Genomic DNA, 115,343 nt, shown 5'->3' on the forward strand with positions numbered 1-115,343 from the left:
TGCAGAGCGGATGCGGGCACCCGCTGGGGCTTGGAGAGCAGTTCGTCGGAATGTGCCTGGATCGGTGGTGCGTCGATGCACGGGCCCCGGCCCGCCCTCGTGGGAAGCACCGGTTCAGGCTGTGCCTTAGCGATTTCAGTGGTCGGTTGGTTGTCTCGCAGCCCCTGTTTGTGCTGGTAGACAAAACAGCGGTGGCCTAGCCCGGGGACTGGGGGTTGGCTTGCGGGCGCCTTGTCGCTGGTGTGGCGGCCATGTTGGGCTGGGCGGTAGGACATCGAGAGGGAGGGGCTGGGACTGCGCGGTGGGGCGTCGTGAGAAGCCGATCGATCCGGTGGCGGGGCCGGTGCAGCGATTCGCTTTCGAGTTACGCAAGCTGCGCCGGGAGGCAGGCAGCCCCACCTACCGGGGGATGGCCGAAGGGGCTGGGTACTCGGTCGCCGCTCTGGCACGCGCGGCCGCAGGGGAGACGCTGCCGTCTCTGCCCCTGGCACTGGCCTATGTGAAGGCGTGTGGCGGGGACCCGGAGGAGTGGGAGCGGCGATGGCACGCATTCCGTGACGAAGAGGCCGCTGTCCCCCGGGCCGTGGACGAGGAGTCGGCGGATCCTCCCTACCGTGGTCTGGCCCGTTTCGAACCCAGCGATCAGGCGCGGTTCTTCGGCCGCACCCGGCCCACGGACAGCCTCACCGCTCTGGCCGGAGCCCGCCGGTGCGTCATGGTGCTCGGCCCCTCGGGCAGCGGCAAGTCCTCCCTCTTACGCGCCGGCCTCATCCCCCGATTACAGAACACCAAGGACCCCGCGCTGCGCCCAGCGGCGATCCGCATCCTCACACCCGGTCCCCGGCCGGTGCACGATCACCGGAAGCTGTTCACCCCGGCCGGGGTACCAGGAGATACATGGCTGGTGGTGGACCAGTTCGAGGAGACCTTCACCCTCTGCCACGATGCGGCACAGCGGCGGGAATTCATCAGCCTGCTGCTGTCGGCCCAGGACCCCGGCAGCCGGCTGCGGGTGGTGCTGGGGGTGCGGGCAGACTTCTATGCCCGCTGCCTTGAGCACGAGGGCCTGGCCGCGGTCATCGAAGAGGCAAGCCTTCCCGTCGGCCCGATGACGCCCGACGAGCTGCGTGCAGTGATCGTCAAACCTGCGGCCGCCGAAGGGCTGGTCGTGGAGCGGGCATTAACGGCCCGTCTCATCGAGGAGACGGGCGCGGAACCGGGCGGACTGGCGCTCCTGTCGCACACGCTGCTGGAAACCTGGCGCCGCCGCCGCGGCCGCACCCTCACCCTGGAAGGCTACGAAGCCGTCGGCGGTCTCCACGGCGCCATCGCCAAGACCGCCGAGGAGGTCTACTGCCGGTTCACCGACAGCCAGGGGCGCGCAGCGCGACGTCTGCTCCTGCGTCTTGTCGCCCCCGGCGACGGCACCCCCGACACCCGCAGGCCCGCCGACCGCACGGAGCTGGAGACCCCTGACCAGCCAGAGACCAGCCAGGCCCTGCAGGCCCTCGTCCAGGCACGTCTGCTCACCCTCGACAACACCACCGTCGAGATCGCCCACGAAGCCCTCATCACCGCCTGGCCGAGACTGCGTCGCTGGATCGAGGAAGACCGTGGCAGACTGCGCACGCTGCGCCGACTCACCGAGGCCGCCCGTGCTTGGAGCGACCTCGGTCAGGACCCCGGTGCGCTGTATCGGGGGACCCGCCTGGCCACGGCCGAGGAAGCCTTCCCCACCCCAGTGGCCGGCAGCGACCTCACCTCGCTGGAACGAGACTTCCTCTATGCAAGTAGTGCTGCCGCCCGGCGGCGCACCCGCCGCACCCATCAGCTCGTGACAGCCCTCAGCGTGTTGCTGGCGCTGGCGCTGGCCGCGACGGCGGTTGCCGTGAAGAAGACGGCCGATGCCGACACTCAGCGACGCCTTGCCGTCTCCCGTGAACTCGCTGCCCGCGCGGACAAGATGAGCGAGCAGCGTCCCGAGGCAGCCATGGTTCTCGCCCTGAAGGGATACCGGCAGGCCGTTACCACAGAAGCGCGCGGCAGTCTGCTGAGCGCCTACGCCCGCTACTACGCCAACCAGCTCACCGGCCACACCAGCCCGATACAGAGCACGTCCTTCTCCCCTGACGGCCGCACCCTCGCCACCGCGAGCTTCGATCACAGCGTCAAACTGTGGGACGCCCGCTCCCACCGCCTCCTGGCCACCCTGACCGGCCACACCGACGCCGTGAACACCGTGGCGTTCTCCCCTAACGGCTCCACCCTCGCCACCGCCAGCAACGACCGCAGCGTCAAACTGTGGGACGCCCGCTCCCACCGCCTCCTGGCGACCCTCACCGGCCACACCAACATGGTCGAAGGTGTCGCGTTCTCCCCCGACGGGCACACCCTGGCCAGCGTCGGCAGCGATCGCACAGTGCGTCTGTGGGCGGTGCGCGGCCACAGGGCGCTCGCCGTCCTGACCGGGCATGCCGACGCCGTGATGCACCTGTCGTTCTCGCCGGACGGCCGCACCCTGGCCACCGCGGACAAGGGGCGCACAACCCGCCTATGGGACGTGTCCACCCACAAGACCCTCGCCGTCCTGGCCGGCCGCACCGGCGCCGTCAACACGGTGGCGTTCTCCCCTGACGGCCACTCCCTGGCCACGGCGGGCAACGACGGCGGCGTAAAGCTGTGGGACGTACGTTCCCACCGCCTGCTCACGACGCTGACCGGCCACACCCGCGACGTGCAGCAACTGTCGTTCTCGCCGGACGGCCGCACCCTGGCCAGCGCGAGCATCGACGGCACCATTCGTCTCTGGCGCCCGCGGGCGCGCGATGCCCTGGCCACGCTGACCGTGAAGCAGCCCGTCTACGCGGTCGCGTTCTCCCCCGACGGCCGCACCCTTGCTTCCACGGGCAAAGACTCCACCGTCCGCCTGTGGAACGTGGCCTCGCGCCGCCCGATCGCCATACTGACCGGGCGCACCGGCGCCATCACCTCAGCGGCGTCCTTCGCGGACCGCCACGCCTTCTTCACGGTCGACTACGACAACCTGGTGGCCCGCTGGTCCAGGGCGACGCCGCGCACCCGCCCGGAACCCATCCGTCCCCCGAAGCCCGTTACCGTGTCGGTGGCCAGCAGTGATGGCCAAGTGCTGGCCACGGCCGGTCGCGACCGTGCCATACGCGTGTGGAGCCTGGCGACAGGCACACGCACCGCCACGCTCACAGGGGCCACCGGCACTGTGCGGCAGCTGGCGATCACTCCTGACGGAAGCACCCTGGCCGCCTGCAGCAACGACGGCACCATCCGCGTGTGGGACGTCGCCACCCGGCGTACCACCGCCGTCCTGCGCGAAGCCCACACGGTGGTCGGACTGGCCCTGAGGCCCGACGGCCGCGCTCTGGCCTCCGTCAGCACCGACGGCACCACACGGCTGTGGACCATCCGCCCAGGGCAGACCGGCACGCCCCTGCCCGGTCCCAAAGATGCCAACATAGCCCTGGCCTTCAGCCCCGACGGCAAGGCCCTGGCTGTCGGCAACACCGACAACAGCATCCGCCTGTGGGACGTCGCCACCCGCCGTACCACCGCAACGCTCACCGCCAACTCGGGCTTTGTCCGCGCGGTGGCCTTCAGCCCCGACGGCTCCACCCTCGCCACCACCAACACCGACGGCAGCGTACGGCTCTGGAACACCCGAGCCGCTCGCCTGCGTGCCACCCTCACCGGCCCCACCATGGTGGGCATACCCACGGTACGCTTCTCCCCCGACGGCCACGCCCTGGCAACCTTCGGCCCCCGCGACGCCTCCCGCGTCTGGACCACCGACGCCAACTCCGCCCGCGCCTGGAGCACCGACGCCAACTACGTCGCCCGCGCCTGGAGCACCGACGCCGGCTACGTCGCCACGCGCATCTGCCACCTCAGCGCAGCCCACCACTGGGCACAACTCCTCCCAGACCAACCGGTGAAAGGCCTGTGCCCCTCATAAGAGGGCGTTATGAGGCTCGATGTGTGAACCGTTACGGGATTGGCGCGGGGTAAGGCTTGCTGCTTGTGGGGTTCGGTGCGCCGTTACGGACGGGGCTGGGCGAACAGGCCGGGTTCGGTGAGGATGGCGCGGCTGACCAGGCGCTTGAAAGAGCGTTTCATCCTGGTGGGGGCGTTTGATAAGAGGGTTGCCTAGCTTCCCCGGCAAGCTGTGTGGCCGCTGGTGAGACGGGGCGGGTTCAATGTGGCGACCGGCAGTGACCAGGGAAACACGTTGTGAGCCACCGACGACGGATGGGCCCTTGCGGCGCCGGGGACGACCCCGGCGCCGCAAGGGCCCGCTTGTGCTTGGGCCGGTGGTGGAACTGGTCGCTGGTCGGCGGCGACGCGTCCTCACCCTCTCGGATGTCTCACGACAGCCGCCGACCCATGCGCGCCGACGCCTTCTCCTTGTCCTTCGTGTGCCACCACTCGAACAAATTGGTCCGCACGAGAAGCTCAAGGGTGCGCATGGAGTCCTCGGTCAGGTCTCCACTCGCCAGGCTTGCGTCGGGGCCGCCGTATTCCAGTGACACCCGCCAGACTTCTTCCGCAACGCACACATCAAGCTCGATGAGCAGCTCCGGGTAGACGGCGGGCACGCGCAGTTCCCGGACTTCGATGGGAACGCCCGGCCCTTGCCTCTGAGTTCCCAGAATCCGGTGACTCAGCCGGCTTTTCACCTGCTCCGATGTAGCCATGTGCTCATCTCAGCACTTCGCCGCCGCGCCTGTCTTGGCCGGCGCCGCGAACGTGTACTCCTCCACGGCGGTGATGATTCCCTGGGGCTTCGTACGGCCTCCGTCGCCACCGTACGGGCCCTGGTTGAAGACCACCTTGAAGTTCTTCTTCGGCGGGTGGCAGCCCGAGGGTATCGGGTACCGGTGGTAGACCCCGGGCGACGTCTGGGTCCCCTTCCACAGGGTGTCTGCGATCTTGTTCTTGAAGCTGCAGGGAGTGGAGGGCTGCGTGGCCAAGGGGCTGAAGCAGCCCTACACCCCTGGCCGCCGAGGCTGGGTCAAAGTAGGGGAGTTTGTGGCCGATCTCGGTCTGCCACGACAGCGGCGTGCCGAGCCCGGCCCCGGTCAGCACCGCGGCGGTCAGCGTCACCGCGGCGGCGTGTTCGTCGTAGCCGTCGCCGGCGACCGGCTCGCCGTCGGTGCCGTACTCGAGCTTGCGCAGCGCGGAGATCCTCATGTGCTTCGGCAGCAGCAGGCGGGCTTCCTTGTGCCCGTGCTCGGTGAGCACCCACAGTTGGTGGCCCGACTTCAGTCGCGTCTCCACCCGGACCTTGCCCTGCTTCTTGAGGGCGTTGAGGGTGTCCCTCGTGCACCGGTCGTGCCGGTCGCCGGGACGCAGCATCCGCCACAGCTGATCAGCGGTGGCCCTCTGGAAGATCCCAAGAGCCTTCAGCACTTCCTTCCGTCGGGTGTGGGTGGGCTTCCATGCCTGGTTCGAAGGCGCAGAGCAGAAGGGTTGTCGAACGCCTCGCGGGCCCTTGTCCGCCGGGGCTGACCTGCACGGACGCGCCCAGTGGGCGAAGAGGCCGTGGAGGGGGCGATGGAGGGGCCCGTGGAGGGAGTCCGTGCCCCCTTGCCGGACGGCTCGGCTGGGCCCGGCAAGGGGGCGGGTGCGGGGTGCTGGGCGGGGTCGGTGGCGGTCATCGGGTCCTCGGTCTCTCCGGCCGGACGGCCAGTCAGTGGATACAGGCCGGTTCGCGCAGCACCGTGTGACCACCGGAGGACAAGGAACTGCCCCGCCCGATGTCGCGCCGTCGGCATGCGAACCGGTGGCCACCTTGAAGAGGACCCCCTTGACCAACGTCTGTTCCGCCCCGCTGGCCCAGTCCTGCCACCGCCCCGGTATGCCCCGCTTGAACCCCTTGCACTGCCGGTTTGTCCGTGACCAGCACCATGCCGAGCAGACCAGTTCCCCACCTGTCGCCCTAACCGATCGGTCACGTCTACCAGTTCCTCGTCGACGTCCGCGACGACGCCAGCACCAGGCACGAGATGGCCGCAGCCTGAGCTAGGCGGAAGCCGGGGCAGTGCCCGGGGGCCGGCGATCTCTCCCTCCCCCGGGCGCTGCCCTGTTCGGGCGAGATGCCGCACTAGCGAACCCTGTCAAGGAACGATGCCGCAGCCCGGCCAGCGACGGTGCCCATCGGAGGCCGTGCACTCCCGGCCCGATGTCGTGCATCGGATGCAGTGCACTGTCCGGGCATCGGGTGCAGTGGCGCGCATCGGGTGCGCCTCCGCGCGATGTCGTGCACTCCCGCATCGGTGGTGCGCATCGTCGGTGCGGTGGTGCGCATCATGGTGCGGGCGGTGCGCACCACCGCTGGCGCGGGGCGCGGGGCGGTGCGCGCACCGTCCGTTCGGCGGCTCACATCTCGGTGCGCGGCGCGCTCTGAGTGGTGCGTGATGCGGCCTCGGGAGGGAGCCGAATTGAGCCAGATTCCCATATCACATGGCCCCTTGACAGCCACCTTGACGAAGCCGTCAATTGCGGCACATCACTCAAAATCGGCGCGAGGGCGGCTCCGACGGACGCGCACCGCCCACCGACCGGACGGTGCGCACCGGCTCGGGCGAGCGGTGCACTGGGTGCGGTGCACGCAGCCTCCGCCAACTTGAAGTGTGCGCGAATCGTCAACAACCCTGCGCGGAATGACAAGACCGGGAACTACCGCTCTCGGCACCCTGGACATCGACCGCGACTGGGGCCAAGCTCTATCGCCCGAGCCGATCGAATGCGTGCACGGATTCTGAAGCATGTCCGGCACCAGCCCATGGACATGCGAGAGTCCATCCGTCGAGAGGGAAGGATGAGTTATGCGTATCCGCAATGTCCTCGCCGGCGCGGCCCTTGGGTCCGCACTTGTGCTGGGGGGCCTGGCCGCTCCCGCGCAGGCCGCTCCCGCGCCCGTCAACAGCAACACGACGGCAGCCGCACCGACCACCTCCGCAATCGTCGTTGTCGGCTGGTACAGCACCAAGGCGCGGTGCGAGGCCGACGGAGAGAACTCCGTCTATAGCTGGTGGGACTGCAGGTGGAGCTCCAACCGCCGCGCCTGGGGGCTGTACGTGGACACCAACTCGTAAGCGCGCGGTGGTCGGGGCCCTCTGGCCGGGGCTGTCATGAATGACGGAACACGTGCCAGGGCGGTCGGCGGTGCCGCCTGCTGAGCCTGCGGCTCGTCCACTCCCAGTGCCCGGGGGATCGTCGGGGTACTGGGAGTGCCCTTCTGTGACACAGAGCGTCCCGGCAGAAACCTCAGGCGAAAGGGGAGCGGCCCAGTGCGAGCCCCAGTTCTACAACCAGCCGCCGACCGGATACGCATACAGATCCACGACATCTTTGCCGACCACTCCCAGTGGAAGGTCGAGGATTCTGCGATCGTGCTCCCGCCTGGGCCCCGCTGTTAGCGTCGGCCTCGACGTGTTCGCGGCGGGGAGGGGCGGAGAACGATGTCACGGCCTGCTGACGAGGGGCTGGTGCAGCACCCGATGGTCGCGGTCTATCCGGGGGCCCGGGTGCCGGCAGCCGAGGTGGACAGCCACCCGCTCCCCGGGCCGGACGGCACGCTGCAGGTCCACGTGACCCGCTACCCCGTGGAGCCCCCGTCGCTCAACTTGCACCTGCTGGCTGTCGAACCGCGCCCGTGGGCCGAGGTCGAGGCCCGGATCCCCGCGTCCTGGCCCGAGGAGCAGCGCCGCAGGCTCTCCCTCGAGAACTCGCGTCAGGGCCAGCTGGCGGCCTCCGCTACGGTCGTGGTGGCTCACGCGGGAGATACCCCGGCGCTGCTCGCTCTGGACAGCCTGCGCCGCCGGCGCGCCGCCGCCCAGGCCGTCGGGGTCATCTCCGGCGAGCGCACTGTCCTGGTCTGGCTGGGCACCAGCGACCTTGCCACCGCCTCCGGCTACACCGTCACCATGACCGCCGACGCCGAACCCGGTCCACTCAGCCTCTATCCCTCGGCGCTCCTCGGCTGGGCGCTGTGGTGGCGTGAGCAGGCCGACCGTCTGACCGACGAGCACGTCTCTTTCGAAGAGCTTCCGCCGCCGCCCTTGGAGCTCGACGTCGTCGAGGCGTGGATCCCGTACCGCGTCAGCCTGATCGCCCACGAGCGCACGACTTTCACCCCCCTGCCCCGCCCACCCCGCGACTGGGACGGACCCGAATACCGCTGATCCGAACCCCGTCACGGACTGGGTCTGGTCTCGGGGTTCTAGGCCGTGTGTCGGAAGTGCTCTGAGTTGCCCGCTGCGGTGGCACGTTCTTCGGTGTGCTGCCGCAGCGGGCTGGAGCTCAGTCGGTCTGGTTGCTCGTTCGTGTGGGCAGGAGGAACATCAGTGCCCACATGGCGGCGAAGGCAGCGCCGACCCACCACAGGACGTGGGTGAAGGCGTCGCGGTTGGCCGCGGCGTCGGACGAGCCGCCGGTGGCGGAGAAGAACACCAGGGCGGTCAGGGCGGTTCCCAGGGCCATGCCCAGGTGGATCGAGGTATTGAACAGCCCCGAGGCCGAGCCCGCGTTTTCGTGCGGGACCTTGCTGAGCGACAGGTCGGCGAGCGGTCCTCCGATGGTGCCGAAGGCGAGGCCGAGCAGCAGCAGCGGCAGGGCCATCGCGGTGAGGGTCAAGTCGGCCTGGCCGCTGCTGATCTGGATCCCGTAGCCCGCCGTCGCAACGAGGGCGGTCAGCGCCCCGGCCTGCGGCAGGCGGCGCCCGTAGCATCCCGCGGTCTTCATGGTGATCAAGACGCCGGCCATCTCGCCGACGGTGAGCAGCACGAAGGCCAGGGCCGCGTGGAGCGGGCTCATGCCCAGGCCACGCTGGAGGAACAGCGTCCAGGTGATGAAGAACATCCCCGACAGCAGGCCGAACGTCATCTGCGCGGACAGCCCGCCGGAGAACGCCTTTTCTTTGAACAGGGCCAGCACCACGAGCGGAGCATCATCCTGCCTGCGTCGCTGCTGGCGCAGGAACACACCGAGCACGACGAGCCCGGCGGCGAGCATGGCGAAGCACCACAGGGGCCACCGGTGGGCGTGGCCTTCGGTGAGGGGAAAGACGATCAGGACCACGGCGAGCGCGGAGAGCAGCACGCCCGTGAGGTCCAGGCGTTCCGCCTTCGGCGCGGTCGACTCGGTGATGAACTTCCAGCCTCCGAGGAGTACGGCGAGGCCGATGGGGGGGTTGATCAGGAAGATCGTCCGCCAGCCCAGGCCGAACAGGTCGGCGCCGGTGAGCACGCCGCCCAGGACCGGCCCCAGGACCGAGCCGACGGTCAGGACGGCTCCGTAGAGGCTGAAGGCGCGGCTGCGGTGCTCGCCGTCGAAGGTGACGTGGAGGGTGGCAAGGACCTGCGGGATCATCACGGCGGCCCCGGCGCCCTGGAGCACGCGGGCACCGATGAGCATCCCGGGCCCCATGGCGAGACCGCACAGCAGGGAAGCCGTAGTGAACACGGCGGTGCCCATCAGGAAGACCCTGCGCCTGCCGTAGGTGTCGCCGAGCCTGCCGCCGGTGACCAGCCCGAGGGCGAGGGCCAGCCCGTACCCGGCGGTGAGCCACTGCACCTGGGCCGGTGTGGCGCCGAGCGAGGCTTGGAGGGTGGGGATGGCGTTGAGGACGACCGAGTGGTCCAGGACGTTCATGAGCTCGGCGACCAGGACCACCACCAGGGAGATCTTGGCGGCCAGTGCCACCTTGGACGTACCTGGCTGAGCCGAAGGCTCGGAGGAGGATTGCGGCTCGTTGCCGAGCGCGGGGGAAACCACGGAAAAGCTCCTGATCCAGTGGAATCGGGGAGCTTGCCGTCAGCCGCGACGGGGTCAGAACAGCACAGAGCCCGGGGCAGACGGCAGAGCTGCACCCGGGAACAAGAAGGGGGAAAGGCGGGGGTGGGTGACGCAACTCAGACCAGCGCGACGTCCGCCCCCGGACACGTTCGACACATCAGAACGCGGGGAAACGACGGACGGCTACTTGGCCTGGGGGTACAAGCTCACCTCAAGATCGTGAAACGAAGAAGCCGGGCCCCGCCACCGAGGTCACCAAGCAGCAGGAACCTCCCCACGGTACGACAGCCGTCAGGTCCCGCGCACCTCAATACCGCGCAGCCCGTCAAGCACAACGGGCACCAGGCCACTGAAGTCCGTCCCTTCACAGCCACTCGTTAACAGCCGCGACGAGGACGATCGCCTCGTAGCGGACGGCGAGCTTGTCATACCGTGTCGCGACCGCACGGTTCCTCTTGAGGCGGCTGGTCCCGCACTCGACCGCATGACGATCCCGGTAGTCGGCCCGGTCGAAACGTGGCGGCCGACCACCACGCGACCCGAGCTTCCTGCGGTGACACACCTGGTCGGTCTTGAGAGGAATGGTGCAGCGAATCCCGCGGCGGCGCAGGTAGGCGCGGTTCTTGCGGGAGGCGTACGCCTTGTCGGCACGGACCCGGTCGGGGCGGACGCGAGGGCGGCCCGGCCCGATGCGGGGCACGCGAACGCCTGCCAGCACGGGTTCGAACTGCGGGGAGTCTCCTCGCTGTCCTGCGGTGATCACGATCGACATGGGCTTCTGCCCTTGCTCGACGGCCAGGTGCAGTTTGGTGGTGAAGCCGCCGCGCGACCGTCCCAGCCCGTGATCACGAGGCTCGATGAAGATGCCACCCGGTGGTTCCTTCTGCAGGTCGCCCTGTTTGCGGGCCCCGGCCGCATGCTGATGGGCGCGGCAGACTGTGGAGTCGACGCTCAGATCCCACGTGATCGCCCCCCTCGCGTCGGCCAGGGCCTGAAGCCGGCTCACGATCTGGCGCCAGGTGCCGTTCCGTTGCCATCGGCGAAGTGAAGTAGGCCGCCGACGAGGTGCCCGTGGTGCGGGTCCTTTTCCGACGGCCCCTTCCCGAACGGTGCGGGCTAGTTTCCCAGCACACCGCTCTCCAGTGATCTTTTCCGGGTGGAAGTGGTGGCCCGGCCGGCGTGGATGTCCTCATGGCACGGTCGGCAGACCACCAAGGTCTTGCGCCGTCTCATCGCCATCAACTTCACCCACATGGGATGTTCGGCCCGGCCTGGCTGGTTGACGTCAGCGAGCTTTCGAATGTGGTGTACCTCCACCTGATTCGTCGACTCACACATCTCGCAGCGCTCAGCTAGAAGCCGTTTCACCAACTCAGATCTGCTGACATGGTTGGGTGTTAGCGGCTTGCTGTCGTTCAAAACCGCTGTGAGCTTTCGCCTGAGAGGGATTCCGCCGAAACGGGCTACCAGCGGCTTCCTTCCCGTTCCGCGCTCAACTGTGACCTCGAAGCACCTTCGCAATCCGACTTCCGTATCAATCATCGCCCTGTACTTCCGGGCTATACGGGTGACGGTCGTGTTGTGCTTGTTGGCCAGCGTCTTGAGCATGGAAGTCTCCATGACCCACCGCAAATGCTGCAAGCGGGAGACGTCCTGGGCAAGGAGGTAGTACTGGACGAGTCCTCGGTACTCAGCTAGATATGCCGCCACGATGGAAAAATCGCTGTCGTAGAGAAGCACACCGCGCGAGGCCGGTTTCCCGCCTCTCATGTAAGGCACACAGCGCTGCAGGATGACGTCGCGAGGCACGAAGAGGCCGATGGAGCCGTTGATGGAACGGCGCAGTCCGGTGATCTTCGTATCGCAACGCTGGGCTTTGATCTCGTAGCCGAGGAAGCGTGCCGCCTGGTTGGTGGCATTGTGATCAGGGTCTTCGGTTCAGAGAGTTCGAGCTTGAGTTCCTGACGCAAGAACTCCTTGATTCGCTCCTTGATCTCCTCCGCTTCGTGCCTTGGCCCGGCGAAACCGAGTAGCCAATCGTCGGCATACCTGACGTATCGCAGTCGCCGATATTCAGGATCGTACGGGTCCTTGCTCGGCAAGCTCCGCTTCTGAAGCCGAAGTTGCTTAGCCGTGACGCGGTCCCCGCGCCGCAGTGCCCGGTGCATCCGGCTTTCGAGACGGTGATACTCAGGATTCTTCCGCCGTTTTTGCCCCCGGTTGTATTCCGGCAGCAACACCTGCTCGATGAACTGATCGAGCTGATCTAGGTAGATGTTAGAGAGAACAGGAGAGGCTACCCCGCCTTGCGGTGCTCCACTGAGCGTGGCATTCCATCGCCAGTCCTCCAAATATCCGGCCTTGAGCATGCGATCGATCAGCCGCAGGAAGCGGCCATCGTGGATCTTCCCCTCCAGGACCGTGAGCATGAGCTCGTGATCCAGACTGCCGAAGCAGTCCGAGATGTCCCCCTCGATGAACCACCGAGTTCCTGTCCAGTATCTCGCCACGTCCTGTAATGCGGTGTGGCAGCCCCTATTGGGGCGGAATCCGTGAGACCGTTCAGAGAACTGGACGTCGCAGTAAGCCTCTAACAGGAGACGGACCACTTCGGCAACCAGCTTATCTGACCATGTCAGAAGGCCAAGCGGGCGCTTCTTCGATTTTCCCTTCTTGTCGATGTAGACCCGCTTAACTGGCGACCATCGATACGACTCGGAGCGTAAGGCGCCGATGATTGTATTGATCTTCTCCAGTGACATGCCATCCACGGTTTCCCCGGAGACTCCAGGAGTCATCGCACCGGGATTTCGGTAGATGCGCCCGTAAGCCATCAGAAAGAGCTGCGGGTTGAGTAGCTGTCGGTATACTCTCTCTAGCGGCAGATTCCTCTTGCCGCGATCCCGGATGACGTCCAGCACCGTTTCGGCGCTCTGCATTACGCATACCTCCCATCGCTAGACGTCTCGTTCACCTGTACCCCTTTGCCCTGTGGTCCGGCTTTCCCGGCCTCCTCGGCAGGTCGTAACTCCTGCGACTACTATGGGTACTCCGTCACCATAGGGCTCGCGCCCCTTAGGCGATCCCGTGGTACGACTTCGTTGCACGTATCGAGCACGACGTAGGCCGCCCACTCATCCCCTTTACCACCCTCGCTGGGCGACGCCCTATTCCTCGGAAGTTGCCCGGCTCATCTGTTCAGGGCCGGGCAAGGAAAAGGCACCGGTTTCGGATGTCGTTCCGATGAGTATCTACTTTTACCGCTGGGGATTAGGCTTCAAGCAATCAAGCCTTGGCCATATCGCGCGGACCTTGCGGCACCTAGCCTTGGACATCTCCGGGCTAACACCGCTTTCCTGGCATGCTATGGTCCCCTTCGGATTTCTCTTCCAGGTAAGCCAGGCGGTCCAATAACAGTCTTCCGAGTTCCTCCCGATTGAATCGGGGATACAACGAAACGCCTCACGGCGCACACAGGTCGTAGACCCGGCCCCACGGCCCGTACTCGACAGGTACATCCCGCCACGGGACACCGGTACGGACCCGGAAGCGTATGCCGTCAATCAACTGCCGTCGCCGAGCTCGGTCACGACGTGGTCGTGCGCGACATCCAGTCCGAGAGGATCAAGCTCCTCCAGTCCGGGCACGTCCCGATCTACGAACCCGGCCTGGGCGACCTGATCATTAAGAACAAGGAGCGCCTGTCTTTCACCCTCAACGTGGACGAGGCACTCGCGCATGCCGAGATCGTGTTCGTCTGCGTGGACACACCCCCCACCTCCGCTGGCGACGCCGATCTGTCGCGGGTCTGGTCGGTCCTCCGCTCCCTCAAGGGTGCAGCGCACCTTGCGGCGGTCGTGGTGAAGAGCACCGTGCCGGTGGGGACCGGTGCGCGTGCACGGTCGGTGCTCGACGAAGCCGGGCTCGGCCACGTCGGATACGCCTCCAATCCCGAGTTCACTGCCGAGGGCCGTGCTGTCTCCGACTTCCTCAACCCCGACCGGGTAGTGATCGGAGCATCCGATGCCGAGACGGCGCGCTTGGTCGAGGAGCTGCATCAGGGCGTCAATGGCGATGTCGTCGTGATGGATATCCCGTCCGCGGAGATGGCCAGAATGGCCTCGAACGCGCTGCTGGCGACGAAGATTTCTTTCATCAACGAGATCGCGAACATCTGCGAAGCCACGGGTGCCGACATCGGCAACGTCTCCAAGGCCGTCGGGCTGGACCACCGGCTTGGCCGTCACTTCCTGCAGGCCGGCATCGGCTGGGGCGGCAGTTGCTTCCCCAAGGACTCCGAGGCGCTCAAGCAGCTGGCCAGTAACACCGGGTACCACCCCCAGCTGCTGAGCGCGGTCATCGAGGTCAACAACCTGCAGAAACGGCGCGCCATCCAGAAGCTCAAGGACCAGCTGGGCACGCTGGAGGGAACTCAGATCGCTCTGCTGGGGCTGACGTTCAAGCCCGGCACGGACGACATGCGAGAGGCCCCGAGCGCGGTCCTGGCGTCGCGGCTGCTGGCCGAGGGCGCTGCGGTGCGGTGCTGGGACCCGCTGGCCCGCCCGGCCGACGTCGAGCCGTGGACGTCCACCACCCGGCACGAGAGCGTGCTGGACGCCGTGACCGGCGCGGACGCGGCGATCGTCGTGACGGAGTGGCCCCAGCTGCGGGAGGTGACGTGGGGTGAGGCACGGGGCCTGATGCGCCGCCCCGTGCTCTACGACGGCCGTAACCTCCTTGGCCCGCAGACCATGCGGGACCTCGGTTTCACGTACCTGAGTGTCGGCCGGCCGTAGAGCCCGCCCAACCATGCGGGCCCCGGGGGGAACCCTCCCCTGGGGCCCGCACTGCGTTGTCGTCGCCTACGCCAGGCCGGCTCGCCGGGCGACGGACTCGACGTGGGCCGCGAGCAGCGCCATCACGTCGGCTGGGGTGTCGTCGGCGGCGTGCAGGTGCTCGACGGCGCACAGGGCCGTCATCGCCACGTCCAGCAGTTCCCGCTCTACGTCGCCCATCGTCGCTGATTTCCCCTTGCGGGGGTTCTGGCCGGTGGCGCCGACCAGCGCGGTGATGACTTCGCCGGACTCCTCAGCGACCTTGGCCACCCGCCCCCACAGCAGAGCTTCGGGGTCCCGGGCCTGGTTCTCCGGCGAGCTGTCGATCCACTGCGACACGGCACGTACCCGCGCGTTCGTGTCAGCCAGCCGGTTGCCTTCAGCCCTCGCGGTCATCGGCGCGTCCCTCCTTGGTGTTGGAGGCGATCACCAGGACGTGCTCGGAGGCGCCGAGGACGCTCGGTTCCGCCTCCAGCCGCCTCAGTGCTCGCATGATCTGTGCCCTCGCGGCATCGTCTTGCATGCGCTCCGCGAGGTCCGGCAGGAGCTTCGCCGGCCCTTCCACGGCGAGCAGGGCCTGGACGTCGAGCCCGGCCCCGGCCGCTTCCGCCGCGAGTTCTTGCGGGGCGTGGAAGTAGGCGGTGGTGAAGAACTTCTCGAAGTCCCGTCGCGGGTTGCGGTGCTGCCCGGTGGCAAGGTGCGACTGCACCGCCTCCTCAGCCCCGGCCGCGCCCAGCTTGTTCTTCGAGAGCATCTCCCAGGTGGTGTAGTACCGGCAGACGCCCGCAGCGACGACGACCCCACCCGGGCGGAGCACCCTGCGTGCCTCGTTCCATGCCTGGTGCCGGTCGGCCGCCTCGACCAGGTGGTAGAGCGGCCCGAGCATCAGCACGGCGCCGAAGAACCGGTCAGGCCAGTCGAGGGCCCGTGCGTCGCCCGCCTCGATGTCCGTCAGAGGGCGGTCTGCTGCGCGCGATGCGGCCCGGGCCTGTTGGACGTGCAGGGGCACGGGATCGACGAGGGTGACGTCGTAGCCGGCCGCAGCGAGCGTCAGGGCGTAGATGCCCGCGCCGCCGCCGACGTCGAGAACGGATGCGGGGGCCGGAGGCAGGTGCCGCAGGAGGATGTCCGCGGTCCTGTGGAATTCGATGGACCTGCGGGGGTCACGGAGGCGCTCCTGCTCCGTTCCCCGGCTGTAGTAGAGCGCGATCTCTGGGTCGATCACCGTTTGCCTCCTGAGGAGTTGAGGTACCCATGTGCGGCCGTGGGCAGGGCGGCCAGGAGCAGGTCTGTGTACCGGCGCTGGAAGGCGTGGCGGCGGTCGCGGTCGTGGGCCGTTATCACCGGTCCGCCCGTCCGGTCGATGACCGAGGCTGTGGCGCCTCCTATGGCGGGGCTGTTCCCGACGAAGCTGACCAGCTTGAGCTGCATGACCACATACAGCCCGCCCGTATCGATCACGGGACGGTCGCCCGTTGCCGGCTGTGGGGTGAAGAGGGCGAGGTTGTAGCTGAGTCCTCCCAGCGTCAGGCACCGGTTCGCGACGTCTGAACGGGAGGCGAGCAACCGCATCTCCTTGGCCGTCACATCCCGCAGGACGCGTCGCAGATGGACAAGGCCCGTCCGGGCGCCCGGGGACAGCCAGGCCAGGTCATCGAGGCCCCGCTTGACGTCGTCGGCGTGCAGCAGCCGGGGGCGCTCCCATGAGCTGGGGGCGTCGTTGGAGCCGGTGAAACACCGGCGCAGGGAACCGTAGACGCCTGTTGCGGTGTCGTGGAGCGCCCGTAGGAGCATCCGGCACTCGCGGGTTGAGGCGAAGTTCCAGCCGGGTATGCGGATCTTCAGGCCGACGGGCAGGGCACGGGCCGCGTCGCGCGCGGGGTCGGGCCCCAGGAGGCGGCAGCCGTCCGGCAGGACGGTGTCCCGCAGGGCGTCCGTCATTACCTGATGCGCGAGGTAGGCGGTCGGGTCCACCAGCGAGCGGCGCATGGTGACGTCCGTGATGTCCGCCAGCCGTACGGGTGCCACGGTGCGCCGGAGGGGTTCTGGCCAGCAGTTGAGGTGCCAGTGCAGTGCGCTTGTCCCACCACTGCCCGTTGTCGCGGTCGAGCGTCGGGTCGTGGTTCCAGCTCACCGTGACGCGGCCGCCCTCGAGCCCGAAGCGCCGCAAAACCGCGGGGTCGGAGAGGAGAACGGTGAACGCCCGAGCGGCCCGCAGGAGTGCTACGAGGACCAGGTCGGGGGTGTCGCTGACGCTCCGGCGAATGACGTCGTCCCTGGCCACCAGGAGCATCACGTCGTACAGGCTGTGCGGGAACGCTTTATCGATCACGGCGAGCCGCTCCCGTTCCCCGTCGACGGACAACTCCCGGATGATGTTGGGGTGGTAGTGGTCGCGGTAGCCGCCGAGGTTGCACCGCTCGGCCGGCGGATCGGCGAGACGAGGGGCCGGAAGAGCCGGATTGACCGGCAGCTCCCACGCCGCGCGGGGGTAGAGCGCGTCAAGCCCGCCCGTCCCGGATGCCGTGCCCCGTGGTGGCGTCGTCGGGTCGGTCACCGCGGACCACTCCCCCATGGCGCAGGCGGAAGCAGGATGAGGTCGCGGCTGCAGGCGATGGCTTGGCCGGCAGCGACGCCCATCATGGCTGCCTGGACGATGCCCTGGGCGATCCCGGCCGCGTCCCCGACCACGTACACGGGCAGGCCCGGGACGCGGCACCCGGTGTCGATCTGCGGCCGCTCCCAGAGGAATTCCAGTTCGGGCCCGATGACGAGCACTTGGTCGTGGAGGTCCGCGACGGTGGAGGGGGTGCGGGAGTGGGTGAGGATCGAGGCCATGAGCCGCTCGAAACCCGTCACGAGGCTTTCGTGCTCGCCCCTGGTGAACAGCTCATCGACCCGGCCGGTGACCAGGTCCCGCACGGACGGCTGGAACGGCAGGCGCTCCTGCAAACCGGCCCAGTCCGCGGCGTCGCCCTTGCAGTGGAGGAAGGCCCCAAGGGTCTGTGCGAAGGGGCGGCCGCGGGCCAGCTTTCGGTAGGTCGCGAGGAAGGAGTCCCGGGCCTGACGAGCGGTCCCCCGGTTTTGGACCTGGCACAGCAGGCCGAAGTTCGCCGCGAGAGGCCGCTCACCGGCCACCCGCTCGGTCGTCTCGTGCCCGTCCAAGGTGATCACCGGATCGCCGAAGGCCGACCCGTAGTTCGTGAACTTCACCCGCCCACCATTTCCGCCGCCGCAGAAGCAGAACGTCTTGGTCTTGTTCTCAGCTTGTTCTTTATGGTCTGAGTCGGTTTCATTCGGTGATGCTCTCGGGTCGTTTCACGGTCTTGCCCACGTCGTAGCGAGTGGCGGGCCACCGGTTCTTCGAGCCAAGCGGCCTTCCAGGGCCGGGACGTGATGGTTTCGGTGCACGGGCCGGACAGTGCAGGTGCGGGCGGAGGTTCCGAAACCCTCTGCGGACTCGGGCCGGGGTGAGCCGGCCGGGCTCGGCGGGCTTCTCCCACGGCCGCCGCAAGTCGGCGGCGGCGTCGCGCAGAAGGCGGATCTGGGTGTGCGCGGCGATGATCAGCCAGGTCCAGCGCTCGCCGGCCTCGGGGGTTCGCAGCTTCGGACGGGTCCACCCGAGGGTCTGTTTCATCATCCTAAAGAGGTGTTCGATGTCGAATCTCCTCAGGAACGCCTGCCAGCGCACGTCGATGTCCTCGCTGTTCAGGCCGGTGGCGGACGACCAGAGCCAGAGCGGGAGCGGGTCACCTCCGCCGGGCAGGCGGTCGACCTGGAGGCGGATCAGCGTGCCTTCGATGACGGGGAGCTCGCCGGTGTGGCCGATCCACGCGGAACGGGTGGTCAGGCGGGGGTGGATACGGTCCCAGGCCATCGCGCGGGCGGTGCCGTACCGGTCGGTGACCTGTACGGTTGCCGCGTCCGGCTCGCCCCAGGTCTCCGGCTTGGCGAAGCGGAACTCCTTGCCGTGCTTCGGCGGGCGCCCGCCCCGGGGATAGGCCAGGGCGTACTCCTTGAGCGAGGGCGTCGGCCGTCGCATCACCCGGTCCGAGCGCATCCGTCCAAGGACCTCGACCGGGAGGCCGTCGAGGAGGTGGGCCATGCGCGGGGCGTCGTAGCCGGCGTCGAAGACAATGAGGATGTCGCGGTCGCCGAAGTGCCAGCGGCCCATCTCGATCAGGTCGGTGACCACTCGGCGGAGCTGGGCGGCGGTGACCTCGGCGACGTCGTCCTCGGGTCCGAGACGGACGGCGTCCAGGAGTTGGCACCAGGACGTCCGGCCCGATTCGAGGGCGGCGACGAACGAGTACGGCCAGCCAGGGATGAACTGGTCCGAGGACCGTCCGCTGCGGCCGTAGACATGGCAGAACAGGCGGTCCGCGCTGGTCGGCGCGTCGGGGCGGAGCCAGTTGCTGACGTCGACGGCCAGGACCAGGCGCCCGTCGGCGGCCCGCGGCATCGGTAGACCAGCCAGCACCTGCCGCAGCCGGGGCACGTCCACGTTCCCGCTGTTCATCGCCTCGTACATCGCGCCGTGCCCACGCCGGTGCTCGGCCACCAGCGTCAGGTCCACCGGCGACGTCACCGGGCCATCCGCGCACAGCAACGCGTCCACGAGCTCGAACAGCTCGTCCCCACGCATGGTCAGGCAGTCGAATAAGTCCTCCCGGAAACGTGACGCGCATGTGAACGCTTCCTGCCGGACCTCGTGGTGCAGCAGAATCACCTCCGACGGCGGTCCTGGGGCTGGTGAGCCCTGTGCTTTTGATCAGCACGAAGGATCACGCCAGGGCCGCTGGCCCCGTGCACCGAACTCCCGGGTGAGTGACACTGTTCGACTGTCTGTGCGCTTACGGGCAGTCGGAGTAGGCGAGGTAGGCCGCGCAAGACCGGCACCGGAAGAGATACGCCGTCGGCTGATCGTCCTTGTCCAGCGAGCTGAGGTAGTGCTCGGCCTGGTCTGGCGGCCAGCCCCAACCGGCTGTCTCCGCCTGAAGCGTCTCCAGTGCGTCAGGGTGAGCAGCGAGTTCGGCGGCCCCGACCACGCCCAGGAACGCGGCGCCGTCGCCGCAGTGGAACAACCACTGGGGTTCCTGCCACGCGGCGAAGCCCGGCGTGTGCCTGTCGACGGCCTCGAGGACCTCCAGGGACACGTCGTCGCCCAGACACGTTCCCGCCGTGAAGTGGGCGTCGAACCGTTCTGCGACGCTGCCGTCCGCGATGCACCACGGGCACAGACGGCCCGTGAGCTCCTCAGCCGCGTAGACCGGGCCTCTGTAGATGTACCCACGCTCTTTCCCACAGCAGACGCAGGCCGCACCAGAAGGAACCACCACGCCCGTGGCGACGGGGTCGGGGTGGTACGGGAACTCAGGAAACAGCTCAGTCACAACCCGTAACCATAACGGCCGTCGCGAAACGATCAGTCACGCGGACCATAAGGCACAAGCTGATACGGCCCTGCGGCCCAAGGCTCTTTCTACGCCAGCTACGGCCCGCACCGCGGCCGCGCGACCTGGTGGACCCGCTACCTCGAGTACCTGTGACGGCCGTGTCCGCCGCTCCCGGCGATCCACCATTGATGGCACACGGTCAAGGCGTGACGCCACAGGACAGCCTGTCCCGGTAGCCACGCCGACGCCGACGCCGACTTGCCGGCCCGGCCCCGCACCCTCCTTCGGCCAGCGTCCCTGTCGGCCGCGTCCGGCTGTCTCCCGCATGCCGTGGCGGGCGCCGTGACCGTAGGCTGGGTGGCCCGCCCCTGGGGGGGCCAGGATGCCTGAATGCCCCGCCCTGTCTGGTCCGGCGTGAGTTGATCGGTATCTGCCCAGCTCAGGCCGTTGCCGTCTGCGGGAGCCCCTCGGCTGAGGTGGCTCCAAAACTCGGCGGAGAGGTGGCTCCCACAGACCTCGAAGAACTCAGGTCCGACGCGATCTCGCGTCTCGCGGAGGTCGTGCACACGGCCGCCGACGCCCGCCCGGACCTGCGCGCCCCCACTGCCGTGTAGTCACCGGCCCCTGGATGCCCCTGGTGCTTGGCCTCACGGGTTGCCAGGGGCATCGCCGTGCCCGGGGGCACGGACGGGTCCCCACGGCGGGGTGGGAGCAGGGTGTGTGGGGCCCCAGGCGCCTTCCCTATAGGAAGCACCGGTTTCAACGAGTAGGAGGTGGAACGGTTTCGCAGTCGGCCGGGACGGTGCGTAGAGGACTCGGGACGAACGTTCCGTCACCGGCCACACGCCGACCACCCGCCCCGAGCCTCCGCCACCCTACCGGCCACCCGGCCGGGCCTGCTCGGGCTCTGGTGGTGGCGCGGGATGATGCCTGCTATGGGCAAGCACGACCACCAGGACCGGGGCCAGGGCCGGGGCCAGGGGCAGGGCGGGGCCGCCGGGGTGGCGCGCGCGGTGCTGACCGTGGACCAGGCCCGCGAGGTGACGGCCGACTGCGGGAGGCTATGGACGAGGTCCGGCGCACGGTGGCGCTGCTCGCTGGGCGGGTCCGTGCCGCGCGCGCCGCCCGCGTCTGGCTGACCTTGGGCCATACGGGGACTTTGATTCTGGAAGTCGCCCCCGCGTACCTGTCCGCCCTGGAGGCGACCGAGGCCCTGGAGCCGTTGTGCGAGCAGATCGGCGAGTTCCTGCGGCGGGTGTGCAGGTTGGCTCATGGCGCTCTGTCGGGCTCCATGAGCGGCCGGGGGCTGGACGGGCCCCAGGACGGTGCGTCGGTACGGGTACGTACCCGTACCCGTACGGGTACCCTGGGGAGATGGAAAGGAGTGCCACTATGTCCGACGCCAACGTCCGTATCCCTGCCGAGGCCCGCGACCGCCTCGCCGCTGTAGCGGAGGCTGAAGGCCTGTCCCTGCGCGCCTACCTCGCCCGCCTCGCCGAGACCGTCCTCACCCCGCAGGAGCGCGCCGAGCGGGCCGAGAAGGCCCGTGCAGTCCTGCACGAGTGGACCGGCTACAACCCCACGGAAGCAGAGGCCGCCGAGTTGGATGCTGAGCTTGACCGCCGCCTGAACGCCGCGAAGGCCGCCTGATCGTGCCCGAGCCCGTCCACGTCGTCCTCGACACCACCGGCCTGGCCGCCATCGGCGGCAACCTGCTCACCTCCCGGCTCATCCACCGCGCCCACACCGACCCCGGCTGGCATCTCTACACCACCACGTGCGCGCTCGTCGAAGCCGACCGAGCCCGCCCGGGCACCGCGGTACACATCGCCCAGCTGCCAGGCGTAACCGTCCTGAACCTCGACCTGCCTGCCGCGCTGGTCGTCGCCGACGCGTCGACCTGGGGTCCCGCCCACACCCTGTACGCGGCCCAGCCCACTCCCGACAGGCCCTCCGGTGCGTACGTCGCCACCACGACCCCCCAAGAGTGGGAGGGCAAGCCGGTCCGGGTGATCGACCTCAATCCCTGACCCGTGCATGGTGTGACCGGCATAGAGGGCATCGGTCACACCGTAGACAAGTTATGGCGTCAATCAGCAGCGTCTCCGCGTTCCCCGATGAGGCCTGGGCGACGCCCTGGCGCGGGTCGGGCAGCCTGACCAGCCGCTCCGCCAAAGAGAGTCCCGGACACCCTGCCAGCGACGGCGACTTGACGAGACAGACGGTGGCAGGCTGGCGGCACATCGAGGCTCCGGTTCTGAACGGTGACGGGCAAGGTCATCCGTCCACTACGGGAGCCTCGATCTGTTCGTGGCGGCACCCACCGACATCGTCACCACCCCGTGACCAGCACCTTCACCCACCTACCAAGGCTTTGGAACAGCCCTGGACTCTGGTGCGTAATTCGGCCTGGTGATCTCTTCTTCTCCGGCACGCTTGCGGTAACGAGTCGTGTAGGCCGAGGAGTTGGGCATGTCGTTGCAGGCGGGTGGCCTGCCGGAGATCCCGGTGGAGACGGTGCGGGCGGCGCGTGCGGTGTTCCCCGAGGGGATGCTGGCGATGCGGGTGCGGGATCGGCTTGCAGAGCTGTTCACCGACGAGCCGTTTGCCACGGGATATGGCTCCCGGGGGCGACCGGGACTGCCTCCGGGAGCGTTGTCGCTGGTGACGGTGTTGCAGTTCGCGGAGAACCTCACCGACCGGCAGGCCGCAGTGAGGGCCGCACGGGCGATCCACTGGAAGTACACGCTCGGCCGAGAGCTGACCGAGCCCGGCTTCGACCACACGGCCTCGCGCGCTTCCGGGAGCGGCTGGTGGAGCATGGCTGGGAGCGGCTGCTGTTCGACCGTCTGTTGCACTACTGCCAGCAGGAGGGCCTGGTGGCCGCCGGTGGCGCACAACGTACCGACTCGACCCAGGTGATCAGCGCGGTTCGGGAGCTGAGCCGGCTGGAGTTGCTGGGCGAGAGCGTCCGCGCGGCGCTGGAGGCCCTGGCCACAGCAGCCCTGGCTGGCTGGCGGAGTCCTTCCCGACGGTAGTGCTGGGCGGGTGGGCCGAACGCTACGGGCCCAGGATCAACAGCTGGCAGATCCCGTCGGCCAAGACCAAGCGGGAGCGGCTCGGCGCGGTGTTCGCCGCCGACGCCTACGCGATCTGCTCCGCAGCCTGGGAGGATCGGGCCCCGATATGGGTGCGCGAGATCGAGCACGTCGAACTGCTGCGCCAGATGCTGGTGCAGACGGCCGTGGCCGATGGCGATGGACGCGGGCGGGCGTCCGGTACTGCGGCTGCGGGAGGAACCCGACGGCGTCCCGCCCGGTGCGTTACGCCTGGCCTCCCCTACGACACCGATGCCCGCTGGGGCAGCCACGGGCAGCACGAGGGGTCGCGACGTGTTCTGGCTCGGCTACACCGCACACCTCACTGAAACCTGTCGGCCCCACGACAGCACTGCCGACCCGCCTCCAGGCCCCAACCTGATCACCGATGTGCACACTACCCACGCCGCCGCGCCCGACCTGACCGCCACCGCCGGGAGCGGACGTCGCTTGACAGCCCGCGGCCTCGCCCCGGCCGAGCACTACCTCGACGCCGGCTACCCCAGCAGCCGCATCGTGGCGGACGCCGCCGCCCACGGCACCACCATGATCACTCCACTGCCGCAGGGCAGCACCCCCGCCCCCGCCGGTTTCCGCCACGACGCCTTCCGCATCGACTGGACCGCCCGCCAGGCCCCCTGTCCGTAGGGCAAGACCAACAGCGGCTGGTATCCCTGCCGACAGCACGGCCAGGACGCCATCGTCGTGGAATTCGCCCGCGCCGACTGCCGGCCCTGCCCGGTACGCGCCCAGTGCACCACCGCCAAGCGGGGCTTCCGCAGCCTGTCGATCCACCCCGACCCCCGCCCTCCACGCCACCCTGCGCACCGCCCGGGCCACCCAGCACACCCCCGACTGGGAGCGCAAGCACGCCCTGCGCGCCGACATCGAGGGGACGATCAACCAGGCCCTGGACGTCGCCAATCTGCTCCAGGCGCGCTGCCCCAAACGCGCACCCGACTCATACGCCTCTACACCGGCTGACCCCCTGACCAGCCGAATTACGCACCAGAGTCGCCCTGGCCTCTGGTGCATAATTCGCCGGATCTGCACTCCGTCACCGGCGACGCTGCCGCACGTCGTTGCGTGCAGGGCACGAGGCCGGGCCCCTGACGGCACAGCACCACTCCCTCACACTCCGTAATTGCACACCAGAGTCCCTGCCGCGCGACCCGCTCCGTCAACACCGGAACCCCATACCTGGGCCTGGCCCACAACGACGTCACGGATCACCCCACCTGCTCCCCGCGAACGTCACCCCGCTCTCACGGTCCCACCCGGACAACGATCACGCCAGACCGACCGTGAATAGACCAGCAGAGTCACTCCGGGGGACAGCTCAGCATGAACCCCACCATGCCGACCTGTCGGCCAAGCTCGTCGGCGGCGAGGTGATGCGTCTCCTTCTGGAGTCATACTTCGAGCCGCAGTTCTCCGACCCGCCCTGCGGGTTCCGCCCCAAACGGGGCTGTCACACCGCTTTGACGGAGGTGGGCAACACCTGGACGGCTACGACCTGAACCGTCCCTGCCCATCCTCCAGGCGGCTTGGCATCCGGGAGTGCCCCTACCTCCTGATGGCGACAGTGACAGCTCATGTACGACTTAAGGGGTATATAGGCATAGATCGTGGGAGTGACGCATTCACGGGGCCGAGGGGTAAGGATGGAGGAAGACTAATGCCCATTACGCAGGGAGATGCTGTGGACCACAAGCCCGCCGTCGTCTCAGCCGCTACGGCCCTCATCGCGCTGGTGGCTCTGCCTGCCTGCTCCGACGCCAGGGGCCGACGGGCGCAATCCGCGACGGACCATCGGGCGCTGTGGTCCTCGTGCACCGCCGAGCAGGCGCGGCGTGTCGGGCGGCGGGAACCCGGGCCGTATGAGTGGCGGACCGGCAGTCCGGTACGCGGCGAGTCTGCACGGCAACGCCCGTCCCGCAGGCGACGCCGCCGTCCCGTCACCGCCCACGGCTTCCCTGCGCTGCTCAGCAATACCCACGATCCGGCCACCAGGCAACGGCGTCTGGACTACCTGGCCCGCCCCGGCCCCTGACACCGGCCCCCACGCACCTCGCACACACGTACCTCGCACACACGGCATCCCATCAACACCGGAAGGCAGTCACCGCCCCATGGCCAAGCGCACCCGCGTCGTCGTCCTCAGCCTCGGCACCCTCATCGTTCTGACCGCGGCCACGGCAGTGGCCCTTCTACTCTCGGACAAGCTGCTCGACGGGCGACACGCCAAGGCCGACGCCTTCCCCACCGGCAAGGAAGCCAAGGAAACACGCCATACCCTGCCGCGCTGGCTGCCCGACGACGCCACAAACGTCAAGTGGAACTGGAAGACCACCGATGACGAACGAATGCTCAAGGCGGTTCTTCCGTCCGCCTCACTGCCGACCACCTGCACAGCCCTCAAATCCTCCGCCACCGCGCCCGTCCCTGACGTGAAGTCCGACTGGTTCCCCGACGACGCAGCCGGTAAGGCCACAGCCCGGTGCGACGGCGGCTACTACGCCTACCTCGACGGCACGACACTCATCGCCTGGCTAAACCAAGACGACGCACGCACGGCCCCCTAGGACATCCCGATCGGATCTTGCCTGGGGCGCGCGGTCCGGCAAACACTCTCCCACGCCCCCCTCCAGCGGCATTGTCGTCGGCTGCCCCCTCCGAGCCCGAGGCTCTCCGCACTTCCCGCCGCCCCCAGCCGACGACGCCGCCAGCTGACCGCGAGGAAACCGACCCTTGAACAGCATCACGCTCTACGCCGTCTCCTGCGCATTCTTCCTGGTCTTCCTGCTGAGCGTCCGCCAGGACCGGCGGCAGTTCCGCAACGCCGTCCTGCTCGGCATCACCCTCGTCTGCCTCCTCCTTGCCCTGTTCAGCACCCTCACTCATGTGCCGGAGCCCGTAGCCGAGTGGCTCCTCGCGCTCACCCTGCTGGTGCCCGTGGCGGGCTGCCTCTTGCTGAGCGCCTTCCTGATCGCCAACGGGACCACCATGATCCGCAAGGAGGGACGACGCCCCGGCAACCTTCTATCCCTGCTCGCCGGGCTGGCCATCGCCAGCACCTTCGTACTCCTCGCCGTCCTGCTCGGCGGCACCAGCGCCACCGGACAGCGAGCAGGCGCGGCCCTGCTGATGGTCGGCGGCTACATCTCCTTCATCTTCCTGAGTTTCCTCGGCTACGCCTTTCTCTACGGGCGCATCGCCGTACGCGGCAACGTGGACTACATCGTCGTCCTCGGTTCCGGGCTCATCGACGGACACCGCGTACCGCCCCTGCTCGCATCCCGACTCGACAGAGCACTCCAGATCCACCGCGCCCAGATCGAGCGCGGCGGGCCCGCCCCGACCCTCCTCACCTCCGGTGGCCAGGGCCCCGACGAAAAGCTGCCTGAAGCCCATGCCATGGCCGCCTGGCTCCGTGACCAAGGCGTTTCCGAGGAACACATCCATACAGAACCCCACTCCCGGACCACCACCGAGAACCTCGCCAACAGCCACGCCATCATGGACACCTGCACCCCTGATTACCGGTGCGTCGTCGTCACCAACAACTTCCACGCCTTCCGCGCCGCCATGACGGCCCGCACCCTCCAACTCGACGCGCAAGTCCTCGGCTCACCCACCGCCCGCTACTTCTGGCCGTCCGCCACCATCAGAGAATTCATCGCCATCTTCTGGACACACCGCGTCCTCAACCTCACCGTGTGCCTGTTCCTCGCCACGACTGCCACCATCCTTGTCTGAGCCTGTCCTACCTTCCAAGCGTGGGTCTGAGGCGGTTATTCGTAAGATCGTCGAGCTTCGGAGGCATGTCCTATAAGTCGCATAAGTCCGTGATCTGATGTTTCTGGCGGCGCCGGGTGGCTCCGCCGGTCGGAAGGCAAGATCGTGTGACTGAGCTCCACACATCCGAGGCGTCGTCCCAGGCCGCCGGGCAGGTCCCGGCCAAGCCGGTGAACGCCCTGGTAGAGCAGCTTATGGACTCTGCCGACGCCACAGGGGCTCCGCTGGCCGTCGAAGGCGGGCTGCTGCAGCAGCTGACGAAGTGGGTGCTGGAGTCCGCCCTGGAGGGCGAGATCACCGACCACGTCGGCTATGACAAGCACGATGCGGCGGGCAGGAACAGCGGCAACAGCCGCAACACTCCGACCGCTTGACACAACATAGGGGCTTCGGCACCTCGGCGAAGACCGTCCTGACCGACGTCGGATCGGTCGAGGTCGAGGTGCCCCGGGACCGCAACGGCGCCTTCGAACCGCGGATCGCCCCGAAGGACGCCCGTCGCCTGTCGGGCTTCGACGAGCAGGTCCTGGCGCGCTACGCCTGCGGCATGACGGTCTGCGACATCCGCTCGTATCTGGCGAAGGTGTACGACACCGAGGTCTCCCCGGACCTCATCTCGAAGGTGACCGGCGCGGTCAGCGGCGAGATCACCGCATGGCAGTCACGCCCGCGGAAGCGCGGCCGGTTCTGCCAGCTGGCCACCTCGTCCGCGATCACGTCGGTCACCTTCGAGATGAGGTCCGGGGACACCTCCGCGCCGTAGACCTCGGCCGGTGGGCGGTGATGCCACGGGTCGTCATGCCGCGTGCATGCAGCGACAGGATCATCTCGTCGACCTGGCCCAGCCGCCGGGTGCCCTTGGGCACGATCCGCGGCTCGTACTCGCCCTTGCGGCCGTGGGGCACCTCCAGCTCGACCGGGCCGGCCGTGGTGGTTACTGTCTTCGGATACGAGCCGTTCCGGTTGTTACCGCTGCCCCGTCCGGCCGGATCCCCGGCCTCGTAGCCGAGATGCTCGCTCAGCTCGGCCTGCAGCGCCCGCTCGATGACCTACTTCATCATCTGCTGCAACAGCCCGTCCCGGCCATCCAGAGGAATCCTGGAGTCCTTCGCATCCGCGATCAGCGCATCGATCGCCTCCGGCGACAGCACCCGCTCCACAGCCTCGGCGCGGTGCATCTCGTCGTCCTGCCTCAATATCACGGTGTGTCACTTTCCGTTCAGGGCAGGAACCGGACGCAAGAGGAGCAATCATCCCCTACTCACAACACTCTGGTGTATACCCTCCGGGCGCGCAGTCCGTTGGCGTACGTTTGCCCGAAATTCCGGGTCCACTGCCGCACCGTCTCGTACGACACCGTGACCCCGCGTTCGAACAGCAGCTCCTCCACCTCGCGGAAGGAGAGGGGGAAGCGGAAATACAGCCAGACGGCGTGCGCGATCACCTCCGCCGGATAGCGGAACCCCCGGTACGGCCGAGGGTTCCGGTGCCGCGGACGCGGCCGGAAAGGGGCCCCTTCCGTCGCCGTCGATGTGCCGGCCCTCGATGTTGCGGATGCCGAGGTTGAGCATCTTCAGTGCCGCGTCGTCGGACGGGAAGTGCCCGGAGGTCTTGACGAGTTTGCGCAGGGAACTTGAAGCCGCCCTGGGGATACCCGCCACGAAACTGGTCGGCGACATCACCGCTCTGCCCACGTCCGAGGGCTGGCCCCACCTCGCCTGTCGGCTCGACCTGGCCACTTGCGAGGCCGTCGGCTACTCGCTGGCCGATCACCATCACACCGACCTGGTCGCCGATGCGCTGAGGACGGTCGCGGGCCGGGGCCGGGCTGCACAGCGCCTTCGGATCGCGACAGCGATTACACGAGCAGTTAATTCTGCTGTGCAATAAGCGAGTTTGGGCTCCGGTGAAACTGCGGACACACGGGATCTTGCTTCGACAATGCCGCCGCGGAGAGTTTCTGGGCCCCACTCAAAGAGATCGGCACCCGCGTCCGACCCGACCGGGCCGCCTAAACCCTATGACTGCGAGGGATCGGAACCTTGCGGCAGGCGGAATTCAAGCGAGCGTTTAGCTTGATCACCCATCTCGCATAGGCGTCTGGATTATTCAATTCGAGTTTCGCTCTCACCAACTCTACCGCGTGATCTTCACGCCTCTTTTGACTCCAGTCTCGCCCGTCGAATTTCGGTGCAGGCTTTCTCATCTGAATCAGGTCCGACTCCGGCCCGGTCAGTTCGCCAAGCACACAGAGCCCCTCCTTCATATCGAAGTCAAGATTCCCCGTTTTACGCAGCGCCCATTGGGCCGCTCGACACATTCGTTGCACGTACTTCGATGATTGAATATACGCATTTCCTGCCGAATTGCGATAGTGGCGCATATCTTTGAGGAAGTCGCCTAGCTGTTCGGTGAAGGTGACCAAGAATTCATCGCGGTGCATTTCTTCCGGCTCGTGCAGTCTAGCCTGCTGTACGCCGACGACGTCAAAGATCGCGCTGCCAGAATGGTACGCTTCCATAGCGAACATCAAGGCGAGACAGAACTCGCCCATCGCTTCCATGTAGGCGTCGAACTGTGCCTGGTTGTCGAGGTTAAGCTCTCCGGGATTGGCGTTTCGGTAGGTTCTGAGTTTCCTCCTGGCCGACAGCGTATAGCGCGTATACAGAGCGTTCCGCACATTCATCACGCGTGAAGCGTCACGCGTGTCGGCGACATCGACCTTGATGAGCAGCGAATCGGTGGTCTCGTTAGCCCGGAGCGCTTGGCCCAAACCGGTCAGCACTTCGCTGGCGAACCTGTTAACTAGCGCATCGGCCGTGTCTAGGCGGCGTTCGAGATCCTCTAACAGCGGGCCAGAGCCCAGCCTCTCCCGCAACTCCTGCCGGTAGCAGTCCCACTGTACGGCGTCGGCATAGCGCCGGAGTTTAGTGAAGGCGAAGATGTCCTGTGCGCGGATCGCCACGTTCCAGGCGTCTGGGCTCGTCGGCCGGAAGTCGGCCTGCGACATGCCGCCCCAGAAGAAGTCGGGCTGAAAGCCGGTCTCCTGTAGATCGGTCAGCTTGTCGCTGGTCTGTTTCGCCTGGGAGGCGAGGTACGTGCGCCGAACCTGGTCGGCGATGCCGGCATTGGCGCTGTGCAGCAGTCCCTTCGTCGCCAGGCTTTCGCGGACCGGAAGGTATTCGCCGACGTACAAGTTGGTGTCGAACACCACCCCTGACGGATTCCCACCGAATCCGGTGGATGACAAGAACTCTTCGTTGAATCTGTTGACGAGGTCGACGTCGATCTGGCGTACGTCGCCGCTCATGGCGCCAACAGTGACGTCGAAGTCAGAGGTGAGGTTGTCGCTGCCGCAGACCAGGAATTTCACCTTTGCGCCGCCAGCATGGTAGCGCTGCCTCAGATCTTCGAGACGCTGGACGACCTCTTGCTCGCGGAAAGCGCCCACTGAGCGCATGTGGAAGGCGGTGAATTTGGTGTCGGTGGCGTACTTTTTCTTCGCGGTGTTCCAGTCGTAGTTGCAGGCGATCAGTTCCTGCTTTCCGACCTCCGGGTCGCCGGCCTGCTCCGTCGGCCCGGCATCGGTCAGTGGCTGAAGAATTATCTCGGTGACGTAAACCATGGGACACCCACCTCGTTGCTTAAAGGGCTGCGATTGTGAGTTGTGCCGCGTCCGCTCGAGCCGTAAGGAATGTCAACGTGGCGTTGTCCTTGGTGTTCTTCTGGTGGGTCAGGCTCACCTGGTGCAGCGACGGGTTCAGCTCGGCTGGCAGCTCAAACTGATCATTGGCTGTGACAAGGCGGATCACCTCGGCGGCTTCGACCGGTGGGTCGGCCGTCCATGTCCCGGAGATCGTCCGCAGGTTCCGCTCCGGATTGTCCTGGGCGTTGATGTCGAAGACCATCGACCTGGTGCCGGCGCCAGGGGGCAGCGTGAGGACCAGCTTGGTAGCCAGGCTGCGCGTCGTACCCAGGGTGACGGTCAGGACGGCGTCGACGTCCAGGCCGCCCATCCGCGCCGCCACATCGATGCGCACTGTGCCGGTCGCACTTGAGCCAGCTGACTTTTCCAGGTGCACCTGGAAGGACCGCACAGTGACATCGTCGAGCCAATCGGGGACCTCTTCCTCCGGCACGAAGATGCTGGCGACCTCCGTCATGGTCAGTTCGGGTGCGTCGACCCCAGCATCGAGTGTCCAGCCCCCGTGGGGATGTTTCGCTGCTCGAAACGGCGCGCGATGCTCCGCGGTGCCAAGGAGGAAGAAGCCACGGACGTCGATGGCGAAGCCACCCGGGCCAACGCCCATCAGCAGGCTCGGGCTGCTCAGTTTGATGTTGGTGGTGATCGGGACGTCGGCTCCTCTGATCGCGAACGCGATCGTGCAGTGCTTGTCACGGAGGTTCCCATTCGCACTGACGCTGCCGATGCCAGTCGGCTGGAGATCCAATCCAGCCAGCCGGTTCGCCAGCGCGTCACTGACTGTGGTCAGCGGGGTGTCCAAAGTGGCACGGAAGTCCAGGCTGGGCACCGCAACGGAGGCAGCGAGCGTGACCTCCTCCAGGAGGCAGCGTGCCTGCAGAGTGGCCGTCAGGCCACTGCCGAACGCCAAGACCGGAACAAACTCAACATCCTGCAGCGTAAGGCCGAGACTGCCGATATCGCTCTGCACTCGATCGGTGATCTTCACGCGGGCCCAGATTCCGGACGGCACCCTGGTAACTGGGTCGAGGCGGAGGCCGACCTCGGCCAGGGTCAATCCGCCAAGGGTGGACACTACGGATTCTACGGCCTGGGCCATCTCGGCCGGAATGTCGATCTTTGGGGTGCCCAGGTCGGGGAGGAGGTCTTTCAGTCCGGCCAGGTCGGACAGCTTGTGGTTCAGCGTTGCCACGACCTCCCGCGCGTACAGCCCGTCGTCACTCGCCCGTATCTCGAACGTGACCTCCGGCTTGTCGACATGGGTCAGCTCCACGTGGGCCCCGGTCGTCACCGCTGCCGTGCCGTCCAGGTCGGTGATCCGCAGGACGAGGACGGGACGGGTCAGCTTCAGCGCCTCATGCCAGTCGAGCCCCAGACGCAGATGGCCGCAGCGCACCGCGGCGGCGTCGAGCGTGACGCGCAGCTCGAGCTGAGTGACAGCCTTGCCCGGCCCCGGAGGGGCGTCGTCATGCTGAAAGGCCACCGTGGCCGATTGAGGCACATCGTAGCCGGGCAAAGCGAGCGTGCCGGTCACGGTTGCGGCCGACCGCTGCGCCCTCGCTCCTGCGATGGTGAGCACGTCCGGGTCAGGCAGGTACTCATCGAAAAAATATCTGATCTGATCGCTGGTCACCAGGTCGGTGCGCCGCAGTACCCAGTCGCCGTCCTCGGTCACCGTGTCCAGCAGTCGATGCAGGTCGCCGGAGGAGATCAGCATGGCCCACCTTCCATGTCACAGGCTCGGGATATCGACAGTGCGTGCGGCCACCCTGCTCGCCTCAACGGCGTCCGGGACATTGGGCTGGCGACGCAGCGTCACCATCCCCATGGTTCCGGGCCTTTGCGCTAAGCCCATGGCATTGACGGACACCAGGTCGGCCGCGCGGACCCAGGGGCCAAAGCCGGTACCCTCGCCATGCAGGGTCTCCGTTGTAAAGGGCCAACTATCGAAGGGCGAGGTGCTGCTCGCTCCAGGCTCGGGCAACGGCGTACCGATGACGATGCGCGTGGTCAGACCGCGATCGAACAACCGCTGGCCCTCCGGGACACGTAGGGTTTCGTTCTTGAGCGCGGCCAGCCCGGCGCTGGTAAACCCGCCGAGCACAACAACCTGGACGCTGCCGCTGGTCAAAGCCAGCGAGAGCCCCTGCAGTTCTGGAGTACGGGTGAAGTTGGCTGCAAACACATTGATCCGTGTCCCGTTGACTCGCTCCTCGTTGTTCTGATCACGGCCCAAAAAGTACCGGTCGGCATCCAGGTTGTACGCGTTGCGTTCCAGCGGGCGCAGCCTGGTGGGCATCTGAAGGTCGAGCCAGCGTCGCGTCTTCTCCGGGTACGCATCCATCTCGCCGGCGATGTAGACAGTCCCGTAGCTGAAGTTGTGGGCGATCTCACCGAGCAGGCCGCTGCACCGCTGGGCGGGCCCGGTCAAGAAGATGTAGTCGATCGTGCAGCCCATGGTGCCTTTATTGGGGTTGTGCCGCAACAGCTGGCTAGAAAATTTGCCGGCCACCTCTCTGTGGTCTTCAAAAGGATGAAAGTCAGGAAGTCCGCTATCGACGAGAATCGTCGTTGCCGATCCAGTCTCCGGGTTGTCCACTGCCATGAACACGGAGTTCACCTCGGGGAACAGTACGACTTTACTTGTACTGTCGGCGGCTACCATGTCATCTCCTGTGCCGGTACGAATGACTTCATGTCGCCATCGTCGGGTCTCCCTCCGGGATAGCCGGGTTGTCTCACGGTCGCGCCGTCCCAGTACTCGCTCTCCCCGGTCCACCCCGACGGAGGCTGGTAGTCGGATCCACCCGGGCCTTCTTCCGACGGCGGCAGCAGGTAGGAGAGCAGGCCGTCGTAACTCTTATCGGTGAACGGATTGAAAACCGGTCCGGAGACCGGATTCTTCTGCACCTCACCCTCGTCATAGGCCACCTTCACCTCAAAGCGCTGCCGTGAATCTTCGCTGTGCACGAAGGCGAACCGAGCTCGGCACGCCGCCCGGACCATGCTTCCCGGTATTTGCAACGGAGCCGCCCATAGCCCCCCGCGTGCCGCGCGTGCGCGTGCCTTTGCCGTGACGAACCGACACCTCGCAGGGTCAGCATCGCTAGCGAATAAACCACGGTCATCGCGCAACTGCTCAGCACAGTTGATTAAATACCTGGACCCCTCAATTGAATAGACCCAGATCTCATACCAGCCGTCCACGTCGGAGCGGCTCGCCTTGATCGATCGCAGCTGCTCCTTCTCGCTCTCGATCAGCGACCGGGTGGTGCCCGACACACCCGGGGGAAGCTTCGCGATCATCCCGTTCACCAACCCGGCATGCTGAGCGTCCGCACGAGAGAAGATCTCTTCCCCCACATCGGTGTGGCCGCTGACCGGCACGTGCTCCGTCCAGCGAAGGAGAATGTCTACCGCCCCGGGCAGATCCTCCGCCACGGAGATAAATCCGGTGGCCGGATCCAGCGAACAGGCACCCTCATTGGAAATATGCCGAACGATGTCGAAGAGTCTCCCCCATGAACTGAATCCATCACGGAACACATCACTCGGGCTCCGAGCATCCATGCGATACACTGTGGACGGGAATGGTGACCGTCGCCGAATAGGAAAAACAGGAACCCTGACCATGTAGAGCGCCTCCCGCATGAAGTCGAAGCCTTGGGTCTTTTCTAGCCTGATGGTGTGGTCCGTCAGTTGGTCGGCTCCGGAACGTGACGAAGCTTCTGGTAGACGGGTCATCGACCAAGATCAGCATGTTCGGCAGGAGCTCGGTGTGTTTGTCTCCGTCGTCGATCGATCTGTCCAGCCGTACCTTGCCTGGGGTTCCTGGTCGGGCGGCTGATGCACCCGGCGGTGCGGGATCGGAACCCGTCGGCGGCTGCCTGTGGGGCCGACCGGCCCTGGCGCGCCTGCGGTGCGGTGACCTCTATGCCCGATCCAGGTGCTTGCCGGTTCCTTTGGACGCCCGTGGAACATCCGCTGCCTCCTCGGCTCGCCCCACGACCGGACAGCGAGGTTGAAAGGGCGGGGCTACGGAGGCTCCAGCGCGAGCCCGGTCTCGGTGACGAAGCCGCCGAGGCCCCTGGAGCGGCGCTGGATGACCCGCATGTACCTCCCCTCGCAGATGCATGCCGTGAGGAAGTTTGAGGGCAGAGATACACAAGAAGTACGACGCCGGGTTCCGGGCGGGAGCGATCCGGAAGTCCCGGGAAACCGGGAAGTCAGTTGCCCGGGTGCCTTGAGGCCGCTTGTACAGCTCCGCTCATGAAAGGGGCCGGCGATGAGCGGTTGAGGTAAGCGAGGTGGCAGTCCAACCCACATGCCCCGAAGAGGGCGGCGGGTTTTAAGCCCGTTGCGTCTTCCGCTTCGCCACTCGCTCAAACTTCCCGCCCTTGATTTAGGCGATGACCGTCGCACACATAGTGATACCGCTTGTACCGGGGAGTGTGCGCCGTCAGCGGGGCATCCGGGTGACAGGACTGATTCATAAGCTGGCTGACGATGTGGCCTGCGGCCGTGACGGCGGGCAGCAGGTGGGCGGCGGGTGCGCTATCGGTGCGCGATCCGCGGGCGCTCTTGCCGTCCACCGCGACCGCCTGCATGCCGGTGAGGCCGTGGCCGAGCGGGTCGGAGAGGGCACCGGGCATACTCCACCAGCGCCCGGCGCAGGGCGGAAAACGAGGCCGGGCGGCGCACGCCGAGTGGCCCGCGGGCACGAAACCCCGGGCGGGCGAGGGTGTCCTGGGGCGCGTGGCGGGCCCCCTGCCCGATGGCCAGATAGGAACGGATTGCGGCCAGGACCGCGCAGGCGGCGGTCAGCAGGACCGAACCAAGGGGATCCCGCCGTCCGCGCCGATAACGCACATCGGGCAGGGTGCTCAACCGTGCGGCCCAGCCCGGACGTTCACGATACTGACGCGAGGCGACTTCACCAGACAGACGGGGGCAGACCGACGGCACATCGAGGATCCGGTGATCGGGCGACTTGGTACGTCCCCTTGATCATCGGCAGGGAACGATCTTTCTCAGCTGGTGGGCGTGATGAGGTCGAGTGCGTGCTCGGGGTGTGACTGGTAGTGATCGGTGGCTTCGGCGTGGTTGTTCCAGCCGACGAGGTGGGCCAGGGAGATTGCGAGGTTGCGGAGTATGGCCAGGGCCTCGGGGTGCATTTCCGGTGCGGACGCGGCAGGCGTCCTCGCGAAAGGCGGTGTCCCTGACGTGGTGCAGGGCTTCGGCCTGCCAGTGTCCGCGCACAGTGGCGGCGAGTTGGTCCGCGCCGGCCTGTTCGGCGTTCAGGCTGGTGACCGCGTAGACGCGTTCGAGGGTCACCTTCTGGGTGCGGACATCGCGGCGGCGGGCATAATCTGCAGGGCCTGCACGGCCTGCGGGAAGGCGAGGTGGTGGACAGTGGCGGCTTTGAGCCGACGGATCTCGTCCCGGCCGTGGCCGCTGGTGCGGGTCTTGTCCAGCAGCCGGATGTCCCGCCAGGGCAGGTTCTTCGGCTCGGCTTTGCAGGATGGGGTGGTTGCCTTTGACCACGGCGGTGTAGTGGGCGTTCTTGTCCTCGACGAGGAAGCGGGCGTGGTCGGTCTGTGTCAGCAGCGCGTCGAACGTGACCACGGTGCCGGTCAGGTCCAGCGGGGCGAGCAGGGGCTGGAACGCGGTGATTTCGTTGCTCTTGACGTCGACCTGCCGCTAGGCGATCACCATGCGCTCACCGTGGATGACGGCCGCGAGCAGGTGAATTGCGGTGTAGGCGGCGGTGCGCGAGCCGCGCAGGGACTTGCCGTCCACGGCCAGGGCCCGCAGCTCGTGGGCGGGTCCGAGGTGCCCGGCCAGCCAGGCGCCGAAGAGCTGGTCCAGGGCGTCGGCTTCGATCCGCGCCAGCAGCCGTCCCCACGTGCAGGCGCGGGGGGGGCGCTCGCACCCAGGCCCAGGCGGGAGCGGGTTTCCGGCCGCAGACCGGCGGTGGACCGGGCGATCGCGATCAGGCTGGGCGCACCGCCGAGCACCGCGAGCGTACATAAGGACAGCAGCACGCCGAGCCGGTAGCGGCGTCCTTGCCGACGTCGCGGATCGGGCAGCGTATCGAGCACGTCTGCCCGACGCGCCAACTCCCACGGCTCCACGTCCGGGACGTCCGCGATAGGGGCGCGACCCCCGAACGATCAACGGCTTCAGGCACCTTGATCATCGGAGGTCGCGTCCTCTATACATCCACCGGGTCCATCGTCCGGAACCGAGATCAACCAGCCGCAACTGCTCATCTCGACGAGCGAGAACGCTCCAGCCCTGTGATCATCGGAGCCTCGTTACTCGTGAAATTGCGCGGCGAAGGTTCGTCACATACCTGTGAACTGCTGATTCTTGGAGTCGTCAGGACTATGAATCATTCCTCATCCCGGTGAGCCTGGGAGCTATCGAGTTGCCTGCGGAGGACATGACAGGATCTTGGTGTGGATCGTTACCATGCGCGCGCCGTCGGCAAAAGAAGTCGTACACCGCCCGCCACCAGGGATAATCCCGTGGCATGGCCATCCACTTCCCGCCACTGTCGACCATATAGCGCACCGCATCGATCATTTCGCGGTGGCAATACTCCTCCGGACGGCGGCCTCTAGACTCCATCCACGCCGGCATCGGCATCGACGCCCGGACCAGAGCCCGCTCCGCGTCGCTCGGTCGGTCTCGTAGTACGACTCCCACCTCGGAGGCCGTCCTCCTTATGCTGATGGACGCGACGTTCTCGAGAGGGGAGGCGGTGGTGCAGCCCGCTCCACCGTGGTGGTGGCAGCCTTCCTTCGCTCCTCGGCTCTGGCCGTGTTAGTGACTCCCGGCCCGGCGTTGACTTCGGCCGTGTGCTTGAGAACGGTTCCTTCCGTAGCGTCTGAGGCAACAGTGCCCACGATGGAAAAGGAAGCGGAAGACCCGTTAGGCAAGTTCACGGACTGCGTGAGCACATGGTCCGCAATGGAGACCGAGCCTTCTACGACGCCTGAAGTGCCCTTGAAGCCTGTGATGGCGGCGTCGTGGAGCCCGGCGCCCACGACAAGTTTGACGACGGCCTGGGGGTCGTCGTGGCCATCGTTCTCGACCTTAACGGTGTAGGTAACCGGGTCGCCCGCCCTGGCCACGCCGGGGCCGTCGAAGGAAACAATGGATAGTTTCGTCGACGGAGGCATCACCTCGATGGCTTTTTGAGCTCGCTGTTCCTCCTGGGCGGCGGTGTTGTGATCCTTTGAGTCAGGCGTGCGGATCAAGCAGGATGCCGAAACCCGGCCGGCGCGAGTACCGGCCTTAATAGTGGCGGAGATGCTGACCTTCTCAGATTCACCCGCCTTCACCACCACGGGCCTGCAGCGGTTAAGGCCGTCCTCTGCAAAACCACTGTCGGCAATCTCGATTCGCTCAAACTTGTCCGGGAATTGGGTCACGATCTCCACCCCAAAATCATCCGGACCTGCGTTACTCACGACAGCTTCTAAATCGACCCTATCCCCTGCAGTAGCATTCGACGGGCCAGTCAGGGAAATCGTCACCTTCGCCGTCTTCGGTGCGTCCTGTTCGCTAAGAGCGACAAATTTTGCTTTCGTGTGTTGTTCTTCCGGGGGGACATTATAAGGGATTCCCCAATCAGAAACATCTCCCGTCCGCTTAAATTTCACCCCAGGAAGGACCACAACCTCCTTCTCGCCCGGATAGTAGCTCAATCCCCATATCTTCCTTCCATGGCTCTGATGAAGCTCCACCATACCCGGCATGGACGGCCACTTAATATACCGCAGGGCAAATTCCTCAGTCACCGTTCTAGACTCCGAGCAACTGGTCAACGCACTAGTTGTCAACTCAATATTCCTGAACATTTGATCCGAGAGCCAACTGCTCGCCCCTCGGACGTAGCGAACCCCACGATACGCGAAGGAGTCGCCGCAAAGCGGAAGATGATGCAGGCCCCAGTAGGCAACCCGGTGATGCAAATACATCTCGGCATGGGTTTTGGGCCAGTCAATACCCGATAGCGACCTTTTTAGTGCCTGTATTGATTCCTCCGCTAGGCTTTTAGAGCAGAGCCCTAAGCGCACAGATTTGCAATAGTGCTCCGCTTGCCAGCATTCGAATGTAGCCTTTATGCATCCTGCCGGCCAGTGCGAGTTTTCCTCTTCTGGTTTCTCCTGCAGGTCACGCAAGTAACTTTCCGTCATCTCCCAAGCGTATTTTCTTAATTCATTCTGTGTCATCCTCTCTCCCCTCCTGATGACGGGGTTAATCATCTTATATGCCCCACTTGTGTAACATCGGATTGCTAAAATGTGGCCACGCTTAACCCCTAGCTCGAGAAGCCCTTCCGGCTTGTCCAGCTCATTCAGCCAATCTCGCACAATTGTTGCTTCTGGCTGGCAGGCATTTTCGGCGCCTTCCACAGCAAATCTTGCGATCATATCGGCTAAGGATGCCAGCAATCCATGCCACTCTTCTATAGGCTCTCCTTTTCCATCTCTATCGGGAGGGTATTCGACGAGGCTATGATTATCAAATTGCTCTTCGTAAGCCTTTACGGTTTCTTCCGGGTTTCCTGGCGCTTGCGGCAACGGGAGCTCTGGAGCTGTCGGCTCAGCGTCGTACACGTGGGTACCGAGATCTTCTGAGATGAAGTCCTCGATTTTCTTGTATGCGACCCGTGCATTATTTTTGATTATGCCGGTGAGCTCATCGAGTGGCTTATGCTGAGCGGCGCAAAATAGCCGTTCCTCAGGGCTCCGGTCAACTCCGAGTGTTATGCGAGCCGCATGAAGTATTTCATGCAGAGAGTGGTCTTTCGGGGGAATCATCCATGCCATGAGTGCGTAGAGAAAATGCTCTGGTTTGCACTCTGGTACGGAGAGCCAAGCGAAGCATGAGAACATCCGCGCAGCCGTTCCTGATGTTCCCGCGACCAACGGGTACCCCATATGCATGCGGGTGCGTATTGACCAGGGGCTCCCCTGCGACACCTTGTGATAGGCGGCGCCCGTTTTCCACTTCAGTGGGTATTCCACTACTTCTTCGACGCGCCCATCCGACAACTCTTGCGCGGTGGCAGTTCCCAGGTCGGCCTTTACGACTGTATACTTGGTGACCTTTAGGGTTCCGTCGTGGAATGTGTAACTTGGCTGGACATCGATGAGCCCGGGCTCTGCATCCTGCATTTCCCTGAGCTTAACAATCCCTTCGGGAGTTGTTGGGACATTGCCGATAGCGCGATCTTCCGTCGTGAAGTCGTGCAGCGTGATTACATCGGGCGCCCCTTGTGCGTGGAATGCATATTCTTCTTTACTCAACGGCATGTCGATTTGAGCTAGTTGACTGGCCCGCATAGCGGCGACTTCGCTGGTTTGCGGACCTCGGGCCCATTGGGACAGCCCATACTGCATTTTGTGGACGAGGCCAGAGTATGAGGTCATGTCGACTACGTTAAGCACGTCCTCGTGTTTCAGGCTCTTAAGATAATCTGTGAAGTGACGGAGGTGGCGAGCATTTAGTTTCAGCTTCTCAGCGGTTACCTCCCGAGTTATGCCGTCTTCTTTGAAGTACATTCGATGAATTGTCTTCTTTAGTGAAATATCTTCGAATTCATCTTTATTTTTGCTGCGAGAGTGCACGCGCGCGCGAAAGTAGGCTGCGTTGAAGATCGCAGTCATAATTTCCCTGGTATTAGCCTTGCTGGACTTCAGGTAGCTGATAAGTTCCGGCCTATTTCCTAACTGTCCCGCACTCTCCGGCTCATCCATGAAGAAGGCGCACGCGGTCATGTCCATCGCCTCGTCAAAGGTTGGTGCGCGCTTGTCGCTTGGGTCGCGCTGCTTCTGAAGTTGATAGTCCTTGGCAAGCACTTCGTGCAGCCGCACGAGTGTCTTTTGGGCTGCGTTTCTGACCTCCGGATGGCCGTGGAGGTAAGCGCCCAGATCATGCTCGTATTTGTGAGCCCAATCGGGCCATTTGTCTAAGGCGCCGAAAATGCCCTCATCGCAGTACTCCGGGTCGGGACGATCGATCTGCGGTACTGTCATGTTGTGCTCCTGTTAATTGAGACTTGCTACTCAGGTAGGCGATGGCGTGCGGCGTCCGAGTCTGTCGTTACGCATGGACTGGCGCGGTGGGGAGGTCCGCAATTAGTGCGGATACGCCGTCTCCTGTGACATGCAGGAGATGCTGCGCACTGCTGGGGTCGTAGAGGAGATCTACCTGCTTCACGCGGGTCTTGTCCAGGGCTTGTATGCCCTGTGCGATTGTATCCGGGATAAGGCTGCTGAGAGCAATCCCCTTTTCGTCTTGCCAGCGCCCTATGAATGTGGTGGAAGAATTTTCTCTGGTCACGTCGATATCGAAAGTCATCGTATTCGTTTCAGGTCCCGGGAGGAAGAGCGTAAGGTGTCCGCGCGCAGCAGCATGGTCGGTGTCTTTTGAGACTTCTAGGGAGAACTGGGCACTAGCGCCGAAAATTTCATCGTTTCCGGAGCAGCGGAATGACAGCCCCTTTGTTCCGGTGTTATAAGAAGCATAAATGGTGTCGAGTCGCAAGGCCGCGATCGCCGGCAGGGAATACTCGAACTCCCGGTTGATCCAATCGGCAAATTCTCGTCCGGTGACTTCGTGTAGCTCTGCCTCGACGGCCCATTCCTCGTCTCGGTGGGTGAGGGTCGTACTGCAGGAGACGCCAGCAAGGCTTCCATGGGCGTGCAGTACGAACTCCGTGGGTATGCCTTTTGCTCCGGTGATTTGAATGTCTGCATCAGTCAATGTCATCAGCGGTTGCTTTTGGTTGAACGGGTTTGGCAGACTCAGGGAAGTCGCCAATGCTAGGTCGAGGGAGTATGACCAATCATTCCCGATGACGCAGGTGGCGCCGAGATGACGGAGGGTTAGCTTTTGTCTGTCTGACGAAATGTGGTCCAGATGTGGTAGCTGGGTCTGCTTGTTGCTCTGTGCGTCAAAGTCCGTCAGTTCTATGGGGTCAGCAGAGAGGGTGACGGTACGATCGGGGAAGCTGGCGGACGCAGACAGGGACAGGCCACTACCGATGGTGCAGGATGATTCCATGCCGGCGTGAAAGACGGAGGTTTGAGGGCTGCAAATGAGCCAGAGGCCGATATTTGTCAGAGAGAATACGTCCGGAATGATTTCCCAGGGTCCCTCGATGGAAATTTTGGCGCCTAACGCCGTGCATGTCTTTTTGTTGAGGTCATAGACAACGGATAGCGATCCAACAGAAACGTGCCCAGAGGTCAGGTCTTGAGGGACACCCGTCAGGTTGAGCTGATCGGGGCCGGGAACGAACGGAAGTTCATGCAGTTCGCTCAGATTATTCAGTCGAGCACCCTCCTCTATAGCGGCCGACAAGGAAATTGTTTTTCGCCCGAACTCGTGGGCAAACTTCAGATAGAAAACAAATTCTTGCTCTTCCTGGCTTCCCTTGGTTAGTCGCGTGCGAGCCGTTCCTCCGGCGCTCCAAGAATCAAATAGGCCGGCGGGGCTGGCGCTGGCGCTGAATGAGAGTTCAATGTGACAGGCAACTCCGAGGAGAGTGCTTTCTCCTTCTAGTGACACATTGAGACTCGAAAGTTCCTTCCCCCACGAAACAGTAAATCCTGTGGAGGTCATATCACTCAGAATAGCGGGGACGGTGTCATCGGAAACACCAGCCCACTGGGCGAGTACCTTCGCTGGCAATCCGCCGTCTGGCTCGAACTCTGCATGCACGGAGGCGGACATCAGGATTGCGCTGGGGTCGCCTTGTGACGAAGATGAGCCGACACTGGCGATTAATTTGAGTGGCTTCCTGTCAACTGGGCACGTAAATGGGATGTGCAGACGTGAATAGTTGACAGGCTTTTCGCCTTTTATGTGACAGTTCAGGTAAAAGCTTGTTACCAATAGTGTTTCTGCCTTGATGCCGAATTGGGAGGCAATTGGGTTGAGTAAAGGATGGTTAGACATGCCCGTAATCCGCTCTGGCTCAAGCTCGACCCGTTCCAGGGCGCCATCCTCGGAAATTATAAGTGACACACGGAGCGGAATCTCACTCCCTAGTCCTTGCAGGTCCGCCTTTCCGCGCACGGTGAAATGTTCGGAACCTTTGTCAAGCGTCGGTTCATGGATCACCAAATCTTCTTTGAGGAACTGCTGCTCGGGAGCTGTTCCCTCGACATAGATCCCGAGTTGCGCAGGTTGTAATACCGCGTCACGGTGCTGCTCGACAGCAGCATTTATGTCAGAAATAACCTGCTGAGCCAATGCGCTGGACATGCGTTACCTCCCGGTTTCTCGTGACGGTAGTGTCGCCGCTGGTCGTCGGTGGACTCTTCTAGCGCCGGTACCCGGTGGGGAAGGTCGTCTGGCAGCGGCCGACAAAGAATGCGGGTGCGCCGGGACCCTGGTCGGCTTGCCATCCGGTTACTGCGCATGCGTGTCGTCGGAACTGGGGCAGCGCGACGGGGGCGGCTGTGGCGCAGAGTTCATCGATGGCGACATGGTGTCGGCGTTCACGTGCAGGTGCTCCCACCCGGTACACGGGTACGTGCTCCATGCGCCGTATCCCATAGAGCCGGGATCACCCGATAGTCAGCCGCATAGGTACCAGCACCATCCTGGGGTTCTTCGGCCGCAGCAGCGTGACCAGGCGCCGCCGACTACTGGCTTTGCGGATCGCCTTGGGCGTTTGGATGTACGGTCTCAGGGCACGTCCGACGTGTGGGGGAATATGGGAGAGCAGGCCACGGAGCCGGGTGGCGACCCAGATGACCTCGGCCGTGAGCTCGTGGTGGAAGCCGACGGTCATGTGGAATTCGGCGGCGGTCTCGTCGTCCAGCTCGGTGGAGCGGAGCGTGTGGGGCGTGGTGCGGGTGGTGTCCGCAGCTCTCGCGTCGGTCTTGGCCTCCCTCGGATGGAGCCCCGCGATCCGCCGCGCATGGTTAAGCCGGGCCAATAGGCGATCTCGCATCCGGCGTTGCGGGCCACCGCCAGCGGCAGGGCGCCGATCGAGGCGGGCGGGTCGGCCATCAGCAGCACACGGCCGTACGTCTCCCGGCCCGGTGAACCCACGGGTCATAGTCGACAGGGGACAGAAGTCATGCCGGGCCCGGAGGCAAGTCCCGCCTGTGGGCGATGCCCTGACGGATCCTCGCGGTCAGGTGGGCAGCAGCGATCCAGTGCGGCGAGTTCGGCGGGGTAGAAGGCAGTGTATTGGGCAGCGTGGTGGTTCGCGGTGAGATGTTCCAGGGAAGATGTCCGCAGCAGGGCGGAGGTGACAGCGGGATTGCGCAGGCACCACGCGAGCGCCAGGTGCTCAAGAGGTTGCTGCCGGGACGCGGCGATCTGAGTGAGAGTTACCAGGGCATCAACTGCATCTGTGGCACGTGGTTGGGGAGGGCGGCGTGAACGGGTCAGGGTGCCATGGGCCATGGGTGCACAGGCAATGAACCCGATACCCAGCTCATCCAGTAGGTCCAGCACTTGGACCTCGGCCCACCGGTCCAACAGGGAGTAGGTCCCCTGGTAGGCGACGGCTGGCGTCCCCAACGCCGACAGCAACGAGGCGACCTGGCGCACGTGTGCCGCCGGGAACGAAGACAGCCCGACATAGAGCGCTTTGCCTTGGTTGACGGCGGAGGCCATAGCCCTGGCGGACTCCTCCAGAGGGGTGTTCGGGTCGTGGCGGTGGAGGTAGAGGACGTCGACGTAGTCCTGGCCAGTCCGGCTGAGGAAGGCATCGAGGCTACCCAATATGTGGCGGCGGGAGCCATATCCTGCGGACGGATGAGGCCCCGTCCCCAGGCCGACGCGAACGGTAAGCGTCATTTCCTCGCGCCAGGTGCGCCAAGGCGCCAGCGCCGTGCCGATCTCCTCCTCCGCCTGGTGGCGGCCAGCAGACGGGCACGAGAGGTCGAAGTGGGTAACGCCCAGATCGAGGGCATGCCCCACCAGCGTGCTGGACAGGCGTGCCGGGAATCGGGGGGCCAGACCCAGGCCAAGCGGAGACAGACACAATCCGCTCACTCCACTGCGCCGGTAGGGCGGGGATGCGAGCGGGGGCAGGGGAGGCTTGGTGGACATTGCAGAACTCCTCGATAAGGGCTGCGGGAGCGCAGCGGACACTCGAGAGCAAGGGCGGGCGAGCGCCGGCCCTCCGGGCCGGTGGTTCGCGCGACGTAGAACACAGACGCGTGCGGGACCCGGGCTTCCGGTGCGGTATCGCGGGTTGTGACGGTGGATGATCACTGCGATATGTCTGGTTCATGTGGTATGCGCAGGTTGGCGGGTTGGCTGTCAGGGGACAGCTGAGGCCGGAGACAGTTGAGTGTTTCGAGGACGGTAATCGCCAAGGAGCTTTGGATGAGTGTGCGGCCGGTGCAGCGGTGGCTTCTGGCCTGGCAGGAAGGTCACAGGCCGGGACGCCGACCAAGACTGATCTTCCGCCGCGGAGTCTGCGGCGGCCGCGCGGGACAGTCCAAGAGCCTCAGCTGGCGCAAATGCCGGGGCCTGGCGGTTCGGGCGTGCCTCCAAGCCGGCCGCCCCATTGTCCTCATCTGAGGCAGTCTTAACGTCCATCAGACCGCTGGACTGCGCGAATACGCTGATGCTCACGACTGACTCGCCATCCTCCAGCTCCCCAGCCATGGGCCGGAGCTGAACTCGGGGAAGGGTGTCTTGGGTCGCTGCTGCAGCGCACCGCGACGGCCAACGTCGCGCTCGCGGACGTCCGTCACCCCATCGAGACTGTCCGCGCCGGCTGCGAAAAGAACCAGTACCGGCCGCACCCCATTGTCAGCTGCCTGACCGAGAAAGGCTGAACGTATGCGAATCGGACGCCAACACCACTCCGGAGAGTTCCATAACTTCAGACAGGACAGCATGCTCTTCTCCGGTCCTCTGCGGGATCTGATGCCTTGAGACCGCTTGTACAGCTCCGCTCATGAAGGGGCCGGCAGTGAGCGGTTGAGGTAAGCGAGGTGGGAGTCGAACCCACATGCCCCGACGGGGGCGGCGGAGTTTAAGTCCGCTGCGTCTTCCATTTCGCCACTCGCTCAAGCTTCCCACCCTTGCTGTAGGAGGTGACCGTCGCATGAATAGTGCTACCGCTTGTATCGGGGAGTGTGCGCGGTGAGCGGGGCATCCGGGTGAGTGGAGGCCGGGTGGATGCATAAGAGCAGGGCCCCTTCGTAGCTCGGGGTCGCGACGCCACTCGTGCACCAGGAGGGGCGGATTCAACCTGGATTCGACCGGCCGTTGCAACACCCCGTCCACGCGGCCGCCGCGGGTGGCGACGGCCATGGCCAGGGCGTCGATGACCAGTTCGGCACGCATGTGTGTGGCCATCGAATAGCCGAGTACCCGGCGTGAATAGATGTCCAGGACGCAGGCGAGATACAGCCACGTCCCGCCGACCTGCACATATGTGATGCCGCCGCACCACTTCTCGTCCAGCTGCCCGGCGGTGAAGTCGCGTTGGGCGAGGTCCGGGGCCAGTGGTACTGGCCGGTCCGGGACGATCGTACGCTTGCGGCGCCGCAGGTGGCGGTCCTCGATCCTGTGCCGCCGCATCAGGCGCTCGACGCGCTTGCGGTTGACAGTGTGCCCGAAGCCCCGCAGCTCGGCATGGACCCGACGGACCCCGTAGGCGCCCTTGTGTCTCGCGAATCTCGGCAACAGCGCGTCCTCGGCCAGTCGCACGGCACGGGCCTTCGCGCCGGCGAGCCACCGGTAGTAGCCCGAGCTCGAGACCTACGGCATTCCTGAACTCCTCCGAATACGGAGACCTGCGTTCCACCAGGACACCTTCCCTTGGATCTACAAGATCCATTTTCAGTGTGTCCGCACCGCCGGGGTCGCCTCAGTCGCTACCCGACCAGCCACACGCCCGGAACTTGCAACCGCCTCGACCCGCTGCTGCAACACGCCGAGCATTCTCCCGCAATGCGCCATGCCCCAACAGGGGGGATACTTCCGGCAAATGGGATATATCAATGCGAAGGGGAGCAGATGTCGTCGCCAGTCGATGCAGGGGCGCCACCCGAAGAACGTGTCTTCGTGGCGATGATCGCCTTCAAGTTCGAGGAGGGTGTGAAGAGCCTCCCGCTGGTGGGGGAGCTGGTTCCGGAGCAGGCCGACGTCAAGGTATCGGATCTGCGCGTGCTTGCTTCCTCCGCAGAGCTGACGAAGAAGCAGATCGACCAGGTCAACTCTGCCCTGAGCGGAACATACGTTGCCGGGCGCCCTGCGGCTCTTCTTCCCGAGACTGTGGACAAGGGCGCCACGCTGACTGTGGATGTCGCCCTTCCGGCCCAGGAGCCGGAGACGCTCAAGCTGAACATGGGCGGCAAGCCGAAGAGAAAGCCCGGCCCCGGTCCGGAGCCCACGCCTAAACCGGCCACAACGGTGGCAGAAACGGTCGAGGACCGTACCGTCACTGCCGCCGAGGCGGCGGGGTTCGCTGTGGCGCCGGTGCAGGCCGGTGCGTGGCTGAAGGTGGACAAGGCTCTGGGGCCGGTCCAGCTCAGGCGCGTGGGTGCGGCCTATCAGAACGGCCGCCTGTGGCTGCTGTTCGACGCCGCGATCGGAGCCGGCGGGCTGACCATCAGCGCGGACGGCCTCGGACTCGGCGTCGATCTCTCCAAGCTGGAACGCGGCACCTTTGATACCCAGGGGGCACTGAGCGGTCTGGGGCTGGACTACAAGAACCCGGCTGTCGAGATCGGGGGGGCTTTCCTCAACAAGACCGCGGCTCCCTACAGCCTCTACATTGCCGGGTCGGCCGTGGTGTCCACGCCGGCCGTGGGCTTGCAGGCGGTAGGCGCCTACCAGAAGAAGAAAGACGACGCCGCGTCGTTGTTCCTGGTGGCTGCCCTCAACGGCAAGCTGCCCGGTCCCCCGCCCTTCCGCCTGAAGGGGATCGTCGCCGGATTCGGATACAACTCCCACCTCCGCGTCCCGGCGATCGCAGAGGTGGCCACGTTCCCGCTGTTGAAAATGCTGCCCGTCACCGACACCGAGGACGCCAGTATCCCGCACGAGCCGATGGAGGTTCTCGACACGCTCCTCAGCGGCGACAACCCGTGGGTCAGTGCGCAGGCAGGAACCATCTGGCTGGCGGCAGGCTTGGCGTTCTCCTCGTTCGAGCTTCTGCACGCGCGGACGGTAGCGGTCGTTGAGTTCGGAAACGATGTCACGGTCAGTCTCTCCGGAATCGCAGCAGCACAACTGCCCCGCGAGGGGAAGCCGTACGCGAATCTGGAGCTGGAGGTTGCAGCCTCCTACTCCACAGCGACCAACATGCTCGCCTTCGACGGGCAGCTCACCTCGCGTTCTTTCCTCCTCGATGAGAACGCCCACCTGCGCGGCGGCTTCGCCGTGCGCTCCTGGTTTGCCGGCTCCGGCCACGAGGGTGACTTCGTCCTGACCCTGGGCGGCTACCACCCCCAGTACACGAAGCCTGCCCACTACCCGGCAGTGGACCGTTTGGGAGTGGACTGGGAGCCGGGCCACGGCGTCACCGTCAAGTCCGCGAGCTACCTCGCGGTCACACCCGACTGCCTGATGACCGGCGGTGCCCTGGACATCCGCTACGACGGCGGCGCTGTGCAGGCCTGGCTGAACGCCCACTACGACGCCATCGTGCAGTGGGCTCCCCTCCACTTCGATCTCGACATCGGGATCACGCTGGGCGCCTCCCTGGACTGTGGGCTGTTCACCATCAGCGGCGAAATCGGAGCGAGCCTGAACCTGTGGGGCCCTCCTGTCGGCGGCTACGTCACCGTGCACATGCTCGGCGTCGGCATCACCATCAGCTTCGGCCCCGACAAGGAGAGTGGAGAGACGACGGTCGGATGGGACGCCTTCCGTCAGCAGCTTCTGCCCAAGACGCCGCTCACCCTGGCCGCTCCCGCGGGCGCCAGGCCACTTGCCGATGACGCGCCCGAGACCCCCTGGTCGTTTTCCTCGGAGGGCTTCACCCTCCAGGCAGCCACCCCGCTGCCGGCAACTGCCGCGACCCTCCTCCAGCACCAGGAGACCTCGAGGGGCAACCGTAAGCTGGACATCCGTCCCATGGGACGCACCGGCCTCGACTCGCACCTCGCCTTCGGCATCGAACAGCACGACGGAACCCGGTGGACTCCTGTTCCTTCCGACCACTACCACTGCACGCCCCAGTACGCGCCGGTCCCGAACGCCCTGTGGGGCGATCCGGGCAAGACGGGGGTTCTGGCCGACCCAGCCGAGCAAACGGTTTCCGAGTACGTCACCGGCGCGACGATCGAGCCGATCAAGCCCTCCCCGACCGGCACCGTGCGCACCATCACCGCCGCAAACCTCGCGGCAAACCCCATCGTCCCGGACGGCAAGAATCCCTACGGGACACCCGGGCACGTGCGCTACCCGCACGCCGATGACCCAGGCTCGATCGCCACCCTCACCAGCACCCTGACCGCCAGAGCACCCGAACGCACCGCCCTGCACGAGTCGTTGACCGGTCTCGGGTTCACGCTGGACGCCAACGAATCCATGAGCCGGATGGCCGAGCAGGCACCGGAGCTGTTCACCGCCCGGCCCCAGAAGGTTTTGGAGACAGCAGCATGAGCCCGCTGGACACCACGGTCATCTTCAGCGACAACCGTGTACCGAAGATCAAGGCCGGTCGCTTCCGCACCACACTGTCCCAGACCCTGCCCGCCGTAGAAGGGGCAGAGGCCTACCTGGGCGACGCCTCCCACGAGTTCGTCATCACTGCACCCCAGTTCACCCTGGACCAGGGGGCCGTGCACGCCTGCTTCCCGCCGCACGACGCGAAGGGCCCCTTCGACACGGTCATGCCGCACATCGCCCTGCAGCACCGCACCCTGCCTTGGGCGCGCAGACGCACGGCAAACGACGACGAGAAGACGCCGTGGCTGGCGCTCTTGCTGTTCGGCGAGAACGAGCTCCCCGGCGACGTCCACGCGCAGGGCATCACCGAACAGATGACGGTGGAAGCAGCCCTGACCCGCACGGACGGTGTGACCGTACCCGCGGTGGCCATCGACGACGTCGCCAAAAAACTACGTGAGTCGGTATGCCGGACGCTGACCGTCCCCGCCGCCGTGTGGCGCAGCATCGCGCCCACGTCCGAGGACCTCAGGCTGCTGGCGCACGTGCGCCAGCAGCCCAGCCATGTGGAAAACGCCACCCCGACGCAGGAAGAGGCGTCCGCGGTGCTGGTCGCAGGACGGCTGCCGGACCGCGAAGGCACCTGGACGGCCCACCTGGTCTCCCTGGAGGGCGTACCGCTCGCCCCGGTGGGCGAAAACGCGGTGCGCATGGTGTCACTGCACTCCTGGTCCTTCACCCACCACCCCGACCCCACCCACAACTTCAGCACCCTCATGAGGCACCTGGTTGCCGCAGACGGCGCCGACGACCTCCTCCTCAAGAGCAACCGGATGCCTCCCGCTGAGGGAAGCGACGCGGAGAAGAAGGCGGCCAAGCGGCTCGGTGAAGGCTACGCGCCCCTGCTGTGGCACACGCCGTCGGGGGAAGAAACCTTTGGCTGGTACCGCGGACCCGCAGCGCCGCACCTAGTCCCGCCCGCAGAGGTTCCGGTCGGCCAGCGCACCGGCCGCGCCCTGAGCGCCCACAGTCTCCTTGCCTATGAGCAGGACTCCGGCGTCTTCGACATCACTTACGCCAGCGCCTGGACTCTTGGGCGTAACCTCGCGCTGGGCGATGCGGCGTTCGCCGACGCCCTCACCCACGCCCGGCGCGCCGTGCACCACGACAGCGCGCGACTGCGGCAGAAGATGGGTGAACGCCACGCCCTGTACGCGGCGCCGGCACCGCAGGAAGACAGCCCTGGGGCGCCGGTTGAACCGGTGGTGCCCGTCTTGGAGCGTTTCCGCCAGCTCCTGGCCGATGGCCTGGCCGTTCAGATGGCCCGGTCGCTGGACGGCCAGGATGCGCCGCGCCTCGCGCCGGTGCGGCTTCCGGTCATGCAGCCGCCGATCACCGCGGCCGAGGACAACGCCGCCTTGGCACAGTCGGTTTCCGATCACGCTCCGCAGCTCACCAACGTAGCCGCATGGCTGACCCGGCTGCGGTCGCTGGAGCCGGTCCCCTTCCACTACCTCGTACCGCACCCGAGCATGCTGCCCGATGAGTCACTGCGCTTCTTCCACATCGACGGCGAGTGGCTCGACGCGCTGCTGGCCGGTGCGCGCAGCCTGGGGGTGCACCACGGCTTCGACACCCGCGCGGACGCCTCCCTGGACGACCTGATCAACCACTCCGATGAGGCACCTCCCGCGGCTGGAATGCTCATCAACTCCCGGCTGGTCGAGGGCTGGCCCTCCCTGGAAGTGCACGCCACGACCAGTTCTGCGGACGGCGCACACGAGGTGCCCGTCACGCTGCGCAAGACGTTCGGCCGGTATGTGCTGCTCGTGCTGTTCGCCGATGTTCCGCACACCGTCACTCTCGCCGAGCCCCACCAGGGGCTGCACTTCGGCCTCAGCAGCGACCGAAAGATCAGCCTGCGCAACCCCGACGCCAATGGCGCACCGCTCGCTCAGAGCGTGGACCTCCCAGAGATCCTGCGCCCCGCGGATGCCGCGGCGCCCGCGAGCGTGGTCGACATGGAGCGGCTGCGGCAGAAGGTGCAGGACGTGTCCGGCCACCAGATCGACGGCGGAGCGGACGTCTGCATTCAGCTTGTGCGCGCTCCAGAGACCCAGACCATCAAGCGGGGAGCATAACCATGACCACCAGCACCGAGGCGAACAGCACTCTCGTGGTGCCGGTACGGCTGCGCGCCCTGCGCGTCACCGACGAGACGAAGAACACTGCAGTACAGCGCTGGCTACCCAACTTCCACATGATGGAAATGGGTGAGCCGGTCGAGCCCCCCGCCTTCCAATCGCTCGACGCCGACTGGAACCGCCGCGACGCCGACAAGCCCGCACACCTGCACAACAACGGCGTCCACCTGCACTGGGAACTTCCCGCCGGTCTACGCCGCGCGACCCCCGATCCCACCACCGGCGAGCTGACCTTTCCCGCCGCGCCCAACCGGTGGCTCATCTACCGGTGGCACGGAGAAGAGCGGCGCGTGACCGCATGGATCGTGGAAAGCGATCACATCGGCCCCCGCACCGGGACCTCCCCCTACTACGTGCGCGAAACCGGCACCAAGACGCGCATCGGACGCGCCGTACAGATCATCAACGACGAGAGCGCCACCGGCGAACCCTGGACCGAGCCCCTGGCCGGTGTGCTGAGTCCTCTGACGGCGATCGGCCCGGGGCTGCCGACGTTCTCTCTGTACCAGCCCTACCACCGCAACGTCTTCTCCTTCTACGACGATCTCTCCAACGTCCCGGAAGGGCAGAACCAGGTCCCCCTCGCCTACATGGTGGTCGGCTGGCACTCCCACCCCGACCAGGACCCCCTGCGCACGATGTCGCCGGCGCAGCTGGGATGGGCACCGACCGTCTCAGGCGCCTACACCTCCAGTGTGTATGCCGGCAACGTCGCCGGGGTTCCGGTCGCCGCAGCCTTCCATGACACCATCCCCGCGCCCGGCAGCATCAACGGAGCGGTGGGCACCTCCAGTGCGGACGCGCTGACCCACCTGAGCACCCGCGAGCTCCAGGAAAGCGAAGGAGGCAAGCAGGTGGCGCGGCTGGTGGCGGCGCTGCAGAACGGCCTGCTGGCCCGCATGGATGACCCCGACGCTGAGCACCTCCTGGACGAGTACCTGCACGGCGCCGGGTTCACCCCGCAGCCAGGAGGCTCCCGCTTCGAGCTGACCGGCACCCACGGCGGCGAAGATGACCTTCAGGCGTTCGCTTTCCTGACCCAGCTGAACAAGGACCAGGCTGCCTTCGAGGACCTGGACAAGCACATGCGGTCGCTGCAGCGGCGCCTATACCTGGTGTGGCGCCTGTCGAGCCTCCCGTCCCGTCCGGGCGACATCAGTCAGGACGACTTCGACAGGCACCTTGATCCTCAGCGCAAGGGCGGCTACGCCGCGCTGATCACCGCGCTTAAGGCGCCCCTGGAAGAAGCCCGCGGCAAGATCCCCGGCTCCGCGGCCCCGGGCGGCGAGGACCCGGCAACCCGATGGGCGCACGCCCACGGACTGGGCTCCCGCTACAGCCTCAAGCGAGTCCTCCAGGAACCTTTCCACCGGCCCAACAACCCCGCCGTGCTGCTCCACAAAGCGGGCGGCGAGGACACCGTTGCCGTGGACAACGCCCTCCCCTGCCGCCCCGTGGAGTCCCTCCTCACCGACCTGCACCTCTCCGACAACGACACCGTTGCGTCCCTCCTGTCGCAGGCCGGTAGTTCCCTGTCAGCCGTCACCCGCAGCTCGATGCTCCCCACAGCACTGCCGTTCAGGGACATCACAGAAAAGATCGCCGCAGAAGCCTGCCTCGTCGACATCGAGTCGTCCGCCGTCATCAACCGGCTCTCCCAAGGGAAAATCACCCGGCAGGCCATGGCCGCAGCCCTCGACGCCGCGAAACAAGACCCCGCCACGGTCCCCTTGTTCGGCACACAAGCCTGGGCGCAGCCGTGGAATCCGCTGTATCTGGTGTGGAAGGCAAAGTTCTACCCCCTGCCTCACGGCGAGTGGGAGTTCGACGGAAACCGCTACCAGTGGAAGGGACACCCCAAGCAGAAGCTGCCGACCCCCGTCGCTCTCCAGGGCCGGGCAATCCTGGGTCACCATGCCCGCTTCCACCTGCGCTCACGGATCTCCGAGTACATTGCCAACGGCCACACCACCAGCCCCGACATGGCCGACCACCTCAGAGATTTTGGCGCCACGGTCGACTCCTGGGACCTGATCTCACAAACCCTGGACGGCTTCGCCGCGCAGCTCACCCGCCACGACCCGGCGCGCGCACTGCGGACATCGGGAGCAGCGGCCGCCCTGGCCGGCCGTGAAAACAACGCAGGTCCGCTTCCCGGCGAGCCCCCGGAACCGTTCGAGGACGGGCCGGAAAGCGAGTTCCAGGAGATTCCGGCCGGTCAGTACCGGTTCACGCACCTGGCGATCGTCGACTCCTTCGGCCGTACAACCGCCGTCCACCAGGACGAAAGCGGCGACGAAGCGGACACCTTCCCTCTCGGAGTCTCCCCGGACATGGCACCGGTGCGGCCGATCCTTGAGGGAGGCAACACCGCGGGATGGCTGGAACAGCATCCGCGGCTTCCCGAAGCGGCCCGCATCACCGTCGACTTCACCCACCCCGAGGACGACACCAAGCCGTACACGACAGCAGGCACGCTCAGCCCCGTGATCGCCTGGGTGATTCCCAACTGGATCGACAACACCCTCCTCGCCTACACCGCCGAAGGCCACCCCATCGGCGAGATCCGGGTAACCGCCGGAAGCACGCAACGCCAGGTCACCTGGGGCAAGCTGCCCGGTTCCCAGAAGCAGGCGCCCAAGCGGCTCAAGAACATCTTGGACGGCCTGCAAGCCGCGGGCGCAGAAGCTTTCGAGGAAATGATGACGGCCATCTACGGCTGTCTGGAGACCATCAACCCCCTCAGCGGCGCCGGCGACACCGTCATGGCCAGCATCCTGGGGCGCCCCCTGGCACTGACGCGTATCGCCGTCCACCTCAACAGCCACGCCGACGTAACCCGCGACACCCCCGCCGTCGCTGCCGAACGGCGCACCGTGTACCGGATCGCGGACCCAACGTGGGAAACGGCCCTGTCAACTTCCCAGGAACGCCTCTACGCCTCCCATAAGTGGCCCGTACGCCTGGGAGACGGCGGACGCCTGGGAGACGGCCTCGTCGGCTTCTGGGACAACGACGCAGCACCCTCCATGCGGGCGTTCTACGTCCCCAACCCCGACACGCCCTCCTACGTACACCCCATGGGAACCAGCAGCCTGAACGTGTCGGCCCAAGAAGGCCCCCGCTACCTCACCGCCCTCATCGACCCGCGAGCACCCATCCACGCCACTACCGGCATCCTCCCCGTCACCCGCGCCCACATCCCCGCCCGCTTCATCGATCAACCCCTCTCGGTGATCTCACCCGCGCTGCGCACCGGACCGCTCCTCGTGCCGGCGCTTCCCGAGTCGGCCGACGGCAGCGGCACGGCCCAGCCCACCGCAGTCCGGGCACCGGTGCCCTCCCTGCGCTCGGGAAGCTGGCAATGGACCGAGGCCACCAGCGAAGACGCCTGGACATCCGTACCGGCCTCCACCCACAACCCTGACGAGACCTTCAGCCTCAAATCCCCCACCGCCCGCTCCGGCTTCCTCACCCAATCGAGCCAGAGCACGCCCTCACACGGAGGAAACCACCGATGAGCACCCTCCTGACCTACGGCATCGCCACCAACCCGAGCCCGCTGGCCGTCGGCCGAGACGGACAGCTCGACATCGTCGTCTCCAACGGAGGCACCAAGATCGTCACCTGCGAGCGCATCACCCTCGTCCTACCCGTCAGCAAGCTGGCACAGGGCCTCATCGCCGCCGAACAGCAGCTGACCCTCGAAGTCAGTCCCTCCGACCAGTGGAGCATCGTCCAGGCGGCCCAGAAAGGTGTCCTCTACGCCGTCCCGCAGGACGACGCCGTAGACATCCCGCCCGCCCACGACCAACCAGCCGCCGCGAGCAGCATCCAGGTAGACATCGAACCCAAGGAAAAAAAGGACAAAACCAATGAAAACCCGGGCGACGTCAGCAAGCACGGCGTCCTGATCACCATCAAGGGCCTGCACATCAACGACGCCTACGGCACCGCAGCCATCAGCGTCACCGAGCACGCAGTCGTCAAAGGCACAGACGCCAAGCCCGAAGACCGGCGCACCAGCGTTCCCGTCACCAAGTACCCCGTCACCGACGCCAACGACATCGACCCACTCCCCGTCAAGAACTTCCGCACGTCCGCTTTGGTGGACGGCAAGTGGACAGAGGGCCTGACACACCTTCCGCACAACACCCACGTGAAGCTGCACTGGGAGGGCCCGGCGGAGGCGACGTACACGGTGAGCGGCACGGGGAGAACCGAGACTTTCGAGGTCCCCAAGGGGACAACAGAGTACGACTTCCCGGCGTGGGCTATCCGTGACTCGGTCTACACACTCACGGCCACGACAACAGTGGGAGCGTCGATCGTCACGCGTCATCTCACGACGGCGGTCACGGTCGACTCCCCCGAGTTCCAGGCCGTATCCGTCAAGGGAGACGCCAACTTCACCAAGAAGCTGAACCTCCCCGCAGGCCTCGGTGTGACGGGGGACGTATCGGTCGTCGGCGGCGACATCAGCCTTACACGCGGCGACAAGGAATTGACCCTGGCAGTCGACTACGAAACCGGATCCCTCGCGATTGGCTGCCAAATTCCCCTGAAGGGCACTCCGAAGATCTTTAAAATCTATAACGGCCTGCTTTCCCCCTCAGATAAGGTTAAGTTCGCGGGTTTCGGAATGCCTATGACTGCACCCAGCGACGGACTCGTCCTCGTGATCTCAAGGGAGGGAGCAAGGATGGGCACACCTTTCCCTTTCCACATGGAACTGAATGGCGAAAAAGTAACGTCAGACCTTCGGGGCCGCAACATTATGGCCTGCTCCAGCCGCATCAGAAAGGGTCAAGAGTATAAGATTGTAAGCGATCATGAACGTTTGCAGGACTGGCCAGTTGAATTCTTCTTCTTTCCGCTTGAAGACGCAATTCAAATCCCTCTCGATCTTGAATAGAGCGAACCTTCCTAGGGCGCCACTGGCCGCCCTTCGACGACATGACAGCCTCGTGTCAGGGCGATACCTCGCGCCCGTGGCAGCTTCGCCGTCCTGCAGGGCCAACATCCCCACCAAGAACTCACCGTCCGGCAACGGTCGCTAACCCCAGACACGAGAAATTAAAGCGGGGCGGCGCATATAAGCCGTCACATCAACATCACGAAAGACTCTCCGCCGTAAGGACAGGTCACGTTGCCAATCTCTCCACGTCCTACGTCCCTTCCCACGCTCACCGGGGACTGGGTTGAAAAGTTTCTCGATTTCAAAGCGAGGAACCCCGCCGCCGACAGCGAGGGCCAGGCGCAGATCTTCACGGGCTTGAAGGATTTGGTCATGCGTCAGAGCCCAGATGTCAAGGAGCCGTGGAATCTCATGCGAGTCTCCAACCACACCTCCTACAGCACCACAGGTCCTCTGACCGGGGAGACGATGGAGCCGTTCTTATTCGAGAGCTTGATCAAATCCGCGAATTCGTACTACACGGATACAACTGAAGAACAGGCCGCACAAATCGACGAACTGCTGGCCGGGAAAAATTCTCATTCCGCCACTACAGTGACGGAAAGCCGGGAGGAACCGACCCGGGATATAGGCAGCTCCTGTCGTCTCAGCGCCTATCCGAGCATGACCTGGCAGGAAGCGAAACCTACGGGGCAGACTGGATCTTGCTCGGAAATGAGGGATTCATCTTCTGCACCATCGCGGTGGGGGACGAACCTGTCTACCAAAGAGTTGCAGAACGCCCATGGTATGCGGAGCTGAGTCCAGATAAAATCACCGATGCGTGGTATTCCGTGGACCTCTTGCAATTCTTCAACAATGCGCCCGAAAAGGGTAATCCGCCCACTAAGCGCTACTTTGCTCAGACGGCTGATAACGCGCGGACCTGCATGGATAGGGCTGAATTTATCAAGGGCCGCTACATTCCGATGGTCAGAGGTAACGGGCACGATCTCCTGCGCACCGTCGCACGACGGCTGATCGATGAGGAAATCGAAGGTAAGACCGTTAATGCTGCACACGACGACGCGGCCATCGCCGAGAAGATTAGAGAAATTTTTGCGGGGTTTGCGGTGGAAGTAAAGATTGCCCAGCCCTCTTTTCCGCTCGACATCAATCCGAAATCTGACCCGCCGTCCGCATGGGTAAAGAACCCGCTGCTTAACAAAAAAACCGGAGAAGAAAACCGAAGAGCAGAGCACCCTTCACCACCGCTGACTTAGCCCAGAGGATCGAGCGAGCGATCAGCCTAACGATTGGAGAGACCGAGGTGCCAAACACTCGCCCCCGTGTTCCCGTCGTCCCCCGATACGCCCTCTGCTTCCCCTTCTCCCTCTACTCACCAAGAACTGGCGTGACAAGTTTTCCTCATCAAAGGGATGCTCTTTTCAAATGGTCCGATCTAGCGGAAACGTCCTCCTGCGCGCCCTGGCGCGACTCCTGACGATTTGGAGAGATCAAAGTGTCAAATGCTCATCACCCACTTCGCCTTCCCCCACTCACTGAGGACTGGGGTGACAAATTTTCCGAGATCAAGAAGTTGGCCCCCAGCGCCAAAGAGGACGCACTTCGTGACGTCAAGGCCTTGGTCAGGCGTCAGGCCCATGAGGCCAAAGAGCCGTGGAATCTCATGCGCGCCTCCAACCACGCCTGCTACACCACGGAGCCTGAGGATCCGACAAGTACAAGTATGGATCCGTTCTTCTTCGAGCCCGCGATCCGGTCTCCGTTCGAGCACGGGGTAGAAGCGCTCGGGGGAGAGGAGACAGAGGAAGAGACCGCAGCAATCAACGAACTGTTTCGCCGGAAATCATTCTCGTTCCGTCATTACAGTTACGGAGTAGGGCCAGATAAAACAGACCGTCCGCCTTGGACGCAGCTCTTGTCTTCCCAGGGGCTCTCCGAGAAGTCCCTGAAAGGAAGCGGAAATACGGATGAAGTGGACTGGATCATGTTCGGAACCGAGGCGTTCGTTTTCTGCACCATTGCAGTGGGAGACATTCCTTTCTACGACATCGGCAAGCGCCAATGGTACACGGAGCTGAAGCTAGATAGCATCACGGATGCATGGTTTTCTAAGGACTCTGTGGAGGAATTCGAGAGAGCAGAGGGATCCGGGAAAGATAGGTGCTACTCGGTCAAGACGGCGGACGACGCGCGGAGGGCTCTAGTGCGAGCCAATACACATCACGAGAAACCGGAATGTTCTGTTCCGATGATCAGGTCTAATGGAGAGGGCCTCCTGCGCCTGCTGGCTCGGCTTCTGTACGATTTGAAGGTCCCACCTGATGCCGAGGAAGAAGAAATCCTCAAAGGGGTTGAGTACTATTTCGAGGAATCTATGGAGGTGAAGGTTGCCCGGAACTGCATTCCGCTCGAAAACCATCCGAATTCTAACCCTGATGACCCGTCCCCCTGGGTAAAGAACCCGCGACTATGAAAACCGAAGAACAGAGCACCCTTCACCACCGCTGCCCTGCCCCAGAGGATCGAGTGTAAAGCGTTCACGCTGGTGAGATCCCGGATATTGCAGCCTCAAGGCAAATGTCATTTTCACCGTGCAGAGTTTATAACGCCTGACCATCCGGGAAAGAAATCTGCACGGCACCCACCAGAGTCGCTTCCGAAAGGACACCGGAGACAGGATGACCCTCACCGCCGCTGACGTCGCCCAGGGGATCGAGCGCAGAGCGTTCACCTTGACGAGCTCTCTCCTGGGCCTGAACGGACTGGCTGACGAGCTTTTCACCGCTGAGTACTTCGGTGCGCAGTGGAACGTTGAGGTGGAGGGCGGTGATGCAGACCCTGCCGCAGACTTCCTCGTCATGTGGGGCAGTGCAGAGGTAAAGGGGCGCCGGCGCCCGGTGGAAGTCCATTTCCTGCGGAGCGGCGAGAACCGTGAACAGGTAGGAGGGCTCCTCGTCTTCGCGCGGCTCCAGAAGGAAGGCGCGAGCGACGACGACTGGGATCCCCCGGAGTTCCGCGATCTTGGGGTGGGAGCCGGTCTCGGTGCGCTGAAGAGCTTCGGGATGACCCAGCCGGAGCTGATGCTGTCCGTCGACCCCGAGCACGGTTCCCCGTATGCCCTGTTCGGAGGGGCCGCACGGTACGGGAACACCGCCCCCCGCACGGTTCCGGACCGGTTCTGCGCCCAGCCGTCCAGTCCAGGGTTCAGTGACCTGTATGCGCGTTTCGCGCGCCCTTACAGCTCGCAGGATTTGCCGCAGCTCATCGGGCGGCTTCCCATCGGGCTTCCCGACGTGCATATTCCAGAGGATATTTCCCATGCGCTGGAAGGCCTTGAGGTCGAGCTGTCCTACGTGTCGATCGCGATCAACGAGTATGACCGCACCGTCGTCGGTGCCTCGATCGGCGTCCGGGTAGGCGCGCGCGATCAGGCCGGCGCACTGGGACGCCCCCTCGAGGTGATCCCGGGGTTCTTCAAGGCCAACAGTCTCAGTCTGGGACTCCAGCTCGCCGGCCCGTCCAGCTTCGTCTTCCAGGCCGAGTTCGCCGGCACGCTGGGAAGCGAGACACAGGCGCAGATCTCGGGCTGGTACGCGAGCGGCGGCAACGTGCGGCTTCTGGGAGCGGTACGCAACGTGCCCCTTGACCCGGGACTGGGGCAGTGGATCCAAGGGGCGCTGGGCACCGACGTGTCGCAGATCCTGACGGCTTCGACCGTGGAAACGATGGCGGTTGAGGCAAACATCTCCCCCTCGTCTTCACTCGTGTCGGTGGACCTGGAAGTGAAGATCCCCCTCCAGGGCGATGCGGGAGACGCCTACTTCGCGGTGAGTGCGTCGAAGGTGATCCGGCCGTCTGCCGGCCCGTACCGCGTGCACTCGCTTCTCAGTTTCCCCCTGCCCTCCGAGAAATACCCGGCCCGGCGCCTGCAGTTCACGGGTGACGTCAGCAACGAAGGTGGCGAGCTGTCCTTCACCCTCGCCTGGGAAGCCGGATCGGAGAGAGGCGATACGGAGGTGCTTCTGTCCGACTTGATGCGGATGGTCGGCTCCTACGGATCGGACAGCGAAGGCATCCCGGAGATCGGCCTGTCGGCCCTCAAGGCCGTCTACCGCCCCCGCTCCAACTTCCTCCTCATCGAGGCCGACCACCCCGACGTCCAAGTCGCCATCGCCGTCCTGGAATAGCAGCCCGTCCCGCCTGGAGACCAACTCCCGCTCACGAAGCACAAGCATCAGGGCACCCGTGCACGACGAGTCCCTGGCAAATCCCCGCCGACCGCTGAGCACATAAGGAAAACGCGTTAAATAGACCGTTAAATACCGTGTGCCGCGTTCGAGGAAAGCAGGCCATCGAGGAAAGAGGAGCCATGCAGGCGCTCATCGATCGCATCGAAAAGATCATGGCCGAGAACACCGAAGACTGGAACGCGATGGTCTCCGCCATGATGGAAGTCTTTAAAGAACCTGCGCAGCAGCAAATGAGATTGGACCCGTGGCGTTTGATGGACGTCATCAATCGAGCCTATTTCAAAGGTGGGCTCACCGTTTCCCAATTCATTCCCGGTTATTCAGAGAAGATGATCAGCGCCCATAAGGAGCAGGTCGATGAACTCCTTCGGCGTTTCACATTCACGATCCGCCATTACGACCGGGATCAGGGTAACCCAAAGAGACCGGAGCACATGCTGATCTACAGCGCTCTAGATGCTCGGCTTCACGGGATTCCCGACCTACCATCCGTTTATGACGAGTGGACGGTGTGCGGGTCAGTCGGGTTTGTTTTCCACGTTGTCGCGGTCATCGAAAACGAGACGAGGCGCCATTACCCATTGACGCAGGACTACTTCGTTCTCAAGCGCCCATGGTATTCTGAGGTCGAGTTGAGCAGCGATGAGGTGACAGACTGCTGGATCGGTCCGCCCTTCCTGTACAACCTGGCGGCGCTACCGTCGTACGACAATCGCAAAACGCCCCAAGAGGCCCAGGAAGACCTACAAAAGCTGCGGGACAGACCAGCGGGCTCTTTGCTGATGCGGGGCAACGGGAGTCAGATCAGTAGATGGCTAGCGTTCCTCTTTTTTAACGATCCGGAAAACGTCAGCCACACCGCACAGGATGTCACACTGAAGCAGCTCACCGAGTACTACTTGGGAATTTTCAATGATGCCGAGAAGCTGAAGTGCGGCCTCGCAGAGATCAAGACCCCTCGCCATGTTCTCGTGTACGAGTGGAAGAATAACAATGATGCGGATCAGGTGAAGAAGGATGACGGGGGATGTACCGACATCTTTGACCTGGGACCGACCCCGGAACTTTAAATAATACTCCAGCAGCGGTTTGAACCGTCCCGCTTTCGGTGAAGACCCTAGAGATCACCTCATTTGGTGAGTAGGCGGTAGCAGATGAGGGTGCTGGCGATGCTGGCGAAGGCGAGGAAGTGGATGGCCTTGCGTTCGTAGCGGCGATGGAGTCTGCGGCATCCAGCGAGCCAGGACATGGTGCGCTCGATGGTCCAGCGGTAGCGTCCGAGACGTTCGGAGGACTCGATGCCTTTGCACGCGATGCGGGGTGTGACGTGTCGCGATTCGAGCCGTACTTGCCCCGATCCACAGGATTCGGACCCGTCAGGTCCCCCTTTCCAAGGCTCGCATATTCACCGAGTCGATCGCGCACCGCGACCAGTCCAGGTCGCCCCGGGAGCCGAATTCATCCAGGACCAGGAGGTGCAGCTTGCCCCACACCCGCGACTGGCTCCACTCCGTGAACCGCCGGTAGGCTGTCGCTCCGGAGGGACCGGACACCGGTGGGACCTGCGACCACGTGCACCCCGTCGTCGCCACGAAGACGATCGCCGCCAAGACCTCACGGTCCCCATACCGACGCCGACCGCCCCCTTGAGGACGAGTCGACGTCTCCGGCACCACCCGCTGGAACAACTTCCACAACCCGTCCGGCACCAACCGCTCAACCATCAACACCCAGACACTACCGGCCAAGCCAAATGAGATGATCTCGTAGCGCCCGTTGCGCCCCCGCGTAGCCAGGCGCCGTACGCGTGCTGGGTGTGGGTCGTCGTCGGCGGTGACACGGTGTTCTCCAGATTGAGACTGGTCATCAGCGGGATGAAAACGGGGATCTCGTTGCTCCGGTTGCCTATCTGGCGCTGCCCGAGCACAGTGCTGGTGTGGTCCATGGCGGCCCGCAACCACACAGCCTCGCAGTCTGCACTGCGGGATCCGCGCAGAACCTTTCCGTCTACCGCCACGCCCCGCCACCGTGGACTGGTTTGCAGGGAGTCGTTCCTGGCTGCCAGGAACGATGAGACCGCGGCGCCGAAGGCATCTCCGTCAAGGCCGCCGAGCAGCCGCATCACCGTCATAGGGTGTGGCACGGTGACCGTCGCTGAATGGGTCAACTGTGAAGCTGGCAGCAGTGAGGACCCAGTGGGGTGCGTCCGCGTTCCACCCTGCGATCGCGGTCAGGGATCTCGCGCCCACCAGCGCACTCGCGGCCACTGCCAACACTACGGCGACCAGTGGGAAAACACCGACCACGGCAATCACGTGGAGCGGGCAGGCAGGACAGGAAACGGGCCAGGCCCATCGCGTCGGGCAGTGGCTGCGGCGGGGTGGTACGGGCCAATTGTTCCAGTCCAAACCACGAGGGGAGGAACAACGAGCATGCCTTCGCCACCCGCACCGAGGCCCGGATCAGGCCTGTGATAGGCCAGCAGAGTCACCGCCGGGGACGCCTCAAAGGCACCCGACCGGCTGGCGGTACAGCCCGTGGAGGCAATCCTCGTGCGGCGCGGGGCGGCCCCCTGCCGTGCCCGAGCAGCGTCCGGGCCGGTCAGCCGCTGAGCGTGGCGAGAGCGATCTCCACCCGGTTCGCCCTGGCAGTCACGACCATGTCCGTGCCAGATGCCGAGAAGCGGAAACGGATCCCCACCTGCTGAAGTTCCGGGATGAGCGCCCTCACCTCAGTCGGCAGGTCATCGACCTTGATCGGGAGCGCCGCAGCGAGGTCCGTGAACAGCAACGGCCCGCCCGAGACCCCCAGTTCCCACTCCGATCCGCTCTTCGAAAAGTCACCACTGAAGACAAGGGGGCCGGCGTCGCCCGTGGTCTTGCCCTTGAGCGCAACGGAGGCCGCCAGGCCAAAGCTGGCCCCCTTGACGTACTCCACGTAGAGAATCATGTCCATGGTGACACCGGCGATCTCAGTGCCCACCGCGAGGCCGAACTGCCACGACTCCCAGCCCCCCGGGCCCGATTCGGCCACGACCGACAACCGGTCGAGTCCCAGCTTCGCGACGAAGTCGGGGAGTTCGAGCTTCTCGACCCACTTCCCCCCGATCCACTCCAGCAGCGGCCCCATGCGGACGCCCGTGACGCTTCCGCGCCGAAGCTTGCGATAGTCGTCATCGACGACGGATTGCAAATCGATGAACACTCCGTCGATTTTGATGCTCGCGTCTATTTCCTTTACCTCCGGAAGGGGCCCCGTCGGCGGGTCGAATCCCTTGGGTGGCATGGGTGGAATCCTGCCCTGTACCTGGCGCAGGGTCCTCCCGGTCTTGTTGCGGCACCATAGAGGGCGACAGTCCAACCGCGAAAACTGTGCGGTGGGGCTCAGCAGATGGTCGCCGGCTGGCAGCATGAACGAATAGTTCGGGGGGATGCGCTCCCACACGTCGTCGCGCACGTCATGGGGGAGGTAGATCCCGTTCTCGACAGACAGCGCGCGGAGGTTCACGAAAAAGAACTCGGTGAAATCCTGGCCGCCTCGAGGTGTTGTGTTCCCGTCCAGGTTCCACTGCGTCGCGCGCTTGAATCTTCTCGCAGCATCTCGCCGTGCGCCATCGGCGATCGCAGCATCAAGGTGCTGCTCGATCCGCTCGTTCGGGTCGTCCGCCCTTCCCGACTTGCGGTCATTGGGCGCATTGTAACTACCGGGGAATCTTTCGGGACCAATGACCAAGTTGCCCGGCGTCCAGCAGATGATGTCGCACAGCGGGGAGAACCCCGGAAGGACCGGCCCGTCGTCGGCGTGGTACACATTTTTCTTCGCCAGCGCCATCAGGACATCCTTGAGCGCCTTGAGGCTCTCCGGAGGCAGAGCCGGGTTGAACGGAAGAGCCCCCACTAGGGAATGAAGATACAAGAAGTAACCATTACTCAAGTATGTAGGAACTTTCGCGGCGTCATCCTTGTAGAACCTCTCGATCATACCGTCCCAGACTTTTTTGATCATCTGCAGTGGGACGATATGATGGCGCGCCATCTCGACGTTCGGGAGTGTCGTCTCGTTCGTGTTCAGATCGTTCTCCCGCCTTGCCTTCATCTGCGCCCTGGCGTCGTCCGTAAGATAGGGGTAGGTGGAGCGTTCCAGGAAGGTGAGGCATGCTTTCGTGCGGGCCATTTTCGTCCTCTCCGAGGGTCCGTGGGAGTGATGTAACGACGGCCACTCGATGATCTCTTCTTTAAGGTTATGCGGTGAGTTCGGCGGGCGGTACGGTCGCGTCCGATTCCGACCCGATCGGGTGCAGGCGGGCCTTGGCGAGAAGGCCGCAGTCCACCTAGCGGCGGGCCTCGGCCCATTCGTCGTTCTGATGTTTGGCCATCGCACTGACCGGGACTTCGACAGCTTGGTAACGCCGAGGGACTCGGCAGGATTCTCGACTCTGCGGATGGACACGCCGAGCAGGTAGGCGGTGGCGACCACCGAGATCAGGGCCTGTTCCGCCCGACGGCGTCGTTCCAGGAGCCAGCGCGGAAAGTAGCTGGCGGAGCGGAGCTTGGGGACGGCGAGTTCGACGGTGCCCACGCGGGCGTCCCACTCGCCTGGGCGGTAGTCGTTGCGCAGGTCGACGCGTTCATCGCTGACCTGCCTGTATTCGGCGTTGCAGAGGGCATCGGCCTCCGCGGGCATGAGCGCGTCGGCGAACGTCTTGACCATTGCGCATAGCAGATCGGACTCGCCGCGGTGAGAGTGTCTTGGGCGAGGGCGTGCAGGGGCAGACCGTCAGGCGCGGTCATCGTGCTGATCTCCTTCGAGGCTTCGACATCTCGAAGATCAGCCGGTGGCCGTTTGTCTATGCGAGCACCATCCCGATGCCAGGGAAAACCCCCGGATCAAGTCAAACCCGTACACCACTTCTCTGGACGCAACCCGCCGCTGGCGGGTCACCGGTCTGCTCGCCGAGCTCCACAACCGTCTCCGTGACCGGGTGCGCGTGAGGGAGGGCCGCGACGTGGACCCGAGTGCAGCGGTCGTGGACTCGCAGTCGGTGCGGGCGATATCACCAGGTCAACGCCGGGATGGGATGGTGGGAAGAACGTGGGTGGGACATCAGCCACCTCCACGAACGTGCCGCGAGCAGACGAACGCCTGGACTCTCCGGCTCCAATCCAAGTTCATGCCCGACCAGCAGAAACCCAGCGACCACATTCGGAATGCGGATGGCTTCTAAACGGTGTCCCGTAAGGCCTGGCCAGGCATGTGATGATCTTGGTGTGGGTGCTGTGGTGACGGCGTCAGAGCCGGGCTGGGTAGGGCTGTTCGCGGGTCTGGGCGAGCGGCAGTTCCGCAGGCTGGTGGGTCTCGTGCGGCGCCGGGGTGGTGGTGCGCCGTCCGGTGGCCGGCCGTGGGGGCTGCCGCTGGAGGACCGGGTACTGCTGGTGGCCGCGTACTGGCGGACGAACCTCACGATGCGGCAGCTCGGCCCGCTGTTCGGGATCTCGAAGTCGGCCGCGGACCGGGTCATCGACCACATCGCTCCGCTCCTTGCCCTGGCACCGGTCCGCCGCCGGCACCCGGCAGGCACAGTGCTGATCGTGGACGGAACCCTGGTCCCCACCCGCGACCGGAGCGTGGCCGCGTCCTCCAAGAACTACCGCTACTCGACGAACCTGCAGGTCATCATCGATGCGAACAGTCGCCTGGTGGTCGCGGTCGGCCGTCCGTTGCCCGGCAGCCGGCACGACGCCCGGGCCTATGGCGAGTCCGGCGTGGACCAGGCGGTGAAGAACGCGCCACTCCTGGGTGACGGTGGCTACCGCGGTACGGCCGCGCTCATTCCGCACTGGCCCCGCCCGAACCGGCCTCTGACTCCTGAGCAGGAAGCGGAGAACACCGTCCATCGCCGGGCCCGGGCCCGCGTCGAACACGCCTTCTCGAGGATGAAGACCTACAAGATCCTCCGCGACTGCCGCCTGCGCGGCGACGGCGTCCACCAGGCCGCACTCGGCATCGCCCGGATACACAACCTCGCTCTGGCAGGCTGAGCCAGGCGGCACACCAACCGAGCCAGCCTGCCCTCAAAGCCCCTTACGGGACACCGTTTAGGGGGTGCGGACGGTTACGCCGGCGCCCTGGTAGGCACGATCGGCCAGGACGAGGATCTGCCGGGTGAGACAGGTCTGCACGATGTCGTGGGCTCTGGACGCGGTCAGGTCGTGGGTCCGGCCGGGCAGTGCCCGGGAGAACCACAGCGGGGTACCGTCCGGGCGGGCGACGACCTGCACATTCATGCCGTGCTTCCGGTGCTTCTGCGAGTAGTACGGCTCGTCCGCCCTGATGCGGTCGGTGGGGATCAGCGTGCCGTCAACGACGACGAAGTCCCCCTCACCCAGACCCACGAGAGCCTCACGGAGGCCGGGAGCCCAGGCCGCGAGGACATCCAGCGTCTCGTCGACGTACCGCCAGGCAGTCGCCTCCGAGACACCGAAGCCAGCTCCCACCTGCGCGAACGTCTCGTTCTTCCGCAGATGCGCCAGCGTCAGCAGGGCCTGCTTGAAACAACTCAGCCTCCGCCACGGTGACTTCAGCTCCTGCCGGCGGGCGTGGATCAGCCACGAGACATGCTCAACGAGCTCATAGGGGACATCGAGCATGGAAGGATACGGAACCAAGCGAGGCTCCTCGGACGAAGCGCGGTGCGTAGAGAACACCAGCGCAACGACCAGGAGCCTCGCCTCGATACCGCCTCTGACCAGCCCCTTTCACCCTCCTGGCGCTTGAAGGGTGAGGCCTGCAGGTCAGGCGGGGTGACGCAGCAGGGCCCCTCGTCGTTGGTGTGGTGACATCACTCATCACACCGGCGTCCGAGAGGCCCTGTTGGTTCCGTATCTTTCCACGCTTGATGTCCCGCACGAGCTCGTCGAACAGGTGGCGTGGCTGATCCACGCCCGCCGGCAGGAGCTGAACTCTCCCTGGCAGAAGCTGGGTTGTTTCAAGCGGGCCCTGCTGGTGCTGGCGCATCTGCGGAAGAACGAGACGTCCGCGCAGGTGGCAGGTGGCTGCCTCCTTCGGCGTCACGGTCAATGGTGCGGGAGGCACCCAGGTTGCAGGCGGCGGGGGACAAGATCACGACTTTGTCGTTGGTTCTGACGATAGGATGACTCATCCGGGCACTCCGTTCTCGACAGGGAAGGCAGGGGCGCCCACTCCCTGGTTTAGCTGTAGCGCCCCGGCCGCGCAGTATCGAAGCGCCATTCGCGTATCCGCCCTGTGGGCGCCGACAAGGCGTTGGCCTGTAAAATACCGCCGCAGCGATCGCTGCGGATGAGCTTTCCGGGTGTCATTCGTTCGGTTCAACGCTCTCGTGGCCAGCGAGTCAAGTAAGGATCTCAACTCGGTCACCGAATGGGTGACAGCGGTGCATGGAGGCAGCGATGCTGGTGCCGCGCAGGCCAACGTCGGAGCGATGCCAACAACGCCAGCCCCATCACCCCCGCGAGGTCAGGCTGAAGAAGCTTAATGGGACTAAGGTCCTGAAAAGTCGAGGCTGCGGTCAGCTCTATGGCCGATGCCTGCAAGGCGGACAGGGCGGTGCAATGGAATACCCCGAGACCGTGGCAGAGGATTCAGCTGCAGCTCGGCAAAGCCCCGCCCCCGTCTGAGAGGCCGAAGCAGCCCCGTGCTCGTCATCGACTCCCACGAAGCGACCGTTGCAAAAGCCCGCCGCGCTGCCGCCGACTACGTGCGACGCTTGTGCCCGTGGGCCGACTGTGATGCCGTAACGCTGGTAATCAGTGAGCTGGTCGGCAACGCCGTACGCCACACCACCCAGGGGTACTGGCGCCTGTGTCTCAGCAGGGACGTCGGCCTACTGATCGCCGACGTACAGGACACCAGCTGCGCCCGGCCGGCACCCCGGCGACCGGACCTCGCCGAAGGCGGTGGCATGGGTTGGCACATAGTGGCAGAGCTCACGTCCAAACTCACCGTCCACCCCGGCCCAGACGGCAAGACCGTCCGAGCCGAATGGCGCGCGCGTGAAGGGTCTGGTACGAATTGAGGGTGAGCGCAGGTGGGGCTTTGAGTCATGCCCTTCGGCGTACGGGACGCCGTCCCGTACGACCTCGAGGCGCGGGAGCAGTCCCTCGTCCTGCAGCTCGATCAGCCACCGCCCCACCTGTGGCGACGGATTCTTCCGATGCCTGCAGAGCCGCACTCTCCAGGAGCATCGCGGCGCGTACGGCCTGGGCCTGCGGAGTGTGGTCGTCAGACAGCTCGTGGATGGTGCGGGTGCGCAGGCCGACGGCTTGCTGGTGGCGGCTGGCATGCCTCATGGCCACCGACAGGACGCGTGTGGCCTCCCCCCCAGCGGCGCGGGCTCGCCGGACGCCCGGGTGGCGAGCAGGGCACGGTCGGCGGCCACCCACGATTCCTCGGAGCGCAGTTTAGTCGGGCATGAGTCGTCCTGGTCCGAAGATTCCGCCGTTGTCGGTCTACTGATGCCCAGCGGGCTGTGCTGGATGGCTGGTTACGCCGCTGGACGACGGCACAGGCTCTGTCCCAGCGGTCGCGGGTCGTGCTGGAGTGCGCCGAGGGTCACTCGATGATGGAGGTTTCCCGTCGGCTGCGGATCGCGCCGGACATGGTCCGCACCTGGCGGCGCCGCTTCATCGAACGAGGCCTGGACGGCTTGTGCGACGACCCGCGGCCCGGCGTCCCGCGGAAGATCACCGACGTGGATGTCGAGCGGGTGATCGTCACAACGCTGGAGGAGACGCCGAAGAACGCGACGCATTGGTCGACGAGGTCGATGGCCGCCGCGACGGGAATGTCGCAGTCGACGGTCTCCAGGACCTGGCGGGCGTTCGCACTGGCACCGCACCGGTCACAGATGTTCAAGCTGTCCACGGACCCGCTGTTCATCGACAAAGTCCGCGACGTCGTCGGTCTCTACCTGGACCCGCCGGAGAAGGCTTTGGTCCTCTGCGTGGACGAGAAGTCGCAGAATCCAGGCCCTGGACCGGTCCCAGCCGGTCCTGCCGATGATGCCCGGTGTCCCCGAACGCCACAGCCCGGCACCAGTTACCCGGGTGCCGTCTCCACTGGTCCCGCTGGCGGCGCCGCCACCAGGCCATCGCCCGTCACTACCACTACCAGCACCGCACGCACCCCGATCGGGTGAGTCACGAACCACCGCCACCCTGACGGCTCATCAGCCAAATACCCTTCAAAGGAGGCCCCTGACCAGGGCATATGGAGAACCGCCACTGGAGTACTAGGGCGAAACCCTGGGCAGTTCAGGCGGGAGTGTGGGGCCGCCACCGCCGCTGACGCGGACGGAGGACGAAGAGCCGCGGAGGTCGCGGAGGCCGGGGCGGTCGTCCGGCCGCCCCGGCCTCCGCGATCGTCACCGCGCGCCGACAGTACTGGGATTGAGGCGGTCCATGTAGGCCACCACCTTGCGCAGGGTGTCCGGGTCGGTCATGCCGTTGCCATGACCGACCTTGTCCGTGACGACGTGCACGGCCTTCTTCCCCAACTGCGCCGCCACCTTGGTGGCCCACGCGGCGGGCGTGGACGAGTCGTGGGTGTTGCTCAGCAGCATCACCTGGTTGGCGCCGCGCGTGGTGACCGGCAGGGAGGAGCCCTTGGCGGGCTTGGGGCCCGCCAGGCATGTGGACGTGTACAGGCTGGAATTGGCGGAGTACCCGGTCACCGGGGCGACCGCGCGGGTGGCGGCGAGGTCACGGCGGGCCTGGTTGGCGTTGGGGACGGCCATGTCGAAGTCCGAGCAGACGATCGGATCGGCGTAGGGGAACGTCTCCGGTATCTCCTTCCCGGCCTGCGCCTGGCCCTGGGTAGTGGTCTCGCCCTGTCCGCGGCCCCCTCCCCCCGGGAACTCGGGGAGCGGGTTGCGGCCCTCGGAGAGCGCGAGCAGCCCTTGGGCCGCCTCCTCGAAGCCCTTGATTCCTGCCGTCGCATCGACGTACTGGCTGACACTCACCGCCGTCCACGGCCGTCCCATGAAGTCCCCGCCCGGGATGCGGCCCGCGTCGGCGTTGCGCTGGGCTGCGCGGAAGACAGCGGCCACGTCCTTGCCGTGGAGCGCGCAGCCAGTGTCCCCGGCGCACCAGGCCCGGAAGCGGTCGAAGACCGCCTCCGTACCGGCCGCCGCGGTGGTGATGAACTCCCGGCGGCTCTGCGCGGGGTTCATCACACCTTCCAGGACCGCGCCGTTGACGTGCTCCCCGAACAGTCCGAGATAGCGCTCGGCCAACAGGGTGCCGTAGGACATCCCGTAGAGGTTGACCTTGTCGAGCTTCAGCGCCTTGCGGAGCGCTTCCGCGTCGCGGGCTGTGCTGTAGGCGTCCAGGTGCTCATCGAGGCGCCGGTCAGCGGTGGTACAGCCTGCCCAGAACGCCTTCTGGTTATGGCGCAGCGCGTTGAACGCGGCGGTGTCCGTCGGCGGGACGAACGGGATCTTCCCCACCTTGTCCGTCGGGCACGTCAGCGGGGCGCTCTCCCCCACTCCGCGCGGGTCGAAGGAGACCAGGTCGTACGCGGGGAGGGCTTCGCGCAGCGAGGCGAAGGCGATGTCACCGTTCTCGCCGGGGCCGCTGGGGAAATTGAGGATGGTTCCCTTGACAGGCTTGGCGCCCTTCGCCTCCTGGGCCGTCTCGCTGCCCGCGTCGCTGTCTGACGCCTTCAGCCGGAACACGCGCAGGTCGACCGTGCCGGACTTCGGCTTGGACCAGTCGACGGGTACGGTCAGCGTCCCGCACTCGGCGCCTTTCGTTATGTCCTCCCGGGCGCACTGGCCCCACTTGACGTCCGCCGCGACGGGCGCTGGAGCCTTCGGCGCGGCGATGGCAGCGGACGGCGCCCCGAGGGCGGAAAGGGCACCCATGGCGGCGAGGGCCGTGATCTTGGCCGACATATGCGGTTTTCTCCTAGGATCTGCACGGACGAACGTGACATTCCGATCCTCACTGCCTGTCGGGCCCGCCGCGTCCCTCCAGCGGACCACCTCATGTACCTCCGTAGTCGTACACACCCCCTACATATCCCTCAGGACTTTCGCCCCGGGCCGCCCGGCGGCCTCGCCCAGATTTGATTCCACTGGATGAGTCCCGCGACGCCGGAACTACAGCTGCCGTGATGCGGCGCGCGAGTGCCGTACCGGCTTCGGTATGCGGATGCGGGCGTGCTCACCATGGTGATGCTGGATTCGCGGTGGCAGGACCGCTACTCATTCCTTCGCGACGCCGCGTGTGGTGTCGAAATTCCACGGGTCGCATGGTGCGGGTGTGCACAAGGCCGACGGGGTCAATCAGGGGATGCGGCCGGCCGCGGGAGCGAGGGGCCAGAAAGAGCGCGACCACGCGCCGGTCGTGGTCTCCTGTCTGCTCACCCGGCCTCCCCGGTCTGTCACAGGCACCGGATGTGCCCGTCGCGCAGTCCGTGGAACACCAGGGTGAGCAGCTTGCGGGCTGCGGCGGTCCTGCCGATGTTGCGGGTGGCGCTGCCGCGGCGTTCGATGATGCGGTCGCGGATCTCGCGCATCCCGTCGACGCTGGCCGAGGACCGCTGGACGGCCTCGATCGCGGCCAGCCGCAGCAGCCGGGAGCCTTGTTTGGTGATCCGGCCGCGGGAGACCTTGCCATCGGACTCGCGGTGTCGCGAGGTCAGTCCGGCTCACAAGCACAACTGTTCCGGGCGTCAGAACCTGGTGACGTCGCCGATCTCGGCGGCTAACACCGCCGCCAGCACCGGACCGGCCTCGGGGGTGGCCTACACCGCGTGGTGGCCGGCGTCCCCGGCCAGGGCATCGGCGATCTGCCCGTCCAGGCCCGTGACCTCCGCGTCGAGCAGGTCGATGATCCGGCGCAGCGAGTCGACGCGGGTGCGATACGGCACCTCGAGCCGCAGGACGTCCAGCAGTGCGGTTCCCGCGAGCCGAACAGGTCGCTCATCTCCACCTGGGTGGCGCACTTGGGCAGTACGGCGTGCACGTGGTTCTTGCAGCCGGTCCGTATCCTGATGAGGTGGTGGCGGTAGCGCTGGCGGGCCTCGCCATGCGACATCGTGCTCGTCAGCCCAGTTCATGGACGCCACGTCTTTACCCGACCGGAAGCGAAGCCCTCTCTACAGCAGCCAACCTCACCTGATCCCGTCGTGAGGCTGTTCGCCCGGAAGGACCGCAGGGGCGTTCCAAAGCCCTTTGAGGTTAGAGATCATCTCATTTGGATTTGCCCGGTAGTCTGTCTGGGTGTTGATGGTGGAGCGGTTGGTGCCGGACGGGTTGTGGGAGTTGTTCCAGCGGGTGGTGCCGGAGGCGCCGACTCGGCCGCAGGGCGGCGGCCGTCGTCGGTACGGGGACCGGGAGGTGCTCGCGGCGATCATCTTCGTGGCGACCACGGGGTGTACGTGGTCGCAGGTCCCGCCGGTGTTCGGGCCGTCCGGGGCGACAGCCCACCGTCGGTTCATGGAGTGGAGCCGGCTGCGGGTGTGGGCCAAGCTGCACCGCCTGGTGCTCGATGAGCTCGGGGCCCGGGGCGAGCTGGACTGGTCGCGGTGCGCGATCGACTCGGTGAACATGCGAGCCCTGAAAAAGGGGACCTGACAGGTCCGAATCCTGTGGATCGGGGCAAGTACGGCTCGAAGATCCACTTGATCACTGAGCGGACCGGCCTGCCTCTTTCGATCGGCATCTCCGGCGCGAACCTCCACGACAGCCAGGCGCTTGAGCCGCTCGTCCGCGGCATACCCCCGATCCGGTCCCGCCGCGGCCCCCGCCGACGTCGCCCCGCCAAACTGCATGCCGACAAGGCTTACGACAACCGCCACCTGCGGCAATGGCTCCGTTCCCGGCACATCACGCCCCGGATCGCCCGCAAGGGCATCGAGTCCTCCGAGCGGCTCGGGCGCCACCGCTGGACCATCGAACGCACGATGGCCTGGCTCGCCGGATGCCGCCGACTCCACCGCCGCTACGAACGCAAAGCCCTCCACTTCCTCGCCTTCACCAGCATCGCCTGCACCCTCATCTGCTACCGCAGACACACCAAATGAGATGATCTCTTATGGAACCGCTTGCGGGGCTGCAGTGCGAGCAGCGGCCCGAGATGGTCGATGATCCGGTCGGCGGCAGACTTGGAGATGCCGAACAGCGGGGCAAGCTGGCGCATCGTCAAGTTCGTGCGCCAGTACGCCGTGACCAGCAGCACGCGGTCCTCCAGCGGCAGGCTCCATGGCCGTCCGCACCGTGATCACACCAGCCACACCAAGATCATCTCACCGCAACCGGCGGTTACGGGACAACCCTTAGTGTTGTCAAAAAAGCTGCAGGTACACGAGCTAGCAGTTGTTCTGGCAAGTTAGGCAAGTTCCCCCTGTGACCGTCTGCTCCAGACAGGGGGCGTGTTCGCGGGTGAGAGCGGCGATGGAGCGGCCTTTCAGGTACGCGGTGTTCGGCACGACACGTCCAACGCCCACTGAAAGCCGCAGCACCACCCACCCGACGTCAGCCGCGGTGCGATTCGCACGGCCGTCGCCGGCCTTATGCTGGACCACACCGCGATCGAAGAGAACGCTCCGGCCTCGGAGCTGACGGTCACCCTCGACGTGCCGGGCCAGGGCGCCGACTTCCTGCGTGCCAGGGAGCTGGAGGCCGCAGAGCGGGCCGTGCTCGACCAGGGGGTGACCGTACGGCGCGGGCAGGGCTATCTCCTGCGCGTCTCCGCCGTCCCCGCTGTCCACCGTGGTGGGCTCCTGGCCCGTTGCCAGCGGCTCGGCGGCAGCCAGGGCGTCCCCGCAGTCCCGGTCCGGCGCAAGGCCCGCCGCGAGTACGAGAACCGGGGCGGCACCCTCACGCCCTGACCGTGATCTTTCTCGGTGCCGATGGCTGTACTGATGTTCCAACTGCCGCCAGTTGCCGCGGGGGTCCCTGGGTCAGTTTTCGCAGTTGATGCGCGTGTTCCCCACCAGGGGGGTCACGGTGCAGGTGTCGGTGCCGCCGCCGCCGTCGAGGGTGTTACTTTCACTTACGTTTTGGGGGGTGACGGTGATGGTGTCGTTTCCAGCACCGCCGAGGTAGGTGCAGTAGATGGAGGAGAGATCACCGGTGACGGTGATGGTGTCGGCGCCGTCGTCGCCCTGCACCCTCGCGCCGTGACAAAACGGCGCCAGCCCCACTTCCGAAGAGATCCTGATCTGGTCGTTGCCGGGGCCGCCGGTGACGACGGCGGGAACGAGGACGATGGCGCCCGACAAGGTTCCAAGCTCGGCTTGGTCGTTGCCGCTCCCGAGGTCGAGACGGCCGAAGATCTGGCTGGTTACGACCCTGTCGTCGCCGTCGCCGGTGTTGATCCTGCCGTAGAGCCCCCCCTCGGGGTTCTGGACGATGTCGGAACCGGTGCCGGTGTTGATGGTGCCGCCGGCCCTTCCGCTGACGGTGACGGTGTCGTCGCCGGCGCCGGTGTTGATGCTCTGTCCGGCCAGCAGGAATGGGCAGGTGACGGTGTCGTTGCCGGGGGTTTCGGTGCCGGTGCACTGGAGGGGCAGGGCGGCTGCGGGGGCGGCGCTGAGGGCGGTCAGCCCGAGGGCGGTCAGCCCGAGGGCGGCGGCGGTGGCCAGAGTGCGGCGGATGTGGCAGGGCCTGCGGGGGACGTGCATGGAGATACTCCTGTCGTGAACTTTTGTTGTTGTGTCTGGCCGGGGTTGGGCCGGGCTGGGGGCGCGGGCGAAGTGCCCGGCCTGTGGGGAGGGGCAGCACGCCCGCTGCAGACGCGCGCCAAAGAGACGATGGGCCGAGGGGATGGAGGGGGGTGAGGGTACAGGGTCGCGGGCCCGCGACCGGGCGGCCGCCAGGCCAGGGCCGCTGTCCGCTGGTACCGGGGGAGGGTGCGGGCCCGGCGTGTGCGGCGGGCGCCGGGGACCGTCCTGCCCTCTTGGAGGGAGCGCTGTATATGTGGAGGGGGCACCGGTGGAAAGGGTGTCCTGTGCCCGCTCGGGCATCCTTTCTTTCCAGACCTTCCGGCGGCCGGGGCCAGGAGGGGCCGGGTGCCGGGCCTTTCATCAGGGGCTGTGCACTCCCGGGCCGGGAATGCCGTTGTCGTATGCAGCGCATTTCCCGCTGCCGGCCCCACGTCAAACGCCCTGTGAGGCCAGAGGCATCAGGTGGGGCCTGCGGGGATCCGAGTTCACCCGGACGGCGTAATGTCGCTGTTTTCCCGAGGCCACACTGCACAGATACCCGGCAACACTCCCATGCGGCGCACTGCCTGAAAGGGTGGTCGCCCAGTCCGTAGGCACGCGGCTGGCTCGCCGCCTCAGCGGGCCAGGAGGACGGCGGCTCGCTGGGAGAGTTCGCGGGCTTCGGGCACGTTCTCGTACCGGGTGAGGCGGACTTGGAGGTCTTCGGCGGCGTCGCGGACCTTGATGGACTGGACGCCTTCGGCGCAGTCCAGGAACTCGATCCAGACGGCGAGGGCGCCGTCGAGGTCGCCTTCGCGCAGATGGATGCCGCCGAGGTCGCCCAGGACGCTGGCGCGGGTGCGGCGGCGGTCGAGGCCGTAGGTTTCCAGGGCCTGGTGCAGGTGCTCGCGGGCCGCGGGGAGGGCGCCCATCTTCGCGAGGATCATCCCCGACGCGTACGCCCAGCGGCCGATGGTGAAGTGGGAAGCCCAGGACTGCCCGGTGGGGGCGGTGGCGGTGCGTTCGATCTGGGTCTGGGAGGCGGCGAGCGATTTGCCGGCCAGGCGGTGGTCACCGTCGAGGGCGGCGGCGTCGGCCAGGGTGGACTGGTAGTAGGCGACCGCATGCGGGTCAGTGAGGTCCTTGGCGTAGGTCATGCACTTCTCGGCCAGGGCGGTGGCGGCCAGTTCCGGTTCTTTGGCTTCGTTGGCCAGGCGCCAGGCGTGTGCGTAGTAAACGGTGTCCCGTAAGGGGCTTTGAGGGCAGGCTGGCTCGGTTGGTGTGCCGCCTGGCTCAGCCTGCCAGAGCGAGGTTGTGTATCCGGGCGATGCCGAGTGCGGCCTGGTGGACGCCGTCGCCGCGCAGGCGGCAGTCGCGGAGGATCTTGTAGGTCTTCATCCTCGAGAAGGCGTGTTCGACGCGGGCCCGGGCCCGGCGATGGACGGTGTTCTCCGCTTCCTGCTCAGGAGTCAGAGGCCGGTTCGGGCGGGGCCAGTGCGGAATGAGCGCGGCCGTACCGCGGTAGCCACCGTCACCCAGGAGTGGCGCGTTCTTCACCGCCTGGTCCACGCCGGACTCGCCATAGGCCCGGGCGTCGTGCCGGCTGCCGGGCAACGGACGGCCGACCGCGACCACCAGGCGACTGTTCGCATCGATGATGACCTGCAGGTTCGTCGAGTAGCGGTAGTTCTTGGAGGACGCGGCCACGCTCCGGTCGCGGGTGGGGACCAGGGTTCCGTCCACGATCAGCACTGTGCCTGCCGGGTGCCGGCGGCGGACCGGTGCCAGGGCAAGGAGCGGAGCGATGTGGTCGATGACCCGGTCCGCGGCCGACTTCGAGATCCCGAACAGCGGGCCGAGCTGCCGCATCGTGAGGTTCGTCCGCCAGTACGCGGCCACCAGCAGTACCCGGTCCTCCAGCGGCAGCCCCCACGGCCGGCCACCGGACGGCGCACCACCACCCCGGCGCCGCACGAGACCCACCAGCCTGCGGAACTGCCGCTCGCCCAGACCCGCGAACAGCCCTACCCAGCCCGGCTCTGACGCCGTCACCACAGCACCCACACCAAGATCATCACATGCCTGGCCAGGCCTTACGGGACACCGTTTAGTACTGCAACGGTCTTTTCTGTGACGGGTGGGCAGGTCGGTCGTTGGTGTGGTTATGGGTGGGGTCATTGCTGATGTCGGATTGTGGGCTGGGGAACTGAGTGCGGTGCACGGGCGGTTCGTGCACCGGTTCAACCGGGAGGAGCCGCGGCAGTCGGCGCTTTCCTATCTGCGGGGGCTGATTGCTCCGCTGGAGCGGAAGAACGGCTGGACGCTCGCGGAGGAGGCCGGGCACGCGGGACCTGACCGCATCCACCGGCTGCTGAACCGGATCGAGTGGGACGCCGACGAGGTCCTGGACGACGTGCGTGAGTATGTCCTTGGCCACCTCGGGGACCGGGATGCCGTTCTGATCATCGATGACACGGGATTCCTCAAGAAGGGCACCCGCTCGGCGGGGGTGCAACGGCAGTACTCCGGCACCGCCGGACGCACGGAGAACAGCCAGATCGGCGTGTTCCTCGCCTATGCCACCCACCGCGGGCGCACGTTGATCGACCGGCGCTTGTATCTGCCCACGTCATGGACAGATGACCGGAGCAGGTGCCGGCAGGCCGGCATCGACGACAGCGTCGTCTTCGCCACGAAGGTGGCCATGGCTCGCGCGATGGTCCGGCGGGCGATCGCGGACAAGATCCCGTTCGGATGGGTGACGGCGGATGCCGCCTACGGCTACAGCAAGGGCTGGCGCTTCGAGCTGGAACAGGCCGATGTCTTCCATGTCATGGCCACCACCCGGCACGACACCGTCGTCACCCGCTGGTCCATCGACCACCCCGTCCACGGCCTGTTCCCCAGCCTGCCGCGGCAGATGTGGAAGCGTCGTTCGTGCGGCCAGGGCGCACACGGTCCGCGGGTCTATGACTGGGCCCGCGTCGAGGTGCGGCCCTGGCACCGTGAGGACCGTCGGCACTGGGTCATCGCCCGCCGCAGCGTCCGACGGCCCGAAGAGATCTCCTACTACATCGCCTACTGCCCCGCCGACACCACGCTCGACGAGCTGATCTCGGTCGCGGGCAGCCGGTGGGCCGTGGAGGAGTGCTTCCAGAGCGCGAAGCAGGAGTGCGGCCTGGACGACTACCAGGTCCGCCGCTACCCCGGCTGGCACCGCCACATGACCCTGGCCATGGCCGCCCACGCCGCCCTGACCGTCCTGCGGGCCCGCCAACTGGATGCGGAGAAAGCAGAAACGGATCCTCCGGGCTCATCCACCTCAGCCTCGCCGAGATCAGACGCCTGACCCACCGCCTCACCCACCGCCGGCCCGCATCCGTCGAGTACATCCTGCACTGGTCCCACTGGCGCCGGAAAAGGCAGTACCAGGCCCGCCTCAGCCACTACAAACGACGCGGCCACACCCCACCCGAAACTACCCACCCGTCACAGCAAGCACCGTTGCAGTACTAGGCCCGGACGGCGCGTAAGGCTCTGGGCTAGGAGCGCGGTTGGGGTATGGGGATCCTCCTCTCCGCCCGGTCGTTGGGGCAGGGGTCGGTAGTCATGGGGTCCACGGGGACGGGTGGGGCGAACCATTGGTCCCAGCAGAAGGAGAACGCGCAGTCGACCCGGGTCTGGTGGCGTTTGATGGCGCGGGTGGAACGGACCTGGAAGTCGGCCCAGCCGAGTTCACCCTTGATCTGTTTGTAGCTCTGCTCGATCCAGGGTCGTAGTCCGTAGAGGCGGACGATCTGTGCGAGGCCGGTGGGCGGGTGCGGGCTGGTGGTGGCGTGGGGTGCGTTGGGGTGGGGCAGGTTGGTGGCGAGATACCAGGTGGCCTTGGGTGGCGGGGTGGCCGGGTCGGTGGTGGCCACGACCAGTCGCACCCGGCTGTGGGGTCCCCAGCCGCTCAGGCGGGCGTCGGCGACCCACCAGGTCTCGATGTGCCCGTCATGGAAGTGGCGCTCGACGGGTGTCCAGTTGCCGGGGTGTTCGGCATCGTGCCAGGCCAGGGTGTGGGCGGCGTCGAGGGGAGTGTGCGGCTGGTCGGCGGGGGTCCAGGTGTCGCGGTGGGGCTTGAGGTGGACCACGTAGGGCAGGCGGGCCTCGCGCCTCGCTGACACTGTAGGCGCAGTCGGCGACCACCGCCCGGCAGGCGAAGCCCGCCTCCTTGCCCTGGGTCGCGAGAGCCGCAGCGATCTGCGGTTTGGTGCGGAAGGCGGGATCACGCGGGCCGCGCGGGAAGTGGTGGGCGGGGGTGTAGGGCTGGGTGTGCCGCGGGTGGTAGACACGCCCGTCGGTCCACAGCGTGGTCACGGTGACCACGTCATTGTCGCTCTTGCCGTACCGTCCCAGCTACTGTCGGCCTACGGCCGCGGTGGCTGTGCCGTCCTTGCGGTCCCCTAAATCGTCGATCACGATGACCCCGTCCGCGTGCGGAGCGGTCTTCGGCTACTCGCGCAGCAACTCCAGCCGTCTGGCGTTGACCTGCCCGACGTCCCAGGGGGACTCGGAAAGGAAGAACTGCAGGCGCTGCACCGCGGGATCACGCGCACCCACCACCGGTTCCGCGCCGGCCAGGCAGGTCACTGTCTTGTTCCGGTCCCGTGGCGCCAGCAGCCCCGTCAGATACTCGCGCAATCCCGGCGCTGGGCCAGGGAGGCCAACAGGTCATCGAAACACGCGGCGTAGTCCTCCAGCGGCCCCGGCACCGGCGGACACGGACGACGAGGGGGCATCACCACCCCCCACCATCCGGACTACCGCTACCCCGCACCCACGTCAACGAACTACCGGTATCTTGAGCCCGCACGAGCGCGTCCTTCATGTGCGTGGAGCACGCTGCAGTTCCCCCAACTCCCGTGGCGGATGCGGTTATCTGCCGCCGTCCAACATGGAAGGGGCGGAGGCGTGATGGGCGTACAGAAGGTGCCCACACCTGGGTCCACGACGGAGTCGTGGACGCTGCTGGGGGATGATCTACGGCCGGTTGATCCAGTCGAGTCGTTCCTGGTCTACCTGACGGCGATCGAGCGGTCGCTGAACACCATCAAGACGTACGCCCATGACCCCAAGGACTGGTGGACCTACCTCGACGGCCGCAGCCTCGACTGGAAGGCCGTTGCTCGGGAGGGGGTGGCAGCCTTCGTGGCCTGGCTGCTGCTGCCGCCCCTGGCCCGGAACGGGGCGGTGGCGGTGCTGCCGACGGTCGAACACCACTGCGCGGCCTCCAGCGTGAACCGCAAGCTCACGGCGGTCAGCACGTTCTACGAGTTCCACGCCCGCAGCGGCATCGAGGTCGCCGATCTGCTGGTGACGATGCGTCCGGCCGGGTGGCACCGCTCGTCGGCCACCTCCTGCAAGCCGTTCCTGCAGCACATCGCCTCCCGCAAGCCCGAGCGGACCCGGACCATCAAGCTCAAGTCCGGCCGGAAGCGTCCCCGCGTCCTGATCGCCGCCCAAGCCCAGAGGATCATGGACGGCTGCGAACGCCTGTCGGGGCGCCGACGAATCCTAACTCCCTTGTGGGCAGGTCATTGTAGCTGCTCCGGCGCCGTCGACGCGCTGAGCTCCAGGCTCTTCGCGGCTGGCCGCAGGGCTTTGCCCAGCAGGTATGGAAAATTCTTATATTTGCGCAAATAAGCATCGGAAAGTACGTTCGGTTGTCGTTCATGAAGCAAGTGCCGCAGCGCCTGGGTGGGAGGGCGGGCACGATAGCCGGGCAAGAGGTGTGAGGGATGACTGACATATGGGGTCAGCAGGCCGAGTCCGGCTGCGCCCGCCGGGTGAACCCGCATGCGGACCACACCAGGCCCTACGAGCTCCGGGTGCCCCAGCATCGCCGAGGCGCCACGGAAGCGCGGCCCACACGGACAGGCGGGCCGACCTCCCCGCCCAGCCGTCACCGGAGCGGCCGCCCGAGCCTGGCCGTGCTGCCGCTGGTCGCAGGGCCGTTGTTCGGCGCGCTGGTGTCCGACGGGCAAGGGCCGCTCTTCGTGGTCTGTGCCGCCGCCGGTGCGGCCGGGGCCACCTGGCTCAGCAGCCGGGCCGGTGCCTGGTGGACAGTGACGGCGGCGCCGGTGGTGGTCTTGCTGGTCGCCATGAGCGTGCGGGTGGCCCTCGGCTCGGACACCTCGACCGGCGCGGCCCTCGCCACGGGCGCCCTGAAGTGGTCGGCAAACGCCTTCATCGCGATGCTGGCCGCCCTCGCAGCGGCGCTCGCCGTGCCCCTTGTCCGGCGGACGCGGGGGAAGGGGAAGCACCATGGGTGAGCGCGGAGCAGGCAGGAGCCGGGCCGAGCGGCGTCGGGGCGCCAGGCCGTCGCGCCTGACCGTCCTGGGGCGTACGGCGGCGACCGGGGTGTGCTGCCTGTCGCTGGTCGGCGGCGGGGCGTCCTGGTTCACCTACCAGTCGCTAGTAAACGGTGCATCCACCTCGGATGCCTTGTCGCGCACGCAGAAGAACGGTCCGCCGAAGCTGGACAACTCCGTCAACCTGCTGCTGATCGGGCTCGACAGCCGCAAGGACATGGACGGCAACGACCTACCGCCCGAGGTCGTCAGTCAGGAACTGCACGCGGGCGCGTCCAGCAAGGTCGGCGGCTACAACACCAACAGCCTCATCCTCATGCACATCCCGCCCGGCGGCAAGGCCAAGGCGCAGGCCGTTTCCATCCCCCGCGACGACTACGTGATGACATACAACGGGGACGGCTCGCGGCAGGGCATGCACAAGGTTAAGGAGGCGTACGGGATCGCCAAGAGCGCTGCTGAAGCCGGGCTCAAGGCGAAGGGGTTCAAGGGAGCTGCCCTGGAGCAGCAGAGCCGTGAGGCGGGCCGTGAGGCCACCCTCGCCACCGTGCAGAAATTCCTGGACGTGCACATCGACCACTTCGCCGAGGTCAACCTGATCGGCTTCTATGACGTGGCGAAGGCGATCGGCCCGATCGACGTATGCCTCAAGAAGGCCACCAAGGACCCCGCTATGAAGGGGCAGGGATCGGGCGCCGACTTCCACAAGGGCATCAACACCCTGGCCACCCCCGCCCAGGCCCTCGCCTTCGTGCGCCAGCGGCACAACCTGACCAACGGCGACTTCGACCGCACCCACCGCCAGCAGGCGTTCATCACCTCCGCCATGATCGCCCTGAAGAAGAAGGGCATCATCAGCGATCTCGGCAAGGTACGCAGGCTGCTGGAGGTGGTGAAGAAGGACATCGTCATCGACGACCAATGGAACCTGCTCGACTTCGCCCAGCAGGCGCCCAACCTCACCGGTGGCAACGTCGTCTACAACACCCTGCCGGTCAAGGCCCTGACGGACGTCAATGTTCCCGGCGAAGGCAAGCAATCCGTCAACGAGGTCGACGTCGAACAGGTCCGCAAGACCGTCAAGGCCCTCTTTAACAACAAGGGATCCGACTCCTCGCCGAAGCCCTCGGCCACACCAGAGAAGCCCGCCCCCGCGACTGTCGACGTCTACAACGCCTCCGGCCTGTCCGGCAGGGCGGAGGCCACCGCCAAGTCGCTGGTGGCAGCCGGCTACGCCAAGGGTGCGGTGGGCACGCGCGCCAAGGGCGGCAAGACCCAGGTGCTGTACGGAACCGGCGCGGACAAGGCGGGCGAACAGATCGCTGCGAAGCTCAACGCCGGTAGGGCGACGGCGAGTTCGATGATCCCGGCCGGGCACGTCCAGGTGATCCTCGGCACCGGATTCACCCCGCCCACCACCGGCCCCACGCCAGCGCCCTCGTCCAGCCCCCGACTGGTCTTCCAGGGCCCGGAGGTCGACGGAGGCGGCATTCCCTGCGTCGACTGAAGCGGTGAGGGGTGGAGGGGACCCGCCCCGCCCTTGGAGTCGGGGGTGTGAGATCGGCCGCAGTCGCGGGCCTGGGTGTGGCGGTCGCACCCCCGGACGTGCGTGGACGGCGCCTCGAGCGCGGGCACGCACCCCGCAAATGCCGGGCCGAGCCCGCGTGAGCGAGGGTCGGCCCGGCCGGTGGGGTGGTCACGTGGCCGAAACGGAGAGCTTCTCGCTCAGTACCCGGCCGGGCGGCAGCCCGTGTTCGGCCGCGGTTCGTTCCATCGCGTCGATCATTCCGGGGGCCCGCACACATACAGGTCCGGCTGGGCGCCGCCCTGGTCGCGCAGCTCCGCGAGGGCTTCGGCCAGGGCCTCCACCGGACTGCCCGCATACAGGTCGGTGCGCCGTCCGGGCTCGTCCATGCAGATGACTGTCTCCAGCCCGGGGAGTTCGTCGCGCAGGGCGACCAGGGCCTCCTCGCCGAAGGCGTCCGCCTCGGTGACGACGCCGAGGCAGAGCCACAGCGGGTGGGCTCCTGGAACTCCGCCAAGCGCCGGGCCACGGACAACAGCGGGGCGAGCCGACGCCGCCGGCCACGCACCATCTCGGCCGCAGGCCGGTTTCGGCGAGCCTGGAGGCGCCCTGCGGGCCATGCCCGTGTGCCACCCGCCATCCCCTCGTTGTCTGGAGGGCGGCGACCACTGATGAGCCATGCCCGGGACCCCTGGGCCCTCCGATCCCACGAGTGACCAGAGCAATCACTCTTGAAAGGCAGGATCACCGATCGCTTGAGCACGTCACGCTCTATCCGCAGCTCGTGGTGCTCCCTTGCGCAGCCGCGCCAGCTCGGCCCGCTCGTCCAGGTCCAGGCCCGCGCGGGATGCCTCCTGCTCGCCGGAGATCCATGTGGCCAGCGTGCCCTCGTGACCCTGAGGGGCCTCGTGTTTCCCGGACAGGCGTCTGCCGATGACTTCACGCTGAGATGCGCAACTTCCGGTATTCGACATGGACTTAGCACGGAGGGCGGTAATCCATTGCCGAGTGAAGGTGCTTGTGATTGCACCAGAATTCGATGTACCGAGTGATGTCCTGCCGGGCAGCTTCGTGGGTCAGGTAAGTCACCCTGGACACGCGCTCGTTCTTCAGGGCTGCGAAAAATGATTCGGCCATAGCGCTATCGAAACAGATCCAGGTACGGCCAGCGGAACGCCGCAGAGCGAGGCGCCGCAACACCTCTCTGTACTCGGCTGACATGTAGCCGATCACTTCCTTGGTGCAACAGTCGATCACCGTCGCCAGATACAGCCTCCCTCGCCAGTGGGAACGTAAGTGAGCGGCGGCGGTGGACGCGCGGGGCGGGCTTGGCGTGGGGGAAGGCGATCCCGCCAAGGCCATCGACGATGGCCAGGTCTTGACCGGCCGGGACTCGCGGCGGCCGTGTCCTGTGTTCGAGGCGGTGTGTTGGATGGCCCCCGCATGCCCGTCCAGACTGTCCAGTTGGGTCCATGCGGTCGGCTGGATGGGCTTGATCACGGCCCCGTAGTGCGACTCCTCGCCTCCACCAGCCAGGTGACGTTGGCCTTCACGGAGTGTAACGCGTCGAAGGTGAGTGCGGCTTCTTTCAGGTCGAGGGGGGCGAGCAAGGCTGGAAGTGCCGGGTTTCGTCGGTCTTGAAGCCGGCCTTGGCCTGGGTGACCGGACAGCCGTGGGTGACGGCGGACAGTAGGTGCCGACGAGGTTGGTCCAGGCGTGCGGAGCCGCGCAGTGCCTTGCCGTCCACCGCGATCACCCGCCGCCCGCCCCGGAAGATGAGACAGCGGACAAGGGAACCTTCTTGATCGCTCGGCACAGACACCGTGAATGAGCACGGACTCCGTGGCCGCTCTGTCATCCGCCCCTAACCTGCTGCACCCGCACGCAGTTGGGCGACCCCGGGAACTCGCACAGCCCCGGTGTGCGGGGCCTCGTCGGGACGTGTGCACGGCTATCACTGGCGGACGGTCGCGGACGTGCCGGTTGATGAACGGCGGGTGGTGATCCGTGTGCGAGTGCGGCGTCTGGTGCGCCCTCACGCGGCTGCCTACACACCTTCCGCGAACAGGTGACCGGCGTGTTGGACCGATACCAACGGCGAACTGTCCGTCTGACCAGGCAAGTAAAGGCCGTGGTCAAGGAGTTGCCGTAGCAGGCCGGGCCGGGGCACGCTTGCTGGCGATACTGGCGGTGAGCTTGTCGCATCACACGGCCCTGTGCACCTTGCTGCGGATCCCGCTGCCCACGGGGCGGGTGCCCCGGGTGGTCGGCGTTGACGACTTCGCGCTGCGCCAGCGCCACCGCTATGCCATTGCGATCATCGACGCCGAGACCCACGAGCGGATCGACGTGCTGCCCGACCGCACCACCGACACCCTCGAGGAGTGGCTGCGCGAGCATCCGGGCATCGAGGCCGTGTGCCGCGACGGCTCGGCGGCCTACGCCGAAGCCATCCGCCGTGCCCTGCCCCACGCCGCCTGCCCTGAAATGACCTAACTGGCCATTTTTCTACGGGACTTTGCGCCGCTCCTTACGCCTCACATCGACAACGCCGACGCGCTCCCGCGCTGGATCGCCCAAGTCCGAGTAGCCGACCTGCTCCATCTATATGCCTTCACCCGGGGCCTAGACCGGGACATCGGCGCGGTGATCGCCGGACTCACGCTTCCGTACAGCAACTGCCCCACCGAAGGCGTCAACACCAAGACCAAACAGATCACGCGCCAGATACACGGGCGAGCAGGCTTCACCCTGTTCCGCCACCGCGCCCTCCTCGCATAACCCACGCTCCGCCACCACCGAATGCGAGACAGGGCGTCAACTTCACGGACCCGCCAGTCGGGTACGACCACGGATGTACACAAGGTCGCTCGCTGGAGGGACGCAGCGGGGCCCGGCGTTGGAAAGGATGGGAATGTCGCGTTCATCCGTACAGTTCCAAGGAGATAGACGTAAATGTCGGCCAAGATCACGTGCCTCGCCGTCGTAGGTGTTCTTTCCGCCCTCAGGGTGCCGTCCGCTGCCAGCGTCGAGCCGAATCCGGTGCCCGTCGCGGCGGGCGTCAAATGGGGCCAGTGCGTGCGGGAGGACATAACGGAAGGCGTCGAGTGCGGGACGCTGACCGTACCCGTGGACTGGTCCAGGCCGAAGTCCGGCACGGTTGACCTTCGTGTCTTCCGGCTGAAGGCGTCTGATGGTGCGGCGGGGAGCGAGACGGCCCAGGCAACGACGGGCGCCAAGCCGACCATGCGTGCCAAGGGGGCCATCCTCAATTTCCCCAGCGGTCCCGGCGAGAGCGGGGACATCGCCTTCGCCTCGCTGCGAAAAGACCTCCCTGCCTACGATCTGGTCTCTTTCGACCCGCGCGGAGTGGGGGAGAGCGCCCCGTTGACCTGCCCGACGGACAAGGTGATGAAGATTCCGTTCGTCCCCCCGACGGACACCGCCTCGTTCAACGCGCTGCGCCATAACCAGAAGGCGTTCTGGGCAGGCTGTACTACCGGCGACCGGCGCCTCGACGAGCACCTGGATGCCTACAGCACGGCCCGTGACGCCGAAGCGCTCCGCAAGGCGCTGAAGCTCGACAAGGTCAACCTCTACGGGATGTCCTACGGCACCCTGATGGCCGAGCGCTACCTCGGGCTGTTCGGGGAGCACGTCAACGGCGCGGTCCTGGAAGGCGTGATGAACCCCACGCAGAGCCGCCGGGAGTTCGTCACCACCGCGGCGGCCGGTACCGAGGCGGTCTTCGACCGGTTCCGGTCGTGGTGCGCCCAGGACACGGGCTGCGCCCTCCATGGCAAGGACGTGGCCGCCCTTTTCCGCACGGCCCAGCGCAACGCCGACGTGGGCGGCATCCCCGGCGGGGACTTCATGGGACAGCCGTGGACGGCGGTGAGCGTCACCCAGTACATCGACGCGACGGCCCGCGACAGTTTCAAAGAGGCTGCCCAGGGGCTGCTCGCGCTCTCCGAGGGCCGCAACCCGCTCCCCAAGCCCCTGGAGGGAAAGGAGAACGGACAGGGTGTGATCGCCGCCCGGGGCCCGGCTCAGGCCGGGGAAGAGACACCGGAAACGCTCTCCTACACCGACCCCATCGTCTGCTCGGACTTCGACATAGCTGTCCCCAACACCAACCAGGCCCGCCGTGACCTAGCCGCCACCCGCGCGGTTGCCCCAGTGACCGGGTACTCCACCAATGCCAGCCTGTACACGTCCATATGCCTGGCGGGCCCCAAGCCTGCGAAGGACTCCTCCTTGCCGGTCACCACGCGCGGCGCCAACCAGGTGATGCTGCTGAGCAACACACACGACTCGTCCACGCCCGCCGCGTGGGCCAACGCGGTGGCGGCGCAGTTGGGGAAGAAGGCCGTGCACGTCGTCACGGACCAGGTCGGTCATGGCGGCGGCATGACCGACCCGGACACCCTGCGCAAGGTGACTACCTACCTGGACCACCTCAACCCCGGTGCCGTCAGCGCGCCGTAACGATGGTGGCGGCCGGGGCGGTCGTTTGACCGCCCCGGCCGTCACCACTTCCAGTGATCTTCTTGGTGGTCGACACCTCGGGCCGCCCACCGCATTGGCGACGCGGGGGCATCCGTTGGTGCTCGCATGCTGCGGCGCGCGCAACCGCGTCGAGGCTGACCGTATTGTCTACGGGTCCCGAAGGGCCACGCCATAAGGGGCGGCACGGGACCATCGGATCTACTTTCGGCCGATGGGGGTAGCCCATTGGTCAAGTGAGTCGCCATCGGAACGTACATAGGCTCGGACAGCCCTATTCCACTTCCTCGGAAACAAGGTCTCCCCCCGTGAAAAAAGGTGCTCCTGCGCCGGGCTCCCGGCACGAGCAGATACCAGGAGCGGGCCCTACACCCTTGCCCTGGCGCAGGCGCGTGCTCGCCGACCTCCGGGTACCGACGCGCATGCTCGTCGTCGTCCTCGTACCGCTGCTCGCCGCCCTCGGCTTCGCCGGCATACGAGTCAAGGGCGCCCTGGACACCGCCGACCAGTACCGCGACACGGCGCGCATCGCCGAGACCAGCCGGACCGGGACCTCCCTCATCCGGGCGCTGGCCCAGGAGCGCGACCTGGCGGTCGACCCGAAGGCGCACGACCGGCTCCGCCCCACCGACGGCACTGGCCGAGCCGAAACCGACACGAAGGCCAAGCAGTTCCTGCATGAGCTCGTGGAGCTGCCCGCCAGCTCTAACATGGAGCGCCAGTACAAGGTCACCCGCACCGGGCTCGACTCCCTTCAGGAGGCCCGCAAACTCGCGGACTCCCATACCGCCGCCAGTGACGTCGAGAGCCGGTACGGTGGTGTGATCGTGTCGATCGCCAGTCTGTATAACCAGGTCGGCGGGATCGGCGAACAGGCCCGGGGCGCCGGTTGGACCCTGTACACCCTGGCTCTCTACGACGTCATGGTCACGAGCCAGCGTTCGGTGCTGGCCTCGGCCCCCTCCGGCAGCCTCACAGCGGGTGCACAGGGCAACGTCCTCGCCTCCCAGCTCGTGCGCGGCATCACCGGCATGGAGTTCGGCTTGTACGCCAAGCCCTCCGAGGCCGCCGCCTTCCAGCAGATCGTCGATGCCGCGCCGTCGGCCGCCGTGACCTACGCGATCCAGAAGCTGAGCTCTTCCACCGGCCAGCCCGACCTCCGCAAGGTGCTGCCGAAGACTTGGTACGAGGACCTCACCTACGTCAGCACCCAGCTGGACAAGCTCCAGGACACTGTGGAGGGCCGTGTGCTGGCCAGTGCGCTCGACCAGAAGGACCAGGCCAACCAGAAGGCTGTGGTTTCCATCGTCTTGTCGGTGCTGGCCCTGCTGATCGCCACAGCCCTGGTCATCGCGACCTCCCGGCACCTGGTGCGCGGGCTGACGTGGCTGCGCCGCTCGGCGGTGAAGGTGGCCGACGTCCACCTTCCCGACGTGACCCGCCACCTCTCCCAGAACGGCGATATCCCGCGCGCCCTGGAGGGGAAGGTGCTCGCCCCCCGCAGTCGAGACGAGATCGGCGATGTGGCGCGCGCCTTCGACCGGGTCTATCTGGAGGCCGTACGCCTCGCTCGCCAGCAGGTCGGCATGCGTGAGGAGGCCAACCTCCTTTTCCTGAACCTTTCCCGTCGCAACCAGTCCCTCATCCAGCGCCAACTGGCGGTCATCACCGAACTGGAGAGCCGCGAGCTGGAACCCGAGGTGCTCGCGCACCTGTTCCACCTCGACCACCTCTCCACCCAGATCCGCCGCAACAGCGAGAACATGTTGGTGCTCGCAGGAGCGGAGATCTCGGCCGAGCGGCGCGAGACCACGGACCTGCTCACGCTCGTACGGACTGCGGCTTCCGAGATCGAGGACTACCGGCGGGTCACCTACCACGCGCTGCCCCCGGTCGGCGTGGTCGGCTACGCCGCCGACGACCTCGTACACCTGGTCGCTGAACTCCTCGACAACGCCACTTCGTTCTCCAGCCCGGACACCTGGGCCGTGGTGAGCGGCCAGCGGATGCCCGACGGCCGCGCCCTTTTGGAGATCCGCGACGCGGGCATCGGGATGGGCCCCGAGCAGCTGGCTCAGGCCGAACAGACTCTGCACCAGACCGCCGGATTCCGGGCCCAGCTCAGCGAGTCCCTGGGTCTCTACGTCGTGGGGGCGCTCGCCCGGAAGCATCAGGTGGCTGTCCGTCTGTACGAGAACACGCCGACCGGTCTGGTGGCCTCGCTGATCCTGCCGCAGTCCATGCTGGCCGAGCCAGCCGCGGACCCGCATCCAGTGCAGTCGGCCGCGCTGTCGGCCCCGGCGGCCCACCAGTCCGTGCGGTACGGGCAGGCCCGCCGGGGGATGGGCGCCCGCACACAGGACCCCTCCACCATGTCGATGCAGGCCCTCGGCCCCGCCGCCGGCAGCGAGTCCGCACCGCGGCAGCCGGGCCCGACACAGGCGTCCACACCTCAGCAGTCCCTACCACGGCAGGGAGGTTTGGCACAGGAGCACCTCCGGTGGTCGGGTGACCCGGCGCAAGGGGCCGCGCCCCAACAGGGCGGACCGGCGCAGCAGTCCATACCTCAACAAGGCGGCCCGGCGCCGGAGTCCACTCAGGCCGGCCTGCCCGTGCGGCAGCGACGCGCACGCGTCGGCAGTATCACCGCGCCCGGTTCGGCGACCGGTGGCTCCGCCGCCCTTCCCGACCCCGCTGAGATCCGGCGGCGCATGAGCGGCCTGACCGACGGGATCGCCCAGGCCCAGCCGGAGCCGCCGCAGGAGCCCGCTCAGGAGGAGCACCGTGTACACGATTGAGCCATCCCCCGCACCGCGTGCCCGGCCCCAGGGTGACCCGGTGCGCGAGTTCCAGTGGGTACTGCAGAGGTTCCAGAGCGACCTGCCGGGCGTCTTCGACGTCGCGCTGGTCTCAGCGGACGGGGTGCTGCTAGCTCGGGCCTCGGACGCCAAGGCACCGGCACCCGGACTCGTGTCGCCCATCACCAGCGGCCTGGCGGCGCTGGGGTACGCGGCGGCCGAGCTGAACGAATCGGGTGCGGTGCACCGCACCGTACTGGAGATGCAGCACTCGATCCTGGTCGTGGTGACCGTCTCCGATGGGTCGTTGCTGGCCGTCGCCGCCGACACCGGCACCGACCGGGCAGTCCTTGGATACCAGATGACCCGGCTGGTGCGACGGGTGGGCCACGTCCTCACTCCCGAACTGCGGTCCACGCTGAGGGATCATGCCGCAGCAGCCGACTGAGCCGCCCAGCCCCGGCCCCCCGCCGCTGGCTCCCCGCCCGTACACCATCACGGCGGGACGGACGGTGACCGGCCTGGAACTCCCCCTGGAGGCCCTGGTCGTGACCGAGCGACGGGGCCCGGTCGGCGCCCAGCCCGAACACGAGCTGATCTTGTCCTTGTGCACCGAAGCCGCCTCGATCGCTGAGGTGTCCGCACATCTGCGGGTGCCCGTGGGCGTCGCCCGGATCCTCGTCGCGGACCTGTCCGCCGTCGGGTTCGTCTCGGTCATGGAGCCCGTCGGCGACCAGCCGACCACCGCATTGTTGGAAAGGGTCCTCAGTGGACTTCACAGCCTCTAAGCAGCCACCCTCCGCCGAAAAGATGTCCTCGGCCAAGATCGTCGTGGCCGGCGGATTCGGCGTCGGCAAGACCACGCTGATCGGCAGCATCTCCGAGATCCTCCCGCTGCGGACGGAGGCGGTCATGACCGTCGCCTCCGAGGGCATCGACAACCTCAGCCACGTGCCGTCCAAGCGCACCACTACGGTGGCGATGGACTTCGGCCGGGTGACCCTGGCGGACTCCCTCGTCCTGTACCTGTTCGGCACGCCGGGCCAGGACCGGTTCTGGTTCATGTGGGACGACGTAGTGTGCGGGGCGATCGGCGCCGTCGTCCTCGCCGACAGCAGGCGCCTGGCCGACTCCTTCCCCGCGGTCGACTACTTCGAGGAGTGCGGCGTCCCGTTCGTCGTCGCGCTCAACGGCTTCGACGGTCGCCAGCCGTTCGCGCCCGACGAGGTCCGCAAGGCCCTCCAACTCGCCGAGGACGTTCCGGTGGTGCCGACCGACGCCAGACAGCGCTCCGCCGTCCAGGACGTCCTGATCCGGGTGGTCGAGCACGCGATGGAGCGGCGCCTCGTCCCAGCGGCCGACTCGCGCGCCGCCGCAGCGGTCCTTTGAGAGCGGAGAGAGAAATGCAATCAGCCGGGAACCAGGCCCTGGACATCCAGAACGTCATCCGCGACTCCTGGGAGAAGACGCCCGGGGCCAGGAGTGCCGTCCTGCTGTCAGCCGGCGGCCTCGTCATGTGCTCGGACCCGTCCACCGACACCGCCGACGCAGAGCGGCTTGCCGCCCTGTCCTCCAGCCTGGCCTCGCTCACCAAGGCGGCAGCCCAGGCGTACGGCAGCGGCTGGGTCGGGGCCGTCATGATCAACATGCAGCGGCATCACCTCTGCATGGCGCCCGTCGACGCGCAGACGAGTCTGGTCATGGTGTCCGACGCCGACGCCGACACCAGTCAGGTCATGTACGCCACCTCGCTGCTGGCGGCGGAGATCGCGATGCTCCTGGACATTGCCACCCGAGAGCAACTCGGCCGGTTCTTTCTTCAGCCCGGTTGAGCAGACGCCGGCCCGCTGAGCACGACGGGGGATCAGATGAGTAAACACTGGCTGAGCATGCAGGTGGCGGCGGTGCTCGCCCTGCCCGTGCCCCCGGGCGTCCTCCAGATCCGGGACGCGGCCGACGTCCTGGACCGGCAGGTCACCGCCGAGCGGCAGGCGCTGCTCTTGGTGGCGGCTGCCTCCCTCGCCCGCGACCTCCAGAACGAACGGAACGCCCTGTCCGCGCCGTCAGGCCGGCTGCACCGACAGATCGACCTGCTCTCGCAGCTCCAGATGGCCGAGCAGGCCCCGCACGCCCTCGGCACCCTGTTCCAAATGGACCACCCCGCCACCCGGAGGCGCCGCAACGGCGAGACCACCCTCATCCTCGCCAGCGAGGGCCCCGAACACCGCCACCGTGAGGATGCCCCGCTCATCGACGTCCTGCGGGCCGCAGCGGCGGACATCGAGGACTGCACCCGCGCCGTCGTACGCCTCGACGTGCCCGGCGTGCACCTCAGAGCCGGGGCCGTCCACGGCATCACGCACATGACGGCTGAACTGATCGAGAACACCACGAAGTTCTTGCCCGCCGACCGGCGCGTGCGCTTGTCGGCCCAGGCAACCGACGGCAGAGGCGTAGCCATGCGCGTCAGCCACGACGGCAGCGTCATCGGCATCAAGCAGCTCGACGCGCTCAATGTGCGCCTACAGAGCGAACTGCCCGTGGACTGGGTGCAGCCCGAGCATACCGGTCTGTACGCGGTCAACAGCCTGGTCTCGCTGCACGGCGCACACGTGTACATCGACCCGACCGAGCAGGGCACCACCATCGCCGTCGCCCTCCCGGCGGCCCGGCCGGTGCCCGCGCCGCCCCACCCGCGTCCGGAGTGAACCGTGCCGACCCACGTCTACACACTCATCCGGCGGCGGCTGCGCGCCCTGCTGCGCTGCGACACACCCTCGCCCCGCCGACTGCGCCTCCTGGACGCCGGGCTCGCCCTGCTCGTGGGCGCCGCCAGTTGCCTGGCCCTGGTGACAGTGCACGGCACGGGAATCTTCCACGGCTACGCGGCCAGCTGCCTGTGCGCGCTGGTCGCAGCCGCGAGCCTGATGTGGCGACGCACCCATCCCGGCCTGTGCGTCCTCGTCGCCTGCGCCGCGACGCTCTGCTCAGATGAGGGGACGGCGCTGACGGCCGCGACGTACGCGGTGGGCCGCTACGGCACGCGCTGGCGGGCCACCGTCGTGGGCGCCGCCGCGCTGGCCTGGCTGAGCACCCGGTGGCTGACCGGCGAACTGATCGACAGCGCCCCCTGGCGGATCTACTTCACCGGTCTCGCCTACGTCCTGCCCGCCGTCTGCGGCCACTTCGTACGGCGTCGCCGGGCATACGAGGAGCAGCTGAGCGCACAGGTCACCCGCGCGGAAGCCGCCACCGACCACGCGGCCCGCTTCGCCCTCACCGAGAAGGGGACCCTGCTCGCCCACGAGATCCACGACAACGTCGGCCACCGCACTACGTACCTGGTGCTGCGGGCCGGCGTGGCGCAGCGCCGCGCCGGTCTGTCCCCCGAGGTGGTCAAGGACTTCGAGGAACTTGAGGAGGGCGCGATCATTGTCATGCGGGCACTGCGCGATGTTGTCGATGCGCTGCGCGCTCTCGGTGAAGCGGACCAGCGCCTGCCGCACACAGACTGCCACGACTTCCTGGCGGAGCTGACGCGGAACATGCGGACGATCGGCATGGACGCCACGTATTCCGTCACCGGCAGACCCCGGGGCTGCGGAGCGACAGCCGACGACCTGCTGTACCGGGCGGGCCACGAGGCGCTCACGAACGCGGCCAAGTATGCCCCTGGCGCGCCGGTCCATATCGGCCTGGCCTTCGCACCCGACACGGTGACCCTCACCGTTCACAACGGCCCCTCTCCGTACCGGCCCGTCGCCCTCGACTCCGGAGGTCTCGGCCTGGTGGGGCTGCGCGGGGCCGTCACCGCGGCCGGTGGCCGCTTCCACGCCGGACGGCAGCCGGACGGCGGCTTCCATGTCCGGGCCGTCTTGCCGATCCCCTACTCCGAAGAAAAGGAATCAGCACCGTGACCATTCGCGTGATCATCGTCGACGACCAGGCCATCATCCGGTCGGGCCTGCGGATGATGCTGGAGGACTCCGAGGGGTTCGAGGTGATGGGCGAGGCCGCCGACGGCGCTGACGCCATCATCCAGGCCAAGCTGCATCAGCCCGATATCGCGCTGATGGACCTGCGCATGCCGAACATGGACGGCGTCTGCGCCACCCGCAAACTGGTCCAACTCCCCAGCCCTCCGCGCGTCCTGGTCCTCAGCACGTACAGCAGCGACCACCACGTCCTGGAGGCCCTCGACGCCGGCGCCAGTGGATTCCTCCTCAAGGACCTGCGGCGCGAAGAACTCCTATCCGCGATGCGCGTCGTCGCCTCCGGCGGCCGCGTCTTCGCACCGGAGCTGCTGCGCAACCTGGTCCGCCAGGCGACGCTGCGCACCCCGGTGCACGTCAACGGCATCGACGCCCGGGTGGCCGCGCTCAGCGACAGCGAACGCAAGGTACTGAGACTGATCGGCATGGGCATGTCCAACGGCCAGATAGCCAAGGAACTGCACCTGGCCGACGCGAGCGTGAAGACGTACGTGTCGCGCACTCTGTCGAAGCTCGGCCTCAGTAACCGTACCCAGGCCGCGGTGGTCGCCTACACGATCGGCCTGGTGGACCACCCGGCGGACGGCCCGAGCGCGAGCCCGGCCAGCAGGCCCTATGCATTGGTGCGTGATAGCGGGTGGGCATGCTCCCGTGGTGTGGGACACGGTTGATCTGAGGCGTTCCCAAGGCCGGGTGGTTAGCGTTTCCGCAGGTCACGCAAGGAGAGTTAGCGGGTTCTCGATGTGAAGCAACAGTGCTTCCGGTGATGCGGAGGGCTCCGATGGCGAGGTTGCGCAGAGCGGCCATTGTGCGGAGGCTGTTGCCGGTGCGGACTTGTGAGCGGTCCTCGCCGGCGGTGCCGCGGACCCAGTGCAGCCTGTTCTCGATGCTCCAGTGTCCGCAGGTGTAGGCGCCCAGGTAGGCGGGGCCGGCCTGATGTGCTGCGAGGCTGGTGATGGCGTAGACGGTCTCGGTGTGTTGGGGCTGTCCGCCCGGGGTGGCGGACGGTGCGCCGGAGGCGGACCGCCTGGGCGGCGTGCGGGAAGTGCCGACCGGCCGGGACGGTGGCGGCCAGGACGGCGCGGTATTCACGGCGGCCGTGTCCGCGGTTCCGCGCCCGGGCCCGGCCGGGGACATCGGCCCAGGACAGTGCGCTGAGCTGCGCGAGCAAGGTTAGCTGGTTCTGTTTCACGGTCAGTACGTAGTGCGCGTGTCTATCTTCAACGACCTCATGGCTGATCGAATCAGAGGTGGCTGGCGCACGTCGGGTCAAGGTGAAAATGGTCGAAGCGGTCGTGCTTGCCAAGCTCTACTCGGCCGCGAAAGTCGACCGGGCCCTGGGCCAGGGCCGTTTCAAAGTCATCGACGGTTCGCATCGCCGCTGGTCAGCGACCTGTCCCTCTGGGTTCGCAACCATTTACCTGATGGCCTGTCAACCCTGCTCTTGCGGTGTAGAGCTGGCGGCCCGCAACAACGCCCTTCCGGACAGATCGCCTGTCATCCACAGGGCCACGATGGCGCTCGACTTTGAACCAGCCTTGAGTCCTGGGCACCGCCGTGGTCACCGGCCGGTTCGCCGACAAAGACCTGATGTCCATTCTCGACTATCAAGCAGCCCGTGGCCCTGCCGAAGCTGTCCACCGCGGACACCGGATTCAAGAACGCTGTCGTCGAGCACGGGGCCCAGCTCGGAATCGACGTCGAAGTCGTCAACAGAAACCTCGATATCCGCGGGTTTCACGTCGTCAAAAGATGCTGGTTAGTTGAGTGAAGTCTCGGGCTCATGCTCCGCAGGCGCCTCGCCCGCGACTACGAGACTCTCAGCGCCAGGTTCCGAAGCCATGATCTACATCGCCTCGATCGACAACCTCACCAAGCGCATAACGGAAGACACCATAACAATCCGGCGAGGAACCTGCTGGGGTATACGCGGCAATACGCCTAGATCAAATGCCCTCCGAGACTCGAAGCTTCCTCACAATTCCTCAGCACCTCGATCCGGAGGGGGCAACGTCAGCCAGCACAGTCTTCGCGCGGAGCCCGTTGCGGCTATTGCCGCTGCCGGGCCCCGACCGGAGCGCTCCTCAGAGCCGAGGTGGTCGATGATCTCGTCCTCCAGGGCGGCCTCCCGCACCCGCTGGGTCAGCTGCTGGAGCAACCCGCCCTCGCCGGCCAACTGCAGGCCGCTCGCGCGGGCCCGGTCGATCAGCTACCCGATCAACTGGTCATCCAGCACGTCGCCGACAACTCGACCGGCTGGATCTCCTCAACCGCCTCAGCAGAGGCGATCGCGCCGCTCAGCAGGTGTTCTTCCTAGACCGGGAGCTACACCGATGACGATACAGACCCTCGGGCATCCGGGTCGCGTTCCGGAAGATTTCCACGGAACCGGGGATCGGTGTCCCTCTTCGGGGCGTGACTCGGCATCAGCTTGTCGATCACTGCCAGGCCGATGGCGGAGGCGATGAAAACCACGTGCACGATCACCTGCCACAAGGCCTGTTGCCACTGCCAGCCGGGTTCACTGATACCGATAAAGGCTTTGAGCAGGTGGATGGAGGAGATACCGACGATGGCGGTAGCGAGTTTGACTTTGAGGACGTTGGCGTTGACGTGACTGAGCCACTCAGGCTCATCGGGGTGGTCTTTCAGATTCGTCCGCGCCACGAACGTCTCGTACCCGCCTACGATCACCATGATGAGGAGGTTGGCAACCATGACTACATCGACGAGGCCGAGTACGGCGAGCATGGTGGCTGTCTCCGTGGCCTTCGCATACCCCCCGAGGGTACTGCCTACCAGGTGAAACAGCTCCGCCAGGAATACCCAGACGTAGACCAGTTGCGCCACGATCAGCCCGGCGTACAGCGGCGCTTGAAGCCATCGGCTGAGGAACATGGCGTAGCCGATCCGTTGCCCGGCTGTCGACCGTGATCCGCGGTCCGCACGGAGCGTGGGAACGGCCGCTTGAACTTCGGAGTGACGCATGTGCTGCTTTCTGCTGAGGATGTTCCAGACGAGGTGGACGTTCACGACGAAGGACTGAAGCCCATGGTGGAGGGCCACCAACCGAGACACGACCCCCACCGCGGACGCTACTTCAAACTCCAGCGCCTGCACGCCGATAAAGCGTACGACATCCTTCACCTGCGGAAATGACTACGCGGCAAGCGCATCGGAGTCCGGATCGCCCGCAAAGGCATCGAGTCCAGCGAACGACTGGGACCTCGGCGTTGGGTGATCGAGCGCACCATGAGCTGGCTGTCCGGCTACCGGCGCCTGTCACCTCGCTACGAACGCTATCCCCGCAGCTAACTGACCTTCCTCGGACTCGCCGCTGCCCTCTACTGCTACAAGCGATGCCTCCGCCTCACCTACAGGACACCGCCTTAACGTCCACTCAACGGTTCTTTCAAGGCCTAGCTGATTGAGCATCAAGGCTCCTGGCGTGACGCGGACCAGGTCGAACGTGCCGTCGTTCAATGGGTGGGTTGGTACGACACCGAGCGCCTGCACTCCGCCCTCGACTACCTCCGACCCGAGGAATTCGAGGGCAGGCATCACCGATCACAGGCAGCCCCAAACGCCGCCTGAAACCAGAGAATCCGGCCGCTACGAAAATCGGGGCAGCTCACTGCCCTGGCATACACCCAGCGTCACCACCGGCTACGGGCCAGACCTGAACGTCTTACAGCCCCGGACATAGAGGCCCGACGCACGGCCCCCGGTGATCAACTTTCTGCGGTACGAGTCCACCCGGGCCGACAGCCCCCGGGCATGGGTGCCTCCTAAGGTCGGCTGGGAAGCACCACCGCCGTGTGCCCCACCCCCGCGAAGGACCTCTCAGACTGATGAGCCGAAGCCTGTTCGAGGAACGACTTGAGGTGGCGGAAGAACGGCTCCGCCGTCTCTACATGGAGCGCGAGGAAGGCAGTCCCTCGGAGGGCGCCGAGTCCCTGCCTGTCGACGGTCATATCTGGCCTGGCGAGGAGCAGCTCTCGCTGCGCAAGGCTGAAGGCGACCGGCTCGCCCACCTGGTCGGTGAGTTCCGCCTCTCGCAGAGGGAGACCGACCTGCTCGTCACCTGTCTGCTGCCCGAACTCAAGCCTGTCTGCGGTGCCGCCTTTCAATTCCTGAGCGGGCTGCCCACCTCCCGCCCCTCCGTATCGGTCGCACTCTCCGTGCAGGGCATCCCCATACCGGACGCGATCGCCGACGGGTTGTTGCGCCAGGGCTCTCCGCTGTTCGACACCGGCCTGGTGACCTGCCAGAACCCCGATGCGTCCTTCCCGGAACGAGCGCTCGACGTCCCCGACCGTGTCCTCGACTTCCTGGTCGGCCGCGAGCAGTGCGGGTCCGCGAACCGCCGACTGCGCGTCCTGCCGCCCCACCCCGATGACGGCGATATGCGGCACGCCACCGACCTGGACACGGCGCTCGCCGCCCATCCCCGCCAGACCTGCTACCTTCGCCAGGGCATTCACGGCGAAGCCCTCCCGGCGAGCCGCGCGGCGCTCGCGGCGACCGGCCTCGTCCCCCTTGTAGTGGACCCTGACGGCCTCACCGCCGGCGGGACTTCCCCCGAACAGCTTGCCGCCGAGGCCACGTTGGAGGCGCGTTTGCTCGGCGCGGCCATTTTGTTGCCCCTCACGGCCCCCACCCACACCGAGCCGGAACAGACCGAGTTCCTGCGCCGTCTCGTCACCCGGCTCGCCGAGGAACCGGTCCCCCTGCTGCTTTACGGAAGTCAGAGCTGGGCGGCCTACGGGTGGGACACGCCCCGGCCCGTCGAGATAGACCTGCGCGCGGCCGACGCCCGGCGCCCCGGCGACCGGCTCGGCGCCGCAGCTTCGGTCTCCGTGGAACGCATCTACCGCGCCTCGGCCCTGCACGCGACCACCCCCGCCGTGGGGACCGTACGGGAAGCTGTCCGGCAGCGCGCCGCCGGTGAACTCGGAAGCCTGGCCCGGCACATCGTGCCCGAGGTCAGCTGGCAGGACCTGGTGCTGCCGCCGGAGGTCCGCACTCGCCTGGACATGCTGGTGGCCCGCGTCCGCCACCGCGAGACGGTGTTCAACGGCTGGGGACTGCGCCGAGGAGGCGGCCGGGGCAAGGGCACCGCAGCCCTGTTCGCAGGGGAGTCCGGCACCGGCAAGACCATGGCCGCTGAGGCCGTGGCCCGCGAACTGGACCTCGACCTCTATGTCATCAGCCTGCCGTCCATCGTGTCGAAGTACATCGGCGAGACCGAGAAGAACCTCGAACGGGTCTTCTCCGCCGCCGAGATGCTCGATGCTGTCGTCCTGTTTGACGAGGCTGACTCGATGTTCTCCAAGCGCGGCGAGGTCAAGAGCTCCAACGACCGCCACGCTAACATGCAGAGCGGCTACCTCCTGCAACGCCTTGAAGCCTTCAATGGCCTGGCCGTATTGACCACCAACCTACGCTCCAACATCGACGCCGCTTTCACCCGTCGCTTCGACGAAGTCGTGCACTTCGAGAGCCCCGACCCCCAGGTCCGCGCCCGTCTGTGGCGCTCCCTGCTCGGCGCCTCGATCCCCGAGGACCTGTGCCTCGACGCCCTAGCCGAGAGCTACGACCTCGCGGGTGGCAGCATCCGCGCATGTGTCGAGAGCGCCGCGTTCGCCGCAGCCGCCGCCGAGCGCCCGGTGTCACGCGAGGACGTTCTGCAGGGCGTCGAGACGGAGTACGGAAAGCTGGGGCGATTCTTTGCGAAGATCACCTGACCCAACAGGGGCGGCTGGACGCCCGTGAAGCCCCCCGCTCTCCCCGGCGACGGCGTACATCCTGACCATGCTTGGGCCCGCGAGGCTCTGCCGCCTAGTGCCGCATCAGGCATCGTTTGCCCCAACATGCCATTGCTGAGGGGTGGTTGGTGTTCACAATGGTGTCGTGGCTGAGCGTGTGCGGGTGCGGGAGATCGACGATGACGAGGGCAGGAGACTGTTGCGGATCATCCGCAGGGGCACCGGTTCGGTGGTGACCTGGCGGCGGGCCCAGATGGTGCTGTTATCCGCGCAGTCCATGCCCGTGGCCCAGATCGCCGAGGTGACGTTCACCAGCGACGACCGGGTCAGAGACGTGCTCCACAACTTCAACACCGACGGCTTCGAATCGCTCTACCCGAAATACAGAGGTGGCCGCCCCCGCACTTTCTCGCTGTCTGAGCGGCGGGAGATCAAGAAGTTCGCCAAGTCCAAGCCGGCCGAGTACGGACTGCCGTTCTCGACCTGGAGCCTGGCCAAGCTGGCGGACTTCCTGGTCGCCGAGGGGGTGGTCGACGACATCAGCCACGAGGGCCTGCGCAGCCTGCTCCGCGAGGAGGGCGTCACCTTTCAACGGATGAAGACCTGGAAAGCCTCGCGCGACCCCGACTACACGGCCAAGAAGGCCCGTGTCGAGCACCTCTACGCGATCGCCGACGGCGAGGTCGTCCCCGAACGGGGCGATCCCGACGTCGTCTTCTGCCTGGACGAGTTCGGGCCGCTCAACCTCCAGCCCCACCCCGGCCGGCAGTGGGCCGGACGCGGCGGAAAGCACAGGGACCCCGACCGCGAACCACGGCCGCGGCGCCGGGCGACCTACACCCGCCCGCACGGGGTGAGGCACCTGTTCGCCGCCTACGACCTGCGCAAGAACCAGCTCTACGGCCACATCAAGAAGACCAAGAACCGCACGAGGTTCCTGGAGTTCTGCCGCTACCTGCGTTCTCTCCACCCGACCGGCCAGCGCATCGCGATCATCTGCGACAACTACTCCCCGCACCTGACCACCAAGCGTTGCCACCGCGTCGCGGACTGGGCCGAGTCCAACAACGTCGAGATCGCCTACACACCGACCAACAGTTCCTGGCTCAACAGGATCGAGGCCCAGTTCACCGCCCTGCGCTACTTCGCACTCGACGGCACCGACCACCCCACCCACAAGGCCCAGGGCAGCATGATCCGCCGCTACGATCCGCCGCTACATCATCTGGCGGAACAAACACACCGCTGACCAACGCCTCCGCGAAGTCGTGAACAGGGCAAACGTTGCCTGATGCGGCACTAAACGGTGTCCCGTAAGGGGCTTTGAGGGCAGGCTGGCTCGGTTGGTGTGCCGCCTGGCTCAGCCTGCCAGAGCGAGGTTGTGTATCCGGGCGATGCCGAGTGCGGCCTGGTGGACGCCGTCGCCGCGCAGGCGGCAGTCGCGGAGGATCTTGTAGGTCTTCATCCTCGAGAAGGCGTGTTCGACGCGGGCCCGGGCCCGGCGATGGACGGTGTTCTCCGCTTCCTGCTCAGGAGTCAGAGGCCGGTTCGGGCGGGGCCAGTGCGGAATGAGCGCGGCCGTACCGCGGTAGCCACCGTCACCCAGGAGTGGCGCGTTCTTCACCGCCTGGTCCACGCCGGACTCGCCATAGGCCCGGGCGTCGTGCCGGCTGCCGGGCAACGGACGGCCGACCGCGACCACCAGGCGACTGTTCGCATCGATGATGACCTGCAGGTTCGTCGAGTAGCGGTAGTTCTTGGAGGACGCGGCCACGCTCCGGTCGCGGGTGGGGACCAGGGTTCCGTCCACGATCAGCACTGTGCCTGCCGGGTGCCGGCGGCGGACCGGTGCCAGGGCAAGGAGCGGAGCGATGTGGTCGATGACCCGGTCCGCGGCCGACTTCGAGATCCCGAACAGCGGGCCGAGCTGCCGCATCGTGAGGTTCGTCCGCCAGTACGCGGCCACCAGCAGTACCCGGTCCTCCAGCGGCAGCCCCCACGGCCGGCCACCGGACGGCGCACCACCACCCCGGCGCCGCACGAGACCCACCAGCCTGCGGAACTGCCGCTCGCCCAGACCCGCGAACAGCCCTACCCAGCCCGGCTCTGACGCCGTCACCACAGCACCCACACCAAGATCATCACATGCCTGGCCAGGCCTTACGGGACACCGTTTAGAGCCGCATCAGGCATCGTTTGCCCCAACATGCCATTGCTGAGGGGTGGTTGGTGTTCACAATGGTGTCGTGGCTGAGCGTGTGCGGGTGCGGGAGATCGACGATGACGAGGGCAGGAGACTGTTGCGGATCATCCGCAGGGGCACCGGTTCGGTGGTGACCTGGCGGCGGGCCCAGATGGTGCTGTTATCCGCGCAGTCCATGCCCGTGGCCCAGATCGCCGAGGTGACGTTCACCAGCGACGACCGGGTCAGAGACGTGCTCCACAACTTCAACACCGACGGCTTCGAATCGCTCTACCCGAAATACAGAGGTGGCCGCCCCCGCACTTTCTCGCTGTCTGAGCGGCGGGAGATCAAGAAGTTCGCCAAGTCCAAGCCGGCCGAGTACGGACTGCCGTTCTCGACCTGGAGCCTGGCCAAGCTGGCGGACTTCCTGGTCGCCGAGGGGGTGGTCGACGACATCAGCCACGAGGGCCTGCGCAGCCTGCTCCGCGAGGAGGGCGTCACCTTTCAACGGATGAAGACCTGGAAAGCCTCGCGCGACCCCGACTACACGGCCAAGAAGGCCCGTGTCGAGCACCTCTACGCGATCGCCGACGGCGAGGTCGTCCCCGAACGGGGCGATCCCGACGTCGTCTTCTGCCTGGACGAGTTCGGGCCGCTCAACCTCCAGCCCCACCCCGGCCGGCAGTGGGCCGGACGCGGCGGAAAGCACAGGGACCCCGACCGCGAACCACGGCCGCGGCGCCGGGCGACCTACACCCGCCCGCACGGGGTGAGGCACCTGTTCGCCGCCTACGACCTGCGCAAGAACCAGCTCTACGGCCACATCAAGAAGACCAAGAACCGCACGAGGTTCCTGGAGTTCTGCCGCTACCTGCGTTCTCTCCACCCGACCGGCCAGCGCATCGCGATCATCTGCGACAACTACTCCCCGCACCTGACCACCAAGCGTTGCCACCGCGTCGCGGACTGGGCCGAGTCCAACAACGTCGAGATCGCCTACACACCGACCAACAGTTCCTGGCTCAACAGGATCGAGGCCCAGTTCACCGCCCTGCGCTACTTCGCACTCGACGGCACCGACCACCCCACCCACAAGGCCCAGGGCAGCATGATCCGCCGCTACGATCCGCCGCTACATCATCTGGCGGAACAAACACACCGCTGACCAACGCCTCCGCGAAGTCGTGAACAGGGCAAACGTTGCCTGATGCGGCACTAGCTCACCCCCGCCACCACCCTGCAACGCTGGTGGCAGGCCTGGACCGACGAAGACCCACCCGCCCACCTCCAGTCCCTGATCGGCGCCGTCACCACCGGCAAACCCCTCGACCTCTACCGCCGGATTTAACGAACTACCGATACTGGTGCGATGAAGGGGCGAGGTCTCCCGCACCTTCATCGCATCAGTAAGGTCCACTGAGACCACTCATGCACGAGGTCTCCACCGGGCATATCGCTCGATCGAGCGAGGCAAAAGCTAACTTCAGGGGCGTATTCGAATCGGACAGGAGCCCTGAGTGGCAACCAGGGTAAAACGTAGGTGCCAGCACGCTCCAACCGAAGAGACATACTGCCCTGCTCTGCCTGCACGAGGCGAATCCTGGGAGATCCAACCATAATAAAATGCTGTACAGATGACGCGAACACCCTCTCAGGCATGCTCTCGCTGATCTCGATGCATCTTCCATGATCGGGTGATACACCGACGCCTTACAGTCCCTGGCTCACGCGGCAGGGGGCGCTGCTCGGTAAGTCATACCTGGTGATGACGGCGATGGCCCCAGGGGCTACCCAAGGACGACCCAGAAGTGGGTCTCGGGCGGTATGCCCCTGTTGGCGGTGGAATGGAGGATGAAGTCACCGCGTTCGTCGGTGCACAGGAGCAACCTCGCATGAGGACCAGGCCCCTGACCACCTCCGAATGTAGGCCCCTGCGTTGCTCTGCCTGCCGGTCTGGCGGACGCGGCGGGTACGACTCGTCCCTTGGAGCAGTACCGCACGCGAGCTGGCAGCCGTCTGCGGCTGGAATTGTGATCCAGCAGGCACTGCAGGGTGAAAGAAACAAATGAAACCGTTGAAAGGATGGCGCGGGATATGGATATCGTGACAATGGGAGCTACGAGTGGGAGGCTGAGCAAGTCGGGCGGGGAGAGGCGATCTTTGCATCGCGGATTCCGCTTGTCCGTTGCCGCCTTCACTATTTTGGCGGCGACAGGGACCGCCATGACGAACTCAGCTTCAGCTTCCAGTAATGCGCGGGCGGCAAGCGGAGAGTCGTGTACGCCGTCGGCAGGCTATTCCGATTGCCGAGTTTTCCGCTACAACAGCAACAGCGCGCAGGAATTCATTGTGTCGAAGGGGGTGGACACCATTCACGCCTCATTGTGGGGCGGTGGTGGCGGCGGCGGCCGTATGGATCGACACGATATGTCGGGCGGTAGGGCTGGTTACACCAGCGGTGACATCTCGGTAGTCGAAGGGCAGAAGCTGGATGTGTATGCCGCACAAGGCGGCCGGCAGTTCCCTTCCGCTGATTTTGACGGTGGCGCTGGGGGTGGTGGTGGAAGCAGCGAGATCCGGCGCAGCAAGGACCGTATCCTCGTTGCCCCGGGCGGTGGCGGCGCCGGCAATTTCGGCGGCATGGACACTAGGAGCGGGGGTGGCGGTGGCGGAGCCCGCGGTGATGTGGGCATGGGCCACGGAGGGCATGGAGGCGAGGCTGGTGTTGGCGGCCAAGCCGGTGAGGGGGGTGAGGGGGCGAAGGCCGGAGGTGCCGCCGATGGCGGCAACGGCGCCAACGGCGACGGCGTTGTCGCCCTCGGCGGCTGGGGGGGAGGCACCGGCGGTAACGGCGGCCATTACACCGGCGGCGGCGGTGCCGGATGGGGCGGCGGTGGCGGTGGCGGCCTATCGCGGCCGGACAGGGGTCCGCACAGGGGTGGTGGCGGTGGTGGTGGAGGTGCTCGGACGGACGGCCCCGGGGCCACTCACGGCACCACGCAGCACGGCTCCTTGGACGGAGGCGCCAAGGCTCCACACTACGAGGAGGAGATCGGACGCCGCGGCACTGGCCAGCAGGATGGCGGCAACGGTCTGGTCGTCATCGAGTGGACGCAGAAGAACCGGGTGGCTCCGGTGGTATCGGCGGCGTGGTTTGGTGACAGGAATCCCGACGGTGGCTGGCTTGTAGAAGTGAAGGGCACTGGAGTCCCCGGTGCGAGGTTGCAGATGAAGAAGAGCCATGCGGGCGGCGGTGACTGGCAGGACCACGGGACGGTACCGGAGGACGGGAAGTTTTCCCTCGTGAGCAACTCCTACGAGGAGGAGGACGGTTGTGTCACGATGCGGCAAATCGTAGACGGAGTCGTCTCCGCAGAATCGGCAAAGGTGCCGGTGAACACACTGAAATCGGTATCACAGACTAAGGAGCCCGAGACCGTGCCGGGAGGTACGGGTACGGCTGTTGTCAAGTTGGAATCGACCGGTGTGGGTAAAACTGGCGGCAAGTATGTGCTGACTGCCCCCCGGGGTTTCTCCTTCGCTAACGAAAACGTAGAGGTCAGGAGGCCCGACGGATCTGACGCCGGTGGGACCTGGGAACTGTCGTGGGACGGCACCGGGGAGCACCTCACCAACAAGGGCGCCTGGTGGGATTCCAAGGGCACCTGGACGCTCACGGTGTCTTTGAAGTCCGACAAGAACGCGCCTGAGGGAACCACCACGGCCAAGGGCGGCCTGTCCTTTCAGCAGGGGAATCTCCCGCCGGTGATCGGTGACTTGTCCGCGACGGTCCTCCGGCAAGAATGAACCGTTTCCATCCTGTCCTACAGGGGCGATGGTGCAGGCCAGCGGGGTGGTATCAGGGCTGATTCATAGCCTCGGTGGTCTCGTGAACCCGCAGGTAACAGCAGTGTGACGGCTCGGCGGAACATCCACTGGGCATGCAACGAAGCTCCGACGATAAAGGTGACCTCCCAGTCGCCCGAGTCGCCGCAGATGCTTCAGGAGGCAGCACACGCCGGTCGGGCGGGCGGACAAAGCAGTGGCGGGGGCTCCTGGCCCAAGCTCCTATCAAGTCACGAACGCCCGTCCGGCCGTATGCGTCGTGGCCCTCCGCAGCGAGTCGACAGATCTCCGGAATGACAACCCAGGGGCGTCAGCTTCGATGCGGCTCGGACCCGGCGGAGGACCACGGCACCATCATCACAGACTGCACGGCACATCGAGGCTCCGACGGTTCGGTGACTGGGAGGTCACCTTCATCGTCGGAGCTTCGTTGCATGCCCGGTGGATGTTCCGACGGGCCGTCACACTGCTATGACCTGCCAGCTCACGAAACCACCAAGACTATGAGCTCTTTCCAACCTCACGCTGACGCGTGGTGAAGGACGAGGACGGCCTTCACGATGTCGGTGATCCGGTTGGTGCTGCAGCGGAGTTTCCAGAGCAGCCGCCAGCTCTTCAGGGTGGCCATGGCCTGCTCGCCGAGGCAGCGGATCTTGGCATGACTGCTGTTGTACCGCCGCTTCCACCGCTTGAGACGGCGACCCCAGAACGGGACCCTGACAGTCTCGTCTGCCCCCTGATACGCCTAATAGGCGCCGTGGGTTGGCCGTTGGGCCAGTCCTGGCAGGGGCCGGGTGAGACGTCTGGTTGATACGCAGCGCCTGGAGCGCTTCGACAAGAGGGACGCAGACGGCCCCTGCCTTTTTGGAATCGGTCGGCGTACCGTGCCGTGGTTCGAGCCGTCCCCAGGGCCACCTCCTGAACAGCCGGAGCTGTGGAGCTCTTCACGAGAGCGAGGACCCTGGGCTCAGCTGGGGGCCACGGACGGCTGATGGGGTGGTACGCCACCGAGCGCTGCTATTAGGTCGCCGGGTGCTCCCGTCTCGGCTCGACGCCGAGGGACAGCGAAGACTCGAAGGGAGCGCACGTTGCAGGTGACCTGTGAAATCGACTGGGCAGAGGACCACTACGACATGGCAATGGCCGACTCCGACCTGGTCAGGGCGATTGCCGTCCTGGCTCGAGCCCAGCAGGACGCGGTCTGGGACCGCACTCGGGCCCACAACAGGCTCCGATCGCACCTGCGTGAGTACCACCCGGCGATCCTCGAAGCGTTCGCGGACAAGCGTGAGCGGCTGCTCGCGGGTGAGGCCCGCGCGATCCTGACGATCGCGCCCACTCCGGCCGAGGCTGCCCGGCTCACCCGCAGCCGGCTGCGAGGCGCCGTCACACGGGCCGGCCGCCAGCGCCGGATCGAGGCCGAGACCGATCGGCTCTTCGAAGTGCTCCGCCAAGACCGGCTCCGTCAACCGGCCCTGGTGGAGAGGGCGATGGGACGCCAGACACTCGCCCTGCTCGCCCAGCTCGACGCGGTCTGTCGAGCCTACGAGGACCTGGCGCGCGACACCGAGGAGCTCTTTCTTCAGCATCCCGACGCGGAAATCATCACGAGCTTTCCCGGTCTTGCCCTGCTCACCGGCGCTCGGATACTCGCTGAGATCGGTGACGATCGCACCAGGTTCGACACGGCCCGGGACCTGAAGGCGTATGCCTGAAGCGCCCCGGTGACCCGGGAATCCGGCAGAAGCCGTCGTGTCAGCCATCGCCGGATCAAGAACAGCCGCTTGGCCGCGACCGGTCGACACTGGGCGTTCGCCGCACTCACCGCCTCACCCGGAGCCCATGCGCACTACAACCGCCGCCGAGACACCGGCGATCGCTACTACGCCGTCCTCCGTCACCTGTTCAACCGCATGCTCGGCCAGCTCCACCACTGCCTGGCCACACCCCAGAACTATGACGAATCGATAGCCTTCGCCCCTCCTGCATCAGATCAACTCTTCCCTGCTAATTGACCGTTACTGACTTCGGTTCGTCAGGGTGTGGTGGGAATGTCCAGGGCGAGTCCGGTCCCAGCGATGAAGCCGTTGAGGGTACCGGGCCGGTACTGAAGACGCTTGAGTCGGTTACGGACGAGTGTCTCCAGGCGGTCGAGGGCGACGACGGCGAGGTTTACGAGACTCCGTGTGACGTGCGCCCATACCCATTCCACGGGGTTGAGGCTGGGCGAGTAGGTGGGCAGGAAGAACACCGTCAGCCACTCGCGCTGCTTGATCAACTTACGCATGGTGTGGGCGACGTGGGTGTTGAGTCGGTCCCACACCAGCACCATCGGCGCTTTGACAAGCTGGCGGGCGCCGTCGATCAGTGCGATGAAGTCCCGCTCGCTCATGCTGCGGCGCTTGCCCTTGCCCACCGGGTGGGAGATCAGTCAGTGACACAGCCGGGTGCGCGATCCGGGCCGCATGGCGATCAGACCGGCCACCGAAAGCCGTCCCAATCCGCGTCCGCTCGCCGTGACGACCGGCCTCACGCCGCGCCGGCCCCAGGTGCGTCCTCGGGGCGGCTTGCGGGTGAAGCCTGCCTCGTCCTCGAAGCAGATGTAACCCCCACAGGCCGCCCGGGCTCTTCTACCTCGGTCCAGGTCGCCTCCTTCCACACCTTCACGGCCTGCTCGTCGCGCTCGGCCACCCGCCGGGCGGGACCTGCGGGGACAAGCCGAGCCGATGCATCAGCCTCATCGCGCCCGAGACGCTGCAGGAGACGGGAACTTCCTGCCGAACCGCGTGGCCACCCTCGCCGCGGTCCACACCTGGTCCTCCACCCAGCCATGCGCGACCGGACCCTCCTCCAAGAACGCGGCGGGCTTGACCAGGCAGTTCGGGGACAGACGGCACCGCGATCCGCCCGCACCCCGGGATACCAGGGCCTCAGGCCCGCCGTCCCGCCACAGCTGATACCACCTGCAGGCAGATTTCCGGCTCACCGCAGCCGCTGTGCGACCTCCGGCGGCTTGATCTTCCGCTCGAACACTCGGCCGCCTGCGCTCGTACGACCTCACGACGCTGACGCCCCGCAGCGGCCAGCCCGCCCCCCACCCGCATACCTCACACACCACGGAATACAACCAACACCCCAACCCCATCAGGGACTTCAGCAAATATCACCCCACCGAGCCGAAGTCAGTAACCGCATGGGGTGTCTTATCCGCCCAGCACTTCCGCCGGGCGACGGTCAGATCGTGGGTCGGACCCGGCAGAGCGGGCGAGGCCCAGAGCAGGCGGCCGAACGGGTCGGTGCGGACCTGTACGTTCATACCGTGGCGCCGGTGCTTTCCTGAGTAGTACGGGGTGTCGGCGGCGATACGGTCGATGGGAAGCAGGGTGCCGTCGAGGATGACGAATGCCTTCTCGCGCATCGTCATCATCGCCTCGGTCAAATCTTGGGCGAGCGCGGCCAGCACCTCGATGGCCTCGCGTATATAGCGGTATACGGTCGCGATGCCCATACGGAACCCGGCGGCAAGCTGGGTGGTGTAAGCGTCGCCGCAGCGCAGATGGGCCAGAGCCAGCAGAGCCTGGCGGCCGACCGGAAGCCGACGCCACCGCGTCCCGAGGAGCGGAGCTGCTCCGTCAGGTATCGCAGGGTGCGGGTGGACAGATCGATCGACGTGATAGGCAAGCGCCACGAAGCTGCTGGCAGTCGGGCGATCTTGGTGGTGAACCCGTCTACCAGGAGCTTCTTCACGTTGTACTGGCTCGGGCGGTTTGAGCGGGGCTCTGTCAGCAATCACGGGGAGCCGTCACGATGAGTCACGGAAGCAGGATCATCTTGCAGAGTAGTTCGAATTCGGCCCGTCCGTAAAACTGCCTTTTGATCTTCCTGATGCGGTTCGCGGCGCCCTCGGTGATGCCCGAGCTCCATCGGAGCGTGAGTCCGGCGGTGACCGCGTCGAGGTCCTGGGTGAGGCCGCGGGCGAAGCCGGTCAAGCCGGGCAGGTCGGCGGCGGTGGCCTAGTCGATCCAGTCGGGCAGCAGGACGCCAGTCTGCTGGGTGAGCCTCTCGCCGAAGCTCGGACGAGTTGATGCGTGGCGGCCAGGTCAGGACAGCTCTGCAGGATGGCCTTGAGCCGCTGGTGTTCGTCCTCGGTGAGCGTGGAGGGGCGGCGGCTGAGCCAGCCGGTGACCTGTCGTGTGGTCGGCGGGGCCAGGGGGCGGCTCGGGTGGGCCACTGCAGGCGGCTGCGGGCCCAGTCGCGGAGGGTGGTGTAGGACACTGTCCGTCCCTGGGCGGCGAGTTCTTCGCGCAGTTCCTTGATGGAGATGGCGCCGCCGGTTTCGTCTATGCGCCGCTGTAGGTAGGGGTGGTGGATGTCCAGGTTGCTGGCGCGCTGGTGGCGGCGGCCTGGGGAGACCTGGTGCCAGTGCTCGGCGCGGGCGTACCGCTGGACGGTATGACGGCCCCAGCCCAGGTGGCGGGCGGCCTGTCGGATCCCCATACCGTGCTCCAATAGGCCGTGGACCAGGGTGTGATGCGCCTGCAGCCGCGCGGCGAGCCGCCTTGCCGTGAGGCGCTGTCGGGCTCGGCGGCTGCGAGGACCTGGGGGGTGCCCCTATGGGTTTCGTCAACCCGTAGGGCTCGGTTGGGGGTCGTAGAAAGTGCCGTCGCGGAGCATCGCGAAGAGGACGTCGGCTCGTCGTCTCGCGAGGCAGAGGAGGGCTTGGGTGTGGTGCTTGCCCTGGGCGATTTTCTTGTCGTAGTAGGCCCGGGATCTGGGGTCGGACAGCGCGGCGAACGCGGACAGGAAGAACGCCCTCTTGAGCTGTTTGTTGCCGCGGCGGGAGGGTTGTTCGCCGCGGATCGAGGAGCCCGAGCTCCTTGTTGCCGGGGCGAGGCCGGCGTAGGAGGCGAGGTGGGCGGCGGACGGGAAGCCGCTGCCGTCGCCGACGTCGATGAGGATCCTTGCTCCGGTCCTGACGCCGATCCCCGGCATGGACGTCAGGACCTTGGAAAGAGGGTGGTTGGCCAGCAGTTCTTCGATCCTGGTCGCGAGGATTTTGCGCTGGTCGAGGACTGCCTGGAGGGAGGCGGCGAGGCTGGGAACGATCAGTGCGGCGGCATCGGTGCCCGGGACTGCCACGGTCTGTTCGTCCAGGGCGGTGAAGATGTCCTCGACCAGGCGTTCAGCCATCCGCGGGGCCTTCGGCCGTATGAGGGTGGCCAGCCGTCGGCGTCCGGCCTTGCGTATCTGGGCCGGGGATCCGAAGCGTTCCAGCAGCGTCAGGACGGCGGGGTGCTGGATGCGCGGGCCGACAACTCGCCCAGGTGCGGGTGGATCTGGGTCAGCAGGCCGCGGAGCCGGTTCGCGACCCGGGTGACTTCGCCCGCGAGGTCGTCGTCGAAGCCCACGATCATCTCCAGCTCGGCGAGTGTTTCGTCTTCGGGCTCGATGGCGCGGAGGGTGTGGGGCATCGCGCGGGCGGCGTCCGCGATGATGAACGCGTCCCTCGCGTCGGTCTTGGCCTCGCCGGGGTAGAGATCGGCAATCCGGCGCATCGTCAGCCCGGGCAGATAGGCGACCTGGCAGCCCGCATCGCGGGCGACCGCCAGGGGCAGGGCGCCGATCGAGGCGGGCTGGTCGACCACGACGAGCACGGTGCCGTGCTTCGCGATCAGCTTGGCGAAGACCTCGCGGAGCTTGGGTTCGCTGTTGGGCAGCCGCTTGTCGAAGGCTTTCTTCCCGGCTGGGGTCAGCGCGGTGACGTGGTGTTCGCCCTTGCCGACGTCCAGGCCGAGGAAGGCGCCGATGTCGCTGGTGTCGATCACGTGCACTCTCCGGTCGTACCAACCCGGCCGCACCTGCGGCACCAGCTGCCAGCATCCACATTACGAAGAACCTCCCTGTCTCCCGAAGGAGTCGGTGGTCATGCCCCTCATCAGCGGTCTACCAGTGCCTCCGGGAGCGGTGACACCCCCCCCCAGATCATGATCAACAGGGGGGAGCAGTCATGCCGTCCCGGAGGCCGGGAACCCCATTGCGGGGCTGATCAAGAAGGTAATGGGGGAGACGGCTGTGTTGTCGGTGTGGTGAGGCAGGCCCGGTAGGCCACGACGCACTTCTCGACGGCTTGGCCGAGGTTGGCCCACAGGTGGTAGCGATCGGCGATTTGTCGGGCGTGGGGTGCCCCGGCGGCGCCTTCGGCGTAGGCGCCGGCGCGGCAGACCACCTCAACGCCGGGGTGGGCGAGGAGCCAGGTGGTGAGCGGTCCGGCCTCCCTGGTGGGCAGCACGTCGACAACGCGATGCGTTTCCCCGTCGGTCAGCACGGTGGCATAGGTATGACCCCGCTTGATCGCGAAGTCGTCCACACCAAGTACCGGGGGAGTCGCGTGCGAGGGATCGGGCATCACCCGCACACGATTCAGCAGCCCCATCCGGCCCGCCTTGATGCCCAGCGAGGCCGCATACGCGCTCCAGCACGGCCAGCCAGGGCGAGCGCGACGGCGTTCATGATGGTGCCGAGTCGGTCGGTGCAGCGGGCGTATGCGCTGGTGAAGTCAGGTATCTGCTCGCGAACGTCCGCTGTGAGCATGCCGCGTTCACGCAGGCGAACCGGCGGACCTCCAGCACGATCCTCACTGGTAGAGCAGCCAGCGGCACGTCCTGGAACTGCCGGTGGTAGCGATCGCGGACACGAGCCGAGGGACAGCCACAGCAGGGACAGCCCCCTTCGCGGGCCCGGCCCCGGGCCCGGACGATCGTCATCCCGATGGCGCACGCGGCCGCGTCGACGACCACTGCGACTCCCGCGAACAGCACATCCTGCCAGGAAAATTCATGTCCGCCCAAATGCAGGACGTCGCCCGTGACGAACCCCGGCAGCCTGATTCCACGAGACGTGAGGGGGGCGTCAGATAGGGAGGGGTGCGGGCAAGGCGTGCCCCGGCACGGACACGAGAATCGAACGCAACCTCACCGACCGTGACGGCTCCCCGTGATTGCTGACAGAGCCCCGCTCAAACCGCCCGAGCCAGTTGTACAGCAGCCCAACTCGCCCGCAGAACCCTCAGCTCGCAAAGAGCCCTATGAATCAGCCCTGGCTGCCTTCGAGGGGTGATGTTCACGGAAGGCGGTCCGCTGGCAAGAATTCATCATGCGCTAAATCTTGCCCTCCTGTACCCCCCTTCTTCTGTTCGCTGCACTTCCGCACTTCCCCAGGTGTGAGGCGGGATTACTTTCCAAAGGCGTCGGAGGGTGGCGTGCTCTGTGCGGTTGTTTGTGACGTACCAGTTTCCAAATCGACACCAGGCCAGAGGTTCATCGGATTCTGTGGCCACCATTTTCACCAACCCAACTTGGTATTTTTTTGCAGCCGCCGCCTCAAGATACTGATTCATTCGATAAGTAGCTTGATCGCCATGCTGGAACATGGCATAGTCAGACCCTTCTAGCATATGAAGACTCCCACCCTTTTTCACAGCAGTGCCGCTACGTCGCACTCTTTCACCCCCTCCTTCTCTGTAGTTTTTCGCTATCCCGGCGTTGAGTCGATTAAGGAGCTTTACTTTCTCGGGAGTAGCTTCTGGTATCTGACCGCCACCACCCCCCCGAGCAGCGTAGGCTTCATGCAGATCATAGTCACCCGTATACAGATACTGCTTCCAGTGGGGATTGCTCTTCAACCTAGTCAGCGCCGGGCCGCCGTCGTCTGCATCGACGTCGACCGGAACGTATTGTTCGCCATTCCTGCCCGTTTGCGCGATGTTCATATCCAGGATCTCTTGAGGGGGGTTATCGATCCGTACACCTGCAAGGCCTAGCTGATTCCAGTGGCCGACAAAACCATCCAGATCCTGATTGCGCAGCCGCTCCATGACGCTCGCCGCACGTGTTCCGTACTTCGCCTTAACGGAGCTGTCTTTAATGGACTTTTCCAGGATGGTGTGCGGCTTCGGTTTAGCTCCCTCGGCAATGCGCCGAATGGAGGGCTCGCCCGTCAACCGAACGCAAATGGTATACTTGTGCTCCTTGCACACTTGCGAAATTGACTCCCAGTGGCGCTCCCAAACAATTTTACGAAGATCCGTGGCGCGGGAGCCTAGGGTAACGCCACTACCAGTGCATGTAGCGGCCACATAAGGGGCCAACATGCTGCTCCCACTCGAGTTCATCGATACTACTGGCCCTACTTTTCGGCCGGGGATGGCATGTTGTCGAACTTCTTTATCGATCCGGACTTGCTGACGACCGGGGCGATATTCTTTTGGTGCTCTCATCCCATACATGACTAACTCCCTGTAGTCCGTTGGCGCCTCTACCCCATATTACCGAGGATGACATGACGGTTACTGTGAATGCCGCCGCGGCGAACTTTTATTTCGACAGCTGAACCGACGGTCGGGTAGGTCATGGTTGAATCCGTGCGCCGCCGAGGCGCCTCCCCGCTAGGGGATTGTGTTGCCCTGCATCCGTAACGTACGTGACCAAATTGTCAGCCTCGTGATAGCGCATGCAAGGCCTCTTATGATCCGGGCATGTTGACGCGCCGTCACCACGCTATCAGACCAAGATTATTCGACGTTCCGGTCAACCGATACCTCCGTACTGGACGGTATCGCCGCTGTCGTCAGACCTTCCCGATATTGCTGGTCATGACCTGATGGCGGACTTCTTGAACTGGTCCGGCCGTCAGGGCGACTCTGGTGCGTAATCCGCCGGACCTGCAGTCACCGTCAAGGCGACGCTGCCGCACGTCGTTGCACCCAGGGCACGAGGCCGGGCCCCTGACAGCACAGCACCATTCCCCTCACACTCCGTAATTGCGCACCAGAGTCGCCCTGTGGATACAAGGAGTCAACTTTCTCCACCATTTCGCGCGGAGTGTGCCCTCGAGACTAAGACCCGACGGTGTACGTGGCGCATGTGGGATATGCCGTGCGGACCGGAGCGAGACGAGGAGAACCGGTGACCACTTCCGGAGCGGACGACCAGTGCGAAGCACTGGGGAGGTTCGGTACGGACTT

At 66.0% G+C, this 115,343-nt stretch carries 84 protein-coding genes, 2 tRNA genes and 24 pseudogenes (1 of these 110 running past the window's edge); 52 read left to right on the top strand and 58 right to left on the bottom strand.

All coding sequences use genetic code 11. The features are described 5' to 3' along the window. Window positions 1–343 precede the first annotated feature (343 nt). Entirely contained in the window at window positions 344–3,985 is a 3,642-nt protein-coding gene (locus AB8O64_RS35385) for a hypothetical protein (RefSeq protein ID WP_370424083.1), read from the top strand. 409 nt (window positions 3,986–4,394) lie between these two features. Here AB8O64_RS35385 and AB8O64_RS35390 read toward each other — a convergent pair whose 3' ends face one another. Beyond that, on the bottom strand, window positions 4,395–4,724 hold the full coding sequence (locus AB8O64_RS35390) for a hypothetical protein (protein WP_370424084.1): 330 nt from the start codon (window positions 4,722–4,724) through the stop codon (window positions 4,395–4,397). Between the two features lie 4 nt (window positions 4,725–4,728). Further along, window positions 4,729–5,439 (bottom strand): hypothetical protein, encoded by a 711-nt coding sequence (locus tag AB8O64_RS35395; protein ID WP_370424086.1) that lies wholly within the window; start codon window positions 5,437–5,439, stop codon window positions 4,729–4,731. Between the two features lie 1,418 nt (window positions 5,440–6,857). On the opposite strand from AB8O64_RS35395, the gene AB8O64_RS35400 reads away from it, so the two are divergent. Beyond that, window positions 6,858–7,127 carry a hypothetical protein gene (locus tag AB8O64_RS35400; protein WP_370424087.1) on the top strand — a complete coding sequence of 90 codons (270 nt, stop codon included), beginning with the start codon at window positions 6,858–6,860 and terminating at the stop codon, window positions 7,125–7,127. A 366-nt stretch (window positions 7,128–7,493) separates the two neighbouring features. Continuing rightward, complete coding sequence (locus tag AB8O64_RS35405; RefSeq protein ID WP_370424088.1) at window positions 7,494–8,216, top strand: hypothetical protein; 723 nt, start codon at window positions 7,494–7,496, stop codon at window positions 8,214–8,216. A 118-nt stretch (window positions 8,217–8,334) separates the two neighbouring features. Here AB8O64_RS35405 and AB8O64_RS35410 read toward each other — a convergent pair whose 3' ends face one another. From AB8O64_RS35410 to AB8O64_RS35425, 4 genes and pseudogenes are all read right to left on the bottom strand, one after another. Next, complete coding sequence (locus AB8O64_RS35410; RefSeq protein ID WP_370424089.1) at window positions 8,335–9,807, bottom strand: MFS transporter; 1,473 nt, start codon at window positions 9,805–9,807, stop codon at window positions 8,335–8,337. A 385-nt stretch (window positions 9,808–10,192) separates the two neighbouring features. After that, window positions 10,193–10,870: pseudogene (locus AB8O64_RS35415) on the bottom strand (IS5 family transposase); the annotation flags it as partial. A gap of 74 nt (window positions 10,871–10,944) precedes the next feature. Next, window positions 10,945–12,767 (bottom strand): annotated as a pseudogene (locus AB8O64_RS35420) (reverse transcriptase domain-containing protein). Between the two features lie 535 nt (window positions 12,768–13,302). Next, window positions 13,303–13,404 (bottom strand): annotated as a pseudogene (locus AB8O64_RS35425) (transposase); the annotation flags it as partial. 23 nt (window positions 13,405–13,427) lie between these two features. Between AB8O64_RS35425 and AB8O64_RS35430 the strand changes: the two are divergent. After that, complete coding sequence (locus AB8O64_RS35430; RefSeq protein ID WP_370424090.1) at window positions 13,428–14,624, top strand: UDP-glucose/GDP-mannose dehydrogenase family protein; 1,197 nt, start codon at window positions 13,428–13,430, stop codon at window positions 14,622–14,624. Between the two features lie 66 nt (window positions 14,625–14,690). Here the strand turns inward: AB8O64_RS35430 and AB8O64_RS35435 are convergent, their stop codons facing one another. From AB8O64_RS35435 to AB8O64_RS35460, 6 genes are all read right to left on the bottom strand, one after another. Next, entirely contained in the window at window positions 14,691–15,059 is a 369-nt protein-coding gene (locus tag AB8O64_RS35435) for a MazG-like family protein (RefSeq protein ID WP_370424091.1), read from the bottom strand. Then, window positions 15,043–15,888: a class I SAM-dependent methyltransferase gene (locus AB8O64_RS35440; protein WP_370424092.1), complete on the bottom strand. Its 846-nt coding sequence runs from the start codon at window positions 15,886–15,888 to the stop codon at window positions 15,043–15,045. Before AB8O64_RS35440 ends, AB8O64_RS35435 begins: the two co-directional genes overlap by 17 nt. Then, entirely contained in the window at window positions 15,885–16,691 is an 807-nt protein-coding gene (locus AB8O64_RS35445) for a hypothetical protein (protein ID WP_370424093.1), read from the bottom strand. Before AB8O64_RS35445 ends, AB8O64_RS35440 begins: the two co-directional genes overlap by 4 nt. Window positions 16,692–17,216: 525 nt before the next feature. Beyond that, a complete protein-coding gene (locus AB8O64_RS35450; protein WP_370424094.1) occupies window positions 17,217–17,876 on the bottom strand; it encodes a hypothetical protein in 660 nt (219 codons plus the stop codon). A gap of 79 nt (window positions 17,877–17,955) precedes the next feature. Continuing rightward, window positions 17,956–19,308, bottom strand: a complete 1,353-nt coding sequence (locus AB8O64_RS35455; protein WP_370424096.1) for an NF041680 family putative transposase — start codon at window positions 19,306–19,308, stop codon at window positions 17,956–17,958. Window positions 19,309–19,516: 208 nt separating this feature from the next. Further along, window positions 19,517–20,056 carry a CbrC family protein gene (locus tag AB8O64_RS35460; RefSeq protein ID WP_370424097.1) on the bottom strand — a complete coding sequence of 180 codons (540 nt, stop codon included), beginning with the start codon at window positions 20,054–20,056 and terminating at the stop codon, window positions 19,517–19,519. Between the two features lie 938 nt (window positions 20,057–20,994). On the opposite strand from AB8O64_RS35460, the gene AB8O64_RS35465 reads away from it, so the two are divergent. From AB8O64_RS35465 to AB8O64_RS35520, 12 genes and pseudogenes are all read left to right on the top strand, one after another. Beyond that, window positions 20,995–21,198: a hypothetical protein gene (locus AB8O64_RS35465; RefSeq protein ID WP_370424098.1), complete on the top strand. Its 204-nt coding sequence runs from the start codon at window positions 20,995–20,997 to the stop codon at window positions 21,196–21,198. 253 nt (window positions 21,199–21,451) lie between these two features. Next, window positions 21,452–21,709 (top strand): hypothetical protein, encoded by a 258-nt coding sequence (locus AB8O64_RS35470; protein WP_370424099.1) that lies wholly within the window; start codon window positions 21,452–21,454, stop codon window positions 21,707–21,709. A 2-nt stretch (window positions 21,710–21,711) separates the two neighbouring features. Then, on the top strand, window positions 21,712–22,089 hold the full coding sequence (locus AB8O64_RS35475; protein ID WP_370424100.1) for a hypothetical protein: 378 nt from the start codon (window positions 21,712–21,714) through the stop codon (window positions 22,087–22,089). 529 nt (window positions 22,090–22,618) lie between these two features. Next, window positions 22,619–22,981, top strand: a complete 363-nt coding sequence (locus tag AB8O64_RS35480) for a transposase (protein WP_370424373.1) — start codon at window positions 22,619–22,621, stop codon at window positions 22,979–22,981. After that, window positions 22,873–23,097, top strand: coding sequence for a hypothetical protein (locus AB8O64_RS35485; protein WP_370424391.1), 225 nt, complete (start codon window positions 22,873–22,875; stop codon window positions 23,095–23,097). Before AB8O64_RS35480 ends, AB8O64_RS35485 begins: the two co-directional genes overlap by 109 nt. A gap of 450 nt (window positions 23,098–23,547) precedes the next feature. Then, window positions 23,548–23,805: a hypothetical protein gene (locus tag AB8O64_RS35490; protein WP_370424101.1), complete on the top strand. Its 258-nt coding sequence runs from the start codon at window positions 23,548–23,550 to the stop codon at window positions 23,803–23,805. Window positions 23,806–23,847: 42 nt separating this feature from the next. Next, window positions 23,848–24,141, top strand: a pseudogene (locus AB8O64_RS35495) (hypothetical protein); the annotation flags it as partial. A gap of 383 nt (window positions 24,142–24,524) precedes the next feature. Beyond that, a pseudogene (locus AB8O64_RS35500) lies at window positions 24,525–24,674 on the top strand (RNA-directed DNA polymerase); the annotation flags it as partial. A gap of 615 nt (window positions 24,675–25,289) precedes the next feature. Beyond that, entirely contained in the window at window positions 25,290–25,742 is a 453-nt protein-coding gene (locus tag AB8O64_RS35505) for a hypothetical protein (RefSeq protein WP_370424102.1), read from the top strand. Window positions 25,743–25,908: 166 nt separating this feature from the next. Then, entirely contained in the window at window positions 25,909–26,916 is a 1,008-nt protein-coding gene (locus AB8O64_RS35510) for a YdcF family protein (RefSeq protein WP_370424103.1), read from the top strand. Between the two features lie 146 nt (window positions 26,917–27,062). Continuing rightward, window positions 27,063–27,329: a transposase gene (locus tag AB8O64_RS35515; RefSeq protein WP_370424104.1), complete on the top strand. Its 267-nt coding sequence runs from the start codon at window positions 27,063–27,065 to the stop codon at window positions 27,327–27,329. Next, window positions 27,326–27,718, top strand: a complete 393-nt coding sequence (locus AB8O64_RS35520) for a transposase (RefSeq protein ID WP_370424105.1) — start codon at window positions 27,326–27,328, stop codon at window positions 27,716–27,718. The genes AB8O64_RS35515 and AB8O64_RS35520 overlap by 4 nt, the downstream gene beginning before the upstream one ends. Here the strand turns inward: AB8O64_RS35520 and AB8O64_RS35525 are convergent. The 18 genes and pseudogenes from AB8O64_RS35525 to AB8O64_RS35610 all read right to left on the bottom strand — a co-directional run. Continuing rightward, a pseudogene (locus AB8O64_RS35525) lies at window positions 27,634–28,133 on the bottom strand (transposase); the annotation flags it as partial. The gene AB8O64_RS35520 and the pseudogene AB8O64_RS35525 overlap by 85 nt on opposite strands. A 104-nt stretch (window positions 28,134–28,237) precedes the next feature. Beyond that, window positions 28,238–28,399, bottom strand: a pseudogene (locus AB8O64_RS35530) (IS6 family transposase); the annotation flags it as partial. A 567-nt stretch (window positions 28,400–28,966) separates the two neighbouring features. Beyond that, complete coding sequence (locus AB8O64_RS35535) at window positions 28,967–30,580, bottom strand: hypothetical protein (protein WP_370424106.1); 1,614 nt, start codon at window positions 30,578–30,580, stop codon at window positions 28,967–28,969. 19 nt (window positions 30,581–30,599) lie between these two features. Continuing rightward, a complete protein-coding gene (locus tag AB8O64_RS35540) occupies window positions 30,600–32,375 on the bottom strand; it encodes a hypothetical protein (RefSeq protein ID WP_370424107.1) in 1,776 nt (591 codons plus the stop codon). A gap of 15 nt (window positions 32,376–32,390) precedes the next feature. Continuing rightward, on the bottom strand, window positions 32,391–33,323 hold the full coding sequence (locus AB8O64_RS35545; protein WP_370424108.1) for a hypothetical protein: 933 nt from the start codon (window positions 33,321–33,323) through the stop codon (window positions 32,391–32,393). Next, window positions 33,317–34,402, bottom strand: coding sequence for a hypothetical protein (locus tag AB8O64_RS35550; RefSeq protein ID WP_370424109.1), 1,086 nt, complete (start codon window positions 34,400–34,402; stop codon window positions 33,317–33,319). Before AB8O64_RS35550 ends, AB8O64_RS35545 begins: the two co-directional genes overlap by 7 nt. Window positions 34,403–34,957: 555 nt before the next feature. After that, a tRNA-Leu gene (locus AB8O64_RS35555) sits at window positions 34,958–35,042 on the bottom strand. After that, window positions 35,041–35,310 carry a hypothetical protein gene (locus AB8O64_RS35560; RefSeq protein WP_370424110.1) on the bottom strand — a complete coding sequence of 90 codons (270 nt, stop codon included), beginning with the start codon at window positions 35,308–35,310 and terminating at the stop codon, window positions 35,041–35,043. Before AB8O64_RS35560 ends, AB8O64_RS35555 begins: the two co-directional genes overlap by 2 nt. 378 nt (window positions 35,311–35,688) lie before the next feature. Continuing rightward, window positions 35,689–35,832, bottom strand: coding sequence for a hypothetical protein (locus AB8O64_RS35565; protein ID WP_370424392.1), 144 nt, complete (start codon window positions 35,830–35,832; stop codon window positions 35,689–35,691). A gap of 55 nt (window positions 35,833–35,887) precedes the next feature. Then, window positions 35,888–36,283 (bottom strand): annotated as a pseudogene (locus tag AB8O64_RS35570) (ISAs1 family transposase); the annotation flags it as partial. An 83-nt stretch (window positions 36,284–36,366) separates the two neighbouring features. Beyond that, window positions 36,367–36,792 (bottom strand): transposase family protein, encoded by a 426-nt coding sequence (locus AB8O64_RS35575; protein WP_370424111.1) that lies wholly within the window; start codon window positions 36,790–36,792, stop codon window positions 36,367–36,369. Between the two features lie 253 nt (window positions 36,793–37,045). After that, window positions 37,046–37,369 carry a transposase gene (locus tag AB8O64_RS35580; protein WP_370424112.1) on the bottom strand — a complete coding sequence of 108 codons (324 nt, stop codon included), beginning with the start codon at window positions 37,367–37,369 and terminating at the stop codon, window positions 37,046–37,048. Between the two features lie 17 nt (window positions 37,370–37,386). Beyond that, window positions 37,387–40,710: a hypothetical protein gene (locus tag AB8O64_RS35585; protein WP_370424113.1), complete on the bottom strand. Its 3,324-nt coding sequence runs from the start codon at window positions 40,708–40,710 to the stop codon at window positions 37,387–37,389. Window positions 40,711–40,777: 67 nt separating this feature from the next. Beyond that, entirely contained in the window at window positions 40,778–42,946 is a 2,169-nt protein-coding gene (locus tag AB8O64_RS35590; protein ID WP_370424114.1) for a hypothetical protein, read from the bottom strand. A gap of 304 nt (window positions 42,947–43,250) precedes the next feature. Next, window positions 43,251–43,625, bottom strand: coding sequence for a transposase (locus AB8O64_RS35595; protein ID WP_370424115.1), 375 nt, complete (start codon window positions 43,623–43,625; stop codon window positions 43,251–43,253). Between the two features lie 119 nt (window positions 43,626–43,744). Beyond that, window positions 43,745–44,752: an aldo/keto reductase gene (locus AB8O64_RS35600; protein ID WP_370424116.1), complete on the bottom strand. Its 1,008-nt coding sequence runs from the start codon at window positions 44,750–44,752 to the stop codon at window positions 43,745–43,747. An 888-nt stretch (window positions 44,753–45,640) separates the two neighbouring features. Further along, window positions 45,641–45,725, bottom strand: a tRNA-Leu gene (locus tag AB8O64_RS35605). Between the two features lie 230 nt (window positions 45,726–45,955). After that, a pseudogene (locus AB8O64_RS35610) lies at window positions 45,956–46,369 on the bottom strand (IS3 family transposase); the annotation flags it as partial. A gap of 363 nt (window positions 46,370–46,732) precedes the next feature. On the opposite strand from AB8O64_RS35610, the gene AB8O64_RS35615 reads away from it, so the two are divergent. From AB8O64_RS35615 to AB8O64_RS35650, 8 genes are all read left to right on the top strand, one after another. Then, window positions 46,733–49,273, top strand: a complete 2,541-nt coding sequence (locus tag AB8O64_RS35615; RefSeq protein ID WP_370424374.1) for a DUF6603 domain-containing protein — start codon at window positions 46,733–46,735, stop codon at window positions 49,271–49,273. Continuing rightward, window positions 49,270–51,420, top strand: a complete 2,151-nt coding sequence (locus AB8O64_RS35620) for a hypothetical protein (RefSeq protein WP_370424117.1) — start codon at window positions 49,270–49,272, stop codon at window positions 51,418–51,420. Before AB8O64_RS35615 ends, AB8O64_RS35620 begins: the two co-directional genes overlap by 4 nt. Window positions 51,421–51,422: 2 nt before the next feature. Next, window positions 51,423–55,004: a hypothetical protein gene (locus tag AB8O64_RS35625; RefSeq protein WP_370424119.1), complete on the top strand. Its 3,582-nt coding sequence runs from the start codon at window positions 51,423–51,425 to the stop codon at window positions 55,002–55,004. After that, entirely contained in the window at window positions 55,001–56,398 is a 1,398-nt protein-coding gene (locus AB8O64_RS35630) for a hypothetical protein (RefSeq protein WP_370424120.1), read from the top strand. Before AB8O64_RS35625 ends, AB8O64_RS35630 begins: the two co-directional genes overlap by 4 nt. 707 nt (window positions 56,399–57,105) lie before the next feature. Beyond that, window positions 57,106–57,663 (top strand): hypothetical protein, encoded by a 558-nt coding sequence (locus AB8O64_RS35635; RefSeq protein ID WP_370424121.1) that lies wholly within the window; start codon window positions 57,106–57,108, stop codon window positions 57,661–57,663. Between the two features lie 239 nt (window positions 57,664–57,902). Beyond that, complete coding sequence (locus AB8O64_RS35640) at window positions 57,903–58,880, top strand: hypothetical protein (RefSeq protein WP_370424122.1); 978 nt, start codon at window positions 57,903–57,905, stop codon at window positions 58,878–58,880. Window positions 58,881–59,085: 205 nt separating this feature from the next. Then, on the top strand, window positions 59,086–60,594 hold the full coding sequence (locus AB8O64_RS35645; protein WP_370424123.1) for a hypothetical protein: 1,509 nt from the start codon (window positions 59,086–59,088) through the stop codon (window positions 60,592–60,594). A gap of 182 nt (window positions 60,595–60,776) precedes the next feature. Next, entirely contained in the window at window positions 60,777–61,727 is a 951-nt protein-coding gene (locus AB8O64_RS35650) for a hypothetical protein (protein WP_370424124.1), read from the top strand. 59 nt (window positions 61,728–61,786) lie between these two features. Here the strand turns inward: AB8O64_RS35650 and AB8O64_RS35655 are convergent. Next, a pseudogene (locus AB8O64_RS35655) lies at window positions 61,787–62,381 on the bottom strand (transposase). 2,659 nt (window positions 62,382–65,040) lie between these two features. After that, a pseudogene (locus AB8O64_RS35660) lies at window positions 65,041–65,355 on the bottom strand (transposase); the annotation flags it as partial. A 569-nt stretch (window positions 65,356–65,924) separates the two neighbouring features. Here AB8O64_RS35660 and AB8O64_RS35665 point away from each other — a divergent pair. Further along, window positions 65,925–66,695 (top strand): transposase, encoded by a 771-nt coding sequence (locus AB8O64_RS35665; RefSeq protein ID WP_370424125.1) that lies wholly within the window; start codon window positions 65,925–65,927, stop codon window positions 66,693–66,695. 60 nt (window positions 66,696–66,755) lie between these two features. Here AB8O64_RS35665 and AB8O64_RS35670 read toward each other — a convergent pair. Beyond that, window positions 66,756–67,304: pseudogene (locus tag AB8O64_RS35670) on the bottom strand (transposase family protein); the annotation flags it as partial. A gap of 914 nt (window positions 67,305–68,218) precedes the next feature. Between AB8O64_RS35670 and AB8O64_RS35675 the strand changes: the two are divergent. Then, a complete protein-coding gene (locus AB8O64_RS35675; RefSeq protein WP_370424126.1) occupies window positions 68,219–68,710 on the top strand; it encodes an ATP-binding protein in 492 nt (163 codons plus the stop codon). A 546-nt stretch (window positions 68,711–69,256) separates the two neighbouring features. After that, window positions 69,257–69,832: an IS630 family transposase gene (locus tag AB8O64_RS35680; RefSeq protein ID WP_370424375.1), complete on the top strand. Its 576-nt coding sequence runs from the start codon at window positions 69,257–69,259 to the stop codon at window positions 69,830–69,832. A gap of 225 nt (window positions 69,833–70,057) precedes the next feature. On the opposite strand, the gene AB8O64_RS35685 is transcribed toward AB8O64_RS35680, so the two are convergent. From AB8O64_RS35685 to AB8O64_RS35700, 4 genes and pseudogenes are all read right to left on the bottom strand, one after another. Beyond that, window positions 70,058–71,587 carry an alpha/beta fold hydrolase gene (locus AB8O64_RS35685; protein ID WP_370424128.1) on the bottom strand — a complete coding sequence of 510 codons (1,530 nt, stop codon included), beginning with the start codon at window positions 71,585–71,587 and terminating at the stop codon, window positions 70,058–70,060. A gap of 491 nt (window positions 71,588–72,078) precedes the next feature. Then, window positions 72,079–72,213 (bottom strand): hypothetical protein, encoded by a 135-nt coding sequence (locus AB8O64_RS35690; protein ID WP_370424129.1) that lies wholly within the window; start codon window positions 72,211–72,213, stop codon window positions 72,079–72,081. Window positions 72,214–72,231: 18 nt separating this feature from the next. Next, window positions 72,232–72,339, bottom strand: a pseudogene (locus AB8O64_RS35695) (hypothetical protein); the annotation flags it as partial. Between the two features lie 102 nt (window positions 72,340–72,441). After that, window positions 72,442–72,642, bottom strand: a complete 201-nt coding sequence (locus tag AB8O64_RS35700) for a hypothetical protein (protein ID WP_370424130.1) — start codon at window positions 72,640–72,642, stop codon at window positions 72,442–72,444. Between the two features lie 283 nt (window positions 72,643–72,925). On the opposite strand from AB8O64_RS35700, the gene AB8O64_RS35705 reads away from it, so the two are divergent. Continuing rightward, a protein-coding gene (locus tag AB8O64_RS35705) for an IS5 family transposase (RefSeq protein ID WP_370424376.1) occupies window positions 72,926–73,722 on the top strand; the annotation gives its coding sequence in 2 pieces (ribosomal slippage) (window positions 72,926–73,262 and window positions 73,262–73,722; 798 coding nt in all). Window positions 73,723–73,730: 8 nt separating this feature from the next. On the opposite strand, the pseudogene AB8O64_RS35710 reads toward AB8O64_RS35705, so the two are convergent. Beyond that, a pseudogene (locus AB8O64_RS35710) lies at window positions 73,731–73,916 on the bottom strand (transposase family protein); the annotation flags it as partial. 295 nt (window positions 73,917–74,211) lie between these two features. Between AB8O64_RS35710 and AB8O64_RS35715 the strand changes: the two are divergent. After that, window positions 74,212–74,529 (top strand): resolvase, encoded by a 318-nt coding sequence (locus tag AB8O64_RS35715; RefSeq protein ID WP_370424131.1) that lies wholly within the window; start codon window positions 74,212–74,214, stop codon window positions 74,527–74,529. A gap of 72 nt (window positions 74,530–74,601) precedes the next feature. Here AB8O64_RS35715 and AB8O64_RS35720 read toward each other — a convergent pair whose 3' ends face one another. The 3 genes from AB8O64_RS35720 to AB8O64_RS35730 all read right to left on the bottom strand — a co-directional run bounded on the left by AB8O64_RS35720 (window position 74,602) and on the right by AB8O64_RS35730 (window position 77,409). Beyond that, a complete protein-coding gene (locus tag AB8O64_RS35720) occupies window positions 74,602–75,324 on the bottom strand; it encodes a hypothetical protein (protein ID WP_370424132.1) in 723 nt (240 codons plus the stop codon). A gap of 656 nt (window positions 75,325–75,980) precedes the next feature. Continuing rightward, window positions 75,981–76,502, bottom strand: a complete 522-nt coding sequence (locus AB8O64_RS35725; RefSeq protein ID WP_370424133.1) for a hypothetical protein — start codon at window positions 76,500–76,502, stop codon at window positions 75,981–75,983. A 136-nt stretch (window positions 76,503–76,638) separates the two neighbouring features. Further along, entirely contained in the window at window positions 76,639–77,409 is a 771-nt protein-coding gene (locus AB8O64_RS35730) for a transposase (RefSeq protein ID WP_370424125.1), read from the bottom strand. A 100-nt stretch (window positions 77,410–77,509) separates the two neighbouring features. Here AB8O64_RS35730 and AB8O64_RS35735 point away from each other — a divergent pair, with 100 nt between their 5' ends. Further along, window positions 77,510–78,694 carry an IS701 family transposase gene (locus AB8O64_RS35735; protein ID WP_370424134.1) on the top strand — a complete coding sequence of 395 codons (1,185 nt, stop codon included), beginning with the start codon at window positions 77,510–77,512 and terminating at the stop codon, window positions 78,692–78,694. Window positions 78,695–78,887: 193 nt separating this feature from the next. Here the strand turns inward: AB8O64_RS35735 and AB8O64_RS35740 are convergent, their stop codons facing one another. Beyond that, on the bottom strand, window positions 78,888–79,514 hold the full coding sequence (locus AB8O64_RS35740; protein WP_370424135.1) for a hypothetical protein: 627 nt from the start codon (window positions 79,512–79,514) through the stop codon (window positions 78,888–78,890). 790 nt (window positions 79,515–80,304) lie between these two features. Here AB8O64_RS35740 and AB8O64_RS35745 point away from each other — a divergent pair. From AB8O64_RS35745 to AB8O64_RS35755, 3 genes are all read left to right on the top strand, one after another. Then, a complete protein-coding gene (locus AB8O64_RS35745; RefSeq protein ID WP_370424137.1) occupies window positions 80,305–81,033 on the top strand; it encodes a site-specific integrase in 729 nt (242 codons plus the stop codon). A 95-nt stretch (window positions 81,034–81,128) separates the two neighbouring features. Then, on the top strand, window positions 81,129–81,662 hold the full coding sequence (locus AB8O64_RS35750; RefSeq protein WP_370424138.1) for a DUF6542 domain-containing protein: 534 nt from the start codon (window positions 81,129–81,131) through the stop codon (window positions 81,660–81,662). Beyond that, window positions 81,655–83,208 (top strand): LCP family protein, encoded by a 1,554-nt coding sequence (locus AB8O64_RS35755; RefSeq protein ID WP_370424139.1) that lies wholly within the window; start codon window positions 81,655–81,657, stop codon window positions 83,206–83,208. Before AB8O64_RS35750 ends, AB8O64_RS35755 begins: the two co-directional genes overlap by 8 nt. A gap of 275 nt (window positions 83,209–83,483) precedes the next feature. Here AB8O64_RS35755 and AB8O64_RS35760 read toward each other — a convergent pair whose 3' ends face one another. The 4 genes from AB8O64_RS35760 to AB8O64_RS35775 all read right to left on the bottom strand — a co-directional run bounded on the left by AB8O64_RS35760 (window position 83,484) and on the right by AB8O64_RS35775 (window position 84,973). Then, window positions 83,484–83,846 (bottom strand): hypothetical protein, encoded by a 363-nt coding sequence (locus AB8O64_RS35760; protein WP_370424140.1) that lies wholly within the window; start codon window positions 83,844–83,846, stop codon window positions 83,484–83,486. Window positions 83,847–83,990: 144 nt separating this feature from the next. Next, on the bottom strand, window positions 83,991–84,200 hold the full coding sequence (locus AB8O64_RS35765; protein ID WP_370424142.1) for a hypothetical protein: 210 nt from the start codon (window positions 84,198–84,200) through the stop codon (window positions 83,991–83,993). 4 nt (window positions 84,201–84,204) lie between these two features. Continuing rightward, complete coding sequence (locus AB8O64_RS35770; RefSeq protein ID WP_370424377.1) at window positions 84,205–84,588, bottom strand: IS3 family transposase; 384 nt, start codon at window positions 84,586–84,588, stop codon at window positions 84,205–84,207. Between the two features lie 226 nt (window positions 84,589–84,814). Further along, window positions 84,815–84,973 (bottom strand): hypothetical protein, encoded by a 159-nt coding sequence (locus AB8O64_RS35775; protein WP_370424143.1) that lies wholly within the window; start codon window positions 84,971–84,973, stop codon window positions 84,815–84,817. Between the two features lie 148 nt (window positions 84,974–85,121). Between AB8O64_RS35775 and AB8O64_RS35780 the strand changes: the two are divergent. From AB8O64_RS35780 to AB8O64_RS35830, 11 genes and pseudogenes are all read left to right on the top strand, one after another. After that, window positions 85,122–86,007, top strand: a pseudogene (locus tag AB8O64_RS35780) (transposase); the annotation flags it as partial. Window positions 86,008–86,181: 174 nt separating this feature from the next. Further along, window positions 86,182–87,714 (top strand): alpha/beta fold hydrolase, encoded by a 1,533-nt coding sequence (locus AB8O64_RS35785; RefSeq protein ID WP_370424145.1) that lies wholly within the window; start codon window positions 86,182–86,184, stop codon window positions 87,712–87,714. A 392-nt stretch (window positions 87,715–88,106) separates the two neighbouring features. Next, on the top strand, window positions 88,107–90,530 hold the full coding sequence (locus AB8O64_RS35790; RefSeq protein WP_370424146.1) for an ATP-binding protein: 2,424 nt from the start codon (window positions 88,107–88,109) through the stop codon (window positions 90,528–90,530). Further along, complete coding sequence (locus AB8O64_RS35795; RefSeq protein WP_370424148.1) at window positions 90,517–90,978, top strand: roadblock/LC7 domain-containing protein; 462 nt, start codon at window positions 90,517–90,519, stop codon at window positions 90,976–90,978. Before AB8O64_RS35790 ends, AB8O64_RS35795 begins: the two co-directional genes overlap by 14 nt. Beyond that, complete coding sequence (locus tag AB8O64_RS35800) at window positions 90,959–91,318, top strand: DUF742 domain-containing protein (RefSeq protein ID WP_370424149.1); 360 nt, start codon at window positions 90,959–90,961, stop codon at window positions 91,316–91,318. Before AB8O64_RS35795 ends, AB8O64_RS35800 begins: the two co-directional genes overlap by 20 nt. Then, window positions 91,299–91,919 carry an ATP/GTP-binding protein gene (locus tag AB8O64_RS35805; RefSeq protein WP_370424150.1) on the top strand — a complete coding sequence of 207 codons (621 nt, stop codon included), beginning with the start codon at window positions 91,299–91,301 and terminating at the stop codon, window positions 91,917–91,919. Before AB8O64_RS35800 ends, AB8O64_RS35805 begins: the two co-directional genes overlap by 20 nt. A gap of 14 nt (window positions 91,920–91,933) precedes the next feature. Continuing rightward, window positions 91,934–92,362, top strand: coding sequence for a roadblock/LC7 domain-containing protein (locus AB8O64_RS35810; RefSeq protein ID WP_370424151.1), 429 nt, complete (start codon window positions 91,934–91,936; stop codon window positions 92,360–92,362). A 36-nt stretch (window positions 92,363–92,398) separates the two neighbouring features. Then, window positions 92,399–93,238, top strand: coding sequence for an ATP-binding protein (locus tag AB8O64_RS35815; protein WP_370424152.1), 840 nt, complete (start codon window positions 92,399–92,401; stop codon window positions 93,236–93,238). A gap of 3 nt (window positions 93,239–93,241) precedes the next feature. Next, window positions 93,242–94,447, top strand: a complete 1,206-nt coding sequence (locus tag AB8O64_RS35820; RefSeq protein ID WP_370424153.1) for a sensor histidine kinase — start codon at window positions 93,242–93,244, stop codon at window positions 94,445–94,447. Further along, window positions 94,444–95,193 (top strand): response regulator, encoded by a 750-nt coding sequence (locus AB8O64_RS35825; RefSeq protein WP_370424154.1) that lies wholly within the window; start codon window positions 94,444–94,446, stop codon window positions 95,191–95,193. The genes AB8O64_RS35820 and AB8O64_RS35825 overlap by 4 nt, the downstream gene beginning before the upstream one ends. Window positions 95,194–96,158: 965 nt before the next feature. Further along, window positions 96,159–96,438, top strand: a pseudogene (locus AB8O64_RS35830) (IS5/IS1182 family transposase); the annotation flags it as partial. Window positions 96,439–96,525: 87 nt separating this feature from the next. Here AB8O64_RS35830 and AB8O64_RS35835 read toward each other — a convergent pair. Together AB8O64_RS35835 and AB8O64_RS35840 are read right to left on the bottom strand one after the other, a co-directional pair. Then, window positions 96,526–96,731: pseudogene (locus AB8O64_RS35835) on the bottom strand (transposase); the annotation flags it as partial. Window positions 96,732–96,847: 116 nt separating this feature from the next. Next, window positions 96,848–97,420 carry a TIGR00645 family protein gene (locus AB8O64_RS35840; protein WP_370424378.1) on the bottom strand — a complete coding sequence of 191 codons (573 nt, stop codon included), beginning with the start codon at window positions 97,418–97,420 and terminating at the stop codon, window positions 96,848–96,850. A 132-nt stretch (window positions 97,421–97,552) separates the two neighbouring features. Here AB8O64_RS35840 and AB8O64_RS35845 point away from each other — a divergent pair. From AB8O64_RS35845 to AB8O64_RS35860, 4 genes and pseudogenes are all read left to right on the top strand, one after another. Further along, window positions 97,553–97,915 (top strand): annotated as a pseudogene (locus AB8O64_RS35845) (transposase); the annotation flags it as partial. Between the two features lie 33 nt (window positions 97,916–97,948). After that, window positions 97,949–98,116, top strand: a complete 168-nt coding sequence (locus tag AB8O64_RS35850) for an integrase core domain-containing protein (RefSeq protein WP_370424379.1) — start codon at window positions 97,949–97,951, stop codon at window positions 98,114–98,116. 257 nt (window positions 98,117–98,373) lie between these two features. Then, window positions 98,374–100,269, top strand: a complete 1,896-nt coding sequence (locus AB8O64_RS35855) for an ATP-binding protein (RefSeq protein ID WP_370424155.1) — start codon at window positions 98,374–98,376, stop codon at window positions 100,267–100,269. Window positions 100,270–100,435: 166 nt separating this feature from the next. Further along, a pseudogene (locus tag AB8O64_RS35860) lies at window positions 100,436–101,582 on the top strand (IS630 family transposase). Window positions 101,583–101,650: 68 nt separating this feature from the next. Here the strand turns inward: AB8O64_RS35860 and AB8O64_RS35865 are convergent. Next, on the bottom strand, window positions 101,651–102,421 hold the full coding sequence (locus AB8O64_RS35865; protein WP_370424125.1) for a transposase: 771 nt from the start codon (window positions 102,419–102,421) through the stop codon (window positions 101,651–101,653). 115 nt (window positions 102,422–102,536) lie between these two features. On the opposite strand from AB8O64_RS35865, the pseudogene AB8O64_RS35870 reads away from it, so the two are divergent. Then, window positions 102,537–103,683 (top strand): annotated as a pseudogene (locus AB8O64_RS35870) (IS630 family transposase). 1,171 nt (window positions 103,684–104,854) lie between these two features. On the opposite strand, the gene AB8O64_RS35875 reads toward AB8O64_RS35870, so the two are convergent. Further along, complete coding sequence (locus AB8O64_RS35875) at window positions 104,855–105,211, bottom strand: hypothetical protein (protein ID WP_370424156.1); 357 nt, start codon at window positions 105,209–105,211, stop codon at window positions 104,855–104,857. 276 nt (window positions 105,212–105,487) lie between these two features. On the opposite strand from AB8O64_RS35875, the gene AB8O64_RS35880 reads away from it, so the two are divergent. Beyond that, window positions 105,488–106,282, top strand: coding sequence for a hypothetical protein (locus tag AB8O64_RS35880; RefSeq protein WP_370424157.1), 795 nt, complete (start codon window positions 105,488–105,490; stop codon window positions 106,280–106,282). 559 nt (window positions 106,283–106,841) lie between these two features. On the opposite strand, the pseudogene AB8O64_RS35885 reads toward AB8O64_RS35880, so the two are convergent. Further along, window positions 106,842–107,063 (bottom strand): annotated as a pseudogene (locus AB8O64_RS35885) (transposase family protein); the annotation flags it as partial. A 352-nt stretch (window positions 107,064–107,415) separates the two neighbouring features. On the opposite strand from AB8O64_RS35885, the gene AB8O64_RS35890 reads away from it, so the two are divergent. After that, window positions 107,416–108,036, top strand: a complete 621-nt coding sequence (locus AB8O64_RS35890) for a transposase (RefSeq protein ID WP_370424380.1) — start codon at window positions 107,416–107,418, stop codon at window positions 108,034–108,036. 320 nt (window positions 108,037–108,356) lie between these two features. Here AB8O64_RS35890 and AB8O64_RS35895 read toward each other — a convergent pair whose 3' ends face one another. The 7 genes and pseudogenes from AB8O64_RS35895 to AB8O64_RS35925 form a co-directional block, all read right to left on the bottom strand. Then, window positions 108,357–108,713, bottom strand: a complete 357-nt coding sequence (locus AB8O64_RS35895; RefSeq protein WP_370424158.1) for a transposase — start codon at window positions 108,711–108,713, stop codon at window positions 108,357–108,359. An 810-nt stretch (window positions 108,714–109,523) separates the two neighbouring features. Then, window positions 109,524–109,987, bottom strand: a pseudogene (locus AB8O64_RS35900) (transposase family protein); the annotation flags it as partial. 146 nt (window positions 109,988–110,133) lie between these two features. Continuing rightward, window positions 110,134–110,319 carry a hypothetical protein gene (locus AB8O64_RS35905; RefSeq protein ID WP_370424381.1) on the bottom strand — a complete coding sequence of 62 codons (186 nt, stop codon included), beginning with the start codon at window positions 110,317–110,319 and terminating at the stop codon, window positions 110,134–110,136. Window positions 110,320–110,944: 625 nt separating this feature from the next. Then, window positions 110,945–112,146 (bottom strand): annotated as a pseudogene (locus AB8O64_RS35910) (IS110 family transposase). A 221-nt stretch (window positions 112,147–112,367) separates the two neighbouring features. After that, complete coding sequence (locus tag AB8O64_RS35915; protein ID WP_370424159.1) at window positions 112,368–112,754, bottom strand: transposase; 387 nt, start codon at window positions 112,752–112,754, stop codon at window positions 112,368–112,370. A gap of 73 nt (window positions 112,755–112,827) precedes the next feature. Beyond that, window positions 112,828–113,085, bottom strand: a complete 258-nt coding sequence (locus tag AB8O64_RS35920) for a transposase family protein (RefSeq protein ID WP_370424382.1) — start codon at window positions 113,083–113,085, stop codon at window positions 112,828–112,830. A 386-nt stretch (window positions 113,086–113,471) separates the two neighbouring features. Beyond that, the gene (locus tag AB8O64_RS35925) at window positions 113,472–114,356 is read right to left on the bottom strand and encodes a hypothetical protein (RefSeq protein WP_370424161.1); all 885 of its coding nucleotides are present in this window, start codon (window positions 114,354–114,356) and stop codon (window positions 113,472–113,474) included. A 910-nt stretch (window positions 114,357–115,266) separates the two neighbouring features. Between AB8O64_RS35925 and AB8O64_RS35930 the strand changes: the two are divergent. Further along, window positions 115,267–115,343 (top strand): annotated as a pseudogene (locus tag AB8O64_RS35930) (AAA family ATPase) (its annotated part continues 760 nt past the right edge of the window); the annotation flags it as partial.

Origin of the sequence: Streptomyces sp. QH1-20 (assembly GCF_041283565.1) — a bacterium.
In the GTDB taxonomy this organism is placed as follows: domain Bacteria; phylum Actinomycetota; class Actinomycetes; order Streptomycetales; family Streptomycetaceae; genus Streptomyces; species Streptomyces syringius.

What these genes read in the sequence shown, in the direction of transcription:
- AB8O64_RS35390 (WP_370424084.1), bottom strand. Translation starts at nt 4,724, where the DNA reads ATGGCTACATCGGAGCAGGTGAAAAGCCGGCTGAGTCACCGGATTCTG.
- AB8O64_RS35400 (WP_370424087.1), top strand. Translation starts at nt 6,858, where the DNA reads ATGCGTATCCGCAATGTCCTCGCCGGCGCGGCCCTTGGGTCCGCACTT.
- AB8O64_RS35405 (WP_370424088.1), top strand. Translation starts at nt 7,494, where the DNA reads ATGTCACGGCCTGCTGACGAGGGGCTGGTGCAGCACCCGATGGTCGCG.
- AB8O64_RS35435 (WP_370424091.1), bottom strand. Translation starts at nt 15,059, where the DNA reads ATGACCGCGAGGGCTGAAGGCAACCGGCTGGCTGACACGAACGCGCGG.
- AB8O64_RS35455 (WP_370424096.1), bottom strand. Translation starts at nt 19,308, where the DNA reads ATGCGTGGGGACGAGCTGTTCGAGCTCGTGGACGCGTTGCTGTGCGCG.
- AB8O64_RS35465 (WP_370424098.1), top strand. Translation starts at nt 20,995, where the DNA reads ATGGGCAAGCACGACCACCAGGACCGGGGCCAGGGCCGGGGCCAGGGG.
- AB8O64_RS35470 (WP_370424099.1), top strand. Translation starts at nt 21,452, where the DNA reads ATGTCCGACGCCAACGTCCGTATCCCTGCCGAGGCCCGCGACCGCCTC.
- AB8O64_RS35480 (WP_370424373.1), top strand. Translation starts at nt 22,619, where the DNA reads ATGCGGGTGCGGGATCGGCTTGCAGAGCTGTTCACCGACGAGCCGTTT.
- AB8O64_RS35505 (WP_370424102.1), top strand. Translation starts at nt 25,290, where the DNA reads ATGGCCAAGCGCACCCGCGTCGTCGTCCTCAGCCTCGGCACCCTCATC.
- AB8O64_RS35535 (WP_370424106.1), bottom strand. Translation starts at nt 30,580, where the DNA reads ATGGTTTACGTCACCGAGATAATTCTTCAGCCACTGACCGATGCCGGG.
- AB8O64_RS35540 (WP_370424107.1), bottom strand. Translation starts at nt 32,375, where the DNA reads ATGCTGATCTCCTCCGGCGACCTGCATCGACTGCTGGACACGGTGACC.
- AB8O64_RS35545 (WP_370424108.1), bottom strand. Translation starts at nt 33,323, where the DNA reads ATGGTAGCCGCCGACAGTACAAGTAAAGTCGTACTGTTCCCCGAGGTG.
- AB8O64_RS35550 (WP_370424109.1), bottom strand. Translation starts at nt 34,402, where the DNA reads ATGACCCGTCTACCAGAAGCTTCGTCACGTTCCGGAGCCGACCAACTG.
- AB8O64_RS35560 (WP_370424110.1), bottom strand. Translation starts at nt 35,310, where the DNA reads ATGCCCGGTGCCCTCTCCGACCCGCTCGGCCACGGCCTCACCGGCATG.
- AB8O64_RS35565 (WP_370424392.1), bottom strand. Translation starts at nt 35,832, where the DNA reads ATGCACCCCGAGGCCCTGGCCATACTCCGCAACCTCGCAATCTCCCTG.
- AB8O64_RS35585 (WP_370424113.1), bottom strand. Translation starts at nt 40,710, where the DNA reads ATGACAGTACCGCAGATCGATCGTCCCGACCCGGAGTACTGCGATGAG.
- AB8O64_RS35590 (WP_370424114.1), bottom strand. Translation starts at nt 42,946, where the DNA reads ATGTCCAGCGCATTGGCTCAGCAGGTTATTTCTGACATAAATGCTGCT.
- AB8O64_RS35600 (WP_370424116.1), bottom strand. Translation starts at nt 44,752, where the DNA reads ATGTCCACCAAGCCTCCCCTGCCCCCGCTCGCATCCCCGCCCTACCGG.
- AB8O64_RS35615 (WP_370424374.1), top strand. Translation starts at nt 46,733, where the DNA reads ATGATCGCCTTCAAGTTCGAGGAGGGTGTGAAGAGCCTCCCGCTGGTG.
- AB8O64_RS35620 (WP_370424117.1), top strand. Translation starts at nt 49,270, where the DNA reads ATGAGCCCGCTGGACACCACGGTCATCTTCAGCGACAACCGTGTACCG.
- AB8O64_RS35625 (WP_370424119.1), top strand. Translation starts at nt 51,423, where the DNA reads ATGACCACCAGCACCGAGGCGAACAGCACTCTCGTGGTGCCGGTACGG.
- AB8O64_RS35630 (WP_370424120.1), top strand. Translation starts at nt 55,001, where the DNA reads ATGAGCACCCTCCTGACCTACGGCATCGCCACCAACCCGAGCCCGCTG.
- AB8O64_RS35645 (WP_370424123.1), top strand. Translation starts at nt 59,086, where the DNA reads ATGACCCTCACCGCCGCTGACGTCGCCCAGGGGATCGAGCGCAGAGCG.
- AB8O64_RS35650 (WP_370424124.1), top strand. Translation starts at nt 60,777, where the DNA reads ATGCAGGCGCTCATCGATCGCATCGAAAAGATCATGGCCGAGAACACC.
- AB8O64_RS35675 (WP_370424126.1), top strand. Translation starts at nt 68,219, where the DNA reads ATGCCTGCAAGGCGGACAGGGCGGTGCAATGGAATACCCCGAGACCGT.
- AB8O64_RS35680 (WP_370424375.1), top strand. Translation starts at nt 69,257, where the DNA reads ATGGAGGTTTCCCGTCGGCTGCGGATCGCGCCGGACATGGTCCGCACC.
- AB8O64_RS35685 (WP_370424128.1), bottom strand. Translation starts at nt 71,587, where the DNA reads ATGTCGGCCAAGATCACGGCCCTCGCCGCCATGGGTGCCCTTTCCGCC.
- AB8O64_RS35690 (WP_370424129.1), bottom strand. Translation starts at nt 72,213, where the DNA reads ATGCGCGAGATCCGCGACCGCATCATCGAACGCCGCGGCAGCGCCACC.
- AB8O64_RS35715 (WP_370424131.1), top strand. Translation starts at nt 74,212, where the DNA reads ATGCTGGACCACACCGCGATCGAAGAGAACGCTCCGGCCTCGGAGCTG.
- AB8O64_RS35720 (WP_370424132.1), bottom strand. Translation starts at nt 75,324, where the DNA reads ATGCACGTCCCCCGCAGGCCCTGCCACATCCGCCGCACTCTGGCCACC.
- AB8O64_RS35725 (WP_370424133.1), bottom strand. Translation starts at nt 76,502, where the DNA reads ATGACCTACGCCAAGGACCTCACTGACCCGCATGCGGTCGCCTACTAC.
- AB8O64_RS35735 (WP_370424134.1), top strand. Translation starts at nt 77,510, where the DNA reads ATGGGTGGGGTCATTGCTGATGTCGGATTGTGGGCTGGGGAACTGAGT.
- AB8O64_RS35745 (WP_370424137.1), top strand. Translation starts at nt 80,305, where the DNA reads ATGGGCGTACAGAAGGTGCCCACACCTGGGTCCACGACGGAGTCGTGG.
- AB8O64_RS35750 (WP_370424138.1), top strand. Translation starts at nt 81,129, where the DNA reads ATGACTGACATATGGGGTCAGCAGGCCGAGTCCGGCTGCGCCCGCCGG.
- AB8O64_RS35755 (WP_370424139.1), top strand. Translation starts at nt 81,655, where the DNA reads ATGGGTGAGCGCGGAGCAGGCAGGAGCCGGGCCGAGCGGCGTCGGGGC.
- AB8O64_RS35760 (WP_370424140.1), bottom strand. Translation starts at nt 83,846, where the DNA reads ATGGCCCGCAGGGCGCCTCCAGGCTCGCCGAAACCGGCCTGCGGCCGA.
- AB8O64_RS35765 (WP_370424142.1), bottom strand. Translation starts at nt 84,200, where the DNA reads ATGTCGAATACCGGAAGTTGCGCATCTCAGCGTGAAGTCATCGGCAGA.
- AB8O64_RS35770 (WP_370424377.1), bottom strand. Translation starts at nt 84,588, where the DNA reads ATGGCCTTGGCGGGATCGCCTTCCCCCACGCCAAGCCCGCCCCGCGCG.
- AB8O64_RS35785 (WP_370424145.1), top strand. Translation starts at nt 86,182, where the DNA reads ATGTCGGCCAAGATCACGTGCCTCGCCGTCGTAGGTGTTCTTTCCGCC.
- AB8O64_RS35800 (WP_370424149.1), top strand. Translation starts at nt 90,959, where the DNA reads ATGCCGCAGCAGCCGACTGAGCCGCCCAGCCCCGGCCCCCCGCCGCTG.
- AB8O64_RS35810 (WP_370424151.1), top strand. Translation starts at nt 91,934, where the DNA reads ATGCAATCAGCCGGGAACCAGGCCCTGGACATCCAGAACGTCATCCGC.
- AB8O64_RS35815 (WP_370424152.1), top strand. Translation starts at nt 92,399, where the DNA reads ATGAGTAAACACTGGCTGAGCATGCAGGTGGCGGCGGTGCTCGCCCTG.
- AB8O64_RS35840 (WP_370424378.1), bottom strand. Translation starts at nt 97,420, where the DNA reads ATGTTCCTCAGCCGATGGCTTCAAGCGCCGCTGTACGCCGGGCTGATC.
- AB8O64_RS35855 (WP_370424155.1), top strand. Translation starts at nt 98,374, where the DNA reads ATGAGCCGAAGCCTGTTCGAGGAACGACTTGAGGTGGCGGAAGAACGG.
- AB8O64_RS35895 (WP_370424158.1), bottom strand. Translation starts at nt 108,713, where the DNA reads ATGAGCGAGCGGGACTTCATCGCACTGATCGACGGCGCCCGCCAGCTT.
- AB8O64_RS35915 (WP_370424159.1), bottom strand. Translation starts at nt 112,754, where the DNA reads ATGGGGCTGCTGAATCGTGTGCGGGTGATGCCCGATCCCTCGCACGCG.
- AB8O64_RS35920 (WP_370424382.1), bottom strand. Translation starts at nt 113,085, where the DNA reads ATGACGATCGTCCGGGCCCGGGGCCGGGCCCGCGAAGGGGGCTGTCCC.